At 63.9% G+C, this 115,343-nt stretch carries 89 protein-coding genes and 1 pseudogene (1 of these 90 running past the window's edge); 44 read left to right on the top strand and 46 right to left on the bottom strand.

Annotated elements, in window-relative coordinates; translation table 11 throughout:
• On the bottom strand, window positions 1–690 hold the 5' portion of the coding sequence (locus tag G9C85_RS14865) for an ABC transporter permease (RefSeq protein WP_166041392.1). Its footprint begins 111 nt before the window's first position; only the first 690 of its 801 coding nucleotides appear in the window; its start codon is at window positions 688–690; its stop codon lies off the left edge, out of view.
• Window positions 687–1,508 carry an ABC transporter permease gene (locus G9C85_RS14870; RefSeq protein ID WP_166041394.1) on the bottom strand — a complete coding sequence of 274 codons (822 nt, stop codon included), beginning with the start codon at window positions 1,506–1,508 and terminating at the stop codon, window positions 687–689. Before G9C85_RS14870 ends, G9C85_RS14865 begins: the two co-directional genes overlap by 4 nt.
• Before the next feature lie 133 nt (window positions 1,509–1,641).
• Between G9C85_RS14870 and G9C85_RS14875 the strand changes: the two genes are divergently transcribed.
• The 3 genes from G9C85_RS14875 to G9C85_RS14885 all read left to right on the top strand — a co-directional run bounded on the left by G9C85_RS14875 (window position 1,642) and on the right by G9C85_RS14885 (window position 5,279).
• On the top strand, window positions 1,642–2,415 hold the full coding sequence (locus G9C85_RS14875; protein ID WP_166041396.1) for an ABC transporter ATP-binding protein: 774 nt from the start codon (window positions 1,642–1,644) through the stop codon (window positions 2,413–2,415).
• A gap of 136 nt (window positions 2,416–2,551) precedes the next feature.
• Window positions 2,552–3,700: an ABC transporter substrate-binding protein gene (locus G9C85_RS14880; RefSeq protein WP_166041398.1), complete on the top strand. Its 1,149-nt coding sequence runs from the start codon at window positions 2,552–2,554 to the stop codon at window positions 3,698–3,700.
• A 181-nt stretch (window positions 3,701–3,881) separates the two neighbouring features.
• Window positions 3,882–5,279, top strand: coding sequence for an SLC13 family permease (locus tag G9C85_RS14885; protein ID WP_166041400.1), 1,398 nt, complete (start codon window positions 3,882–3,884; stop codon window positions 5,277–5,279).
• Between the two features lie 33 nt (window positions 5,280–5,312).
• Here the strand turns inward: G9C85_RS14885 and trpB are convergent, their stop codons facing one another.
• Window positions 5,313–6,467: a tryptophan synthase subunit beta gene (gene trpB / locus G9C85_RS14890; RefSeq protein ID WP_166041402.1), complete on the bottom strand. Its 1,155-nt coding sequence runs from the start codon at window positions 6,465–6,467 to the stop codon at window positions 5,313–5,315.
• Between the two features lie 405 nt (window positions 6,468–6,872).
• On the opposite strand from trpB, the gene G9C85_RS14895 reads away from it, so the two are divergent.
• The 4 genes from G9C85_RS14895 to G9C85_RS14910 all read left to right on the top strand — a co-directional run bounded on the left by G9C85_RS14895 (window position 6,873) and on the right by G9C85_RS14910 (window position 13,017).
• On the top strand, window positions 6,873–8,513 hold the full coding sequence (locus G9C85_RS14895; protein ID WP_166041404.1) for an amidohydrolase: 1,641 nt from the start codon (window positions 6,873–6,875) through the stop codon (window positions 8,511–8,513).
• 163 nt (window positions 8,514–8,676) lie between these two features.
• Window positions 8,677–10,779, top strand: a complete 2,103-nt coding sequence (locus G9C85_RS14900) for a hydantoinase/oxoprolinase family protein (RefSeq protein ID WP_166041406.1) — start codon at window positions 8,677–8,679, stop codon at window positions 10,777–10,779.
• Between the two features lie 4 nt (window positions 10,780–10,783).
• Window positions 10,784–12,736: a hydantoinase B/oxoprolinase family protein gene (locus G9C85_RS14905; protein ID WP_166041409.1), complete on the top strand. Its 1,953-nt coding sequence runs from the start codon at window positions 10,784–10,786 to the stop codon at window positions 12,734–12,736.
• Window positions 12,733–13,017 (top strand): acetone carboxylase subunit gamma, encoded by a 285-nt coding sequence (locus tag G9C85_RS14910; RefSeq protein ID WP_166041411.1) that lies wholly within the window; start codon window positions 12,733–12,735, stop codon window positions 13,015–13,017. The genes G9C85_RS14905 and G9C85_RS14910 overlap by 4 nt, the downstream gene beginning before the upstream one ends.
• Window positions 13,018–13,097: 80 nt before the next feature.
• On the opposite strand, the gene G9C85_RS14915 is transcribed toward G9C85_RS14910, so the two are convergent.
• The 5 genes from G9C85_RS14915 to G9C85_RS14935 all read right to left on the bottom strand — a co-directional run bounded on the left by G9C85_RS14915 (window position 13,098) and on the right by G9C85_RS14935 (window position 19,388).
• A complete protein-coding gene (locus G9C85_RS14915; protein ID WP_166041413.1) occupies window positions 13,098–13,907 on the bottom strand; it encodes a sugar phosphate isomerase/epimerase in 810 nt (269 codons plus the stop codon).
• Window positions 13,904–15,547 (bottom strand): NAD(P)/FAD-dependent oxidoreductase, encoded by a 1,644-nt coding sequence (locus G9C85_RS14920; protein WP_166041415.1) that lies wholly within the window; start codon window positions 15,545–15,547, stop codon window positions 13,904–13,906. Before G9C85_RS14920 ends, G9C85_RS14915 begins: the two co-directional genes overlap by 4 nt.
• Window positions 15,548–15,684: 137 nt before the next feature.
• Window positions 15,685–17,349: an acyl-CoA synthetase gene (locus G9C85_RS14925; protein WP_166041417.1), complete on the bottom strand. Its 1,665-nt coding sequence runs from the start codon at window positions 17,347–17,349 to the stop codon at window positions 15,685–15,687.
• Window positions 17,350–17,487: 138 nt separating this feature from the next.
• A complete protein-coding gene (locus G9C85_RS14930) occupies window positions 17,488–18,534 on the bottom strand; it encodes a branched-chain amino acid ABC transporter permease (RefSeq protein WP_166041420.1) in 1,047 nt (348 codons plus the stop codon).
• Window positions 18,531–19,388: a branched-chain amino acid ABC transporter permease gene (locus G9C85_RS14935; protein ID WP_193570771.1), complete on the bottom strand. Its 858-nt coding sequence runs from the start codon at window positions 19,386–19,388 to the stop codon at window positions 18,531–18,533. Before G9C85_RS14935 ends, G9C85_RS14930 begins: the two co-directional genes overlap by 4 nt.
• 254 nt (window positions 19,389–19,642) lie before the next feature.
• Between G9C85_RS14935 and G9C85_RS14940 the strand changes: the two genes are divergently transcribed.
• A complete protein-coding gene (locus G9C85_RS14940; RefSeq protein ID WP_166041422.1) occupies window positions 19,643–20,365 on the top strand; it encodes an ABC transporter ATP-binding protein in 723 nt (240 codons plus the stop codon).
• Window positions 20,362–21,060, top strand: a complete 699-nt coding sequence (locus tag G9C85_RS14945) for an ABC transporter ATP-binding protein (RefSeq protein ID WP_369680830.1) — start codon at window positions 20,362–20,364, stop codon at window positions 21,058–21,060. Before G9C85_RS14940 ends, G9C85_RS14945 begins: the two co-directional genes overlap by 4 nt.
• Window positions 21,061–21,091: 31 nt before the next feature.
• Here G9C85_RS14945 and G9C85_RS14950 read toward each other — a convergent pair whose 3' ends face one another.
• Window positions 21,092–22,360, bottom strand: a complete 1,269-nt coding sequence (locus tag G9C85_RS14950; RefSeq protein ID WP_166041424.1) for an ABC transporter substrate-binding protein — start codon at window positions 22,358–22,360, stop codon at window positions 21,092–21,094.
• Between the two features lie 1,043 nt (window positions 22,361–23,403).
• Here G9C85_RS14950 and G9C85_RS14955 point away from each other — a divergent pair.
• Window positions 23,404–24,516 (top strand): MFS transporter, encoded by a 1,113-nt coding sequence (locus G9C85_RS14955; RefSeq protein WP_193570772.1) that lies wholly within the window; start codon window positions 23,404–23,406, stop codon window positions 24,514–24,516.
• A 92-nt stretch (window positions 24,517–24,608) separates the two neighbouring features.
• Complete coding sequence (locus G9C85_RS14960; protein ID WP_166041428.1) at window positions 24,609–25,289, top strand: thioredoxin family protein; 681 nt, start codon at window positions 24,609–24,611, stop codon at window positions 25,287–25,289.
• 65 nt (window positions 25,290–25,354) lie between these two features.
• Here G9C85_RS14960 and G9C85_RS14965 read toward each other — a convergent pair whose 3' ends face one another.
• From G9C85_RS14965 to G9C85_RS19285, 5 genes are read right to left on the bottom strand one after another with little or no spacing between them, the layout of a single operon-like run.
• The gene (locus G9C85_RS14965) at window positions 25,355–26,338 is read right to left on the bottom strand and encodes an ABC transporter permease (RefSeq protein WP_166041430.1); all 984 of its coding nucleotides are present in this window, start codon (window positions 26,336–26,338) and stop codon (window positions 25,355–25,357) included.
• On the bottom strand, window positions 26,339–27,379 hold the full coding sequence (locus tag G9C85_RS14970) for an ABC transporter ATP-binding protein (RefSeq protein WP_166041433.1): 1,041 nt from the start codon (window positions 27,377–27,379) through the stop codon (window positions 26,339–26,341). It lies immediately after the preceding gene.
• Window positions 27,376–28,416, bottom strand: coding sequence for an ABC transporter ATP-binding protein (locus G9C85_RS14975; RefSeq protein ID WP_166041435.1), 1,041 nt, complete (start codon window positions 28,414–28,416; stop codon window positions 27,376–27,378). The genes G9C85_RS14970 and G9C85_RS14975 overlap by 4 nt, the downstream gene beginning before the upstream one ends.
• Entirely contained in the window at window positions 28,416–29,357 is a 942-nt protein-coding gene (locus G9C85_RS14980) for an ABC transporter permease (RefSeq protein WP_166041437.1), read from the bottom strand. The genes G9C85_RS14975 and G9C85_RS14980 overlap by 1 nt, the downstream gene beginning before the upstream one ends.
• Window positions 29,358–29,417: 60 nt before the next feature.
• Complete coding sequence (locus tag G9C85_RS19285; protein WP_205254379.1) at window positions 29,418–31,136, bottom strand: ABC transporter substrate-binding protein; 1,719 nt, start codon at window positions 31,134–31,136, stop codon at window positions 29,418–29,420.
• Between the two features lie 329 nt (window positions 31,137–31,465).
• On the opposite strand from G9C85_RS19285, the gene G9C85_RS14990 reads away from it, so the two are divergent.
• Complete coding sequence (locus tag G9C85_RS14990) at window positions 31,466–32,287, top strand: prephenate dehydratase domain-containing protein (RefSeq protein ID WP_166041440.1); 822 nt, start codon at window positions 31,466–31,468, stop codon at window positions 32,285–32,287.
• Here the strand turns inward: G9C85_RS14990 and pdhA are convergent, their stop codons facing one another.
• Window positions 32,288–33,388: a pyruvate dehydrogenase (acetyl-transferring) E1 component subunit alpha gene (gene pdhA / locus G9C85_RS14995; protein ID WP_240148909.1), complete on the bottom strand. Its 1,101-nt coding sequence runs from the start codon at window positions 33,386–33,388 to the stop codon at window positions 32,288–32,290.
• Between the two features lie 309 nt (window positions 33,389–33,697).
• On the opposite strand from pdhA, the gene G9C85_RS15000 reads away from it, so the two are divergent.
• The gene (locus tag G9C85_RS15000; protein WP_166041441.1) at window positions 33,698–34,468 is read left to right on the top strand and encodes an IclR family transcriptional regulator; all 771 of its coding nucleotides are present in this window, start codon (window positions 33,698–33,700) and stop codon (window positions 34,466–34,468) included.
• Window positions 34,469–35,807: 1,339 nt separating this feature from the next.
• On the opposite strand, the gene G9C85_RS15005 is transcribed toward G9C85_RS15000, so the two are convergent.
• Window positions 35,808–36,839, bottom strand: coding sequence for a hypothetical protein (locus G9C85_RS15005; protein WP_166041443.1), 1,032 nt, complete (start codon window positions 36,837–36,839; stop codon window positions 35,808–35,810).
• 748 nt (window positions 36,840–37,587) lie between these two features.
• Between G9C85_RS15005 and G9C85_RS15015 the strand changes: the two genes are divergently transcribed.
• Window positions 37,588–38,478 (top strand): VOC family protein, encoded by an 891-nt coding sequence (locus G9C85_RS15015; protein ID WP_166041447.1) that lies wholly within the window; start codon window positions 37,588–37,590, stop codon window positions 38,476–38,478.
• Window positions 38,479–38,646: 168 nt separating this feature from the next.
• Window positions 38,647–39,300, top strand: a complete 654-nt coding sequence (locus G9C85_RS15020; RefSeq protein ID WP_166041449.1) for a ribonuclease HI family protein — start codon at window positions 38,647–38,649, stop codon at window positions 39,298–39,300.
• A 27-nt stretch (window positions 39,301–39,327) separates the two neighbouring features.
• On the opposite strand, the gene G9C85_RS15025 is transcribed toward G9C85_RS15020, so the two are convergent.
• A complete protein-coding gene (locus tag G9C85_RS15025) occupies window positions 39,328–40,812 on the bottom strand; it encodes an MATE family efflux transporter (RefSeq protein WP_166041450.1) in 1,485 nt (494 codons plus the stop codon).
• Window positions 40,813–41,191: 379 nt separating this feature from the next.
• Between G9C85_RS15025 and G9C85_RS15030 the strand changes: the two genes are divergently transcribed.
• The 3 genes from G9C85_RS15030 (at window position 41,192) to G9C85_RS15040 (ending at window position 45,838) form a co-directional block, all read left to right on the top strand.
• On the top strand, window positions 41,192–41,803 hold the full coding sequence (locus tag G9C85_RS15030; RefSeq protein WP_166041452.1) for a TetR/AcrR family transcriptional regulator: 612 nt from the start codon (window positions 41,192–41,194) through the stop codon (window positions 41,801–41,803).
• A 1,360-nt stretch (window positions 41,804–43,163) separates the two neighbouring features.
• Window positions 43,164–43,784, top strand: a complete 621-nt coding sequence (gene rdfA, locus G9C85_RS15035; RefSeq protein ID WP_166041454.1) for a rod-determining factor RdfA — start codon at window positions 43,164–43,166, stop codon at window positions 43,782–43,784.
• Window positions 43,785–43,879: 95 nt separating this feature from the next.
• Window positions 43,880–45,838 (top strand): archaea-specific SMC-related protein, encoded by a 1,959-nt coding sequence (locus G9C85_RS15040; protein WP_166041456.1) that lies wholly within the window; start codon window positions 43,880–43,882, stop codon window positions 45,836–45,838.
• A 185-nt stretch (window positions 45,839–46,023) separates the two neighbouring features.
• Here G9C85_RS15040 and G9C85_RS15045 read toward each other — a convergent pair whose 3' ends face one another.
• Window positions 46,024–46,701 (bottom strand): IS6 family transposase, encoded by a 678-nt coding sequence (locus G9C85_RS15045; protein WP_166041458.1) that lies wholly within the window; start codon window positions 46,699–46,701, stop codon window positions 46,024–46,026.
• Between the two features lie 544 nt (window positions 46,702–47,245).
• Window positions 47,246–48,022, bottom strand: a complete 777-nt coding sequence (locus G9C85_RS15050; RefSeq protein WP_166041460.1) for an IclR family transcriptional regulator — start codon at window positions 48,020–48,022, stop codon at window positions 47,246–47,248.
• Between the two features lie 548 nt (window positions 48,023–48,570).
• On the opposite strand from G9C85_RS15050, the gene G9C85_RS15055 reads away from it, so the two are divergent.
• The 3 genes from G9C85_RS15055 (at window position 48,571) to G9C85_RS15065 (ending at window position 52,874) form a co-directional block, all read left to right on the top strand.
• A complete protein-coding gene (locus G9C85_RS15055) occupies window positions 48,571–49,878 on the top strand; it encodes an SAF domain-containing protein (protein ID WP_166041462.1) in 1,308 nt (435 codons plus the stop codon).
• 254 nt (window positions 49,879–50,132) lie between these two features.
• On the top strand, window positions 50,133–51,575 hold the full coding sequence (gene aldA, locus G9C85_RS15060) for an aldehyde dehydrogenase (protein ID WP_166041464.1): 1,443 nt from the start codon (window positions 50,133–50,135) through the stop codon (window positions 51,573–51,575).
• 153 nt (window positions 51,576–51,728) lie between these two features.
• Window positions 51,729–52,874 (top strand): mandelate racemase/muconate lactonizing enzyme family protein, encoded by a 1,146-nt coding sequence (locus G9C85_RS15065; RefSeq protein ID WP_166041466.1) that lies wholly within the window; start codon window positions 51,729–51,731, stop codon window positions 52,872–52,874.
• Between the two features lie 3 nt (window positions 52,875–52,877).
• Here the strand turns inward: G9C85_RS15065 and G9C85_RS15070 are convergent, their stop codons facing one another.
• The gene (locus tag G9C85_RS15070; protein WP_166041468.1) at window positions 52,878–53,930 is read right to left on the bottom strand and encodes an alcohol dehydrogenase catalytic domain-containing protein; all 1,053 of its coding nucleotides are present in this window, start codon (window positions 53,928–53,930) and stop codon (window positions 52,878–52,880) included.
• Window positions 53,931–54,289: 359 nt separating this feature from the next.
• On the opposite strand from G9C85_RS15070, the gene G9C85_RS15075 reads away from it, so the two are divergent.
• The 5 genes from G9C85_RS15075 to G9C85_RS15095 all read left to right on the top strand — a co-directional run bounded on the left by G9C85_RS15075 (window position 54,290) and on the right by G9C85_RS15095 (window position 61,569).
• Window positions 54,290–55,981, top strand: a complete 1,692-nt coding sequence (locus G9C85_RS15075; RefSeq protein WP_166041470.1) for an ABC transporter substrate-binding protein — start codon at window positions 54,290–54,292, stop codon at window positions 55,979–55,981.
• A 21-nt stretch (window positions 55,982–56,002) separates the two neighbouring features.
• Window positions 56,003–56,959: an ABC transporter permease gene (locus G9C85_RS15080; protein ID WP_166041472.1), complete on the top strand. Its 957-nt coding sequence runs from the start codon at window positions 56,003–56,005 to the stop codon at window positions 56,957–56,959.
• Window positions 56,960–57,844: an ABC transporter permease gene (locus G9C85_RS15085; protein ID WP_166041476.1), complete on the top strand. Its 885-nt coding sequence runs from the start codon at window positions 56,960–56,962 to the stop codon at window positions 57,842–57,844.
• Window positions 57,841–59,913 (top strand): ABC transporter ATP-binding protein, encoded by a 2,073-nt coding sequence (locus tag G9C85_RS15090; protein WP_166041478.1) that lies wholly within the window; start codon window positions 57,841–57,843, stop codon window positions 59,911–59,913. Before G9C85_RS15085 ends, G9C85_RS15090 begins: the two co-directional genes overlap by 4 nt.
• A gap of 177 nt (window positions 59,914–60,090) precedes the next feature.
• A complete protein-coding gene (locus G9C85_RS15095) occupies window positions 60,091–61,569 on the top strand; it encodes a CoA-acylating methylmalonate-semialdehyde dehydrogenase (RefSeq protein ID WP_166041480.1) in 1,479 nt (492 codons plus the stop codon).
• A gap of 2 nt (window positions 61,570–61,571) precedes the next feature.
• Here G9C85_RS15095 and G9C85_RS15100 read toward each other — a convergent pair whose 3' ends face one another.
• On the bottom strand, window positions 61,572–62,690 hold the full coding sequence (locus tag G9C85_RS15100; RefSeq protein ID WP_166041482.1) for a mandelate racemase/muconate lactonizing enzyme family protein: 1,119 nt from the start codon (window positions 62,688–62,690) through the stop codon (window positions 61,572–61,574).
• A gap of 139 nt (window positions 62,691–62,829) precedes the next feature.
• Here G9C85_RS15100 and G9C85_RS15105 point away from each other — a divergent pair, with 139 nt between their 5' ends.
• The 4 genes from G9C85_RS15105 to G9C85_RS15120 all read left to right on the top strand — a co-directional run bounded on the left by G9C85_RS15105 (window position 62,830) and on the right by G9C85_RS15120 (window position 66,801).
• On the top strand, window positions 62,830–64,278 hold the full coding sequence (locus G9C85_RS15105) for an aldehyde dehydrogenase (RefSeq protein ID WP_166041484.1): 1,449 nt from the start codon (window positions 62,830–62,832) through the stop codon (window positions 64,276–64,278).
• A 226-nt stretch (window positions 64,279–64,504) separates the two neighbouring features.
• Window positions 64,505–64,915, top strand: coding sequence for a nuclear transport factor 2 family protein (locus tag G9C85_RS15110; RefSeq protein WP_275690784.1), 411 nt, complete (start codon window positions 64,505–64,507; stop codon window positions 64,913–64,915).
• Window positions 64,912–66,039, top strand: a complete 1,128-nt coding sequence (locus G9C85_RS15115; protein ID WP_166041488.1) for a zinc-binding dehydrogenase — start codon at window positions 64,912–64,914, stop codon at window positions 66,037–66,039. Before G9C85_RS15110 ends, G9C85_RS15115 begins: the two co-directional genes overlap by 4 nt.
• 51 nt (window positions 66,040–66,090) lie before the next feature.
• Window positions 66,091–66,801, top strand: coding sequence for a helix-turn-helix domain-containing protein (locus tag G9C85_RS15120; RefSeq protein WP_166041490.1), 711 nt, complete (start codon window positions 66,091–66,093; stop codon window positions 66,799–66,801).
• A gap of 261 nt (window positions 66,802–67,062) precedes the next feature.
• Here the strand turns inward: G9C85_RS15120 and G9C85_RS15125 are convergent, their stop codons facing one another.
• The 6 genes from G9C85_RS15125 to G9C85_RS15150 form a co-directional block, all read right to left on the bottom strand.
• Window positions 67,063–68,343 carry a tyrosine-type recombinase/integrase gene (locus G9C85_RS15125; RefSeq protein WP_369680831.1) on the bottom strand — a complete coding sequence of 427 codons (1,281 nt, stop codon included), beginning with the start codon at window positions 68,341–68,343 and terminating at the stop codon, window positions 67,063–67,065.
• Window positions 68,344–68,489: 146 nt separating this feature from the next.
• On the bottom strand, window positions 68,490–69,533 hold the full coding sequence (locus tag G9C85_RS15130) for a hypothetical protein (RefSeq protein WP_166041492.1): 1,044 nt from the start codon (window positions 69,531–69,533) through the stop codon (window positions 68,490–68,492).
• Entirely contained in the window at window positions 69,530–69,994 is a 465-nt protein-coding gene (locus G9C85_RS15135) for a hypothetical protein (protein ID WP_205254380.1), read from the bottom strand. Before G9C85_RS15135 ends, G9C85_RS15130 begins: the two co-directional genes overlap by 4 nt.
• A 73-nt stretch (window positions 69,995–70,067) precedes the next feature.
• The gene (locus G9C85_RS15140; protein ID WP_166041493.1) at window positions 70,068–71,039 is read right to left on the bottom strand and encodes an ADP-ribosylglycohydrolase family protein; all 972 of its coding nucleotides are present in this window, start codon (window positions 71,037–71,039) and stop codon (window positions 70,068–70,070) included.
• Window positions 71,036–72,853, bottom strand: coding sequence for a HEAT repeat domain-containing protein (locus G9C85_RS15145; protein ID WP_166041495.1), 1,818 nt, complete (start codon window positions 72,851–72,853; stop codon window positions 71,036–71,038). The genes G9C85_RS15140 and G9C85_RS15145 overlap by 4 nt, the downstream gene beginning before the upstream one ends.
• Complete coding sequence (locus G9C85_RS15150; protein WP_166041497.1) at window positions 72,850–75,063, bottom strand: VWA domain-containing protein; 2,214 nt, start codon at window positions 75,061–75,063, stop codon at window positions 72,850–72,852. Before G9C85_RS15150 ends, G9C85_RS15145 begins: the two co-directional genes overlap by 4 nt.
• Before the next feature lie 329 nt (window positions 75,064–75,392).
• Between G9C85_RS15150 and G9C85_RS15155 the strand changes: the two genes are divergently transcribed.
• Complete coding sequence (locus G9C85_RS15155; protein WP_166041499.1) at window positions 75,393–76,958, top strand: AAA family ATPase; 1,566 nt, start codon at window positions 75,393–75,395, stop codon at window positions 76,956–76,958.
• Between the two features lie 20 nt (window positions 76,959–76,978).
• On the opposite strand, the gene G9C85_RS15160 is transcribed toward G9C85_RS15155, so the two are convergent.
• The 3 genes from G9C85_RS15160 to G9C85_RS15170 all read right to left on the bottom strand — a co-directional run bounded on the left by G9C85_RS15160 (window position 76,979) and on the right by G9C85_RS15170 (window position 84,882).
• A complete protein-coding gene (locus G9C85_RS15160; RefSeq protein ID WP_166041501.1) occupies window positions 76,979–80,827 on the bottom strand; it encodes an exodeoxyribonuclease V subunit beta in 3,849 nt (1,282 codons plus the stop codon).
• Entirely contained in the window at window positions 80,827–84,060 is a 3,234-nt protein-coding gene (locus G9C85_RS15165) for a PD-(D/E)XK nuclease family protein (RefSeq protein ID WP_166041503.1), read from the bottom strand. The genes G9C85_RS15160 and G9C85_RS15165 overlap by 1 nt, the downstream gene beginning before the upstream one ends.
• A 327-nt stretch (window positions 84,061–84,387) precedes the next feature.
• Complete coding sequence (locus G9C85_RS15170; RefSeq protein WP_166041505.1) at window positions 84,388–84,882, bottom strand: DUF411 domain-containing protein; 495 nt, start codon at window positions 84,880–84,882, stop codon at window positions 84,388–84,390.
• Between the two features lie 676 nt (window positions 84,883–85,558).
• On the opposite strand from G9C85_RS15170, the gene G9C85_RS15175 reads away from it, so the two are divergent.
• Window positions 85,559–87,049, top strand: coding sequence for an aldehyde dehydrogenase family protein (locus tag G9C85_RS15175; RefSeq protein ID WP_166041507.1), 1,491 nt, complete (start codon window positions 85,559–85,561; stop codon window positions 87,047–87,049).
• Between the two features lie 57 nt (window positions 87,050–87,106).
• Here G9C85_RS15175 and G9C85_RS15180 read toward each other — a convergent pair whose 3' ends face one another.
• On the bottom strand, window positions 87,107–87,964 hold the full coding sequence (locus tag G9C85_RS15180) for an MBL fold metallo-hydrolase (protein WP_193570773.1): 858 nt from the start codon (window positions 87,962–87,964) through the stop codon (window positions 87,107–87,109).
• A gap of 170 nt (window positions 87,965–88,134) precedes the next feature.
• On the opposite strand from G9C85_RS15180, the gene heR reads away from it, so the two are divergent.
• The 3 genes from heR to G9C85_RS15195 all read left to right on the top strand — a co-directional run bounded on the left by heR (window position 88,135) and on the right by G9C85_RS15195 (window position 92,939).
• Complete coding sequence (gene heR, locus G9C85_RS15185; RefSeq protein WP_166041509.1) at window positions 88,135–88,908, top strand: heliorhodopsin HeR; 774 nt, start codon at window positions 88,135–88,137, stop codon at window positions 88,906–88,908.
• A gap of 215 nt (window positions 88,909–89,123) precedes the next feature.
• Complete coding sequence (locus G9C85_RS15190; protein ID WP_166041511.1) at window positions 89,124–91,301, top strand: heavy metal translocating P-type ATPase; 2,178 nt, start codon at window positions 89,124–89,126, stop codon at window positions 91,299–91,301.
• A 201-nt stretch (window positions 91,302–91,502) separates the two neighbouring features.
• Window positions 91,503–92,939 (top strand): amidase, encoded by a 1,437-nt coding sequence (locus G9C85_RS15195; protein ID WP_166041513.1) that lies wholly within the window; start codon window positions 91,503–91,505, stop codon window positions 92,937–92,939.
• Between the two features lie 91 nt (window positions 92,940–93,030).
• Here the strand turns inward: G9C85_RS15195 and G9C85_RS15200 are convergent, their stop codons facing one another.
• Window positions 93,031–93,558: a hypothetical protein gene (locus G9C85_RS15200; protein WP_240148910.1), complete on the bottom strand. Its 528-nt coding sequence runs from the start codon at window positions 93,556–93,558 to the stop codon at window positions 93,031–93,033.
• A gap of 113 nt (window positions 93,559–93,671) precedes the next feature.
• Entirely contained in the window at window positions 93,672–94,058 is a 387-nt protein-coding gene (locus G9C85_RS15205; protein ID WP_166041518.1) for an SHOCT domain-containing protein, read from the bottom strand.
• A gap of 480 nt (window positions 94,059–94,538) precedes the next feature.
• On the opposite strand from G9C85_RS15205, the gene G9C85_RS15210 reads away from it, so the two are divergent.
• Together G9C85_RS15210 and G9C85_RS15215 are read left to right on the top strand one after the other, a co-directional pair.
• On the top strand, window positions 94,539–94,955 hold the full coding sequence (locus G9C85_RS15210) for a DUF302 domain-containing protein (RefSeq protein ID WP_166041660.1): 417 nt from the start codon (window positions 94,539–94,541) through the stop codon (window positions 94,953–94,955).
• A 283-nt stretch (window positions 94,956–95,238) separates the two neighbouring features.
• A complete protein-coding gene (locus tag G9C85_RS15215; RefSeq protein ID WP_240148911.1) occupies window positions 95,239–95,979 on the top strand; it encodes a plastocyanin/azurin family copper-binding protein in 741 nt (246 codons plus the stop codon).
• Window positions 95,980–96,128: 149 nt separating this feature from the next.
• On the opposite strand, the gene G9C85_RS18985 is transcribed toward G9C85_RS15215, so the two are convergent.
• Window positions 96,129–96,722, bottom strand: a complete 594-nt coding sequence (locus G9C85_RS18985; protein WP_166041522.1) for an ArsR family transcriptional regulator — start codon at window positions 96,720–96,722, stop codon at window positions 96,129–96,131.
• A gap of 6 nt (window positions 96,723–96,728) precedes the next feature.
• Window positions 96,729–97,031, bottom strand: a complete 303-nt coding sequence (locus tag G9C85_RS15225; RefSeq protein WP_166041523.1) for a hypothetical protein — start codon at window positions 97,029–97,031, stop codon at window positions 96,729–96,731.
• A gap of 255 nt (window positions 97,032–97,286) precedes the next feature.
• On the opposite strand from G9C85_RS15225, the gene G9C85_RS15230 reads away from it, so the two are divergent.
• A complete protein-coding gene (locus G9C85_RS15230; RefSeq protein ID WP_166041525.1) occupies window positions 97,287–98,702 on the top strand; it encodes an ATP-binding protein in 1,416 nt (471 codons plus the stop codon).
• A gap of 180 nt (window positions 98,703–98,882) precedes the next feature.
• Here G9C85_RS15230 and G9C85_RS15235 read toward each other — a convergent pair whose 3' ends face one another.
• The 8 genes from G9C85_RS15235 to G9C85_RS15270 all read right to left on the bottom strand — a co-directional run bounded on the left by G9C85_RS15235 (window position 98,883) and on the right by G9C85_RS15270 (window position 107,683).
• Window positions 98,883–99,539, bottom strand: a complete 657-nt coding sequence (locus G9C85_RS15235; RefSeq protein ID WP_166041527.1) for a hypothetical protein — start codon at window positions 99,537–99,539, stop codon at window positions 98,883–98,885.
• Window positions 99,540–99,655: 116 nt separating this feature from the next.
• The gene (locus G9C85_RS15240) at window positions 99,656–100,528 is read right to left on the bottom strand and encodes a polymer-forming cytoskeletal protein (RefSeq protein WP_166041529.1); all 873 of its coding nucleotides are present in this window, start codon (window positions 100,526–100,528) and stop codon (window positions 99,656–99,658) included.
• Window positions 100,525–101,832, bottom strand: coding sequence for a multidrug effflux MFS transporter (locus tag G9C85_RS15245; RefSeq protein WP_166041531.1), 1,308 nt, complete (start codon window positions 101,830–101,832; stop codon window positions 100,525–100,527). The genes G9C85_RS15240 and G9C85_RS15245 overlap by 4 nt, the downstream gene beginning before the upstream one ends.
• Before the next feature lie 93 nt (window positions 101,833–101,925).
• Window positions 101,926–102,738 carry a CPBP family intramembrane glutamic endopeptidase gene (locus G9C85_RS15250; RefSeq protein WP_166041533.1) on the bottom strand — a complete coding sequence of 271 codons (813 nt, stop codon included), beginning with the start codon at window positions 102,736–102,738 and terminating at the stop codon, window positions 101,926–101,928.
• Between the two features lie 71 nt (window positions 102,739–102,809).
• Window positions 102,810–103,640: a hypothetical protein gene (locus G9C85_RS15255; protein WP_166041534.1), complete on the bottom strand. Its 831-nt coding sequence runs from the start codon at window positions 103,638–103,640 to the stop codon at window positions 102,810–102,812.
• 238 nt (window positions 103,641–103,878) lie between these two features.
• Window positions 103,879–105,483, bottom strand: a complete 1,605-nt coding sequence (locus tag G9C85_RS15260) for a transposase (RefSeq protein ID WP_240148912.1) — start codon at window positions 105,481–105,483, stop codon at window positions 103,879–103,881.
• A 186-nt stretch (window positions 105,484–105,669) separates the two neighbouring features.
• Window positions 105,670–106,293, bottom strand: coding sequence for an IS6 family transposase (locus G9C85_RS15265; RefSeq protein ID WP_166041536.1), 624 nt, complete (start codon window positions 106,291–106,293; stop codon window positions 105,670–105,672).
• Window positions 106,294–106,480: 187 nt separating this feature from the next.
• A complete protein-coding gene (locus tag G9C85_RS15270) occupies window positions 106,481–107,683 on the bottom strand; it encodes a hypothetical protein (RefSeq protein WP_166041538.1) in 1,203 nt (400 codons plus the stop codon).
• Window positions 107,684–107,819: 136 nt separating this feature from the next.
• On the opposite strand from G9C85_RS15270, the gene G9C85_RS15275 reads away from it, so the two are divergent.
• Complete coding sequence (locus tag G9C85_RS15275; RefSeq protein WP_166041540.1) at window positions 107,820–108,230, top strand: hypothetical protein; 411 nt, start codon at window positions 107,820–107,822, stop codon at window positions 108,228–108,230.
• A gap of 343 nt (window positions 108,231–108,573) precedes the next feature.
• Here G9C85_RS15275 and G9C85_RS15280 read toward each other — a convergent pair whose 3' ends face one another.
• The 3 genes from G9C85_RS15280 to G9C85_RS15290 form a co-directional block, all read right to left on the bottom strand.
• The gene (locus G9C85_RS15280; RefSeq protein WP_166041542.1) at window positions 108,574–109,440 is read right to left on the bottom strand and encodes a hypothetical protein; all 867 of its coding nucleotides are present in this window, start codon (window positions 109,438–109,440) and stop codon (window positions 108,574–108,576) included.
• Window positions 109,437–110,018 carry a flavodoxin domain-containing protein gene (locus tag G9C85_RS15285; protein ID WP_166041664.1) on the bottom strand — a complete coding sequence of 194 codons (582 nt, stop codon included), beginning with the start codon at window positions 110,016–110,018 and terminating at the stop codon, window positions 109,437–109,439. The genes G9C85_RS15280 and G9C85_RS15285 overlap by 4 nt, the downstream gene beginning before the upstream one ends.
• Before the next feature lie 253 nt (window positions 110,019–110,271).
• Window positions 110,272–110,574, bottom strand: a complete 303-nt coding sequence (locus G9C85_RS15290) for a hypothetical protein (protein ID WP_166041544.1) — start codon at window positions 110,572–110,574, stop codon at window positions 110,272–110,274.
• 292 nt (window positions 110,575–110,866) lie between these two features.
• Here G9C85_RS15290 and G9C85_RS19290 point away from each other — a divergent pair.
• From G9C85_RS19290 to G9C85_RS15315, 5 genes and pseudogenes are all read left to right on the top strand, one after another.
• Window positions 110,867–111,215, top strand: a pseudogene (locus G9C85_RS19290) (four-helix bundle copper-binding protein).
• A gap of 42 nt (window positions 111,216–111,257) precedes the next feature.
• Window positions 111,258–111,626: a hypothetical protein gene (locus G9C85_RS15300; RefSeq protein ID WP_166041546.1), complete on the top strand. Its 369-nt coding sequence runs from the start codon at window positions 111,258–111,260 to the stop codon at window positions 111,624–111,626.
• A 98-nt stretch (window positions 111,627–111,724) separates the two neighbouring features.
• On the top strand, window positions 111,725–113,512 hold the full coding sequence (locus tag G9C85_RS15305; RefSeq protein WP_166041548.1) for a DUF4396 domain-containing protein: 1,788 nt from the start codon (window positions 111,725–111,727) through the stop codon (window positions 113,510–113,512).
• Window positions 113,513–113,673: 161 nt separating this feature from the next.
• On the top strand, window positions 113,674–114,744 hold the full coding sequence (locus G9C85_RS15310) for a cell wall-binding repeat-containing protein (protein WP_166041550.1): 1,071 nt from the start codon (window positions 113,674–113,676) through the stop codon (window positions 114,742–114,744).
• A complete protein-coding gene (locus G9C85_RS15315; RefSeq protein WP_166041552.1) occupies window positions 114,741–115,250 on the top strand; it encodes a hypothetical protein in 510 nt (169 codons plus the stop codon). Before G9C85_RS15310 ends, G9C85_RS15315 begins: the two co-directional genes overlap by 4 nt.
• Window positions 115,251–115,343: the final 93 nt, after the last annotated feature.

Raw genomic sequence — 115,343 nt, forward strand, 5'->3', positions numbered from 1 at the left:
CTGGAAGAACCGGACGGACTCGGTGAGCATCTGTCCGAGGCCGCCGCCGGCCGTGACCATCTCCGCGACGACGACGACGACGAACGAGAGGAACAGCGCGATCTGGACGCCGTTGAAGATAGAGGGGAGTGCGGCGGGGAGGACGACCTCTCTGGCCACGCCGACCCGGGAGACGCCCATAGAGCGCGCCGACCAGACGAGCTCTCGCTTGATGCCGCGCGCACCGTCGTACGTCGCGATGACGATCGGGAACACCGCCGAGGTCACCGCGAGCGCGACAGCCGGGACGTTCCCGAACCCGAACCAGAGGACGTAGACGGGGACGAGCGTCACCTTCGGGATGGGAAAGCCCAGCGAGATGATCGGGTCGAAGAACCACCCGACGACCGTCGACTGTGCCATCGCGAGCCCGAGCGCGACGCCGATCACGATCGCGATCAGGAACGCGAGGAACGCGCGGCCCGCCGTGAGCGCGGCGAGTTCCAGCAGCGACCCGGTGCTGACGAGGTCGACGAGCGTCTCGGCGACGACGTACGTGTGCGGGAGCGACTGCGAGGGGACGAGTTCGAACGTCGCGATGACTTCCCAGACGACGACGAGACCCACGATCGGTTTCAGGTAGTCGATCGTCGACCCGACGGAATCGCCGATGGACTCGCCGACGGTGGCCGTGCCCTGCGAGCCGCTCATATTCCGGTCACCCCGCGTTCGCTCCAGGACAGGAGGCGACTGGCGACCAGCAAGTAGAGGCGGTCGATGCCGGCGACCAGGAACGCGATCCAGGAGACGACCGCGAACACCTTCGAGTACTGGCCGAACTGTCCGTAGTCGGTGACGAGGACGCCCAATCCGGTCTGGGCGAGGATCATCTCCGAGGAGACGATGATGACGAACGAGAAGATCAGGCCGATCCGGACGCCCGTCATGATCGTCGGCACCGCCGCCGGGAACACCACCTCGTACACCTCTTCGAGTCGACTGACGCCCATGGAGCGCGCCGACCAGATGAGCTCGCGTTCGACGGTGTCCGCGCCGTTGAACGACGAGAGGAGGATGGGGAGGAACGAGCCGATGACGGCGAGCGTGATCCGGGAGGCGTTCCCGATGCCGAGCCAGAAGATCACGAGGGGGATGAGTGGCGACTTCGGGACGGGGTACGTGAGGGAGACGATGGGTTCGAGCGTCCGCCTGATGCGGTCGTTGCGCGCCATCGCGAGCCCCATCGGCACTGCCAGTATCGTCGCGATGACGATGCCGGCGAACCCGCGGAACAGGGTGTCCGTCGCGTGGCCGTGGAACTCCGGGCTCGACCCGAGGACGACGATCTGTTCCGCCGTCGCGGAGAACGGCGGCAGTATCGCGGCGGGCACGAGCCGTCCGGACGCGAGCTCCCAGAGCCCGAGCATCACGCCGATCGGGACGAGTTTGCTGAGCCAGCGCAGTAGCAACCAGCGGTCGTAGACGTCCCCGACGCGCTGTCGGAACGTCGATCGATGCGTTCCCGCCATTATTCGTCGATTCGCTCGTGAGTCTTGGTCCCGTACGTCATTCCCGTTGAGGGAGACAAACCGACACTGCGGTATAAATCTTTTCTGCCGAGAGTAACGCTTTTACGCGAGACTGCCATCGGTGAGCGCATAGATGTCCATAATCGCGCTTGACGACGTCACGCACATCTACGGGTCCGGCGAAGAGAGCGTGACGGCGATCGAGGGCCTGTCGCTGACGATCGACGACGACGAGTTCGTCTCGGTGATCGGACCGAGCGGCTGCGGGAAGAGCACGCTCCTCTACATCGTCGGTGGGTTCATCGAGTCGACGCATGGGACGGTATCGGTCGACGGCGTTCCCGTCGAGGGACCGGGGACTGACCGCGGCGTCATCTTCCAGGAGTACGCCTTGTACCCGTGGAAGACGGTCATGGAGAACGTGACGTTCGGCCTCCGGCACGCGAGCCCGGAGACCGAGGACGTCGAGGCGCGTGCGAGGACGTTCATCGAGCGCGTCGGGCTCGGCGGCTTCGAGGACAAGTACCCGAAGGAGCTCTCGGGCGGGATGAAGCAACGCGTCGCCATCGCACGGACGCTCGCGTACGACCCCGAGGTGCTGTTGCTCGACGAGCCGTTCGGGGCGCTCGACGCGCAGACGAAGGAGGTGCTCCAGGAGGACCTCCTGGAACTCTGCCGGGAGACGAACAAGACCGTCCTGTTCATCACGCACGACATCGAGGAGGCCGTCTACCTCTCCGATCGCGTCGTGACGATGACCGCCCATCCCGGGGAGAAGAAGACGGAGTTCGCGGTCGACCTCGACCGCAGCGGGTCCCGCGACGAGGTGTTCGCGACGGACGAGTTCGTCGACGTCGCGAAGCGGGCGCGCACCGCGGTGCGGGAGGAGATGGTCCTCAACCGGTAGCGCCGACGTGAGCCCGAGAGTTCTCATGGGAGGCTCACCGCGGAGGCCGTCGTGACGCCCGCGGCTGGGCAGCGGCCGATCCCAGAGATGCGGCGACACAAAGTCTTATGTACCTCTCTCGCAGTTTGTAGTGGTAATGCCTGACAGGGCTTCATCACGGCCGAGTAGGCGCACGTTCCTTCGAGTAGCTGGTACCGCTGGCGTCGTCGGGGCTGCCGGTTGCCTCAATGGTGGCAACGGCGGCGACGGCGGCGACGGTGGCGACGGCGACGGCGGTGGCGGGGACGGCGGGGACGGTGGAGATGGCGGTGGCGGGGACGGCGGAGACGGCGGCGAGACGCCGACGATCCGCTACGCGAGCATCTCCGGCGCGGAACTGAACGACCTGATGGCGATGTTCCACAAGTCCTCGCACATCCCGGAGAACGTCTTCGAGCAGAACGGCGAGGCCTACGAATTCGAGCTGGTGGACGTCCAGAGCACGCCCGTCGTCGTCAGCACGCTCGGCGCGAAGGAGGCCGACGCGGGCCTGCTCGCGTACTCGTCGGTGGCGAACGCCATCCAGCAGGGAACGATCTCGTCCGGCCCGAGCATCGTCGCTCCGCTCACGTACGACGGACCGCGATACGCGGACACGTACAATTCGGTCAGCGGGTCGGACGTCACGGAGATCGCAGACATCGAAGGTGGCTCCCTCGGCGTGAACGGCATCGGGTCCGCGATCGACATCGCCGCACGCGTCGTCTTCACTCGCAACGACATCAGTCTCAGTAACGTCAACTTCCGCGAGGTGTCCTTCGGTGCGATGCCGTCGACGCTCAGCGAGGGGCGCGTCGACGTCGGGACGTTCATCCAGCCGTTCTACGAGATGAACCGGGACGACGTCCAGACCGTCTTCGACACGACCGACGCGTTCGGGTCGTTCCTGAAGATCTTCCTCACCGTCCGGAACGAGTTCCTGGACGCGAACGAGGACGCGGTCCGCGCGTGGCTCGACGACTTCTGGAAGGGCATCCAGTGGTGGATCGACGACGCGAACAGCGAGCAGCGACTCGACATCGCGGAGGAAGTCGTCGGCCTCCCGAGGCCCGTCCTCGAGGAACTCGTCCAGACCGAGAAGGGGTACTATCACGGCGAGGACGGACTCCGCATCAACCCCGAGTGGCTCCAGAAGCCCGTCGACGGGATGGCGGAGGTCGGGTTCCTCGACTCGGAGATCGATATGGGCGAGTACGTCGACAACTCCTACCTCCCCGAGGACGCGAACCAGGAGCCGGACATCTGACGTCGGGCGCGACGGAGACCGACTGGGCGTGATCGTCTCACGAACCAGGAACGGGAACCCGAGCTGGGAAGGAAACGAGAACGGGCACTGGACTGGGAACAGGAACTGGACTGGGAACGTGATTGGGAACGGGACTGCCGGCTCCTTCGAGTTCCACGTCGAGCCGACGTGACGCACGACAATGCATCTACGCGCTCGCTGGCTTCGCCGCGAATCGTTGCCGTGGCTGTCGGTACCGGTCGGTGTCCTCGCGGCGATCGCGATACTGACGGCCGCACCGGTCGACGACGCGACCGCAACGATGCTCGCCATCACGGTGTTCTGCATCGTCCTCTGGGTAGCGACGCCGGTGCCGCCGTCGTTCACCGGCATCGTCTGCATCGGTCTCGTCGGGGTGACGTTCTCCACCGACCTCGCGTTGACGGGGTTCCAGTCGGCGACGATGTGGCTCGTCGTCTTCGGACTCCTGCTGGGTGAAGCGGCCAGGGAGAGCGGTCTCGCTGCGTGGGGCGGTGCCCAGATCAGGACGCTCGCCTGGCCTGCCGAGACGGACGCGCTCGCCGCTCGCGTGGCGTACGGTCGACTCCTCGTCGTCTCGTGTGCGGCGGCGCTCGCCTTCGCGCTCCTCGTCCCGTCCGCGCTCGTCCGCATCCTCACGCTCGCGCCGATCGTGGCGAAGCTCGGGGAGGCGTTCGACGACGACCGCGCGCGGATCGGGATCTTCCTCGGCCCGCTGCTCGTGACGTTCTACGCCGCTCCCGGCATCTTCACCGCCGGGTTGCCGAACATCATCACGACCGGGATCGCGGAGTCGCTCGGCTCGACGACCGCGTCATGGACGACCTGGACGCTCCAGATGTTCCCGGTGATGGGCTTCGGGCGCGCTGTCGTCGTAACGGCGGTCGTCTACCTCAAGTTCCGCCCCGGCGACGCCGCCGACGTCAGCGTCCCGTCCGGGCGGAGCGCGCTCCGGGGGTCGGAACGACGGATGCTCGCGTTCTTGCTCGTCGGCGTCCTCCTCTGGACGACGGACGCCGTCCACGGCCTGCATCCGTTCTTCGGCGCGCTCGTCGTCGTCCTCCTCGCGCTCCTCCCCGGCGTCGGCGTCGTCACGTTCGACGACCTCGCGGACACGGACTTCTCGATCATCTTCTTCCTCGGCGCCGTCTTCGCCATCGGCGCCGGCCTCTCCGAGACGGGATTCGCCGCGAGCGCGGCGGAGTCGCTCCTGACGCTGATCCCGACGGGCGCACCCCTCTGGCTGGTCCTCGTCCTCGTGTTCGCCGCCACCATCGCGCTCACGTTCCTCATGGAGGGACTGGCCGTCGCGTCCGTCCTGACGCCCGTGCTCGTCTCGTTCGCCCAGCGCAGCGGCCTCCCGGTCGACCCACTCCTGATGATCGAGTCCGTCGCCCTCAGCACGTTCTTCTTCCCGTACCAGACCGTCATCTTCGTCGCCATCCTGGGCGAGGGCGTCGTCGACGCCGTCACGCTCGTCAAGACCGCCACCTGGGTCTCGATACTCGCGACGCTCCTCCTCCTCCCGCTCCAGATCGGCCTGTTCGTCCTCCTCTACTGAGCTCGAAGCGAGAAAGAGTCGGCCAGCTGGGCGTCAGTCGAAGTCGAACAGTTCGGCCGCGGTCTGCATGTCCTTGTCCCCGCGACCGGAGAGGTTGACGAGGATGGTGTCGTGCTCGCCGTCCTCGGCGAGCTGGAGTGCGCGCGCGACGCCGTGACTGGACTCGAGCGCCGGGATGATGCCCTCGGTCTCGCTGAGCTCTCGGAACGCGGCCAGCGCTTCCTCGTCGGTGACGCCGGTGTACTCGCAGCGGCCGACGGCGCGGAACATCGCGTGCTCTGGGCCGACGCCGGGGTAGTCGAGGCCGGCGGAGACCGAGTGCACGTCGACGTCGTCGTCGATGACGCGCGTCTTCATGCCGTGGATGACGTCGTCCTTGCCCTCGGCGAGCGGGGCGGCGTGGCGCTTCGACCCCCCGCCCTCGCCGCCGCCCTCGGCGCCGTAGAAGTCGACGTCGTCGTCCCGGAACGCGTGGAACAGCCCGATGGCGTTCGAGCCGCCGCCGACGCACGCGACCGCTGCGTCCGGGAGCCCGCCGGTTCGTTCGCGGAACTGCTCGCGGGCTTCGGTGCCGATGACGCTCTGGAAGTCCCGCACCATCCGCGGGAACGGGTCGGGGCCGACGACGCTCCCGACGAGGTAGTGGGTGTCCTCGACGTTCCCCGCGAAGTCCTCCAGGGCGGCGTCGACGGCGTCCCCGAGGCCCTGGCCGCCGCGCGTGACCTCGTTGACTTCGGCGCCCATGAGGCGCATGCGGAAGACGTTCATCTTCTGGCGCTCGACGTCCTTCTTCCCCATGTAGATCTCGGTGTCGAGGTCGAACAGCGCGCCGACCATTGCGGTGGCAGTCCCGTGCTGGCCGGCGCCGGTCTCGGCGATCAGGCGCTTCTTCCCGGCTTTCTTCGCGAGTAGCGCCTGTCCGAGGCAGTTGTTGATCTTGTGTGCGCCCCCGTGGAGGAGGTCCTCTCGCTTGAGGTATATCTCGGCGTCGTACGGGTCGCTCAGGTTCGCGGCGTGATACACCGGTGTCGGTCGTCCGGCGTACTCCTCGAGGTGGCGTCGGAAGTCCGCCTGGAACGCCTCCGACTGGCCGATGTCGTCGTACGCGGCGGCGAGCTGTTCGAGCGGTTCCTCGAGCGGTTCCGGGACGTGCCGACCGCCGTATCCCTCGAAATCACCTTGTGACATGTGCACATTGGACAACTACGGTCGGCCAAATAAAACTACGTCCCGGAATCGGCGTCGAAGACGCCGCTACCGGCCGTTCTGGAACAGTCCCGCCCATCATAGTTCGGATCGAGTAACTATCGTTCGGATTTGGGCTTCGTTGCGGAATCACGAACGACGGTGTGGGTTTCGCACGACAGCTGTTGCGTTTCGCGCGACAGATTTGCGTTCCACGCGAGGGCTTGCGTTCCGTGCGACAGCATTGCGTTCCGTGCGACGCCTTTGCGTTTCGCGCGCCAGCGCGGTTTCGGCGGGACGACGCCCCCGCTCGCTCACCCGTTCGACCGGTGGTTTCTTGCTGGTCGTTCGCATACCGAACACCATGCCATTCGGTCGCAGACTCCGGTGCGCCGGGAGGGGGGCGCGATGACCGTCGCGGACGACCTCCTCCAGCATCACCCGGAGACGATCCTCTACGGCGGGACGATCAGGACGGTCGACGAGGCCGACAGCGTCGCGGAGGCGGTCGCGATCCGCGACGGTCGATTCCTCGCGGTCGGCGACACCGACGAGGTACGCGACCTCGCCGGCCCAGAGACCGACGAACGCGACCTCGACGGCCGCACGGTGATCCCTGGCCTGATCGACTCGCACCTCCACCTCCGGCAGGTCGGGATGGACCTCGACCGGGTGACGCTCTTCGACGCGCGACGCATCGCGGACGTCCTCGACGCCGTCGAGGCCGAAGCGTCGTCGCTCCCCGACGGCGAGTGGGTGCTCGGCGGCTGGGGCTGGCACGAGAGCCAGCTCGACGAGGAACGGCTCCCGACCCGGTCCGAACTCGACGAGGTCGCGCCGGACAACCCCGTGTTCGTTCCGCGGGGCGCGCACGTCGCCGTGGTGAACACCGCCGCGATGGAACTGGCGGGCATCGACGACGACCGCGCCGACCCCGACGGCGGGACCATCGTCCGGAACCCCGACACGGGCAAACCCAACGGCGTCTTCCTCGAGAACGCACGGACGGAACTCCTGGAGCCGGTGCTGCCCGAGCGCGGCGTCGACGAGTACGTCGCCGACGTCGAGCGCGCGATGGACGAACTGAACTCGCGGGGCGTCACGGCCGCGATGGAACCCGGCCTGGAGCGCGAGGAACTCCGGGCGTTCCAGCGCGTCGCCGTCGACGGCGACCCGACGGTCCGGACCAACATGTACGTCCGCGTGTACGAACCGGACGACGTCCGCGACGCGGGGAGTTACTTCCACACCGGCTTCGGGAACGAGATGCTGAAGGTCGGCGGCGTGAAGTACATGCTCGACGGCGGCGTCGAGGGAGCGCGACTCTCCGACCCGTACCGCGTCGTCGACGAGGTCCAGGAGCAGGAGGACTACCACGGGCACTTCCTCCTCCCTGAAGGCGGCGAGGACGCGCTCTTCGAGGTGTTCGAGCTCGCCGCCGAGCGCGACCACCAGGTCCAGACGCACGTCGTCGGCGACGCAGCGATCGAACTCCTGGTCGACGCGTACGAGGCCGCCGACGAGGTCCGCGACATCGAACCGCTCCGGTGGACGGCGATGCACGTCTTCCTCCCCACGGACGACCAGATCGCGCGCATGAAGGACCTCGGCGTCCTCCCGACCGTCCAGAACCACTCGACGTACCTCGGGCGGAACATGGAGCTCCTCTGGGGCGAGGAGCGCGCCGCAGAGGCCATCCCCATCCGCACGCTCCTCGACGCGGGGCTGACCGTCGGCGGCGGCACCGACGCGCCCGTCGTCCCCTGGTTCCCCTTCGAGTCGATCTGGTGGATGGTGACGCGGAACACCGTCACCGCGGGCACGCTCGGCCCGGAGGAGGCCATCGAGCCCGAGGAGGCGCTGCGCCTCTGGACGCGCGACGCCGCGTACACGATGCACTGGGAGGACGAGATCGGCTCCATCGAGCCCGGTAAACGCGCTGACTTGGCCGTCCTGGACCGCGACGTGGTGACCTGCGACCCAGAGGCGATCCGCGATACCGAGGTCGAACTCACGATGGTCGGCGGCGACGTCGTGCACGACGCCTGACCGTCGTCGGCGAGTAGTCGCTGCCCTTCGTTCGTCGTCGCACAGCTGTTCGTTGCGGTCATTCCCATTGGAGACGGAACCGGCCGCTGGACCGGTCTCGTCCGCGTTTCCCGGGATGCCGAGGGGCAAACTTAGAAGTAGGACGTTTGCGATGTGTCACTACATGACGTATGTGATTGGTGTCGACACAGGCGGGACGTTCACCGATACGGTGGTCGTCGACGAGAGCGGATCGCGGGTGACGGGGAAGGCCGAGACGACGCCCGACGACCCGACGACCGGGATCGTGGACTCGCTCACCGACGCGACCAGGGAACTCGACCGGGACCTGGCGGGGATGCTCGGCGACGCGGACGTCCTCTTCCACGGGACGACGCTCACGACGAACACCGTCCTCGAACGGACGGGGAGCGACGTCGGCCTCCTCACGACGCAGGGACATCGGGACGCGCTCCACGTCGGCCGGACGACCACGCGAACGACCGGCCTCAGCGAGTACGAGATGCAGCACTACGCCTCCCAGAGCAAGCCCGACCCGATCGTCCCGAAGCAACGGATCAGGGAACTCGACGAGCGCATCGACTACAAGGGCGCCGAGATCGTCGAATTCGACGACGAACAGGCCCGCGAAGCCGTCCGCGACCTGGCAGCGGACGTCGACAGCCTCGCGGTGAACCTCCTGTGGAGCTTCGAGAACCCGAGCCACGAGCAGCGCGTCGCCGAGATCGTCGAGGAAGAGGCCCCCGATACCCCAACCTACCTCTCTCACGAGGTGACCGCGCGCCTCGGCGAGTACGAGCGCGGTGCGACCACCGCGGTCAACGCGTACACCGCGCCCGTCCTCGAGGCGTACGTCGACGACCTCGTCGACGAACTCGGCGCGGCGGGCCTGGACGCCCCGATCTACCTCATGAAGAGCACGGGCGGCGCGATGCCGCTCGGGGACGCGTCGACGGAGGCCGTGGCGACCATCATGTCCGGCCCGACCGGAGGCGTCATCGGCTCGCAGTTCCTCGGCGACGAGATCGGGACGGAGAACCTCATCTGTACGGACGTCGGCGGGACGAGCTTCGACGTCGGGCTCGTCATCGACGGCGAGATCCAGACGCGCCCGACGACCTCGGTCCACCAGTACACGCTCTACCAGCTGTCCGTCGACGTCGACTCGATCGGGAGCGGCGGCGGTTCCGTCGCGTGGATCGACGACGGCGGTGCGCTCCGCGTCGGCCCGGACTCAGCGGGCGCGGACCCGGGTCCGGCGTGCTACGGACTCGGCGGGGAGCGGCCGACCGTGACCGACGCCGACCTCCTCCTGGGCTACATCAGCCCCGAGTACTTCCTCGGTGGTCGCCGCGACCTCGACGTCGACGCCGCGGAGGCAGCGATGCGAGAGCACGTCGCCGACCCGCTCGACATGAGCGTCGAGGAGGCCGCGGCGGGCGTCTTCGAGATCGTCAACGGCGCCATGGCGGACCTGCTCCGCCAGATGACCATCGAACGCGGCCACGACCCGCGGGAGTTCTCCGTGCTCGCCTACGGCGGCGCTGGCCCGCTGCACGCGTCGTTCTACGCGGACGAGCTCGACGCCGAGTCCGTCGTCGTCCCGCTCGGCGACACCGCCTCCGTGTTCTCCGCGTTCGGCATCGCGTCCTCGGACCTCAACTGGGTCGAGGAGGTGTCGAACCCCGGCGTCGCACCGTTCGACCCCGACGATCTCGTCGGCACGTTCGACGACCTCGAGGCGACCATCCGGGAGAGCCTCGACGAGCAGGGCGTCGACGACGCGGACGTCTCCGTGTCGCGCGAGGTCGACCTCCGGTACCAGGGCCAGGTCCACCAGGTCTCCGTCGACGTCCCGACCGGCGACCTCGCAGAGAGCGACCTCGAGGCCCTCCTCGAGCGGTGGGAATCGAAGTACGAGTCGCTGTACGGCAGCGGGTCGACGTACGCCGACGCGGACGTCGAACTCGTCAACCAGCGCGTGCTCGCGAGCGCGTCGACGACCGACCCCAGCCTCGCCCCCGGCGACGTCGACGAACGAGCGGACGCCGACCGACAGGACGCCCAGGTCGGGACGCGCGACGTCTACTGGCCGGAGCCCTCGACGTTCGTCGAGACGGACATCTACGACGGCGAGCGCATCGCTCCTGACATGGAGATCGCCGGCCCGGCCATCGTCCAGCTCCCCGACACCACCGTCACGATCCGACCGCACCAGCGAGCGGACGTCGACGACTACCGGAACATCGTCATCACGGAGGCCTAAAGAGATGTCACAGATCCCAGGCGCGGACAAGTACACGGCGGAGGTATCGCTCGACGACGACGAGGTCGCAGACGACGTCTCGTTCCACGAGGTCCCCGAGGACTTCGAGCTCGACAAGGTGACGTTCGAGATCCTCCGGCATCGACTCGGACAGATCAACGACGAGCAGGGAACGACGCTGAAGAAGGTCAGCGGGTCGCCGATCGTCACCGACGCGTACGACTTCAACGTCACCATCGGCGACGAGCGCGGCGAGACGGTGAGCTTCGGGCCGTACGTGATGTACCACGCGAGCGTCACCGACCTCATCGTCCGGTGGATCCTCAAGCACCGCTCGGAGAACCCCGGCATCGAGGAGGGCGACATGTTCATCTGTAACGACCCCTGGATCGGCGCGGTTCACCAGAACGACACGGTCGTCCTCGCGCCCGTCTTCCACGAGGGCGAGATCTTCTCGTGGGTGAGCTCGACGCTTCACCAGGTCGACGTGGGCGGGAACGAGATCGGGAGCTTCGCCATCGAGGACGACGACGCGTGGGCCGAAGCCGAGCCCGTGCCGCCGACGAAGCTCGTCGAGGGCGGCGACATGCGGGCGGACGTCGAGGACCTGTTCCTCCGGAAGTCCCGCGCGGCGCCGAACGTCGGGATGGACCTCCGCTCGCAGATCGCGGGGAACAACGTCGCCATCGACCGCATCCACTCGCTCGTCGAGGACTACGGCGCGGACACGGTGAAGGCCGTGATGCGGGAGACGATGGACTACGCCGAGGAGAGCCTCCGGAGTCGCCTCCGGGACCTCCCCGACGGCGTCTGGCGGCACGTCGGCTACCAGGACGTCGCGAAGGCCGGCGACCGGAGCGTCTACGAGACGAGCCTCGCCGTCGAGAAGCGCGACGACGAACTCGTCTTCAAGGTCGACGGCGACGCGCCGGCGGGCGTCATCAACACGACGTACGCCGGCCTCCGCGGCGGGCTGGTCGCGCCGATGCTCCCGATGCTCTGTCACGACATGCCGTGGGCGCTCGGCGGCATCTATCGCGCGATGGAGATCGAGACCGCCGACAACATCATGGTGAACGCCGCCTATCCGGCCGGAACGGGGATGGCAGCGGTCGCCGGGACGTGGCATACCGTCAACGTCGCCACGCAGTGCATCTCGAAGATGCTGTCCGCGAGCGAGGAGCAGGAGGAGCACCTCGTCGCGGGCTCGTCGGGGTCGTGGGTGACGATGAACGTCATGGGGATGAATCAGTACGACGAGTTCTTCGTCACTCAGTTCATGGACCCGATGGCCGGCGGCTGGGGCGCTCGCAGCCACTCCGACGGCATCAACACCGCGGGCATCTTCGCGGCCCCCGGCGGCGCGGCGACGAACGTCGAGTCGAACGAGCTCGCGTTCCCGATGCTCTACCTCTACCGGAAGGAGGAGACGGACTCGGCGGGCGCCGGGACGTTCCGCGGCGGCGCGACCGCGAGCATGTGCTACGTCCCCCACGACACCGAGGGCATGGAGCACCTCGGGTCGACGTTCGGCATGGCGATCCCGACCAGTCAGGGCATCAACGGCGGTCATCCCGCGAACACGGCCCGGTACGAGATGCTGCGCGACTCGAACGTTCGGGACATCTTCGCGGACGGGTCGATTCCGAGCGACCGAACGGATGTCGACGGGGACCTCGAGGTGCTGCCGCCGAAGTACAAGACGATGCAGGGCCCCGACGACGTCTACTTCAGCATCTGGCAGGGTGGTGGCGGCTACGGCGACCCGATCGAGCGCGAGCCCGAGCGAGTGGCGGCAGACGTCCGCCAAGAGTACGTCTCCCGCGAGGAAGCCCGGCGCACGTACGGCGTCGTCGTCGACGACGACGGCACCGTCGACGAGGCTGCCACGGACGAGCGCCGCGAGGATATACGGAACGAGCGACTGACCGCGGAGAAGTGGGGTGAGGGCGAATGAGGCAGATGGACCTCCACCTGGCAGTCGACGACGGCCGCGTCGTCTGCCGCTCGTGCGGCGAAGACGTCTGTGCAGCGGACGAGAACTACAAGCTGCACGCGCTCTGCGACCGGAAGCCGCTCACGGAAGCCGGCCCCCTCATCAACGACCCGTCTGAGTACGTCGACGACGAGATGGAGTTCCGCCAGTTCTACTGCCCCGGCTGCGGGACCTTGCTGGAGAACGAAGTGATCGAGGCCGACCACGAACCCGTCCACGACAAACAGCTCTACGAGAGCTGAGCGCCCTGGAACGCTTCCTCCTTCGTCTCGGACGCGACCGTCGGGGACCGTCACTCGAAAAACACGTAACTCGGTGAACGTCACTCGGGGAACACGTCACGCACGCCGGCGACGCACCGCTCGAGCAACTCCGGGTACTCGTCGGGCTCGTACTGCTCGGTGAACAGTTCGACCTCGTACCACCCGTCGTAGCCAGCGGCCTCGACGGCGGCCAGGAGGTCGGTCAACGGCGCCTCGCCCTCGCCCGGAACGGCCCGGTCGCGAGGCTGGTCGCTCGGATGCCGCCAGTCGGCGACGTGAACCGCGGCGATGTCGTCGCCAGCGCGCTCGATGCCGTCGAACACCTCGGGGTCCCACCACGTGTTCCACGTGTCGTACATGACGCCGGCGCCGTCGACGCCGTCGACGAGCGAGAGCGCCTGGGAGAGCGTCACGACCGACGAGAACCGCGTCGCGTCGACCGGGTGGAGCGGCTCGAGTGCCAGTTCCACGCCCGCCTCCCGAGCTATAGGTGCGAGACGCTCGAGCGCCTCGCGGACGAGTTCGTCGCCCGCCGCCGCGCTGACCCCGAGTCGGGGGCCCGCGAGCACCATCAGGACGGGTGCGCCGAGCGTCGCGGCGTCCTCGATCGCCGCCTCGGCGTCGGCCACGGCCTCGTCGAACTCGTCGGCGTCCGTGAACCCACCGGCGAAGACGAGCGAACAGACGTCGAGGCCCGCGTCGTCGATCAGCGAGGCCGCCTCGGTCGGGTCGCCGTCGTACGCGGCCAGCTTGTCGCGCCAGACGCCGATCCCCTCCACGCCGTCGGTCTCGCCGTACGCTTCGACGTCCGCCTCGAACCCCCACTCCGCGGTCGTGATCTCGCTGATTGCGATCCGCCGGTCGGTCATCGTCGATCCCCGAACTGCGAGCTCGCGAGTGACGCCACCCGGTCTTTGACCTGGTCGACCCGCGTCTCCTCGGTAGTGAGCGACTGCGCGGCGTGATATCCCGAGATCGCGTTGACGCCCGCGCCCGGCCAGGTCGCCGCGCCGACCATGTAGAGGTCCTCGATCGGCGTCTCGTAGTTCCCCCAGTCGGCGAAGGGCCGCCACAGGAAGTTCTGTCGGACGTGGTGGCTCCCGGCGACGCTGTCGCCACCGACGAGGTTCGGGTTCGACGCTTCCAGGTCCGCTGGCGTGAACACGGTTCGGTCGAGGATCGCGTCCTCGATGCCGGGTGCGTACTCCGCGAGCTTCGCTATCACGCGGTCCGCGTACGGCTCGCTCGCGGCTTCCCAGGACGTCGCGTCGATCTCGCCCGCCGCGTCGCCCTCGATCTCGCTCGGGAGCGCTCGCACCTGCACCCAGAGGACGTGTTCGTCGTTCGGGGTCCGCGACGGGTCGACCGCGGTCGTCTGTCCGACGACGAGCAGCGGGGACTCGGGGAGCTGGCCGTTGACCGCGTCGGTGTACGTCTCCGCCATGTCCTCGACGTACGGGCCGACGTGGACGTACGCGAACTCCTCGACGCCGTCGGCGTCCCAGTCCGGACGCTCGGAGAGCGCGAGGTGGACCATCATCGTCCCCGGGCCGTAGCTGTACTCCTCGATCTGGTCGGCGACGGCGGGCGGGACGTCGCGGTCGGGGACGAGGTCCTCGAACAGCACCGTCGGCGTGAGGTTCGCGACGACGGCGTCACGTGCCCTGTAGCGATCCCCGGAGGCGAGTTCGACGCCGACCGCACGCCCGCGGTCGACGAGGACTCGAGACACTTCGGCGTTCGTCCGTACCTCGCCTCCCGAGTTCTCACAGACGCCAGCGAGTGCCTCAACGAGGTTCGACGCGCCGCCCTCGACGACGTTGATGCCGACCTCCATGTCGGTGAACGTCTCCAGGAACGGGAACATCGCGCCACCGGAGACGTCCGGCCCGAAGTCGAGGTGCATCCCCCACGGCGCGAGCAGCGCCTTCGCCTCCGCCGACGAGAAGTACGCGTCGCCCAGTTCGCGCGTGGAACTACTCACGATCTGGAGGAGGTCCAGCACGCCCTGGAACCCGATCTCGCGCGAGGCCGACAGCAGCTGGCGGGCCGCGCCGAGCGGCGTCAGCGGCGTCGCGTACAGGGGGAGCAGCGTCCGCTCGAACCGCCCGAACTCCCCGTATAGCTCCTGCCAGCCGGCCGCGTCGTCGGGGTCGTGGGACTCGAGTTCGGCGAGCGTCTCCTGCTCGTCCTGGTAGACGCGGAGCGCGGACGCGTCCGGGAACACGCTACAGTACGGCTTCGCGGAGTGCGCGAACGACAGCCCCTCGGCCTCGAGTTCCGACTGGAGGTCCTCCCAGACCGGCGATCCGAGGAACAGGTTCATGTTCGTCGCGTAGGCGTCGTGCACGAACCCGTCCCGCGTGAGTTCCGCACTCCGGACCGCCCCGCCGACCTCGTCGTTCCGTTCGAGGACGAGCGGTTCCAGGCCCGCACGTGCCAGATACGTCGCACAGACGAGGCCGTTGTGGCCGGCACCGACGACGATGGCGTCGTATCGCTCAGTCATGCGCGATCGCTACGGCGACGAAACCAGCGTTGTCGTACGAGAACATTACACAGGAAAGTGCCGGTCGAACCCTGATAAAATCTCGCCCGGACTGGCCCCCTGGACGGCTCAGCGCGCGCGATGCGAGTAGTCTCTCCTCACTCCGTTCGCTTTCGCTCCGTCCGTTCTCGCTCGCGCTCGCGGAGCGTCGAGCGCTTGATCTTCCCCGTCTCCGTGCTCGGGAGTTCGTCCACGTACTCGACCGCTCGCGGGTACTTGTACGGCGCGACGCGCTCCTTGACGTGCTCCTGGAGCGACTCGGTGAGGTCGTCGCTCGGGTCGTGGCCGTCGGCGAGGACGACGAACGCCTTCACGATCTTCCCCCGGACGTCGTCCGGGCTGCCGACGACCGCGCTCTGGTAGACCTCCTCGCGCTCCTGCAGGACGTCCTCGACCTCCGGGCCGGGGACGTTGTAGCCGCTCGTGATGATGAGGTCGCCGCGTCGCGACTTGTACTCGAACCGGCCGTCCTCGCGGTGGACGAAGATGTCACCTGGGCTACTCCAGCCGTCGGTGACCGTCTCGCGTTGCTTGTCGGGCCGATCCCAGTACGTGATGCCGGTCGGGCCGCGAACCTGGAGCAGGCCCGCCTCGCCCCGCGGGAGTTCCTCGCCCGTGTCGGGGTCGACCACGCGACACTCGTAGCCCGGTACTGGGTAGCCGGTCGCGGTCGGGTCCATCTCGTCGGAGAGCCGGTGACTGATGAAGATGTGGAGCATCTCCGTCGTCCCGATCCCGTCGCTCAACTCGATCCCCAGCTGCTCTCTGGCCTTCTCGTACGTGCTCGGCGGCAGCGGCTCGCCGGCGCTGACGCCCATTCGGAGCGAGGAGAGGTCGTACACGTCGGAGAGCTGTTCCTCGCCCGCCATCATCTGGTTGTACGCCGTCGGCGGCGACGCCATCAGCGTGACGTCGTACTCGTCGATCCCCTCCAGGAGCGAGTCGGGATCCGGGTCCTGGATGATGAGCGTGCTCGCACCGAACCGGAACGGGAACGCGACGAGGAACCCGTACCCGAACGTGAACGCGAGCGGCGCGTTGCTCGTGAAGACGTCCTCGGGCCGGGGCTCGAGGCAGTAGTTCGCGTAGCCGTCGGCGATCGCGAGCATCTGTCGGTGCGTGTGGAGCGTCCCCTTCTGCTTCCCGGTGGTCCCGCTCGTGTACGCCAGGAGGACGGCGTCGTCCCGTTTGGTGTCGTGCGCGGAGAGCGAATCGTCGGCCGCCTCGGTCAGGTCGTCGTAGTCGTGCTGGTCGTGATCGACGTCGTTCCGGCCCAGGACGACGATGTCCTCCAGGTGGTCGATGTCGCGCTCGTCCCGCGCCTCGAGGACCTCCTCGAGCAGGTCGTCGTAGACGACCGCCGTCGTCGCCCCAGAGTCCTCGACGACGTACCCGATCTCCGACGCCCGGAGGAGCTTCATCGACGGCACCGGGACCGCGCCGATCTTCTGGGCGGCCAGCACCGAGACGACGTACTCCGGTCGGTTCGGGAACCGGACGAACACCCGTTCGCCGGGCTCGACGCCCAGGTCGAGTAGGACGTTCCCCACGCGGTTCACGCGCCGCTGGAGGTCGGCGTACGTGATCGACTCGCCCTCGAAGTAGATCGCGACGTCGTCCCCTCGTCCCGATTCCACGTGTTTGCCGACCATCTCCACCGCGGCGTTGAGCTCCTCCGGATAGTGCAGTTCCGGTAGCGAGTGAAAGAGATCCGGTCGGTTTGCTTCGTCTGGCAGAACCCCCTCGTCTATCTGCTCCTGCATGATGTTCCCATGCCCTGCCAGCGTTAATAGTATTTTGTTCACACGTACCACGACCGTCATCGATGCACCCGGGCGTGATCCAGATCCACCGCTCGACAGGACTCCATAGAGGAGCGAACGCGAGAAAGCCGTCGGCGACTACGTCTCCGGGTCGCTATCGGTGTCGCTATCGCGCGACCGCAGGGACTGGACGCGGTCGCTGTCCCACGCGGCGCGAGTCTTCGGGACGATGCCCTCCCGGAAGTACACGAACAGCACGATGAGGAGACCGCCGAGGACGGCCGTCCGCCACTGGCCGGTGTCCTGGAGGAGTTCGTTGATGACGATGATCACGCCGGCGCCGAGGAACGGCCCGACGATCGTCCGCATGCCGCCGAGGACGAGCATGATCAGGACGATGACGTCGACCGACTGGAACGAGAACATGGTCGGGAGCAGGTAGCCCTCGGACTGCGCGTACAGCGGCCCGACCAGCCCGATGATCGTCGCGGCGACGACGCCGGCGACGACCTTGTACCTGATGACGTTGATTCCGGCGGCTTCGGACGCGATCTCGTCCTGGCGGATCGCCGTGAACGCCAGGCCGTACTTCGAGTTCCGCATCCACCAGTACCCCACGAGGACGACCGAGAGGAACACGAACAGGAGGTAGTACGTCACGAGGCGGCCGCTCACGCCGAGCGCCTCCACGACCATCGGGAGTTCGAGACCGCTGAACGACGTCCCCGTGCTGCCGCCCGTGAGGTCTCGCGCGCCGACGAAGATCTCGGACAGCGCCATCTGGATGCTCAACGTGAGGATGGCGATGACGATGACCGTCATCCGTCGGCGAGCCGCGACGTAGCTCACGAGCAACCCGATGAATCCGGCGACGATCCCTGCGGCCGGGTAGAACAGCCACGGCGAGACGCCGACCGTGTCGGACAGGAGCGCGGTCGAGTACGCGCCCATGCCGGCCAGCGCGCCGACGAACAGGAACAGCTGGTTCGTGTGTCCGAACACGATGTTCAACGCGAGCGCGAGCGACGCGAACACGAGCAACCGGACGAGGAGGTTCGCGAGGTACGTCACGGTCATGTCGAAGGCGAACGGCAGCACGGCGAGGAACGTCAGGATGACCGCGACCGTCTTCAATTCGCTAGCGCCGCCACGGGCGTACTCGTCGTGGGCAGTCGTGTCACTCATGATATCTCCTCCGGGCGAGCGATCAGCACTGCGACCGCGACCGAGAACAGGATCACGCTCGAGAAGTACGTCCCGATGTAGTAGTTCGCGTACGTGACGACGAACCCGAGCAGGATGCCGGCGACGACCGTCCCCCGGATGTCGCGGACGCCACCGACGATGGAGACGATGATGCCGAAGATCGTGATTTCGAACGCGGACGAGACGGAGAGCGTCGACTGGATGCTCCAGAGGATCCCGGCGACGGCCGCCAGGACGGCGCTCAGGACGAATATCAGCGTCCGGATCTTCCGGGGGTTGATGCCGCAGAGCAATGCACCGGTCTCGTCCTGGAAGACGGTACGAGTGGCCTTCCCGAGGTACGTCCGCCGCAGGAACAGGAACAGACCGAGCAAGAGCACTCCCGCGACGGCGATGATGAACAGCGACGAACTCCGAATTCTGATCCCAGCGACGTTAATCAGGTTGCCGTCGAAGGGGATCGCGTACGTCTGTGGATAGTAGACGTAGAGGATGCCGCTCAGCAGGATCTCGAGGCCGAGCGTCGTGAAGATACCGAGCGTGACGCGTTCCTCGCCCGTGGACCGGTAGACGCTCGTGAGGAGCGTCCGGTCGACGACCACGCTCAGGACCCCGACGCCTGCGACGCCGACGAGCGCTGCCAGTAGCGGGTGCGCGACTGTGGGCAGGACGACGACGCCGGCGATGACCGCGATGACCGCGAACACGCCGAGCGCGAGATTGAGGACGCTCCCCAGCCCGAACACGAGCGTGATCCCGGCGCCGAGCAACGCGTACAGCATCCCTCGTGCGAACCCGTCTATCGTGATCTCCAGTAGTGTCGAAATTGCCATCGATTGCCTCGCTACCCTGATGGGCCGTGCTTCCCTAATCATGAGAGGTCTCGGTCTTAAAATTTCCCCCCAGGGGAGGCGTCGTGGCGGACACCAGCGCGACGGATCGTCTCTAGCGTGATGGGCTGGCGCCGGCGCGACGGGTCGTCACCGGCACCAGCCGGTCGCGCTCGCCTCCCGGTCGCCACCGCCGTCGAGTGGACGAGACCGATTCCGGGGAAAGCTATAAATCGAAAAAGGACGATTCGCAACCAATGCTCGAGGTCTCCGGCCTGCGGAAGTCCTTCGGTGGGCTCACTGCGGTCGACGACGTGTCATTCGACATCGAGACTGGAGAGATCGTGGGCCTCATCGGCCCCAACGGCGCCGGGAAGACGACGCTGTTCAACACGATCACCGGCGTCCTCAAACCGGACCACGGGGAGGTGATGCTCGGGTCGACCACGCTCACCGGGCGACGACCGAACGAGATCTGTCACGAGGGCGTCGTGCGGACGTTCCAGGTCGTGCGGACGTTCGACGAGTCCACGGTGTTCGAGAACGTGCTGACGGGCGCGGTGTTCGGCTCCGGCGAGAAGCGCTCTCGGGACGAAGCGGCGGATCTCGCGCACCGCTACATCTCGTTCGTCGGGATGGAGGACAAGGCGTACACCGAGGCGAGCGAACTGACGATCGCCGACAGGAAGCACGTCGAACTCGCGCGCGGCCTCGCGTGCGAACCTCGACTGATGATGCTCGACGAGATCGGGTCGGGGCTGACGCCGGCGGAACTCGACGACCTGACCGAGACCATCGAACGGATCCGCGACGAACTCGGCGTCTCCGTGTTCTGGATCGAGCACGTGATGGACGCGATCTTCGGGAGCACCGACCGCGTCCTCGTCCTCAACAGCGGACAGCTCATCGCGGAGGGAACGCCCGCGGAGGTACAGAACGACGACGTCGTCGCAGAGGCCTACCTGGGTGGTGTCACGTGATCCACGTCGACGGCATCGACGTCTCCTACGACGAACTCCAGGTGCTCTGGGACGTCTCGATGGACATCACCGACGACGACCGCATCGTCGCCATCGTCGGCCCGAATGGCGCCGGGAAGACGACGCTCCTGAAGACGATGTCCGGACTACTCGCGGTCGACGACGGCCGCGTCGAGCTGTTCGGGCGCGACACGGCGGGACTCTCACCGAACGAGATCGTCGACCTGGGATTCGTTCACGTCCCCGAATCGAGGAACCTGTTCAACGAACTGACCGTGGCGGAGAACCTGGAGATGGGCGCGTACCTCCACCGCGACGAGTACGAGGAGACGATCGAGGAAGTGTACGACCTGTTCCCCGTCCTCGAGGAGCGACGGTCGCAGGACGCGGGCACGCTGAGCGGTGGCGAGCAACAGATGCTCGCGATCGGCCGCGGGTTGATGGCGCAGCCGAAGGTACTCGCGCTCGACGAACTCTCCGTCGGCCTCGCACCGAAACTCGCACGGCGCGTGTTCGAGAAGGTCGAAGCCATCAGCGAGGACGTGACGGTGGTTTTGACCGAACAGCACGTGCACGAGGCGCTCGAGCTAGCGGACCGGGCGTACCTCCTGGAGAACGGTCGCGTCGCCGCGCAGGACTCCGCGGCGGCGCTCCTGGAGAGCGAGCGGATCAAGGAGTCGTACCTTCACGGCTGACTGAGAATCGGACCGGAACGATACCGGGAGCCTACCAGTCGTCTTCGAGGTAGGGTTCGACGATGTCGCCGCTCAGGGGTTCGCTCCGGTGGTACTCGACGAGACTGTAGTCGCCGTCCGGATAGTGGTCCGGGCCGCCGGTCTCGAACGTACTGAACATCGTCACGACGTCGTCGATCTCCCCGTACTCGGTGTACTTGAGCGGTGCCGCGAGGATGGTGTCGAGTTCGATGTTCCGAATCTCAGTCGCGATCGCTTCGGGGTCGGCTTCGCCCGCGTTCTCGATCGCGGTCGTGATCAACTCGCCCGCCACGTACCCGAGTCCGACGTGGGTGTCCATGCGTTCGCCCGTGTCTTCGGCGTAGCTCGAGGCGAGATCGTTGAAATCGTCGCTGTACGGGTCCACGATGTGGATGTGCCCGAACGTCTCGGCGTTCTCCGCGCCCAGGCCGCCGAAGAGGACCGACGGCGGGAAGCCAGCGCCCGTCGTGATCTCGGGGTCCAGGTCGAGTTCGCGCAGCTGGTTGTGGATGGGGATCTGGCCGGGGGGATTCCCGGACGCGATCATCATCTCGAGGTCGTCGGGCATGTCCCGGAGCTGCGAGCTGAAGTCGCTCTCGCCGAGCGGGACGACGGACTTCGTGAGGTCGATGTCGTCGGGCATGCGCTCGTCGATCTGATCGTTCACGGACTGCCCCCACGCGTAGTCGGCCATGATGGCGCCGACCTTCTCGAACCCCTTCTCCGCGATGAGGTCCACTTGGTTCTGGATGTCCATCATCGCCGTGAGGCTCCCGACGCGGAACGTGTACCGCGAGCTCTTCCGGAGTGCCTCGTGGCTGCCGGCCATGTGGAAGACGATGGGGACTTCCATCTCTTCGGCCGTCTGTGCCGTTCGGATGCCGAGGTCGCTCGACACCGGCCCTGTCAGCGCAACGGCGCCGTCCTGTTCCACGAAGTTTCGGAAGAGCGAATCACCCTCCGAGGGGTTGCTCTCCGTGTCCGCTTCGACGATCTCGAGCTCTCTATCCAGGACGCCGCCGTCGGCGTTGACCTCGTCGATCGCGTACTGGAGTCCCGCGGAGTGGGCCGCCCCCCATGGGGCGAAGTTCCCCGAGAGCGGCTGTAGCGACCCGATCGTGATCGGGCCGTCGTCGCCACCGCCGCCGCCGAGCGAGCTGCCGATGCAGCCCGCGAGCAGTCCGAGACTCGATCCGCCGGCCGCCTGGAGCAGCCGTCGCCGTCTGGGTGAGCTGGTACCGGAATCCGAATACCCGTCACTCTGATTGTCGCGTGCCATCAAATAACACAATCTACGATTATGGATAAAAACGTTCCGGCGAGATGCGAGGTCGGTTTCGCCGAAAGATCGACCCAGAGCGCGCAAAGTGGACCGGAATATCAACCCGAACGAGCCCCACATCTTGGTTCGTTCGCGTCTTCTCCCCACGAGACCGACGCCCGACGAGCGACGAGACCATCGCATCCGACGTCTCCTCCAACGTCGTCGACTCATAACTCCCGCCCCGATTGACCACCTCGAAATATTAACTATGTATCTATAACCCGCAGCTTACATATTCGCCGTTACGCAGGGGAACCAGGTGAACGACCGAGGTGGTTTCCGAGACGAATCGACCGCGGGTCGATCCGGGCATCGAGATGGTCACGAACTCGAGGACGCGATAGGTGGAGTCCAGCCGAACCGCCCGTCGTACCGTCGCTATCTCTCGTGGCCGGTCCCGTGAACGGGATGGATTACCGCTCTCTCCTCCGGCAGGAGCGCGAGGCCGCCGCACTGGACGATGTCGTCGGTCTCGACCACCTCGGAGACGGAGAAGCGGTCACGGGCGACGCTGCTACCGTCGACGGGTTCGATGCGTTCGTCGACGAGCGACGCGTCGAACGCGCGCGAACGACCCGACGCTCGTCTCGTCCTGCCAGTCGACGACGAGCGTCACGTCGTCCGAGTCGTGGTCGTAACCTCGAACACTCACGATCCGCAGCGAATCGCCGACCTCTTCGAACTGGAATCCTCTTTTCGAGCCCATGTTCGTCACCGCGCCCCATAACTATAACTATAAATATACTGTTATTATAGGGGTTGTATGCGAACTCTGTCTACTTCGAGCAGATGCTTCGCTGCCGGTCGTCCCGGTTGGAGGCCGGACCTAAACAGCCCGCGAGAAGGAACGTTACGCTGGCGTGTCGACTCGTCTCTCTCGATCCGTGAAGGACAATGCTTTCAGTTGGCGAACCCGATACGAGGACGTGACCGCGGAGTCGTCGGAGCAACCGGACAGTCGTCGTAGCTGGCTCGTCGCAGGTGTTGGCGCGTTCGCGATGGTGTTCACCTTCGGTACGACCATCTCGTACGGCATCCTCCGCGAGCCGTTCAGCGCCGCGTTCGACGTCGCGCCGATCGAACTCTCCAGCGCGTTCGCGCTCATGCTGTTCGCGTTCTTCATCGGCTCCGGGCTCGTCGGCGTCTTCGGCGTCCGGTTCCCGGCTAGAGGAGTGCTGTTGGTGTGTACGGTCGTCACTGGTGTATTGGCTCCCTCCCTGTACTTCGTGGACTCGATCGTCGGACTGGCGGTCGTCTTCGTCGCCCTCGGCGTCGCACTCGGGACCGTCGTCGTGATGGTAGCCTCGGTCGTGCCACGGTGGTTCGAGACCCGTCGGGGGGCTGCGACGGGGCTCATCTTCACCGGGAACGGCGTCGGACTGTTCGTCCTCCCGCCCGTCTGGCAGCACGCCATCGCGGAATACGGTGTTCGACGGGGATTCCTGATTGTCGTCGCGGTCACCGCTACCGCGTTCCTCCTCGTCGCGCTCGTCTGTCGACGACCACCGTGGGCCGAACAGTCGTCAGCGTCGACCGGAGACATCGTCGGATGGCTCGCTCGGTTGGGTCGAACCCGGACGTTCCAGTTACTGTTCGTCGGCATCGCGCTCTCGTTCGCGTGGTACCAGCTGCTCGCCGGATACGCCGTCGACCTGTTCGTCGCTCGTGGATTCACCGACTCCGGCGCCTCCACCGCGTTCGGATTGATCGGCGGGTTCAGCATCATCTCGCGAGTTGGCGGCGGCTACCTGAGCGACCGAATGGGCTCCAGGCGAGCGTTCCTCGCCTCGCTCGTCTGCGTCGTCCTCGGCACCTGCCTCCTGTTCCTCTCCGCCGTCCCCGGGCTCCTGGTCGCGATTTTCCTGCTCGGCCTCGGCCTCGGTGGCACCGCAACAATCTATCTCCCGCTCATCATGAGCACGTTCAGCCCGGAGAAAGACACCGCCATCGTCGGCGTGTTCAACGTCGGCGGTGGAATCGCGGCACTCGCAATGCCACCCCTCGGAACCGCGAGCATCACCTACACAGGTGGGTTCACGCTCGCGATCCTCCTCACCCTCGTCGTGACTCTCGGTGGCCTCTGGACGGTCGCGGCGGGAACGACCCCGTGAGACAGAGCGCTCGAAGTACGGCATCAGCAAATCCAACCACGACCTCGACGGCGAGCACAACGCATACGTAACTGGGGGGTATGTGGTGAGGTATGCGTACGCCGCTGACCGTAGAGTCGCTGGTAGACGCCGACGTTCTGGTTCCGGCCGAGGCCGGCGAGTTCTCGCTCGCCCCTGCGTTCCGGCAGACGGTCGAATCGTATCGAGACCAGTGCACTCGTAGGGTGCTCGACGCACTCGAGACGCGATTCGACCGATCTATCGACGATTCGTCGATAGATTCTGTGGACGATAGCGCGGCCCGATTCGCGGCCCAGCTGTGCGCGCTCGGCGATCACCTCGAGGACGTCTCGTTCGAACAAGCGGTCTCTGCAGGTTTCGTCGTCAATCAGGTCGTCGAGGGCCCGTTTCGCGAAGATGGCGTTCCCGACGGGTTCGTTCCGATAGCTGGCCGTCAACTCGGGGTCGTCGAAGCGGTCTGTGATCGAGCGATCGTCTACGTGTGGCGGCACGACTGCGATCCGTGCGACACGATGCGCGAGACCCTGGAATCGCTACTGAGCGGGTTCACGGACGACGTCGCGCGATTCGCAATCTACGGGCCGGACGCCGCCAGGTACCTGCACGACACGTACGACGTCCAGGGGGGACCGGCGACGTTGTTCGTCGCCGATGGCGGGATCGAGTCCCGGCTCTATGGAGCGCACTACGAGGACGTGGTCGAGTCGGAATTGATCGCGCTCGCCGAGAAGCCGAACGCGAAGCCGAACTGAGGAACGGTCGCCGTCGGTCACAGCCTGTGGTACTGTACTCGCAGTGACGAGAGGGAGAGACGTCCCTACTCGTCCACTGAAACGCGGGGATCGATCATCCCATAGACGATGTCGACGGCGAAGTTCGAGAGGATGACGAACGCGGCGACCAGGAAGAAGACGAACTGGACGACCGGGAAGTCCCGTGCGAGCACCGCCTGGATGAGCGTAAAGCCGATCCCCGGCCAGTTGAACACGGTCTCGATGAGGACGAGTCCACCGATCGCTCGCGTCATCGACACGGGATAGAGCGTGATGACGGGGAGGCTCGCGTGACGAGCGAGGTGGAGGTTCCGCTTCACCTTCGGAATACCAGTCATGCGGTAGTAGTAGGAGAAGTCCTGACCGAGCACCTCGACGATGCTCGTCCGCATGATGAGCGTCGGGAGATAGAGATATCGGAGTACGACCGCGACGAACGGTAGGACGTAGTGATAGCCGAAGTCGGCGGAGAGGTACTGCTCGTACCAGACGTCGGCAGCGTCGGTCGTCCCGGTGGTCGTCATCCCGCCGGTCGGGAAGAAATCGAACCAGCCGGCGAACACGATGACGAGGACGATGGCGATGAAGAACGCGGGGAAGGACCCGACGAAGATGACGGGGATGATCCCGAACTTCTCGGTGAGGGAGCCTCGATTGGTACCCGCGAGCGTGCCGATCGTACTACCAAGGAGGTAGGCGACCGTGATGGCGGGCGCGATGAGGATGATCGAGTTGAACAGTTTCATCCGGACGTACTCAACGACCGGAACCCGGAACTGGAGGGACGTCCCGGCGTCGAGCGTGACGAAGTTCACCAGGTACCGCCAGTACTGGACGTGTAGTGGGTCGTCGAGTCCCCAATTGGCCCTGAAATTCTCGACAGCGCTCGTGCTGGCGCCCTGTGCGAGCATGATGTCAGTGTAGTCCCCCGGCATCAACCGGAAGAACACGAACAGGAGCGTCAGCATCGCCCAGAGCAGGAAGACGGTCTGGACGCTTCTGAACGCGATGTATCTGACTCTGCTCATTTAAAGCACCTCCGGCGTGGAGTCGGCAGCGTCCGGTGAGGCGTTCGAATCGTCGTCGTCCCCGTGCTCGTAGTACAGGTGGCACGCTGTCTCCAGACCGTCCCCCGCGTCGACCATCCGCGGCGTCTTCTCGCAGACTTCCATCCGTTTCGGGCACCGGTCGCGGAACCGACAGCCGTCGCCGAGGTCGACCGGGTTCGGTGGCGTCCCGTCGATCGTCGTCCGTTCTCGATGATGGTTCGGATCCGGGATCGGGATCGCGCGGATGAGACTCCTCGCGTACGGATGCTTCGGATCGTCCAGCAACTGCTTCGTCGGGCCTTGCTCGACGACTCGACCGAGGTACATCACCTTGATCTCGTCGCAAACGTAGGAGACCGTCGAGAGGTCGTGCGAGATGTACAGCATCGCGACGCCGAGTTCCTCCCGGAGGTCGCCGAGGAGGTTGAGTACCGACGCTTGCGTCGACACGTCGAGCATCGAGACCGGCTCGTCCGCGAGGAGGACGTCGGGTTCGACGATCAGCGCACGAGCGATCGAGACGCGTTGCTTCTCCCCGCCGCTCAACTGCTTCGGGAGCCGGTCGAGGTACTGGTCCGGCGGGTTCAGTTCCACTCGCTCGCAGACGTCCCAGATGCGTTCGTCCTGCCGGTCCATGTCGTGGACGAGCAGCGGCTCCCTGAGCGTCTCCTCGACTGTGAGTTTGGGGTCGAGCGAGTTGAACGGGTCCTGGAAGATGATCTGGACGTCGTTCCGGAAATCCTTCCAGTCCTGCTTGTCGAACTCCGAGACGTCACGCCCACGGAAGCGAAGCTCGCCGGCGGTCGGCTCGTAGAGGCCGACGAGCGTCCGGAGTAACGTCGTCTTCCCGCAGCCGCTCTCGCCGATGACGGCCTTCGATTCGTTCTCCGAGAGCGAGAACGTGACGCCGTCGACGGCCTGAACGGTCTGGTTCTCGCGGCCGAGGAGGCGGTCGACGAGCCCGGTATCCTCCTCGAAGTACTTCTCGAGACCGCGGACCTCGAGCAGCGGGTCGCTCATTGTCGCTGCCCTCCGTGGGCCTGCCCGGCCTCTGCATCGTACTCTTCGTACGCTTCGTCGCTACGGACGCAAGCCGCGAGGTGTGATTTCCCGTCGGCGCGTTCGGGGTCGTCAATCCGTTCTAGGGGCGGTGCGCCGTTTCGGCACTCGTCGACCGCGTACGGGCACCGGTCGGCGAACGTGCACTCAGTGACCGCTCCGTAACTCTGCGGTGGTTCGCCCGGGATCTCCTGGAGCGTGCGATCCGTGTCTCTGATGTCGGGGAAGGCGTCCTGGAGCATGAACGCGTAGGGATGTCGTGGATTGTTGTAGACTGCGTCCACGGACCCGGACTCCGCGACTTGTCCGCCGTGCATCACGGCCATGCTATCGCACGACTCGAAGACGAGACTGATGTCGTGCGTGATCATGAGCATACTCGCGTCGATTTCGTCGCGGATCCGGTCAAGATACTTGAATATCTGGTCCTGCATGATGACGTCGAGCGCGGTCGTCGGCTCGTCGGCGACGATGAGCGACGGTTCGAGGAAGAGCGCGAGCGCGATGAGTGCTCGTTGTTGCATGCCGCCGGAGAACTGGTGCGCGTAGTCGTCGATCCGCTCGGTCGGCAGGCCAACGACTTCGAACATCTCGCTGAACTTCTCCGTGATGGCCGCTTCCGTCATGTCCGTGTGCGTTTGCCCGATCTCGACCGCCTGCGAGCGGATGGTCCGCATCGGATCGAGGCTACTCATCGATCCCTGGGGGATCCACGAGATGCCCTGCCAGCGGACGTCCTCGCTGAGCTCTCGGTCGGACAGGTCCTGGATCTCCCGGCCCTGGAACCGGATGGTGCCGTCCGCGATCCGGCCGTTGCTATCGAGCCCGCCGAGGATGGCCTTGGCGATGGTGCTCTTCCCGCACCCGGATTCGCCGACGAGCCCGAAGTATTCGCCAGGCTCGATACTGAAGGACACGTTTGACGCCGCAGTGAGGTAGCCGTCGGGGGTCTCGTACTGTACCGTCAGGTCGTCGACTTCGAGTAGTGCGTCAGCCATTATCCCATCTCCGCGAGAGCTTCGTCCTGGGCCTGTCCAGAGAGCGTTTCGTACCCGCGACCGAACATGAACGTCGAGAGGACGGTCAGGGAGATCAGGACGCCGGGGACGACGGACCACCACCAAGCTGTCGCCATGTACCCCGAGTCGTACGCGTTCCGAACCATGATCCCCCACGACGGGACGTACGGGTTCGAGACGCCGATGAACGCGAGCCCTGCCTGGATGATGATCGAGTACCCGACGCCGAGCGCGAAGAACAGCACCGCCATCGATGCGACGTTCGGGAAGATGTGCTTGAAGATGATCCGGGACCTGCTCGCGCCGGTCGTCCGCGCTGCGAGGACGAACGGTCGTTCCTTGATTTGTAGGACCTGCGAGCGAAGCACGCGCGCGTTCCCGCGCCAGAGGACGAGGCCGATCACGACGATGGATTCGATGAAGCCGACCCCGAAGAACGCAACGAGGACGATCGCGAAGGGGATGAGCGGAACCCCGTACATTACGTCGGTAAAGCGCATCAAGACGTTCTCGACGCGCCCGCCGACGTAGCCCGCCGTGATGCCGATAGTCATGCCGATCCCGATTATCAGTCCGCCACCGAGTAGTCCAGTAATGACGGTCGGCTGTGCGCCGTTGAGGACGCGGGAGAGGACGTCCTGGCCGACGTCGTTCGTCCCGAGCGGATGCTCGAGAGAGGGCTCGGCGAGGCGATTGACCTCTCCGTCGTCGGTGTAGAGCGTTTCGTCGTACTCGTAGGGTGCGATGTGTGGTCCAACGAGTCCGAGGACCAATACGGTGACGAGGAACAGGAAGTAGACCGTCGTCATCCTGTCCTCAAGCATCTTGCTGATGCCGTTCGTGACGTTCCTGAGCAGGTAGTGGTCCCTGACGTTCGCCAGGAGGTTCGGGAGTGGTATGGGGGAGTCTTGACGTGTCATTCGGAGTGAAGCAAATGCGTTTGCGGTATGATTCGAGTCGAAATGTCGTCGCCCGGCCGACTACCCCTCCAGACAGGGGAAGTCCTCGGGATCCGGCGTCTCCTCCGCGGGCCATCGCGGCGACAGGTCCTTGTCCGGCGGATAGTGCAGTTGCTCGTCGCCGTCCGTGGTGTATCCGGCGTCCTCGAGGAGCTGCTTCGCACCTTCGACGTCACCAGTCGGGTCGTCAGTGTACTTCGTCAGGCTATCCTCGGACGGACGGTTCGGGTGGTTCTTCGTGAACAGCGTACCGGCGAGTTCCGGCTCGGACTCGCCGAGGAACCCGACGGCGTTCATCTTCTTCCGGTCCAGCGCCTTCCCGAGCGCGTGCCGGAGTTCCTCAAACTTCATCGGCGGCTTCGGGAACTGGGGGAACAGACTGAACGGCGTATGGTAGTTCGCGCCCACCTGTTCGCCATTGTCCATGTCAGAGACTTGGTCGTAGACGCCGGGGGAGAGCTGCGAGACCATGTCGACCTCGTTCGCTTTGAACGCCTGGAACATCGACTGTACGTCCCGGTAGACCGTGAAGACTATACGATGGTCGACGTCGTACACCGGATTGCCGTCGTGAGGCTCGAGTTCCAGCTCGGAGTCCGTTTCGAAGTTAGCGACCTTGAACGGGCCGGAGCCGACGATCGGATCTAGTTCGACGTTCTCCGGATCGTCCTCCGCGCCGGCCTCCACCCATGAGTCTTTGTGGAAGATACCCCATCGGGGCCAGACGCGACTGACGATCGGGAGGAACGACTCGGTGAAGTTGAACTCCGCCGTCTTCTCGTTGAGCACCTCGATGGAGTCGTACGGTGGTTCGCTGGCCTGCGTGTAGACGCCGGTATTCGCCGCGAGCTGCTCGAACGTGAACTTGACGTCCTCGGCCGTGATCGGGTCGCCGTTGTGGAACGTGGCGTCCTTCAGTTCGACCGTGACCGTCTTCCCGTCGTTGGTGACCTCGTAGTTCTTCGCCAGTCGATTCTCGAGGTTGAACTCCGAGTCGTAGCCGACCAACGGCGAATGGACGAGCTGATTCCACACGCCCTGGGACGCGGAACTCGATATTACGGCGAAGTTGGACGTCTGCACCATCTCCGGGGAGGTGTACGCGATGATCTCGTCCCCATTCGTCGGGGTGGACTTCGCGTAGACGTCGGGGTTCGTGCGTGCGATGCCGAGACTGCCGGCTCCGTCGAGGTCGACCTCGTCGGTCCGATACGCGGAGTATCCGACCTTCGCGGCGACCGGCATCGCGGCGAAGTTCTCCGTGAGTCGCTCCTGGGAGGTCGATACGAGCTCCTGTCGTTCTTCCTGACTGCTCGCGGAGGCCTGCGCGAGCGACGGCTCCGTTACGTCGCAGTTCACGAAGTTCGAGGGGTTGTGCTTGCCGTTCCCACCAGCCCATCCCGCAGTGAATCGGCGACAGAACTCGTCCGGATCGAGCCGGTCCGGGACCGGAGAGAACTGCCAGTACGAGATGTCGTGCGTCCGCATGTCGCCGGACGTGTGCCCGATCTGGGTCGTGAACTCGACCGGCTTGATCTCGAGTTCCATCCCGAGTTCCTCGGCAGCGTCCTGCACCATCGGCGCGGTGTCCTCGAAGATCTTCGACGTCCCGCCGCGCCCGGCCCAGTACTCGAGGACCAGCTTCGGTACTCGTTCGCCAGACTCACCATCCTCGCCCCCACCGAGCATCCCTTGACAGCCAGCCAGTCCAGCGGCGGCCGAAGCGGAGAGCGATTGCACGATCCGGCGACGGCTTATCGAAGGACTCCCGTCGCCAGAGTCCCCCATCTCTACCTTTCGGTTGTCGGTGTCACTCATGCCAACGCAATGCAAACATAGGGAATTATTAAGTATACCGGAATTCACAATCATCACCGTAATAGCAGAACTATTATCTGACTACTCGTACGTAAGGTGAAGTAGCGACTCGCCGCAGGCAGACCATCGCCAACCAGTATCAACCTACGCATGGCACCACTCAGAGACTCACTATCGCGCGTCGTCGTTCGAACCACCACTCAGCTCGGATGGCGATACCCGTCTCGGTGCTGCAGACGGGAACTCGAAGAATGAACGGACAGTCACCGATCGTAACTCTTGGTCCCGAAGGCACGTACTCGTCTCGCGTGGCTCGCGCGATCGACGACCGTGTTCGGTTTCAAGATACCGTCACGGAGATCATCGCCTCGCTCGATGATGGTGCGTTCGAACGGGCTGTGATCCCGATCGAGACCGGCATCGAGGGGAGTGTCACAGAAAGCCTCGACGCCCTCTCGGAGGCTTCGGTAGCGGTGACCAGGGAACTCGTCGCGCCGATCGACTACGCTATACTCGGCCAGCACGACCAATTGGAAACGATCGCCAGCCACCCCAAGGCAATCGCACACTTTGAATCGACCATCCAGGACGGATACCCCGACGTCAACACAACTGCAGTCTCCAGTACCGTACGGGGTGTCGAACGGGCGATAGAAGACTCCGACGTCGGTGCGGTTGCTCACCCGAGCACCGCGAGCAAAGACCCATCAATCAGGATCCTCGACGAGGTCCAAGCACGCGAGACCGACGTCACCAGGTTCTTCGTTCTCGGACCCGTGAAAGAACGATCGGACGTCGGAACGAAGTCCTCACTGATCGTGTATCCCTCCAGAGACGGACCCGGAATTCTCGTCGACCTCCTTCGCTGCTTCGCCACCCATGACATCAACATCGCGCGCGTCGACGCACGACCCAGCGGCAAACGCCTCGGCGACTACGTCATCCACGTCGATTTCGAGGCCGGCTACTACGAGCAACGGACGAAAGACGCGATCGCGGAGTTGAACGAGCAGATCCGAACCGAGTGGGTGCAGTCGCTCGGTTCGTACGACGTCGATGAGATCGCGATCTGATCAGTGGTCCGTGTCCGGGAAGTCCAACTGCTCCAGTAAGTCAGACAATTCCGTGGACTGCGCCTCCAGTCTCGACGTCAGTTCCTCGTATACCTCCTCGAATATCTCGTCGGGAGTCGATTCGAACGCTTCGGCGACGTCGATCGCGTCGTCGATCCGGCGTCGGTTCTTCGCCTCGATGGCATCGATGGCCTCATCGTCGATCCGGCCAGTTCGCCGCAGGAACGACTCGAGTCGCGACAGAGGGTCCTTCTCCTTCCACGCTTCGGTCTGAGATTCGTCGCGATAGACGCCGGGGTCGTCGGACGTCGAGTGCGCACCCAGACGATACAGCTCGGCCTCGATCAACGTGGGTCGGGGCTCCGTGCCGTCCGATCGCTTGGCCTTCGCGAGTGCGTCGTGCGTGACGACGTAGACCGCGAGCGGATCCATTCCATCGACGCGCACGCCGTCGAAGCCGTACGCTGCCGCCTTCTGGGCGATCGTTGCCGACGCCGTCTGTCGTTCGCGCGGGACGGAGATGGCCCACTGGTTGTTGTTGCAGAAGAAGACTGCAGGCACGTCGAAGACGCCAGCGAAGTTCATCGCCTCGTGGAAGTCGCCCTCGCTCGTCGCCCCATCGCCGAAGTGGCACAGGGCCGCCAGTTCGTCACCGGCCAGCTTCGACGCCCAGGCGACGCCGGTGGCGTGCGGGAGTTGCGTCGCGATCGGGTTCGCGAGCGGGAAGACGTTCTCCACCTCGGAGTACGATTTTCCGGCGGGATGGCCCATCCAGTTCATGAGGTTTCGGCTGATGTCGACGCCTCTCGTGATGACCGCCCCGTTCTCTCGGTAGCTCGGGAAGAGCCAGTCGGAGTCGTCGAGAGCGTGCGTGCTCGCCACCTGCGCTCCCTCGTGTCCGTACATCGGTGGGTACGTTCCCATCCGACCCTGTCGCTGGAGGGACACCGCCCGGCGGTCGTACTGTCGCGCGAGTTTGACGTCCTCGTATAGTTCTCGGAGAAGATCGTCCGAGAAGTACGACATCGCGGCTTCGTCTTCGAGGCGGCCGTCGGCGTCGAGAACGCTATACGGGTCGCTTTCGCCGTTACGTTTTGCCAAGCCACATCACCTGGTCTGCTATCACGGACCGAGTACGGGCTTATATGTGTTCGGGTTACGGAGGGGGGATTCTGGGCCTCCCGACCGAACTACCGCAACGCTATCTTGCGGTTCGGATACGTTCGTCGTGTAGCGTCGCTAGCAAGAATCCGGCGATACCGGACGGGTATTTACCAGGGGTTCGGGGCGGGCCGAACCCGCACGAGGCAGAAACCATGAGGCGAGAGGGCCATCCCGCTGTCGAGATATGTGACAGATGCATCCGGTCAGGCCGGAAACCCTAAGTAAAAATGTGCAAATGGTTATCGTATGGAACGGGCTGTCGACGGGGACGTACCCGTCAAGTCACTGCAGACGACGTTCGAGATCATCACCGTCCTCCGAGAACAGGATGGAGCCGGGATCTCGACACTCAGCGACCTGACGGGACTACCCGTGAGCACAGTCCACGACCACGTTCGCACGCTGGAACGGCTGGGGTACGTCGTCAGTCGCGAAGACGAGTACTGCCTCGGCATTCGATTCCTCGAGCTAGGGGGCTACGCGAGGAGTACGAGGAGGGTATACGACGTCTCGGTCACCGAAGTCGAGAAGCTCGCCTACGATACTGGAGAGCACGCCAATCTTCTCGTCGAGGAGAACGGCTTCGGGCACTTCCTCTATCAGGCGAAGGGCGACGACGCAGTCCGGCTCGAAACCGTCACCGGCGAACGCGTTCACCTCCACGCGACTGCACTGGGCAAAGCGATCCTCGCGCATCTACCGCAGGACCGCGTCGCGGAGATCATCGACCGGCGCGGACTACCTGCGCGGACGAATACGACGATCACCGAGCGGGAAGCCCTCTTCGAGGAACTGGACGTCGTTCGAGAGCAGGGATACGCGACGGAGGACGAGGAGTACGTCAGGGGAATGCGGTGCGTTGCAGCACCGATACGCGACGAGGACGGCGAGGTGCTCGGGGCGATCAGCAGTTCCGGGCCGGTGAGTCGGATGCAGGGACAGCGATTCACGGAGGAGATCCCGGACACTGTACGGAGGACCACGAACATCGTCGAAGTCAACATCAACCACTCCTGAGTCCATCTGACTTCCGGCATCGCCGGACGAATATCCGGTCTTGAGGCATCACGGTCCCACTGACGCTGTAATGGTATCAAGACGACGAGCGACAACTGCGCCGATCGCCGCCTCAATTTTACACCTATAGTGCTGTAATGATTCTGCGACCTGTTGCTGATTAACCTCGTCGAGTGTTCTGCGACTGAACGTGCGTGGTGTTCGAAGACTCGTCGAGTAACGAAACGGTGCGTAATCTCGGCCTCGATATAGAGGACCGGCCACCTCGATGAAGGCGGTGGCCGCTTTGCTCCCGATTCCCTGAAACGAGCGGAGACACCGAAACGCTCGATGGAACTTGATTTCCACAAAAGAGGAGACCGCGACCGAATCCATCCTTGAGGTAGCAGCAGTCTTCGCAGAGGCGACTCTGAGTGGCCTTCCAGAGCGAGACTGACCGACTGGCCATTACTGAACGGCTCGGGAGTCAACTATGAACGATCTCTATAAAAGCTACCCGTGTTGTCGCCCGCCAGGGCGAGCGACAGGTCCTCCCTCCGAAGCGTGGTTCTCTCGCTCGTTGAACTTCGACAAAACAGTTCGAAGAAACGGGCGGAGCCAGCTGACGATCCACGAGTCGCCCGGAGAACGTCATCGAGTCGGCGATGGTATCCGCCGACCCCGCTATGGGTACTCGACCGTGAAACTCGTGAGTGCAGGGACTCGGCAATCAAGTTCGTACGGGGCCCACATTCATCGGTTTTCTAAAGCCACCAGTCCAAGCGCTATATGACAGATCCTAATATATGATAGAGCCATACTATATCATTAATATATTGAAGACATATATATCCCAGCTTACACTCGGGGAGGACCCTGTGTCCTTCTATGATGCATCCTCCACACACGATAGATCGGGTCCACAGGAAAAATGCTAACTCCGAATCCAATGGAGAGACGCAGATTGAAGACGACGGATAACGCCACCAGACGCCCTCTATCGCTAGTACCACAGAACCGTTTGATAGTGCGCTCAGAAGCGGACGAGAACTATGCGCAACGGGATGCCTGTTACCGTGTAATCCACAGACGAGGTGCTTAGATTAGAATTGACACTTCCCAAGACCAATAACTAAACACACAATTCTTTCGGTGGTCGTGGCATGTCGATGTCGAAGGGGGTGTGTGCGTGTACCACACAGGGCGTCGTCCTCACAGACCACGTCCAACTGCGTCCTGTACTCGACGGACCGGCATTGCGAAGCGTCACGTGGAAAGCAAGATACGCGAACCGACGAGGCCTCCCCATCGAAGCGATCCGTGTGACATCGAGAATTTGCGATACGCCAGTCGATTCAATTCACCACCGGATCTTGGTGGCTCGATGACGGCTATCGAACGCCCCGATCTCGTCCGAGAACGGGAGTGAGAGCACCCCTTCGTCGAAGAGGACTGCGTTTCGATAATCAAGGAAGGTCATTGGGACGTGCAGTCCGTCCTCGTCTCGAACGACGCTCGCGATTGCGGTATAGACGTGGCCGTGGCGGGTATCGTCGACTCGCGCTGCGACGATCGGTATCGTCTGCTGGAAGGGGGAAACGGCGTGGAGGGCTTCGATCGAACGTTCTGTGAAGTCCCAGCACAGCAGCGGTGACGTCCCGTCTTCTAACATGGCTTCGAACGTCGTCGGCTGGCGGAACGGTTCGTCCAACGAAACCGTATCGAGAAGCAGATTGAACTGGATCGTTCGCGCAAGATACCGTTCGGTGTTGTATCGCGCGTGCTGCTGGAATCCAGCAGCTAATCCCGATATCAGTTCGGGAGTTCGAGACGGTTCGGAGCCGGTGAATTCGCGAATCGTCTCGACGGCGGGTTCGTCCTCGGTTCGTCCCCGAACGGCGAGTGTGGAGTATGGACGCGGTGTCGCATTCGATGTTGCCGAAAGGAACTCCGGGAGGGAGTGAAACGAGAACGAGACGTCGCCAGTTTTCAGGAGGGGCACGTCTGCGTGAAGTTCCGTGACTGGTCGCCCCGGCAACTGGTGGGCAGCGTCGATCCGGCTCGCCGGCGGTGCATCTGCCGTCAGGCGAAAACGCTGTGATTGCTCGGGCCCCGTCACCGTGATCGCCTCGTCCTCGTAGCGGAGCGTCGTTTCGCGATGGGTGAGTCGGAAGGGCGACGGTCCGAACTCGTCCGACGCCAGCGGTTCGAGGTCCTGAGCCAGCAGGTTCGTGCCACTGAGCCGTCCGTATCCGACGAGAATATTGTCTACCGCCTTCGCCCCGCCGACTGCAGCGGCACCGCCGGCCACCCGTCCAAGCAACCCCCGGCGACTGTACTCGGGCAAACTGGCTCCCCCGTCGTCATCAGATACCCGGTCCGCTGGTTTCATGTCCTCTCACCTTCGCGCGCATTCTCGGTTCACTCCCCTCTCGGATATCCACATTACTCATTGGGACAGAGACTCGGTTCCGGTAAACGCTTTCTGTCGACTGCTTCGAGCAGTGTCCCGCTCACCGGAAGATCTCGCTATTGAGGCCAGGGTCGTCGATCCAGTACGAGCGGAGGTAGAGGTACCCGAGTCCGATCAGGACGCCGAGCGTCACGGAGAGTACGATCCAGTCCATGGTGTGTCGTCCAGCCCAGCTTACAAGTCGTTTCTGGTCAGTTCCCACGATATCGTCGCCCGACACCGGAGTCGTCCACCAGTTCGGGAAGGTGGTGCGTCCCGGTCAGTCCAGCCAGTCCACACTCCAGTCGTCCAGCGCGTTGAAGGCGGGACAGCGGTCGGCTCCCGTCTCGGTCAACGCGTCTTAGCTGGCGACTGGCGACGCGAGCTCCCTGCGGTTGTCGACGATCCCGTCGTCCTCCAGGGAGTCGAGGACGACGAGACTCCACTTCGTCCCCACCACTTCGACCCCACCACTTCGACCGCGCAAACGACGGTGCAGACGTCGGCGTTGCACCGCTGGACGTCGGACTCGTCCGCCGCATCTCCCGCCGGAGGTTGGGCCGACATAACCTGGTTACGCCCGTGTTGCCGGAGCTATAAGTGGGTTTGGCGCCAAACGAGGTACTGTAATGGAACGACAGAACGCAGCGACGGGCGCGACCGGTGGCCCGCCGGAGTCGAGAGCCTGATGGAGGAGACCGACTCCGGGTCGAACGCGGACACTCGATCGACCGTGCACGAAGACCGGGAGACGTTGCCGTCGGAGGTTCGCATCGGACGGACGGCACTCGTGGTGTCCGAGCTCGCGGAGATGACCGACTTCTATCGAGACGTTGTTGGACTCACCGTCCTCGAACGCTCCGATGCGACCGCCGTCCTCGGCGTCGACGAGACGCCGCTCCTCGTGCTGGAGCACGACCCGGACGCACTCGCTCGGCACCAGTCGGGAGCGGGCCTCTTCCACAACGCGTTCAGAGTCCCTTCGCGTGCGGCGCTGGGGGACGCACTGGCTCGCATTCGGTCGGACTGGCACCTCGGTGGCGCGTCCGACCACGGCGTGAGCGAGGCGCTGTACTGTACCGACCCGGAAGGGAACGGCATCGAGATCTATCGCGACTACCCGCGCGAGGAGTGGCCGCGCAGCGACGACGGGACCGTCCGCATGGGCACGTATCCGCTCGATCTCGAACCGCTGAAGGCTGCTGCCGCAGGCGAAGCGGGCCTGCCCGCCGGTACGGACGTCGGGCACGTCCACCTCGAGGTATCATCGCTCGAAGCGTTCGGCGACTTCTACGTAGACGTCATCGGGTTCGACGTACAGGTATCGATGCCAGCCGCGCGTTTCGTCTCCGCCGGGGGCTACCACCACCATCTCGGGGCGAACACGTGGAATCAGCGGTCCAAGCCGGTCGACGGCAGCGGGCTGTCCTGGTTCGAAGTGGTCCTTCCAGACGAGGCGGCACTCGACGCAGTTCGCGACCGAATCGCGGACAGCCAGTACGCCATCACCGAAGTGGACGACGGCATCGCCGTCACCGGACCTGACGAGATCGAGGTGCGATTCCGCATTCGCGTCTAACGCGAGTCTCTAGCGCATTCTACTCTCGATTCCGTCATCCAGGATCACCTGCAGAGATTATAGTGCTCGAGCATCGAGGTCCCGTATGCAGTGGTGCGACGACCCACATAGAGCAGTCGGGAGCGATGGAAGGACGAGTCGGAGGCGAAGTTCGGCGCAGAGGCTATCGTGACCGACGAACGCCTGCCGGCCGAACACCTCTCGCCAGTCGCCGCGCTCGTCGACGAGGTCCTCGCGGGCGTCGGCTACGAGGTGCCTGCTGCGATCGACGCCATCGACGACGCCGTCCCCGGTCACGGTGGTCTGTTCGACCCGACGACGACTCCGGCCGAGTTGCGTCGCGCGCTCGAGCGCCTGTTGACCTCCGAACTCGCCGGGCCGCCCGTCCCCGAGGCGACGAGCGACGCGTTCGTCCTCTACGTCGACGGGAGTTCGCGTGGCAACCCCGGGCCCGCAGGAGCGGGCGCCGTCATCGTGGACGCTTCGGAGGAGCAACTCGCCCGCCTGGGTCGCCCCGTCGGCGCTCGAACCGGGAACAACGTCGCCGAGTACGCCGCCCTCCAGCTCGGCCTCTCTGAACTGCTGGCTCGCTACGAGCCGCGCCGGCTGGAGGTCCGCATCGACTCGATGACGGTCATCCGGGACGTCTGGGGCGGCGACGACCCGACGGAACCAGGCGTCGAGACGTACAGCGAGTCGATCACGGCGGCGCTGTCGAGGATACCGGATCACGAGTACACGCATCTCGCCGACAGCGACCCGAATCCCGCCGACGCCCTCGCGACGGTCGGCGCCGACGTCGCGGCCATCGGACCAGGGTAGGGCTCGAAGGGACGTCACGCATCGGTCTCAGTCGTCGCCAGCCGTCGCCTCGACGCTCGGATCGTCGACGTCGACCCTGGATTCGGTCAGGTCACTATCGCGCCACGTGCCGCGACGGTACCACGCGTAGGCGATGATCGCTCCGGCGACGTTCGAGATCGCGAACGAGAGCCAGATGCCCGTCTCGCCGAGCGGGCCCGGAGTGAGCCACGCGATCGGGAAGCGGACGACGCCGAGCGTCACCACGGAGATGGCCGCTGCAGTGAGCGTCTTCCCGGCACCGCGGAAGCTCCCCGTGTACGCCCGCATGATGCCCATGAATCCGAACGTCAACGCGACGTACCGGATGAATTCGCCGCCGACGGCGACGACTTGGGCGCCGTTCGGCTGGTCGGCACCGACGAACACGGACACGATCGGTTCCGGGAACAGGAACGCGACGATTCCGACGACCGTGAGGACGCCGAAGAGGACTTTCGCCGCCAGTCCTGCGGCTCGTGCGGCGCGGTCGGGTTTGTCGGCCCCGACGTTCTGGCCGGTCATCGTCTCGACGCCGCGAGCGACGGCGAGAGCGGGGAGGAACGCGACGGAGAAGACGCGCGTCCCGATGCCGTACGCGGCAACGACCGCGTCCGGGAACATCGCAACGACGACCAGGAGGAGGTTCATCGATAGCGCACGGCCGGTTCCTTCGATGGACGCCGGCAGGCCGATGCGGACGAGTCGGCGGAGATACGAGAGATCGGGAACCATGTCACGGAGGTGGATCTGGACGCCGCGGTTCCCGCGGAACATGATCGCCAGCCCGACGACGAGCGCGAGCGCTCGCGAGAACACGGTGGCGATGGCCGCGCCCCGGATCCCGAGTTCGGGAAACGAGAGCGTGCCGACGAGGGGCGCGTTCTCGACGACCGTCCAGCCGAAGATGAGGAACGGGTCAAGAATGATGTTGAGAACGACCGATCCGAACATGACGAGCATCGGGGTGATGGTGTCGCCGTAGCCGCGCATGAGTGCGACGAAGACCGCGAACCCGAACATGAACAGGAGGCCGAGCGAGATGACCTCCATGTAGCTCGTCGCGAGTGGCAGCACGTCCTGTGACGCACCAAGCAGACCCAGGAACGTGTCGACGCCGACGTACCCGATGGCACCGAGGACGACCGAGGCGATGACGGCAAACGTCACCGTCTGGGAGGCGGCGTACTCGGCTTCGCGTTCCTCGCTCGCGCCGGTGTACTGTGCGACGAGGACGCTCCCCGCGACGGAGATGCCCATGCCGAGGGAGATGAGCAAGAACACCATCGGGAACGCGAAGCTGATCGCGGCGAGCGCGTCGGTGTCGTACTGGCCGAGCCAGAACGTGTCCGCGAGGTTGTACGCGGTCTGGAAGAGGTTCGTGACGACGATCGGCATCGAGAGGAAGAACAGCGGCTTCCCGATGCTGCCAGACGTCAGGTCGAACGCTTCGGGGCCCTTGAAGAGCGAACGGAGACGGCTTGGCAGTTTCATTACGTCGCGGCCTCCGCGTGCTCGTCTCCGACACGCTGCTGCTCGTTGTCTCTGGCCGTGGTGTCGTAGCGTCGGTCAGACGGATGGTTGCTGGTCGCCGGATGTGCTGGATCCGCGTCGCGGTGCACGCTGCAGGCTGGACCCACAGTTCGGTGCACGCTGCAGGGAAGATACGCCGCATTCGGGGCCTGGGTGGATAGATCGTCCGCCATGTGATCGATACGCTACTTACTAACTAGTTAGTCAAAAGGGTTGGGAATTGACGTATATAGATGCCTCCGACGATCCAGCCGTGGGACGACGAAAGGGTGGCGCAGGTATCGCCGGCGCTGATTGGAAGGTCAAAACAATTATCTGACGGGAGACGAATGGGAGACCAATGAGCGACTCCCCGGAAGGGGCCGCTTCCGATCCCGACGCGGAGATCATGCGCGCCACCTACCGCGCACTCCAGGAGCACGGTTACGCCGACCTCACCATCAAGCGGATCGCCGACGAGTACGGAAAGTCGACGGCTGCCATCCATTACCACTACGACACGAAAGACGACCTGCTCGTCGCGTTCCTCGACTACATCCTCGACCGGTTCGTCGAGACGATACACGAGGTCGAGACGACCGATCCCGAACAACGGTTGAACCTACTGCTCGACAAATTACTCGTCGCTCCGGAAGACCACCACGACCTGTTGATCGCCGTCCTCGAGATGCGAAGCCAGGCACCGTACAAGGACGCCTTCGGCGAGCGCTTCCAGCAGAACGACGAGTACGTCCGCTACATGCTCGAGACCGTGATCGATCGCGGCATCCAGGAAGACGTCTTCGTCGACGCCGACACCGAACACGTGGCACGGGCATTGATGACGATCGTCGACGGCGCTCGGGCTCGCGCTGTCGTCCTCGACGAGTCAGATACGCTCGCGACGGCCAGACGAACCGCGGACGAATACGTGAGCGCCGTCCTCAAACACGAGACGAGCGAACGGGAATAGCTGTACGTGGCGATGATCGGGTCGTCGGCGAGCGCGGATTCGTAGGCCCCGAAGTCGTCGCCCGACGCCCAATAGAGGACTCGCCACTGTCCGTCCGGAGCGAACGGAACGTCTCCGCCTGGAGAACCATGTCTGGGACGGTCTGGAACGCGTCTTGGCCTATCGGATGGCCGACGTTTATGCGGCCGATGTATGACATTGAGCACCACACCCCGCGCTACGTAAGTAAGCGGGTTGCTGTGAACCGATCCGCCCACACCACCGGTCCGGAACCGAGGGAGGCACGGAGCCACCACACATTCCCTTTGTGAAGCTTATGAATACGGTGTTAAAACAGATAGTTGATGGTTATCGGTTCACCGAGACCGAACGTCGAAGGAAGACGATCCTGGCAGTTCTCGAAAGTCCACCCCGACCCCATCGCTTCACCAACGAGGCCACACGTTCATCTTTCGACCCCCTCGACTGCTCGAGAACCGTCAACCGAACCGTACCAGCGAAAGCGCACCGATTCTGAAGCAGTACTCGAGCGGGATCTCCAGCGTACAATCGCGTTGCCGCCCAATGAGGGCAATCGACGGGTCATCCACGATTCGACGTTCCACCCCTGCGAGTTGTCACGTGACCGCGTACGCTACTACGGAGAGAACAGTACTATCAGTTCTATAGCTATTCAGTTAGGCTATATGTTTTGTATGTAAGCGCGATGGGGCGGGTATCGAGGGTCCTCTTGGTTGCATCGTTCTCGACACCTCATCCCTTCCTGTAAACTCTCGATAACTCCTAGGCGTGCTCCAGCGCTGCATCGACTTTGTCATTCGAGTGCTCGTTGCTGGCGCAAGGAGGTCGTCGAAGACGTCCGGATCTGTACCTCGGGATGCTGATCAAGCGAGCGTCGTCGCCGCCGTCGGCAGCACATCGAAGACAGAACCTGTTACAATCTTATCGGTGTAACTGGATCGATCCCTCGGATCCGCTCATCTACGTGATGACTGGCCACCGTGTCGCTATCGAGAAGAGCACATCGAAATCGCCTCTCCCTCCAACCGTCGTCGCCGTCCTGGGACCGTCGACGCGGTACCCAGGGACGGCAGAACACTCCACTAGTGATAATTATTGGAAATAGACAAAACGGACCGTCGACCTCACGCACTCCAAGCAGACTACTCGCCTAATACTACGTTCTCGTCCCCGGTATTGACGCAATCTCGTAACATTCTGTCGGCGCTCGCTGGTTGCTCGCATCGCCACCCCGTTCAATGCGTCGACGAACGTCGGTAACGCGTTCGGCCAGAATCTTTCCAGGCTCGGACCACCGGCCAAGACTACCTTTATTACTTGCCAGTGATAATCCATGTGCATGACATCGAACTCCGCCGGTGGGGCACCCAGTACGCCGAAGATCGAGCGTGTCATGGACGAACACGGGCTGGTCGATATGGGCGAGCGATTGGAGGAACGATGGCTGGGAACTGGAGAGACAGACCAGTACAGTACGCGGCAGCTCGCCGATTACGTCAACAAGGAGATCCTTCGATCCGCCATCGATGCGAGTGATACGTTCACCCTGAGTGGGGACGTGGAGGAGGTCTACAGCGCACTCACCGACGACGAGGACACGGGCGCGACGCTCGTGAAGTCCCGGCTCGAACAGAGCGGCATCGACGTCGAGGCAGTCACGGACGACTTCATCTCCCACCAAACGGTGCACCGGTACCTGAAACGGAATCGCGGCGTGGAACGACCCCAGCAGAGTCCGGAAGAGAAACTCGAGAGCGCCGCCGAAACGATCCAGCAGCTTCGAGGCCGAACCACTGCCGTAACCGAACAGAAGATCCGAGACCTCGAGAACTCCGGCGCCATCTCCGTCGGCGATTTCAGTGTCCTCAACGACATCCAGATCATCTGCGAGCGCTGCGGCCGGAGTCACGACGCCCCCTCGTTCTTCGAACAGGGCGGCTGTGACTGCAGTGCCGAATGACGTCCCGTCACCGACTCGCTCGTGCCGCGGCCGTCTCGTCGACGGCCGTCTCTGAAAGGAGAAGGTTTTTCTGAGACAGTTCCGTGATTGATACTATGGCTCAGGCGACTCGAGAACGACAGTCGGTCCAGCTTACCGTCCGAAACATCGGTGGGATCTCGGACACGTCAGTGGAATTCGAACCGGGAGTGAACGTTCTATCCGGACGAAACGCGACGAACCGAACGTCGCTCTTGCGCTCGATCATGACCGTCCTGGGGAGCGACGACGCGTCCCTGAAGAGCGACGCCGAAGAGGGATTCGTCGAGTTGCAGTTCGACGACGAGACGTACACGCGTCGATTCACCCGAGAGAACGGGACGGTCACCAGCGACGGGGAGCCGTACCTCGACGACCCGGAACTGGGAGACCTCTACGCGTTCCTGCTCGCGACGAACGAATCCCGGCAGGCAGTGCTCACGGACCAGAACCTCCGTGACCTCATCATGCGACCGGTCGACACCGCGGCAATCAAATCCGAGATCGATACCCTCGAGCAAGAAAAGTCCCGCATCGACGACGAACTGGACGAACTCTCCCAACTCGAGCAACGGCTCCCCGCTCTCGAAGACGACCGGGCGGATCTCTCGACCAGGATCGAGGAGAAAGAGGCCGCCCTGGAGGCGAAGCGAGAAGAGATCGAGACGGCCGACGCATCGGTCGACGAATCACGAGAGGAGGAACGAGAGCTCGACGAACGGATGTCGGAGCTGGGTGACGTTCGATCCGAGATCGACAGCGTTCGACAGGAGTTACGCGCGCAACGAGAGAGCCTCGAGACGTTGCGGGCCGAACGCGAGGAGTTGGAACGCGACGCCGAAGAGCTCCCGGACGCGCCCGCGGGCGAGATCGAGGAGATCAACCGGAAGATCGACGACCTCCGCGATCGGAAGCAGTCGATCCAGTCGGAGATGAACACCCTCCAGCGAATCATCCAGTTCAACGAGGACAATCTGGAGGGCACCAGCTCGGACATCCTGGACGCACTGACCGAGGACGGCGGCCACGACCACGAACGGGACGTCACGGAACAGCTCGTCGACGACTCGGAGACCGTCGTTTGCTGGACGTGTGGCCACGGCGTCGAACAGGAAGCCATCGAGGAGACGCTCGAGGAACTGCGTGAGCTCCGAACGTCGAAACTGAGCGAGAGCCGCGACCTCGACGAGCAGATCGACGACCTGAAAGAGGAACGGATCACCTACGAGGAGAAGGAACGGCAGCGGAATCAAGTGCAGGACCGACTCGAGCGCACGGCGTCACAGATCGAGGAGCGCGAGGGTCGCATCGACGACCTCGAGGACCGACGTGACTCCCTCGAAGCAGAGATCGACGACATCGAGGCGGAGATCGACGAACTACAGACCCAGCAGGACGAGACGATCCTCTCGCTCCACAAGGAAGCGAACCAGCTGGAGGTCGACCTCAACCGACTGGAGACCGAGAGAGAGGAAGTCAGCCGAGAGATCGAGGACATCGAAACGACGCTCGAAGAGCGTGCGGAACTGGAACAGCGTCGAGAAGAGCTCACCGAAGAACTGGAGGATCTACGGACCCGAATCGACCAGATCGAGGCGGAAGCCGTCGAGTCGTTCAACGACCAGATGGAAGCAGTCCTCGATGCGCTGGCGTACGACAATATCGCCCGCATCTGGATCGAGCGGACGGTCCAGGAGGTCAAGAAGGGTCGAAGGAAGGTCTCGGAGAACCAGTTCACGCTCCACATCGTGCGCGAGTCCGAGAGCGGCGCCGCATACGAGGACGAGCTCCGGCATCTCTCGGAGAGCGAACGCGAGGTGACCGGGCTCGTCTTCGCACTGGCTGGCTACCTCGTCCACGACGTCCACGAGGAGGTCCCGTTCATGCTACTGGACTCCCTCGAGGCGATCGATTCCGACCGGATCGCACGGCTCGTCGAACACTTCGAACCGTATCCGCAGTACCTCGTTGCAGCGTTGCTCCCCGAGGACGCAGCCGCCACGTCCGACTCGTACAACTTGCTCACGGAGATCTGACGGACGAAGCGGCGTGTATCTTTCGCGGTGACGCACGAAGCCACTCGCATCGGCGTTCGTCGCCGAGACTGCGAGTCACGATTTGCTGACGGAGAGTCGGTTACGCTGCACGCGATACGGCTCGGTATCCGTCTCCACTTCCAGAGGACTCATCTGTCCAGAAACTTATAAAGATGAGGCACCGTCTAGTTTAGCACCTCGGCTGGCGTTCGTCCGTCGAGCGCCTGATTCGGCCGATGTTGGTTGTAATAGCGTTTGAACCGCTGGCACCATTCGGCGACGGCCGGCCGACTGCCCACCCAACTCGTGTGGAAGCGGTCAGTTCGCATTTTGAACGTGTGAAACCACTTCTCGACGTGGTTTCGGTCGCTATACTCGACCTGACCGCTCAGCCCTAATCGAGCGAGGACAGTCCGATAGCCGTAGGAGTCGACCAGGAATTCAGCCGCAGAGACGTCGTATTTCTCGGTGGGTTTGTGCAGGAACGTCGCCGCTGAATCGGTGCCATGACGACTGAAGACGCCGATATCCAGCAAATAGAGCGAGTCGAGATCGACCGCCGCATACAGCCAGTACCACTCCGGCCCGATCTGGACAGCGGTCTCGTCGACGGCGACTCGCGACGGCCAGGCCGTCGGCGGGTCAGGCTCGCTGTCGGCCAGCCGATGCTTCCACTGCCAGACCACGTCATGCGAGGGGTGGACTCCCAGCAGTTCTAAGATGGCGACCATCTCCCGGATCGACAGCCCCGCCGTGTGGAGGCGCACCCCGACCCGTCGGACGGGAGTCGGCGTGCGCTCGTTCTCCCAAACGTCATGGTGGCTCTCTTCCAACGTTTTCATGAGGAGGCCTGCGAGTTGCATGCACACTTCTCGCTACGACCTCCTCGCTTCTCAAACTCGCTCAACTAGACAGTGCCTTTACGAGCATCTAACCAATTACCAAATACAATTAGAGTCTGTCAAGAACGTCGAAGTGTCGAACTTAATATGAAATGAAGCGGGAAGGCGGGCTTAATCCTAGTAAACTCGCCTGCTTCGCTAATTCGCCGTGATATGACGAGATGACGATAGTGGTTACTTTGGGTGGGTGACTCCAAGGCGGTCGTGGAACCGGTCACGCATCGATGAGAGACGTGGGTGATACGCCTGATATGGAGGGGTGTGTCAGTAGTCGGTTGGCCGGAACGGCCAGCGCCTCCGGTCGGAACGGTAGAGCTGGGGTGGTTCTCTGCTGGCGACCAACGTTCGCGGAACGGGACCGTGGTCCGAATCGGAACACTCTCGCCCACGATACACCGGCGGCACTCTGTTACAACGTTATGTCTGTGACAATAGCTGCTTACGGGGGCCGGTGAGGACAAAGTGGACGACGCGACAAACGGAACCGAACGCCCTGGCAATCGAATTAGCGGTCGACCGCTGCCGCACCGTTGTACTTGATGCGGATGATGTCGGCCGTCTCCATGACGCGTCGCGGCATCTCCTCGTGGAAATATTCGCTCTTTATACGGCTAGCGGGGCCGGAGAGGGAGACGGTGCCGATAACGCCGTCCAGTCCACGCACTGGAGCGGCGACGCCGCGAATCCCGATCGCTGCCTCTTCTTGGTCGCTGGCATATCCCTGCTCGCGAATCGTTTCCAGCTCCGACGCGAGCTCCTCCCGGTCGGTAATCGTATTCGGCGTCATCGAAGGGAGGCCGTGCGCGTCGATGACCTCGTTCAGCGTTTCGTCGTCCATGTGGGCGAGCACCACCTTCCCGCTGGCGGTCGCGTTAAGATGCCATCGGCTGCCCGTAGTGTAGGCCCCGCTCTCGACGGCGTCGCTGCCGCCAGTCTTGTACAGATAGTATCCCCAGCCGTGTTCGGCGACCATCAGCCAGACGAACTCCCCGGTCTCGGCGGCGAGGTCGTCCGCAGGTTCAGTACCATGCTCGTAGAGTGGGTAGTTCTCCTTGATGCTATTTCCCACTTCGTAGTAACGAAGCCCGGGCCGATAGCGGTTGTCTTCTTTGACAGCGAATCCCCGGCGCTCAAGCGTTCGCAGGTGTGCCAGGACGTTGCTGGGCGACCGGTCCAGCGTCTCTGCCAGCTCCGTAATCGTCATCGGGTCCGCTCCCACGAGCGTCTCGATGATGTCCAGGGATGTGTCGACCGATTTGATCACCGCTTGGTCGTCGTCCATCGGTGGCGTGGTCATGTCCGTACAATATCTGCCCTGCGTCTTTAGCATACCGCCGCACGTGACCGTATCTGGCGACCTCGCGGATGTGCTTGGCGTCGGATGCAGTGGTCGCATAGACGGTTCTCTCATACCGAATCGAGGGGTTTCGGCGAACTCGCTGCAGCGTCGGGAGCCCAGAGAGGGCCGGGACGCCTCGGCAACGGTAATCGCGGAGGAGCGGCTGTCGTTCGGCCGGTTCGAGACGAGGTCGGTCAGCAACTCGAAGCGACCGAGCCAGTGTTTCGAATTCCTGCAAGGGCGGCCAGCTGGGCGTTGCGGATCGTCGGCTGCCCGATTTGTCACTGGTTCGAGCGTGAGCGTGGATGACTCACCATGAGAGAAACCCCTGGTTCACGCAGTCCTTCGTCCGTTCTTCCTTCCGAGGGTCGGTCATTGTGAGGGGTCGAGGTCTCAGGCCCTGATGCAGCCGATATCGTCTCACGGCCAGGAGAAACAATAATAGAGCCTACAAAACACTTAATTACCGGGTCGAACAGTACCAACCACGGATGAACGTACTGCACGACCTAGAGGCCCGAGTAGGGAACCCGCTCTCGGTGGCCCTCATCGGCCCCGGCGTATACGGCTCGCATGTCGCGATTCAACTCGAGGAAACACCCGGCGTCGAGCCGACGATCCTCGCAGACCTAGAACGACGAAAAGCGGAGGAGACGTATCGACGGGCAGGCGTTCCGGACGACGCAGTCGCCATCGAAGAGACCGCCTCCGGCATCGAAAACGCGCTCGCGGCAGACCAGCGGGTCGCGACGAGCGACGGAGCCCTAGCGGCTGGTGCGCCAGTCGACGTCGTCATCGAGACGACCGGGAACGCGGAAGCGGCCGCCGTCCACGCCTGGGAAGCAATCGACGCCGGCAACGACGTCGTGATGGTCAGCGTCGAAGTCGACGTGACTATCGGCCCGCTCCTCGCACGGTTCGCAGAGCGCCAGGGCGTCACCTACTCGATGGCGTACGGCGACGAACCTGCACAGGTCGTCGAACTCTACAACTGGGCGCGCACGCAGGGGCTTGACATCATCGCCGCCGGCCAGGGCACCGAACTGACGTTCAAGCCTCACGCGACCCACGAAGACTCGCTCGACCGCTACGACCTCCCGGAGTCGTTCATCGAGAACTGCGAGCCCGACGCCCGGATGTACAACACGTTCCTTGACGGGACCAAGGTGGCCGTCGAGCTGTGTGCCGCCGCGAACGCGCTCGGCCTGCCGACGGACACCGACGGCATCCACATGCCAGAGACCGACAAGGACGGACTGCTGGAGACGCTCAGGCCCACCGAAGCTGGCGGTGTCCTCGACCAGACGGGGGTGATCGACTCCGTCACCCCGACGGACGACAACCCCAGTGCATTCGTCGTGACGGAGGCAACGAACGAGGCGACGCAGGCGTACCTGAGCCAGCGGTACAACATCCGTACGACGTCGGAGGGACGCTACCAGCTGTTCCACCGACCGTACCACCTCCCCCAGGAGACCATCGTCAGCGTCGCACTGGCCGGCCTCCACGACCGGCCGACAGGCGTCGTGACCGAGCAGACGACCGAGGTCGTCGCCGCGGCGAAGCGAGACCTCGAACCCGGCGAGACCATCGCCGGTGGCGGTGGCGACACGATCTACGGACGAATTCAGAACGCCGACGTCGCGACGGATGCGGAACTCGTCCCCTTCGAACTCCTCCGCGGGGCGACCGTCGAACGACCGGTAAATACCGACCAGCCACTCTCCGCCGCCGACGTCAGCCTGAATACCGACTCACCGCTCTACCACCTCCGGCAACTGCAGGAATCGTTCTTCTGACGACGAGGGGACTACGTGCCCCCAAATATACTCCGGGTCATGTTCACGTCTCTCTTTGAGTCCAATACACGCACATGTCCAGTCGACGTAGTTCTACGCGTCGCCACGCGGCACAACCCGCATCGCTGGCAAGGGCATCGCGATTGAGCATATCGCCGACGATAGCGTCGGTGCTGGTGTCGCTCGCGATCGAAAGCCGACGGCGAGGGCACGTCGCCCCGAAGTATTATACCTGCTCTCCCGGAAACCGAGGTATGGTGGAGACAGTCCGCACCAGTCACTACATCGACGGCACGTGGCGAACAGGCACGCCAACGATCGACGTCTCGAACCCGGCGACCGAGGAGACAATCGCGACGATTCCAAGTGCGGACGAGGCACTCGTCGAGGAAGCGCTCTCGGCCGCACAGTCCGCACAGGACGAGTGGGGGGCGATGCCTGGCGTCGAGCGCGCGGAGGTCATCCGCGACATCGGCGCAGTCATCGAGGACCACGTCGAGGACGTCGGCGACGTCCTGATGGCCGAACAGGGCAAGCCGAGAAGCGCGGCCCACGGCGAGGTCACGGGAACGCTCACGCTCGCGGACTACACCGCGGGCTGGGGTCGCCGCATCGAGGGCGACATCGTCCCGAGCGACAACCGCGACGAGCAGATCCAACTCCAGCGCCACCCGATGGGCGTCGTCGCCGCCATCATCCCGTGGAACTACCCCATCGCAGTGCTGATGCGGAAGATACTCCCCGCGCTCATCGCCGGGAACGCCGTCGTCGTCAAGCCCAGTTCGACCACGCCGCTGGCGACGATACGCGTCTTCGAACTCCTCGACGAGGAACTCGACCTGCCGGACGGCCTAGTGAACCTCGTCCTCGGTGGGAGCACGGTCGGCGATGCGTTGGTCACCGCCCCCGACACGGACATGGTGACGATGACGGGGTCCACGAGCGTTGGCAAGAAAATCATGGAGGCCGCCGCGCAGAACCTCACGCCCGTCTCGCTGGAGCTCGGCGGAAAAGCGCCCGCTATCGTCGCCGCGGACGCCGACGTCGACGCCGCCGTCGAAGACATCCTCACGGCTCGCATCACGAACGCCGGTCAGGTCTGTACGTGCGCCGAACGCGTCTTCGTCCACGAGGACGTCGCCGAGGAGTTCACCGACAAGTACGTCGCGGCGACGGACGCGCTCGAACTCGGGCCGCCGGAGAGCGACCCCGAAATGGGGCCGCAGGTGACACAGGGCGAACTGGACTGGACGCACCAGTCAGTCGAGGCAGCCGTCGAGAGCGGGGCGGCACTCCTCGCCGGCGGCGAGCCGCTCTCGGGTGGCGACTTCGAGCGCGGATTCTGGTATCCGCCGACGGTGCTCGGCGACGTCGACCCGTCGATGGACGTCGTCGAGCAGGAGGTCTTCGGTCCGGTGACGCCGATAGTAACCGTCGAGTCCGTCGAGCAGGCCGTCGTGTACGCGAACCGGTCCCGGTACGGGCTCTCGTCGTACGTGTTCACCGAGGACTACCAGACGGCGATGCGGACGGTTGAGGACCTCGACTACGGCGAGACCTACGTGAATCGGACGCTCGGCGAGGCGTGGCAGGGCCACCACATCGGGTGGAACGACTCCGGGATGGGCGGCGACGACGGCAAGTACGGCGTCCTGAAGTACACGCAAATTAAGAGCGTCTACCACGACTACAGCTAACCCTCCAGCCTCTCGGGGCAGAATCCCGGGAGCGGCCGGCTGGGCGAAGTTCCACTGGAATGCACATGTTCACGTCGCGCGCGCTCGCTCCGGACTCGTTGGCCGGACTGGCCGGCAAAGACTGAAGTGGGGCTGTGCCGTGTGTCGAATCTGTTGGAGCAACCGACAGATAGCATGGAGATCACGGACATCAACTCCTACCACATCGACTACGAGATGGACGCGCCGTTCGAACCGTCGTGGTATCCCGGGTTCGAACAACACGTCCACAAAGTACAGCTCTACGAGGTCGAGACCGACGCTGGAATCAGCGGCATCACGTCCGTCACCGGCGACGCGGCGCGCGTCGATTCCCTCGACCTCGCTCGGGAGTATCTCGTCGGGGAGGACCCTCGACACATCGAGCAACGACTCGACGACCTCGACTCGCTGAACTCGTACGGCCCGCGCCCGTGGCACTTCGAGATCGCGTTCTGGGACATCAAGGGCAAGGAGGTCGGAAAGCCCATCCACGAACTGCTCGGTGGGGACAGCGAGCCGATTCCCGCGTACGCGTCCAGCGGCGAACTCCGCCCCGTCGACGAACGCCTCGAGTGGGTCGCCGACCGCGTCGACGAGGGGTTCGAGGCGATCAAGCTACGATTCCACTCAGACGACATGGGCGACGACCTCGCCGTCGCCCGCGCCGTCAGGGACGAGTATCCAGATCTGACGATTATGGTCGACCTCAACATGGGCTGGAGTTTCGCCCATCCCGGCGGTGGCACGTGGACGTTCGACGACGCGCTCTCGGTCGCGCGCGAACTCGAGGACGTCGGGAACATCGGGTGGCTCGAAGAGCCGTTCAATCAACTGAACTACGAGGCACTCGCTCGCCTCCGCGAGAAGACCGACATTCCGATCGCGGGCGGCGAGTTCAACAACGGCGTCCACCAGTTCCGGGAGTTCGTCGACCACGACGCACTCGACGTCCTGCAGCCTGACGTGATGCTCAGTGCAGGCATCTCGAAGACGAAGCTCATCGCGGGGGTCGCGGAGATGCACGGGCTCCAGTTTGCGCCGCACACGTGGAACGACGGCATCGGGTTCGCCGCGAACGTGCAGTTGCTCGCCTGCACGAACCCGAGCTGGTGCGAGTACCCGATCGAGCCGCCGGGCTGGTCGCTGGACACGCGTGACTTCCTGCTCGAAGAACCGCTCACCGCGGAGGATGGCGCCGTGGTCCCGCCGACCGACCCGGGACTCGGCATCGACCTCGACTGGGACCTCGTCGACGAACTGGCAGAATCGACGGCCTGACCGTCAGAACTCGGTGACGACTTCCATCCCGAGCGTGCCGTAGTCGTCCATCGACGCGAGCCGGTCCGAGACATCCGAGAGACCCACCTCGTTCGTGACGAGGTCCGCGGGCGCGAGCTTGTCGCCGGCGATCATCCGGAACAGTTCCGGGTAGCGATTCGGTGGCATGCCCTTGACGCCGACGAACTCCAGTTCCGCGCCGACCATCGCGTCCACTGGGAGCGCTATCTCGCCGGCTTCGTCGTCGGTCGTCATCCCCACCTGTACGTGCTGGCCCTGCTCTCCGAGGGAGTCGACGGAGTTCCGGCACGTCTCCGCGATGCCGAGTGCGTCGACGGAGACGTCCGCCCCGCCGTCCGTGACGTCCTGTACTGCCTTCGGTACGTCCGTCTCGTCGGCCGTCACCGTCGCCGTCGCACCGACCTGCTTGGCGAGGTCGAGAGCGTCTTCGTCCAGGTCCACGGCAACGACATTCGCGCCGAGTGCGGCGCCGATGTTGACCGCGGAGAGGCCGATACCGCCGCAGCCGTGTACGGCGAGCCAGTCGCCCGCGTGTACGTCCGCCTTGTGCGCGAGCCCGTGGAACGCCGTCGCGAAGCGACAGCCGAGACCGGCCATCTCGACGGCGGTCATGCCGTCCGGGAGGTGGACGGCGTTGAAGTCCGCGTTGGGGATGGCGAACTCGGAGGCGAACGCACCGGGGAGCTCGCCCGTGAAGCCGAGGCTCAGCCCGTCCGAGCAGAGGTGCGAGTCGCCCGACCAACAGTTACCGCAGTGCCCGCACGCGACGTTGAACGGGATGCCGACGTCGTCGCCGACCGAAAAGTTCTCGACGTCGTCGCCGACGGCGGTTACGGTTCCCGCGGGCTCGTGGCCGAGGATGTGATCGTCGGTCGGGACGGACGGCCAGTGTCCCTTCCAGGCGTGCCAGTCGCTGCGACAGATACCGCAGGCGTCGGTTTCGACGACGATGCCGTTCGCGCTCGGGGTCACGGATTCGACGTCCGTCACCGTCAGTGGTTCGTCGTACGCAGTGAGGACTGCTGCTGTTCGCATACCACACATCACCGGAGGGTGCCCTATAAACTTTCGCGAGGTAGCCGTGGACTCCGCTTCCGGAGGCCGGGGGTCCGATTCCGTGAGCCGCGGGTCCTGGTCCGTCGCTTCGCGCTTGTACACCTGTGGCTTTGCGCTCCTGCAAGGTGGCTTCTTGGTCGCGTGCCCGTGAGCGTGCCGGCGGTGTCGTGTAGCTTGCGGTCCCAGCGTGAACTATCGGTCGGGGGGTCGCCGTTTGCGGGCGTGTGGACCGCCGATGCCGGGAGGTTCGGGCTCGGGACAAGACCCAACCACTTCACCACATGGTTAAATGATATATACATAGTTTTATTGCATAGGATTCCATGGGTGGTAATCGTATGCCACAGGGAGACACGGATACGACTATCGGGACGGACAGGCGGTCGGTACTCAAGCTCGGCGCCACCCTCGGGACACTCGGCGTCACCGGACTCGCCGGCTGCATGGGTAACAACGACGGGGGCGGCGACGGCGGCGATGGTGGCGACGGCGACGCCACCATTCAGGACGCCGACGAGGACGGTACCGATACGGAGGAGCCATCGTCGCTGCCGCGCGGCGGCACGTTCGTCGTCGGCGCCGCACAGGGCGTCCAGACGATGTCGCCCTTCCGCGGCTTCCTCGCGGACTACCTCATCGCCGAGACGATGTACGACCGCCTCACTCGCGTCGACCAATCGTTGGAGGTGCACCCGAACCTCGCGACGGACTGGGAGGTCAACGACGACTACACCGTCTGGACGTTCAACCTGCGGGAGGACGCGACGTTCAGCAACACGGACGGCACGACGATGACCGCCGAAGACGTGAAAGCCTCGTACGACTACCTCACGTCCGAGGACTACTCCGGGTCGGCGTCGAGCCTGAGCGGCGTGAAATCCCTCTCCGTCGTCGACGAAACGACGGTCGAAATCACGCTCAACAACCCCGACCTGGACTTCACGAAGCGCATCTCCGAGACCGGCGGGGCGTTCTTCATTGTACCGAAAGAGGTGCTCGAAGACGACCCGTCCAGGCTCGAGGACACCGACCACGGGACGGGACCGCTCGAACTGGACACCTGGAACCAGAAGAACGACATCACGTTCACCGCGAACGACGACTACCACCTCGAGGGCGTCGACGGCGACCCACTCCCGTACTTCGACAAACTGGAGTGGAACATCCTCTCGGACAACATCCAGCGCGCGAACTCGCTGTCCGACGGGAGCATCGACGCGATGAGTCGTACCTCCCCGAACGTCGCCGGGCGAGTGTCGGGGAACGCAACCCTCGTCAAGAAGACGTCGGGGCTCCAGTACCCGATCATCCTGAACACGACGGTCGAACCGCTCGACAACCCGAAGGTCCGCAAGGCCATCAAGTACGCGCTGGACCGGGAAGAGATCCTGGAGGCGGTCTCCCCGGAGGGCGTCCTCGGCCACCACTCGGGGGTCACGCCAGTCCACACGGAGTACAACGACGACCTGGACGTCGGCGACACCTTCGGCAAGACCGCGAACGTCGAGAAAGCGAATGAACTCCTGTCCGAGGCCGGATACGGAGACGGCCTCGAGATGAAGACCTTCCACTACGACGACGGCGTGCCCGCGAAGGAGGTCATCGCACAGCTCTTCCAGCAGCAGATGCAGCAGATCGGCATCGAGTTCGAAATCAACCGGCTCACCGAGGAGAAGTGGCTGTCCGACTACTGGAACCAGGATGACGTCTGGTACATCTCGAACTACTCGACGCGCGTCCTCGGTATCACGGTTCCGCAGCTCGCCCTCCGGTCCGAAGGCCCGTGGAACGAAGCGAACTGGAGCAACGACGCCTACGACGAAGCGTACGAACGGGCGGCGAACGCGACCAGCGAAGAAGCGAAGTTGGAAGCGATGAACGAGATGCAGCGCATCAACCACCAGGAGGGCGCGTGGGTTGGCACGTTCCACCCCAAGCTCTACGGTGGATACAAGGACTACGTGAAGAACTACGACATGTACCCGACGTACATCAAGGACTTCATCAGCCAGTGCGCGGTGGATAAATAACGAGACCCAGCAAGACCCGTTATGAACTACCTCTACCTGGTGAAGCGAACGGCAATCGCGCTCCTCTCGGTGTTCATCGTCGTGTCCGTCGTCTTCGGCATCACGACCCTCCTTCCCGGGAGCGCCGCGAACATCGTGCTCGGGACGGAAGCAACCGAGCAATCGATACAACAAGTCAACGAGGAACTCGGACTGGACCGGCCGCTCCCAGTCCAGTACGTCGACTTCGTCGGTGGCGTCATGACCGGGGACTTCGGAGAGAGCCTCATCTCCGGGCAACCCGTCATGGAGATGGTGTGGCCGCGGCTCCTGCGGACGCTCCAGCTCGCCGCCGTCGCGATGCTCATCTCGGTCGTCGTCGCAATCCCGCTCGGCATCCTCGCCGCGTCGGAGCGTGACACCATCGTCGACCACGTGGTAACCAGCGGGTCGTACGTCGGACTGAGCATCCCGTCGTTCGTCAGCGCGACGTTGCTGTTGTTGTTCCTGACGACGCCACCATTGGAGCTGTTCCCCAAGGGCGGGTTCGTCCCGATCAGCGAAGGGATGATACCGTGGCTCCATCACCTCCTCTTGCCAGCGATCGCGATGAACACCATCATCCTCGCGTACATCCTGCGGCAGACGCGGTCGTCGATGGTGGAGACGCTCGAATCGGACTACATCCGGACGGCGCGACTCAAGGGCGTCGCCGAACGGAACGTCCTCTTCAAGCACGGCCTCCGGAACGGACTGTTGCCGACCGTCACCGTACTCGCGTTGAACTTCGGATGGATGATGGGGAGCGTCGTGATCATCGAACAGATCTTCGCGTTCCCGGGCATGGGCGAACTCATCGTGCAAGCGATCGACAACCGGGACCTGCCGGTCATCCAGGCCGGAATCCTCGTGCCGACGATCGCGTTCATCTTCGCGAACTTCGCCGCGGACGTGATATACACAATGCTCGACCCACGCATCAGTCTGGGGGACGAATAGATGGCGACGGATACCTCTAGCACAACCGACTCGAGCGGGTTCGAACTCCCGCCGATAGTCGAGGCACTCCTGGAGAACCGCCGTATCCTCGTCGGACTGTCGATCCTGCTCCCGATCGTCGCCGTCGCCATCCTCGGGGATATCATCACCCCGTACGACCCGACGCAGACGCACGTGGCCGACCGGTACGCGGGTCCCGGCGGGAAGTTCCTCCTCGGAACCGACCATCTCGGCCGCGACCTGCTGTCGCGAGTTATCCTCGGCGGTCGAACCAGCCTCCTGCTCGGATTCGGCGCGACGGCGCTCGCGCTCGTCTTGGGCGTCCCGATCGGGCTGACTGCTGGATACGCGAAGGGTCGGGTCGACGAGGTCCTGATGCGGAGCATGGACATCATCATGAGCGTGCCGACGCTCTTGCTCGGCCTGCTCATCCTCGTCGTCCTCCCCTCGAACATCCTGAACGTCGTGATGGCCATCGGCGTCGTATACGCGCCACGCATCGCTCGCGTGACGCGCTCGGCGACGCTCTCGGTCAGCGAAGAGGAGTACGTCATGGCCGCGAAGGCGCGCGGCGAATCGAGTCCGTACATCCTCTTCCGGGAGATCCTCCCGAACGTCACCAGCCCCATCGTCGTCGAGGGGTCGGTGCGCGTCGGGTACGCGATCATGATCGGGACGTCGCTGTCCTTCCTCGGTCTCGGTGCTGGACCGCCGAACCCGGACTGGGGGTTCATGATCTCGACGGCACGAGACCACATCTATCAGACGCCGTGGTTCCTCATCTGGCCCAGCGTTGCGCTGTTACTGACTGTGATGTCGACGAACCTCATCGGCGACGGCTTGCGTGACGTCCTCGACCCGCGCGAAACGGGTGATCACTCATGAGTATGGAGACTCCGACCCGACGCAACGAGCAGGAAACGCTCCTCAGTGTCGACTCCCTCGACGTGAAGTTCGAGGTCACTGACGGTATCATTCACGCGCTCCGCGACGTGTCACTCGCCGTCGAGAAAGGCGAGACAGTCGGGCTGGCCGGTGAGAGCGGGAGCGGGAAGAGTACGCTCGCGCTCGCTATCGTCCGATACCTCGATGGGAACGGGTGGGTCGACGACGGCTCGATCACGTTCGAGGACACTGACCTGCTCTCGGCGTCGAAGCGCGAACTGCGCTCGATTCGAGGGAAGCGGATCGCGCACGTCGCGCAGAACCCTGCGCGGTCGCTGAACCCGAGCATGACCATTGGCGCGCAGATCCGCGAGACCATTGAGCTCCACCAGGATGTCGAGAGCGACGAGGAGGGTACGCGTCGCGTCCACGAGGTACTGGAGCAGGTGAATCTGCCGAACCCCGAGGGCATCGCCGATCGGTACCCACACGAGCTCTCGGGCGGCCAACAACAGCGGGCGCTACTGGCGATCGGCCTCTCGTGTAACCCGGACCTGCTCATCCTCGACGAGCCGACGACCGGTCTGGACGTGACGACACAAGCGAAGTTTCTCGACCTCGTCGAGGACCTCAAGGCCGAATACGACGCTGGCATCCTCCTGATCACGCACAACCTGGGCGTCATCTCGGAGATCGCAGACCGCGTGAACATCCTCTACGCGGGCGAGATGGTCGAGAAGGGCCCGGTCGAGGAGGTGTTTCGGTCGCCCGCGAACCCATACACGCAGGCGTTGCTGGCGACGACGCCAGAGATAGGCAAGGACAAGGAAGTGAAGCCGATTCCGGGTCGAATTCCCGAACTGGACGCGGTCCCGGACGGGTGTATCTTCGCCGACCGATGCGAGTTCGCGACCGATTCCTGTCGGTCGGGCAAGATCGGGATGGAAACCGTGGACGCCGAACGCGAGCACGAATCTCGGTGTCTCCACTGGCAGGATGTCCTGGACAATCCGATCGACGTGCCTGAGAAGACGGCGTCGAAGCGTTCTCGCGGCGAGCCGATACTCCAGATCGACGACCTCAGCAAGTACTACGACGAAGGGGGCTTCGTCAAGAACCTCTTCGGCGACCACGATCCGGTCAAAGCCGTCAACGGCGTGTCGCTCGACGTCCACGAGAGCGAAGCCGTTGGACTGGTCGGCGAGAGTGGCTGCGGGAAGAGCACGCTCGGCCGCACGATATTGAAGCTCCACGAGGTGACGAACGGCCGCATCGAGTACGAGGGGAAGGACATCGATTCGCTCTCGAAGCAGGAACTCAACGAGTTCCGGTCGGCGTGCCAGATCATCTTCCAGGATCCCGAAGCGAGTCTGAACCCCAACCGGACGGTCCTGCAGATACTGGAACGACCACTCAAGCTGTTCACCGACAAGTCGGCCGAGGAGCGCCGGGCTCGCTCGGAGGAACTGCTTACGCAGGTGAACCTCGGGAGCGACATCGTCGACAAGAAGCCCCACGAGCTCTCCGGCGGGCAACAGCAGCGCGTGGCGATCGCGCGTGCGTTCGCTGCCGACCCGGAGCTGATCGTGCTGGACGAACCGGTGTCGTCGCTGGACGTCAGCGTGCAGGCGAGCATCCTCAATCTGCTCGAGGACCTCTGTGAGGAGTACGGGACGTCGTATCTGCTCATCAGTCACGACCTGAGCGTCATCGAGGCGATCTGCGACCGCGTGGCGGTGATGTACCTCGGTGAAATCATCGAATCGGGGTCGACCGAGCAGATATTCAAGCCGCCGTACCATCCGTACACGCGTGCGTTGCTCTCGAGCATTCCGACGCTCGACCCGTACGAGGAGAAGTCTCGCGTTCGACTCGAGGGCGACGTGCCGAACGCGCGGAACCCGCCGAGTGGGTGCTCGTTCAACACGCGCTGTCCGCAGAAGATCGGCGAGGTGTGCGAGACCGACGACCCCGAGCTCGAAGACATGGACGGCGGTCACTGCGTGAGTTGTCACCTCAGCGAGGAGGAGATGAGCGACCCGCTCGACGCCGACCTCGACGAGGCGTAGGGCGCCGCCCCACTTTCGCCGCCGAACGACGTGCGATTCGCACCTGCGACGACCTGCCGGTCTATCGGACGAGCGTCCAATAATACTCGCGTGCTGCTCCAAACACGATAGAAAAAACCAGCCATTATACAGCATTCCAAATCTTTATACGATTACGCGCGCCTGTTCTTCCTACGAGTGATACCTAAGACACTAGGCGAGAACAGCGAGGTACAGAACTACGTAGACGGTGCGTGGCAGACGCCGTCGAGCGCGGAGGGACAACCGGTCGTCAACCCGGCTACAAGGGAGGAACTGGCGTATCTCCGGTATAGTAGAAGGGACGACCTCGACGCTGCGGTGGCGGCGAGCAACGAGGCCTTCGAGAGTTGGCGGTCGACCGCCGTCGAGGAGCGTGTCCAGCCGCTGTTCCGCCTGAAGCAATTGCTCGACGAGAACATCGAGGAGCTCACGGAGCTGCTCGTGATGGAACACGGCAAGACGCGCGCCGAGGCGCGCGGCGAGATCCGCCGGGGCATCCAGAACGTCGAGACGGCCTGTGGCATCCCGACGATGATGCAAGCCGGGAACCTCCCGCACGCCGCCCCGAACATCGACGAGACGGCCGTCCGCGAGCCGCTCGGGACGTTCGTCGGCATCACGCCGTTCAACTTCCCCGTGATGATCTCGTTGTGGTTCCTGCCCCACGCCGTCGCCACCGGGAACAGCTTCATCCTGAAGCCCAGCGAGCAGGACCCGCTCGTCACCCAGCGCATCTACGAACTCGTCGACGAAGCCGGGTTCCCGGACGGCGTCGTCCAGCTCGTCCACGGCGGCCCCGACACCGTCAACGCGATGCTCGAACACGACGGCATCGAGGGCGTCTCGTTCGTCGGGAGCACGCCGATTGCGCGCCACATCTACGAGACGGCCGCCGAACACGGCAAGCGCGTGCAGGCCCAGGGTGGCGCGAAGAACCACATCATCGTCACCGAGAGCGCCGACATCGACTACGCTGCGGAGAAGACCGTGACGTCGGCGTGTGCGTGCGCCGGCGAGCGCTGTCTCTCGAACGACGTGATGGTCATCGAGGAAAGCGTCTACGACGAGTTCGCCGACGCGCTAGAGGCGAAGACCCGCGAGCAGACCGTCGGCTACGGGCTGGACGACGGGGTCGACATCGGCGCTATCATCAGCGACGATCACCTGGAGACCGTCCGCGGGTACATCGAGTCCGGCGTCGAAGAAGGCGCGGAACTGCTCGTCGACGGCCGCGAGGTCACCGTCGACGACTACGACGGGACGTTCATCGGGCCGACCCTGTTCGGCGAGGTCACGCCCGACATGACGATCGCTCGCGAGGAACACTTCGGCCCCATCATGGGTCTCGTTCGCGTCGCGGACTTCGACGAGGCCGTGGACGTCGTGAACCGGAGCGAGTTCGGGAACGCCGCGAGCCTGTTCACGGACAGCGGCCACAAGGCCAACCGCTTCAAGCACGAGGTCGAGGCCGGGAACCTCGGCGTCAACCTCGGGACCGCCGCCCCGATGGCGTACTTCTCGTTCGGCGGCCGGAAGGACTCGTTCTTCGGCGACCTGCACGCGCAGGGCCAGGACATGGTCAACTTCTACACCGACAAGATGAGCTACATCGAGCGGTGGCCCGACCAGTCCTAGCGTCAGGACTCGTCGAGTTCCTCGATCAGATCCCAGTCGAGGTCGACGCCGAGCCCGGGGCCGTCCGGCGGGGCGACAGCGCCGTCCTCGGCAACGACCGGTTCCTCCAGCAGGAAGTCCCGCGATTCGGGCGTCCAGCCGGGCTGGTCGATGGGGTACTCGCACCAAGACGCGTCAGTCGCGGCGAGCATGTGGAGGTTCGCGACGAACCCGAGGCCGTCGTTCCACGTATGCGGTGCGAAATCCAAGCCGTGCGTGTCGGCCATCGCGGCGACCTTCGTTCCGCCACTGATACCCGTCGCCAGCACTGCGTCCGGTTGCAGGACGTCGAGCGACCCCTGCTTGATGAACTCTCTGAAGTGGTGGACGCCGTTGTTGAACTCGCCGCCCGCGATCGGAATGTCGGTCTTCTCGCGGAGGCGAGCGAGTCCCTCGTAGTTACGGCGGTCGAGGGGTTCTTCGAGCCACCCGATATTCCCGATGTCCTCGAGTTCGCGTGCGACCGAAAGCGCGTCCTTGAACGACCACGGTTCGACGTCCACCATCGGGACGCTCCAGCCCATGTTGGCGTCCATCATCAGCGTCAGGGCCGGATACGCCTCGCGGATACGTCGCGCGACCTCGAGGTCCGGGGCCGGGTCGTCGCCGTGACAGCGGAGCTTCACCGCCTCGAATCCCTCGTCGACGCGGTCGTGGACGTACTCGAGGCGTTCCTCGGGGCCCTGGCGTTCGCCGGTCGACGCGTACGCGGGGATAGGGTCGGCGCTCCCGCCGAGCAGTTCGTAGATCGGTTTCCCGGCGTCTTTGCCGACGATGTCCCAGAGTGCGACCTCGAAGTGCCACGGGCGCGGCCCCCAGAGGTTGAGCGGGTCCAGCTTCTCGACGAGCGATTCGATTTCACGTGGGTCTTCGCCCACCAGGAACATCTCGGCGAGCTCGAGGTAGTCCATCCGGCCCGCGAACCCGGAGGCCGTCGTGACGCCCGAGATGCCGGCGTCGGTCTCGAGTTCGAACAGGAGGACCTCGTGTTCAGACTGCTCGAATCCCGGCTTCCACGCCGGATGGAAACTGTCCGGCATGTCGTAGCGAAGGTGATACTGGTTGACGTCAGTTATCTCCATGCGTACGAGAACGTGCAGGGCGCGATGTGTTAAGCATTCACCTGCACATGTCCTATCGCGTGCAGTCCCGGGAGCCGGGTTTGTACGAGTGGACATGTTCAGCAGAACAGGATTACCTGTGGCGTCACTCTCCCTGTCCATGGAACACCAGTCAGAACTGAGTACGTACGACCTCGTCATCGACGGAGAGTCCGTCACCGCAGCGGCCGACGAGCGGTTCGAGACGCTGAACCCCGCCACCGGGAAGCCATTCGCGTCCGTCGCCCGCGCACGTGAAGCCGATGTCAACCAGGCTGTCGCCGCCGCGAAGGACGCCTTCGACGACTGGTCGTCCACCCCACCCCAGGAGCGTGGGCGTCTCCTCAACGAACTCGCCGACGAGATTCGCGCCCAACAGGAGAGCCTCGCTCTGCTCGAGACGCGGGACAACGGCAAGCCGCTGTCGCACGCCCGCGCCGACGTCGAGACTTGCGCACGCTACTTCGAGTACTACGCGGGCGCCGCGGACAAGGTACACGGCGACTCGATTCCGCTGACGGACGAGTACGTCGACTACACCGTCCGCGAGCCGCTCGGCGTGACCGCACAGATAATCCCGTGGAACCTCCCGACGAACATCTTCGGTCGGAGCGTCGCGCCCGCGCTGGCGACGGGGAACACCGCCGTCGTCAAACCCGCCGAGCAGACGCCGCTGACGGCCGTCGAGATCGGTCGGCTCGCGACCGAGGTCGGCATCCCCGACGGCGTCCTCAACGTCGTCCCCGGGTTCGGCGCGGAAGCGGGCGCGCCGCTCTCTGCACATCCCGACATCGACGGCGTGAGCTTCACGGGGTCCGTCCCGACGGGCATTGAAGTCGGGAAGACCGCGATCGAGAACGTCACAAACGTCCACCTGGAACTCGGCGGGAAGAGCCCGAACGTCGTCTGGCCGGACGCCGACATCGACAGCGCGGTCGACAGCACGATGACGGGCATCTTCGCGAACGCCGGCCAGGTCTGCTCGGCCGGGTCCCGACTCATCATCCACGAGGATGTCAAGGAAGAGTTCCTCGACGTCCTCACCGACCGCATCGAGGAGATGGACGTCGATAGCGGCGAGGTTGACCCCGACATGGGGCCGCTCGTCTCTGAAGAACACTTCGAGAAGGTCACCGACTATCTCGAAATTGGCCGCGAGGAGGCGGGCGAGCCGCTCGTCGGTGGCGAAGCACTCGACCGCGACGGCTACTTCGTCGAGCCGACGGTGTTCACGGGCGTCGACAACGACATGCGCATCGCCCAGGAGGAAATCTTCGGCCCGGTCCTCTCCGTCATCGAGTTCAGCACCGAAGAAGAGGCGATGGACCTCGCGAACGGCGTCGACTACGGGCTCGTCGCTGGCATCCACACTCAGAACATGGGGCGCGCGCATCGCTTCGCTCGCGACGTACTCGCTGGCCAGGTGTACATCAACGAGTGGTTCGCCGGCGGCGAGGAGACGCCGTTCGGGGGATTCAAGGAGAGCGGGTTCGGGCGCGAGAAGGGTCTCGCGGCCATCGACTCGTACACGCAGGTCAAGAACGTCTGCGCCGACATCACGCCGAAGTAGCTCCACTGCGTCGACAGGTCTCCGAACATCCCGTCTCCGCTGATAGTACTCCGACGTACCCTTTTTCGCCATCAGCACGCCATAGCGGCCCTGTTCCATCCGGTCGGGCGCCGCCGCCTCCGACTTTTCTCTCCCGTCGACCGGGTCATTCCAAACGGTGTCCGTAAAAAGGAGGAACCATGTTCACCTCAAAGCGTATGCGAAACCTCCGCATAGCCCTTGGCAGATGAGCGTTCAAGTCGCTAGACGATACTTCGAACTGATGGATAGCGCGGACGCAGGGACCGACGACGTGATGGAACTGTACGGCGACGACCCCGTCGTACACTCCTCGCGAGCGGGTGTCGTCCGCGGACGGGCGGACATCCGGCAGTTCTACGAGGACAACTCGGAGTTCTTCACCGGCGGCGAACACCACATGACGAACTTCCACCAGGATGGCAACACCGTCATCTGCGAGGGCTACCTCGACGGCGAGACCACCGTCGGCCGCGAAGCCAACGGGGTCCCGCTCTGTGACGTCATGGAGTTCAACGAAGACGACAAGATCGTCGCGTTCCGCGCGTACCTCGACTACCGTGGCTACGTCGACGAGGTCCCCGAGGACGTCCCGAACGTCCGCGCAGAGGCAGAATGAACGGCGACCCTGACGCGGCCGGCTCCGATCGCGAGACAGGGCAGCTCGTCTACCTCAACGGCCCGAGGGATATCGAATTCCGGGAGTATCCCGTTCCCGACCCCGACCCACACGCCGTCGTGACGGAGGTCGTTCGGTCGAACGTCTGCGGGTCCGAACTCCACGTCTGGAAGGGCGACCACCCCCTCAAGGACTGCGTGCTCGGCCACGAGGCGCTCTGCCGGATCAGCGACCTCGGCGACGCCGTCGAGACCGACAGCGCCGGCAACCCAGTGAGTGAAGGCGACCTCGTCGCACCGGTGTACTTCCAGACGTGCCAGGCTTGCGACTTCTGTCGGCGCGGCGAGTTCTACGCGTGCGACAACGACTACGAACATACTGGGAAATCCCCAGACATCTGGCCGCACTTCCACGCGCCCTGGGGCACCCACTACTACATCTACCCGGACAACCACTTCTACAAGGTCCCCGAGGCGCTCGAAGACCACCTCAACGTCACCGCGGCCGCGAACTGCGCGCTCTCGCAGGTCCTCTTCGGCATCCAGGAGGTAGGCGTCAACTACAACGATACCGTCGTCGTCCAGGGCGCCGGCGGCCTCGGCCTCAACGCGACGGTCGTCGCCAACGAGTTCGGCGCGGAGACCATCGTCATCGACGGCGTCGACGAACGCCTCGACCAGGCCGAGGCGTTCGGTGCCGATCACGTCATCGACTTCCGCGAGCTCGACACCGTCGACGCCCGCAAAGAACGCGTCGAAGAAATCACGGACGGCGCCGGCGCCGACGTCGGCATCGAAGTCGCAGGCGTCCCCGAGGCGTTCGTCGAAGGCATCGAGCTACTCCGCAAAGGCGGGCGCTACCTGGAGATGGGGAACGTCAGACCAGGTCACGAGGTCGACTTCGACCCGGGCCGACTCACACGGAAGTCCATCGACATCACGACCGCCGTCGAATACGACCCGTGGGTACTCCACGACGCACTCGAATTCCTCGCCGCCACCGTCGACGACTACCCCTACGACCAACTCATCGACGCGTCGTTCCCGCTCGAAGACATCGAGGACGCTCTCGAAGCCTCGGAACGCCGCGACGTGACCAGAGCGACACTTGTTCCCCCGACGTGACCAGTACTCCCGCATGATTGATTTGGTCGGGGCATCTCGGTAGGGGTATTCATGTTAACTGCCAAACTCAGCGTCCAGTACGAGAACGACTGGACGAGCAGTCTGGTCGAGTACGACGTCTCCGGGGAGTTCCTCGCCTCGACGTTCCGCGACCGCCGGTACTTCGGGCTGCTTGCGCTCGAAGTCGCGGAGGACGACTACGACGACGTCATCGAGACCATCCGCAGTCACGAGTCGACGACGTCCATCGACGTCCTCGAAAAGTACTCCATTGGCGGCGTCGAACGACTCTCTGCGACCCTGTTCATCCGCAGTCAACACTTCGAGTACACGCCACTACAGGTGCTGCTCCACGAGGGATTCATCCCACTCGGCGGGTTCGGAGAGTTACGTAATGGAGCCGAGAGCTTCGACCTCCTATTGACAAGCCGAGAAGACCTGTCGGTGGCCGTCGACCTCCTCGAACGGTTCGGGCAGGTAAAGATCGAGTACGTCTCCTCGGAGTTCCAGCGACAGACGACGCCGAGCGTCACCGAGTGGAGCGAGCTGTTCGAAACCATCACGCCCCGACGTCGTAAGGTCCTCAATAAGGCACTGGAAGCCGGGTACTTCGACATCCCCCGCGGGAGTACGCTCCAAGAGATCGCGGACGACCTCGGGATTGCCAAGACGACGGCGTCACAGCACCTCCGGAAGGCCGAGAAGAGCATCATGGAGTTCTTCATCCAGTACGTGAACATCTCCGCGCAGAACACCGAGTGACCGACACGCACTCCCCGCCTGGAACTGGCGAATCCATCTCTCATTCCCATTCTGGCCGGACTCAGTTCCAGGGTATCCTTGGAGTACGTCCGAGCGAACAGCCGCATTCTACGTCTCCAATTCAGGATAACCCCCTAATTGACAGTTAGGATTAATAATTTGAAGAGTGATGGTATCGAACAGCGGGTGCTGTCCAGGTGAGACAATTCGAGCGACGGGCAAGTCGTTGAGTCACCGAAAATCGAGGAGAAAGCCCGGGCATTAGGGCGGCGATGAGTCCTCTGAAGACCCTGAATTATCGAAGAGTGCCCCTTCGGCGGCCTCTTTTCGCTCGGCCGCTCGTACCTCGCGGTAGCTTTCGTGGGTGGTGCCGATGTTCTGGTGGCAGAGCATCTCCTGGGCGAGTTCCGCCTGTTCGGCGTAGAGTTCGTGGCCGAGGCCGCGACGGCCGCCGTGGGGCTTCAGGTACTCGCCGTCGATGTCGATGCCGGCGGTCTTGCAGTGCTTCTGCATCAGATTCCGCGTCGCCTGCACGGAGATCGCGCGTGGACCAATACCCTGGTCGCGCATGACCGTCAACGGTCCCTCCGTCTCGAGTGCAGTGTCCAGATCCCCATCAGCCGCCTCGCGCACGTGTGAGTAGAGGTTCGGCGGGTGGAAGGTCATGAAGACCGGCCACGATTCCGGCGGGTCCAGCAGTCGCTTGTAGCGCTCCAGGCGCGTCCGTGCGGGCTCGAGTATCGACACCTCCTGTCGTTCGCGCGTCTTTCCGAGGACGCCCACGACGCCAGCATCGACGTCGACGTCACTCCAACAGATTCCGTTGCGGTCGTCATCGTCAGGGTCACGCACGATCTCTGCACCACGGGCTCCGCTGTACGCGAGCATGTAGACGAGCGCCCGATTTCGGTGCGCCTCCAGCTGGGCACGGCGGTCATTGGCTTCGTTCGCCTCGTCGACGACCTTGTCCATATGCGCGAGCAATCGGTCGCGGACGTCCGCACTCCAATACTGGCGGTCGCTATCGCCCTGGTCCTCGGGGAGTTCCTCGGTGGCGCGTAGCTTCTCGGCTGGGTTCTCGGGGATGCGTGCGTCGCGGACACACCACGCAAGCCATGCCCGGACAATGTTGTAGTACGTGTTGGCACTGCTGGCCGCGAGTTCGTCTGCGTCGACGCGGTCAGCGAGGTCCTGGGCGTAACGACGGCAGTCCGTTTCGGTGACGTTCTCGAGTTCGCGGATGCCTCGATCGCGGACGAACTCGGCGAAGTCTGTGAGCACGAATTTTGAGTTGCGTGCGTAGTTGCCGGAGTCGACGCGCTTGAGGCGTGCGCGAATGGCGTCTTCGAGCGTGCCACCGCCGGGGTTAGGCCCATTAGGTTGCCGTTCCATCTTTCGTGCTTCCCTTACAGCGTAGGGGTACCAGTGTCTGGTTGATCTTTGTATTCTAAGCGAAACCAAGCATTCATCTCGCAATTCATGCGACTCTGTGCCTCTACCACCTGTGTGTGGCGAATGGATCCTCGCGCTCCATCTAGACACGTTTGGTGTGGTTCGTGTCTGTTTTGAAGGCGTGATCGAGTCCCTGTGGTTGGTGAGGTGCCGTTTTAGTCATTGAGAACTGATGGCAGTGCGGTGGGTCAGGACTGACGTCAACAGCTTTCGGGATACTCCTGTGCAGGTAACACTCAGGTGGACTGCTCGTATGCGTTGACGATTGCGGTGCGGCGTTCGAGTCCTTCGCGATAGGTCGGGCTTCGGGAGTCGATGTACAGTTGTTCTCGTTGCCAGTCCTGGCCGTCTTTCTCGGGCCAGACGCCGTACAGGGTGACTTTCGGAAGTTCGAGCACGCCGAACACGACGGTCAGTAGGTATAGCGCTCGCTCGATCTCGCTCCAGCCGACAGTCGTTTTCCGGGGGGTGTCGATGGGGAAGCTGACGTGCGAGGAGCGGAGGCCGCGGTCTCGTGCACGGTCGACGAAGCCGTGGTCGTTGCTGAAGAGGAGGAGTTCCTGTCGGTTCCGCTCGCGGAATTCGTCGTAGGCGTCGACGATGGCTTCGTCGCCGGTGTCGCTCCGGACTTCTTCGACGCGGCGTTCGGCCATCAGGCGACGGTACTCGTAGAGGCCGAGGATGCCCTGTCGGTTGTCGCTGACGGGTTGGCCCTCGACGCGCTCGTACTCGGCGCCGAACGCCGCTGGAAGCCGGGAGGTGGCCGGGTTCCGGTAGTGGAAGTCGAGTTCGGACTTCACGCCCGACGCGAGCGCGAACCCATCGACCGGCGGGCGGTCGGCGTCGTCGCGACGCCAGGGCTCGATTGCGAGGAGTGATTCCGGATACCACGGCAGCAGGTTCGTGTCGAACCCGACGAACAGGGGGTGGTGTCCGGCGGCGAGGTCGCGGTAGCCGTGGCGGTCCACGAGCTCGGCGACGTCGCTGGCGTTCTCGAACGGGAGGAGGCCAGCGCCGGCGAGCGCTCGCACGTAGTGTCCCTCGTCCGGGAGGTCGGCAGCGACGTCAGGCCCGTGGGCGCGCTCGACGTCTTCGAGCGCCGTCTCGTAGGAGAGCGGGCCCGTCGTGAACCGGACCGTCGTGTCGTCATGGTCGCCGAGGTCGATCCGGAGGAGTTCGCCGATCTCGTCGCTCGGGTGAGAGACCGTGATCGAGCGGACGTCGTCGTCCGCATAGTACGCGTTGAGGAGGACCGTGAGGTGGTCGCGAGTGAGATTCACGGCAGGGCCTCCGTGAAGTCGATGAGGTCGACGGCCGTGGCAGGGATGTCGTCGTAAATGCGGCCGTAGTACGCGTCGGAGTCGAGGAACAGATAGAAGACGTGGTCGGCGTCGTACTGGAACCCCGCCTGGAACGCAATCGCGGACATGAACTTCCGCCCGGGCGTGACGTCCACCGCAACCTCGACGTCACCGGTCGTCCCGACGTGCTCGCGGAAGTACGAGACGATCGCCTCGAAGTCTCGCTCCGCGTCGAGCGACTCGACCGTCGTCTCCAGAGAGCCACCGTACTCGTCGACGATGGCCTCGGCGAGTGTCACGGCTCGCCCGACGGTTCCCTCGATCTCGTCGTTCGAGAGGACGACGTACTCGTCGGGGACGAATCCCGCCGAGCACGCGGCTGCGAGGGGATTGACCATGGCCTCGAACGTCGTGCTCCCGCACGTGACCCACCGGCGCATAGCCATCACGACACCGACAAGTCTGATAAGCCTGTGGGCAGCCAACCGGTCCATCGCGTCGGATTCGAGTCCGTCACTCTCGACGACCGTCCCCGTCAGCTGACTCGAATCCGACGTCGAGAAGCGCTTCGGCGAGTGAATCGAGGCGGTCGCGTTCGTCGATCTCGTCGAGCCAGCGCTCCGGGAGCGAGTCCGTGTCCGGGCGGGCGCCGGCGATGGCGCCGGTGACGGCGCCGACGGTGTCGGTATCGCCGCCCCGGTTCACGGCGTCGACGATGGCGTCTTCGGCGCAATCCGCAGTGAGGCCACAGTAGAGGCCGGTCTGGAGGGTGTCGACGACGTAGCCGGTCGTGGCGAGGTCGCGCTCGAGTGCGTCGGCGTGCGCAGGGGAGTCGAGTGCGTCGTGGACGCGCTCTATCGCCGAGAGGAGCGCTGTCGGCGCGTCGGTCGAAGCGTCGAGCGCGGCTCCGAGCGGGTCGGGGTCGTTCCGAAGGAGGCCGCCGATGGTGTGGTTGAGGACGACGCAGCCCCACGTGCAGCGCGGGTCGGCGTGCGTGATCGCCGAGGACGCCCGACTTACGCGCTCGAGTTCGGCGGCGTCGTTCCGGAACGCGATCGCGTACGGCGCACACCGCATCACGCTCCCGTTCCCCGCGTTCGAGCCCTCTGGTCGCGACTCCCAGACGATCTGGCCGGCGTCCGCAGGGGAGGTTCCGTCGCGGAGTTTCGCGATGGCGTCGCGGGTCATGAGCCCGATGTCGAACGGGCCAGCGTCGAGCCAGTCGACGAACCGCGCGGCGACGTCGTCGGGGTCGAAGCCGTCAGACGCGACGAGGCTTTCCGCGACGCAGAGCGCGAGGTCCGTGTCGTCCGTGATCGTGCCAGCGGGCCGTCCGTGCGTGCCGTACGCGAGCATTTCCGTCACGGTGCCGTGCGAGCGCTCGATCTGCTCGCTGGTCTTGAACTCGACCGGGCGGCCGAGCGCGTCGCCGCAGGCGAGTCCGCGCAGACAGCCCCGGGCGCGGTCGCGTTCTGGGCTGGTCATGTGGACGACTCCGGTTCGAGTTCCGCGTCGTTGGCGTCGAGCTGGTCGAGCGCTCGGGCAGCGCGGGACCGGACCTCCGGGTTCTCGTCCTCTCTGGCACGCGTCTCGAGTAGCGGCGTGACGAACGAGGCTCCCGCGTGCCCCAGGACCTCGCAGGCGTTCTGGCGGACGAGCGGGTTCTCGTCGGTGAGGCGGTCGATGAACACCGGAACCTTCCCGACGGCCGCATCCGGGTCGTCCTCGGCAACTCGCGCGATGGCGCCGCTGGCGTTGACGCGCGTCACGTCGTCGTCGGCGCTGGCCAGTCGAGCGAGCTCGTCGACGTACGGTTCGACGACGTCGCCGTGGTGCTTGGCGACGTCGCCGAGGAACCCCAGGGCGTTGTTGCGGAGCATGTCGTGGTCGGCGTCGAGCAACCCGGCGACGTCGTCGACGAGGTCGACGCCGCGGCTCGGGTCGTCGCCGACGAGTCGGCCGAGCGCCGACAGCGCGTTCGCCCGCACGCCTGGTTCGAGTGCGTCGTCGGCAAGGGCGCCCGCGAGCGTCTCGCGATGTGGAGCGAGGGCGTCTAGGTCGACCTTGCTCACCGCCGTGAGCGCGTAGACGGCGTGCGCCAGCCCGCGCCCGCGGGCTCCGACGAGCCCCACGAGCGCCGGTACCGCGTCGACGATGTCGCGGCCGTCGGCTTCGGCGACGTGACTGACGACGCTCGCAGCTCGACCCCGGGCGGCGTCGTCTTCGCCGTCGAGGTACTCGACCACGGTCTCGAGACAGGGCGCGACGCTCTCCGGGGCGACCTCGGCGACGCGGTCGAGTATCAACAATTCGTCCCGCGCCGACACGGGATCGTCGAGCGCGAGTTCGCTCCGGACGGCCGGCACCGCGACCTCGCAGGCCACCGGCTGGACGCCGGCGGCCTCGCGGAGCGCCACGAGCGCGTCCCGGCGAGCCGCGCGCGTGTTCGCAGTGTCGAGGTGGACGGTCACCTCCTCGACCGGGACGGCCTCCGGGCTAGCGGTCGCGAGCCGTCGGAGGCCACGGAGCTTCTCTCGCTTCGTCCGGGCGCTCGCGGTGTACAGCTCGCGGGGCGGGTCGGCGACGGTCAGCGACCGCACGTCGTCGACGCGGAGCGTGAACGCCTCCATCGTCGGTGCGACCGGCACGCACTCGATGGCTGGGGCCGCCGCGGGCCGGTTCATCGATCGGTCGCGGATCGAGACGTCGTGGAGGAGCTGGGTCGTGCCGCTCTCGCACTCGGGTGACGCCAGTTCGAACTGGGCGTCGTCCTCGCGTGCGTCCAGCCACTGGGCGAGCACCTCCGCGTCCGGGGACGCGATGCGAGCGGGAGCGTCGGTGCCGCCGTCGGTCCGGACGTCCCGCGGTGCGTCGACCCAGGGGAGGTCGCGGTCGAACTCGCCGCGTTCGAGCGCGGGGACGAACTCCCACGCGTGGTAGTGCTGCCAGCCGTCGACGTCGCCGAGGTCGAGGTCGTCCACGACGACGTACCCCTCGGCGTCCGGGTGGATGTCCTCGATGAGTGCGAGGCGCTCGCGGCGCTTCGGGAAGCGCTCGTAGCGGCCGTCGGGTTGCTTGTCACCGAGCCAGTCGTCCCAGTCGTCGTCGTACCGGCCGACGACGTCGACGCCGCCGGGGATGGCGGCCTCGTCGGCGAGGTCCTGGTTCCCGATGGCGTACACCGCGTGCTCGGTGTCGTGCGCGAGGTAACGCACCCACTCGAGCGGAACCGCCTCGTGACGCGGGTGCGGGTTCACGTCGACCGTCCAGTCGCGGTCGAACGCGAACACGTACGTCATTCGGACACCCCACGGTCGGAGCGAGCGCCGGGGACCGCCTCCTGGAGGGTCGCGAGGAGGTCGCGTTCCTGCTGGAGCGTCTCGTCACCGATCCCAGCCTGCTCGCGTTCGAGGTACGAGTCCAGTTCCGCGAAGCGGGCGGCGTGCGCCGAGGAGACGTGGAGCGAGACGGACTCGCGTTCGTGCTCGCCTCCTTGGTCGGCGACGAGCCAGTCGTCGACGCCGCGGTCGTCGGCGTGGTGGACGTCTCGCGCCCACGTCCGGAGCTCGCGCGCGTACCGGGAGAGCCCGACCGCCTTCCGGACCCCGTCGTGACCGTACCACGGCGTCTCCTCGGGGAGCGTGATCGTCACGCGTTCGGCGTGCTCGGTGCCGTCGCGCTCGGTCCACGACGCTTCGAGCGCGAGGGGCTCGCGCTCGCGCTCGTTCGGGGTCGTTGCGTTCTGGGGCGTTGCGTTCGGGGTCGTTGCATCCTCGGGGTCGAGGCGGACGAGGACGACGCCGCCGCGGGCCTCGCCCTCTGTCTTCGCGGACGGGAACAGCGTCCCGACGGAGAGGAGTCGGCCGCTTTCTGGGTCGGCGTCGGGGGCGCCGTGGACGGCGGCGACGTCGTGGGCGCCGGCGTCGAGGTCGAGCGCGAGGTCGTAGACGAGCGGCGTCACCATGTAGTCGAACTCGTCCCCGAGGCGACGCTCGAACTCCGCGGTCGAGTGGACGAAGTAGTGGTTCGCGCCACGGACGCCCGAGAGGGCGTCGGCGAGTTCGGCGTTCTCGTCGAGCCCCATCCCGACGAACGTCGTGTGAATGCCGTGCTCGGCGGCGCGCTCGAAGCGCTCGGTGAGCGCGCCCTCGCCAGTCCGGCCGGTGTTCGGCATCATGTCCGTCATGAACACGACGCGTCGCTCCACGCTCGCTTCCGCGGGCGCGTCCTGGAGGAGGTCGACGGCGGCCTCGAAGCCGTCCTCGAGGTTCGTCCCGCCGCCGGCCTGGACGTCGCGGATGTGCCGTCGGATCGCGTCCATGTTCGTGCTCCCGACGTCACGGAGCGGCTTCGCGAGGTGCGCGCGACTGTTGTAGAGGACGACGCCGAGCCGGTCGTCGGCGTCGAGCTGTTCGGTGAGCGCACAGAGCGCGTCCGCCGCGGCCTCCATCTTCGTCCCCGCGTCGTCGACCTCGTGACGGCGGTCGTGTTCGTCGTAGTAGTACGCGTCGAACGGACTATCCATCGACCCGGAGACGTCGAGCACCGCGACCAGGTCCAGGCGCGGGCGCTCGAACTCGGCCATCGAGAGCGTCGAGTCCAATCCGACCGAGACGAAATACTCGCGCTCGCCGGAGACGGGGTGCTCGCTCGCGCCCGTCGCGTACCGCGGCGAGAACGCGGCCGCAGAGTCGGTTGCGTCCCGCTCGCCGGTCTCGAAGTGGTAGTCGTAGAACAGGCCCTCGTCGCTGATCGCCTCCGGCTGGGGCGTGTACCCCTCGGCGACGTTCTCGCGGAAGTTCCCCACGTCCTTCGCACCGCCGGCCGCCATCCCGAGCGTTTCCTCCGACGGCGCGGCCGCCGCGGAATCAACGGCGGAGTTCAGGATCTCCGTGGGGGCGGCGTCCGCAACGGCTTCGGTCTCGGTTCTGCTGCGGGTCCGTTCGCGCTCGTCCGCCGGCCGCTGGACCTCGTACGAGGACAGCTCGCGGCCGCAGTCGGTGCAGACGTACGCTGGCGGACTCGGCGGTCGCGCGTCTCGCATCGGCTGCCAGTCGTCCACCGCGTCAGCGTCTGTTCCATCGGCCTCCTCCTGGATGAGCGAGAACGTGGTTCGGTCGTCGACGACGCCAAACGCACCCGTGACTTCGCCCGCATCGGTGGCGCCGCCGTCGCGTGCAGCGGTCGAGATCGCGGTGTCCGCGACGTCAGCGTGACAACCGGGCCTGATGGTGCCCGAACAGTCCGGACACCACGCCTCGTCGTCCGCGAGCGGGTCCCGGGACGTGCTCGCGAGCACGTCCGCGACCGCGTACGAGCGTCCGGTCTCGACCGCGAGGTCGGACTCGGGGTTACGACGGCCGAACAGGTGCAGTACCTCCCCTTCGGTCGTCTCCACCGTCAGGCGATGGACGGTCCGGTCCCGGATCGCGTGCGTCTGGTGGTCGCGTACAGTGACCGTAATCGCGCATCGGTCCCCGCCGTCGAGTTCGGTGAGTGCAGTATCCATGAATCGTAGTAGTGAGCCGCAAGCGCGCGGTCTGAGCCGCCGCCGGGCGCGCTGTCCCAGTCCCAGTTCCCCCCTTTCGGGCCGACGACCCCCTGTCGTCGCTGGGACAGCGCACTCAATACTACGCTCCCCAATGGTATAGTTCTAACGACTACGAACATTTTAGGGACGTTTTTGTGACCAGAAAGCTCATCGTGATGTCTTTATCGGGCGCAGAGGGGTTGCTATCGTCGCGCCGACAGGGATAACGTCGCGGGAACCGTCGCCGAGACGGGGCGAATACTGACCAAAGACCCATTGTGGTGAGGGTCATAGAGCACGACAGTACGATGGTCGACGACGTCGACGACGCACTCCTGCGGGCCCTCCACGACCACAATCCGTGGTGGGAGGACGGCACCGCGGCGTTCTCGCTGCCGGCCCGCCAGAAGAGCGACTTCTATCATCTCGTTCGCCCCGACGACCCCGACACCCAGTTCGAGGACCAGAGCGTCCTCGGCCTCGTCGGCCGCCGCGGCGCCGGCAAGACCACGCTCCTCCACCAGTTCGTCCACCACCAGATCGAGGCCGGCTACGCACCCGAGCAGTTCTGCTACCTCCCCTTCGCCGCCGACCCGCTCTATCAGCTCAACTCCGACGACCAGCTCACGCGAGCAGTCCGTCACTACGAAACCCGGATTCTCGGTCGCGTAGACGAACCCGACTCGCACTTCCTCCTGCTCGACGACGTCCACCGCATCGAACACCAGAACAAACCCACCATCAACGGCTGGGGAACCCCACTCAAGCAGCTCCTCGCCGACGACGACGCGCGTCACGTCGCCGTCACCGCAAGCGCGAGCCTACAGGTCGAACGCGAACTCGACCGCGTCGGCCTCCCCAAAGAGGACTACGACACCCAGCCCATCCTCCCCGAGAAGTTCCGGGACTACCTCTACTCCATCCAACCGGAACTCGAAGAACCAGACCGACGCGTCAGTCCCACCTCGATCCGAGACGGCCCGAACAGCCTCCCCGCAGCCATCGACTCCAAGTCGGTCGACGCGCTCGTTGACGAACTCCGCGCCAAACACGAGCAAGTCGAGGACCAGGCGCGACTCGTCCGTTCGAAACTCGTCCGCTACCTCGCGACCGGCGGCATCGTCGCGTACGACCGCGACGACGACCTGGCCGACGAGACCGACGTCACCGACGCCGACTTCGAACGCCTCCGCCAAGAGACGCGCCACGCCCTCTACCAGGAAGTCCCCGGGTTCGAGACCATCAAGACCATCGACGACCTCGAACGTCTCTGCGCGCTCGCCGCACGCAACCGCGCCCGCGACGCCATCCGGTTCCAGGGCCTCGTGGAGCTGTTCGACGTCGACCGCCGCACCATCACCGACAGCTACCTCCCCGCGCTCGACGAACTCTACCTCCTCTCCGGCATCACCGAGTACGACAACCGCCGCCCGCGCTCGGTGCGCCTCTACCTCCGCGACACCGGCCTCGTGAACGCACTCACCGGCGACGACTGGGCGACGATGCGCGACGACTTCGACCGCGAAGCCGACCTCGCCAGGATCGCCGCCTTCGACCACACCATGCGCTTCGCCTACGGCATCAACGCAGCCCAGGGACAGGACGTCACCCCGAGCGTCGAGTACTGGCAGACCCGCCACGGCGAAGTCGACTACGTCTTCGAGATCGACGACACCCCCGTCCCGATTGGCCTCGCCTACAAACCTCGCGACCGCGAAGACGCCCTGACCGCGCTCGAAGCCTTCAGAGCCGAGTACGACGCCCCCGTCGCCTTCCTCCTCCGCGGCGACGCCTCCCGTCGCCCCGAACCCATCGAAGACGTACAGGACGGCATCGTCGAACTCCCCTACTGGCTCTACCTCCTCCTCTGCTGAAGCTCGCGGACCAATCTACATTATCTCGCATCTCGACGCCCGGCCTCGACGTCCGCCGCCGCGAGCAGGTCGTCGATGCGACGCTCCATCTCAGCCGCGCCGATACCATTACTGTACGTCTTGCTGTGGGACTGGTCGAGCGCGGTGTAGTAGAGCGTCGTCGTGACGGTGTCCACGTCGGCCGTCGCCGAGAGCATCGCCGCGTACGCGTCCAACTGTGGCTGGTAGTACGCGGTCTTCTCCGGGAGGTCCTCGAGGGCGTGGTCGCCGGTCTTGTAGTCGACGACGTGGTAGTCGCCGTCGTCGACGAGCAGGCAGTCGATGAACCCGTAGAGTTCACCGCCGGGGAAGTCGGCGGTCAACTCCAGTTCGTCGTAGCGACGCGTCTCAGCGTTCATCTGGGTCTCGACGAACTCGATGGCGCGCTCGGCGTGCTCGTACACGGCCTGTTCGTCCACGGCCGTGACCTCGTGGTCGGCGTCCATCTCGAGGAGCGTATCGTCGACGACCGCTCGCCACTCCGACCGCGGCGGGCGAAGCTCGCAGATGCGATGCACCGCCTCGCCGAACACCCGCCCGTAGAACGTCCGCTCGTCACCGCGAAATTCGTCCTCTGATGCGTTTTCCGATGCGATGTCGTCGGGGTCGTCGTCGTCGGGGTCATCGTCGTCAGACTCGTTCTCGTACCGGATCGCGTTCGCGGACTCGTCGTACGTCAACCAGCCTTCTGCGCGGTCGCTCTCGAGGTCGGCGAGCTGCGACGGCGAGAGCCGATAGCTCGGCACACCCTGCGTGGGCTGGTCGAGTTCCGCCCGAATCGTGTCACCCGTCGTCGAAGTCTCGTCGTCGACCGACACGGCTCTCGGCGGAAGTCTGACCGTGTATCGTGGCTCCAGCGTCGCACCGGGTCGGTGGTACTCCGCTGGGAGAACGCGGTCGAGTACCGTCGTTTCGTCGTCGACGAGCGCCGAGAGGTCGCCGTCGAGGAGGAGCGGCTGGAGGAGATCACCCCAGGAGCTCGGCTCCTCGGGGTCGGCGTCGTCCAGTCTGAGGTCGCCTGCATCGGTGACTTCGCCTCCGTGAGTACCCGCGAGAATCAGATGGTCACGAGCACGCGTACACGCGACGTACAGCACGCGCTTCTCTTCTGCGCGCTGTCGCCGGGTTCGCGCGTCCCTGATCCCCTCGCGTGCGACCGTCGTGACCGAGTCGAAGGGGTTCTCCGGGTCCGGGACCGTCATGCCCAGTTCCGGGCGACCGTCGACGACCTCGAACTCGATGCTGTTGTTGATCGGACTCTGCGCGTTGTAGGGGTCCGTGATGCCCGGGACGACGACGACGGGGAACTCGTCGCCCTTCGCGGCGTGGACGGTCATGACCTGCACGCCCGAACTACCCTCTGGGATGGCCGCTTCCGGGCTGTAGCTGGCGTGCTCTCGCTCGGCCTCGATGCGTTCGAGAACGCCGGCCAGCGACGGCAGGTCGTCGTGGCTCGCGACGAGATCCAGGAATCGGTCGACGTTCGCGACCGCCTGCCGCGGGCGTGCATCCGCGCTCACGCTCGCCCGGAACCCTGTCCGATCCAGCACCCACTCCAGGAGCGCACTCCACGAGTCGGCGCTCGGCGGCGTGCCGTCGCAGCCAGCTCGGTCGCGGGCTTCCTCGATGGTCGCGACCGCACGCTCGATGACTGGTTCGTCGGCGTTCACGATGCACTCCCAGACGCTCGCGTCAGCGTCCCGCCCGACGCAGCTCGCGAGGGAGTCGTCGTCGACGCCGAACAGCGGCGATCGGAGTACGCCGTACAGCGGAACGTCCTCCGTCGGGTCGACGACCGCCTGGAGGAGGTTGCTGAGCGTCCGGACCTCTGGCGTCTCGAAGAACCCGTCGCCCTTGACGACCGTATACGGCACGTCCGCTTCCTCGAAGGCGTGCTTGAACGCGTGGAGGTGCGTTCGCTTCCGGAGGATCACCGCAACGTCGTCGAAGGACACGGGCTCGATTTCTCCGGGGTCGTCCTCGCGGTAGATCGGCGTCTCGTCGTCGACGAGGGTCGTGATGCGGGCGGCGACGGCGCGGGCCTCGTCGGACCGCGAGTGATAGCTCGGCCGCTCCCGGATCGGATGCCCGTCCCCGAGGAGTCGAGGTGCGAGGTCCTCGCCGGGAACGAGGAGGTACTCCGCGGTCGCGTCGATACCGCGGGGATTCTCCCTGGCGGCTTCGAGCGCCTGTGGCGGAGCCTCGAACGCCTCCCGTTCCGCGTTGTCGTCCTGGAAGACGCCGTCGAACACGCCGTTGACGAACTCGAGGACGCCCGGGAGGGTCCGGAAGTTCTCCGCGAGCTCGAATCCCGGCCGGCTCCCCGTTCGGACCGTCACCGCGAGGTCGTCGTCGACGAGCGACCGCAGCGAGCGCGCGTTCGCACCGACCAAGTCGCCTCTGGTCGCCTCGAAGACGGCAACGTCGGCGCCCCGGAAGCGATAGATCGACTGCTTCTCGTCGCCGACGACGAACACGTTCTCGCCGCTGTAGTAGCCAGCGTCACGCCCCAGGCGAGTGAGTTCGCCGACGATGTCCCACTGCGAGGGGTCGGTGTCCTGGACCTCGTCGATCATGACGTACTCGAACTGCTCCTGGAGGGCCGCTCGCACCGCACCACTGCCCTCCTCGTCCGCGAGGAGGTGGCGGGTGGTCTGGACGAGGTCCGTGTAGTCGACGAGGTTGCGTGCTCGCTTCTGGGCCTGATAGCGGTCGGCGGCCGTCTCGAACGCGTCCGCGAGTGCGAACACGAGGTGGGCGCTCTGGCGGTCGATCGCGATGTCGATATCGCCGAGTGCGTCCTGCCAGCGTTCGGCGTCGATGGCGTCCACGACCAGTTCGACGGTCTCGCCGATCCGTTCCCGTGCCTCGCCAGAGCCGTTCCACCCGGTCTTCTTCGGGCTGTAGCTCGCGTACCGGTCGCCGTCGCCCTTCGTCAGGACGTCGCTGAGATCGGCGATCAGTCGCCGCCGCCCCGCGGGCGTCCCGGCGCCATCGAACCCGCCACTCGCATCGGATCCGCCGGCCGCGTCGAGTCCGCCGGCCGCGTCGACTCGCTCGACCAAGGCCTCGATCCGCTCGATACTGGTACCGGGGTCGCTCGTCGGCGGATCGGCGACGAACGCCCGGAGCCGATCGATGGCGTCGCGCAGTTCGTCGTCGTCGAGGATGGCCCGAGCCTCGTCGTCCGGAAGCGGGTGGAACGCGGCTTCGACGTGGTCGACGTACTCGTCGACCGACCGGTCGGGGTCGGCCCAGCGAGCGGCCCACTCGCGGCTGTCGGGGCGCTTCGAGAACAGGTCCGCGAGGACGTTCCGGAGGCCGTGCTCGCTCGTGACGTTCGCGTCGAGGAGCGTCTCGACGGGCGCGGGCCGATTCGCGACGAGTGTCTCGACGATCTCGGTCTGGAGTTCGCTCCCCTCGACGTCGTCGACGAGGTCGAACCCCGGCTGGATGCCAGGCGCGTCGAGCGCGTGCTCCTGGAGGACGCGCTGACAGAACGCGTGGAGCGTGTGCACGTAGGCGTCGTCGAGTTCCTCGAGGACGCGCCGCCACCGCGCGATGTCGGTCTCGTCGTCGGGGTCGGCCGTGGCGATGCGATCGAGGACGCGTTCGCGGATCGACCCGACGAGGTCGCGCGCCGCGCGCTTCGTGAACGTCGTCACGAGAATCTCGCGCGGCCGCAGGTCGGGATTCGCGTCGAGAAGTTCGACGTACCGGAAGGCGAGCTTCGTCGTCTTCCCGGTGCCGGCACCCGCAATGAGCGGGTAGTTCGCGCGAGTCGTCCCGACCGCGTGGCGCTGTTCGTCCGTCAGATCGCGGCGCTCCATCAGGCGTCACCTCCGTCCGGCCCATCGGCGCCCGCGCCCGGGGCTTCGCCCGGAGCGTCGGTGGCCGGATCGTACTCCTCGCCGCGCGCGGCGAGTGGTACGTAGACGTCCGCGTCCGATCGCTCGTCGATGGCTTCGACGAACGTCCGACGGCGATCCGAGCGCACGTCACAGATCTCGCTGTACTCGCAGTACGAACAGCCGGCGTCGTCGGGGTCGTTGACCGCGGGATGGAAGTACCCCTGTTCGACGCCGTCGACGATCCGCGAGATGCGGTCCGGAACGACCTCGTCGAGGAACGTCTCGAACTGGGTCCTGGTATCGAACCGGGGATGGCTGAAGCGGCGGAGTGCGCTCCCGCCGTGGGCGTGCCAGCCCGCGTCCTCGCCGCTGGCGAGCACCGTCGCGAAGCTCGAGACGTCGTTCGGGCCCGCGATCTGGTAGTACGTGCCACCGATCGGGTCGTGGTCCGTCTCCACCGCCGCGAGATGGAGGTACACCGGGAGCTGGAACGCCAGACCGTCGAGGACGTCGCCTTCGCGTGGCGTCCACCCGGTCTTGTAGTCCCGGACGACGAACTCGCCGTCCGCGTCGACGTCGACGCGGTCGACCTTCCCGTGGAGGTCGACGCCGTCGACGGTCGCCCGGAGGTACCGTTCGAAGTACGCCGGGCGCGTGGTGAGCGGATCGCCGGACTCCTCGGTCGTTCCCTGGAGCGTGCACTCTTCCTCGACGAACGCCGCGAGCGTCCCGGTAACGGGCTCCTGGAGGTCCCAGGGATTGTACTGCGGGTTCACGTCCGGACCGGCGAGTCCCGCGAGGAGGTCGCGCTCCCAGGAGTCCGTGACGACGTCGTCCGCGTCGTCGTCCACCTCGGACAGGACGGATTCGGCGACCTCGAACAGGTGCGACTCGAGTACGTCGCGATCCCGCAGACTGACATCGACCGGATCGCCCGCTGCCGTCTGGAGGGTCGAGTAGAAGCGATCGAGGATGTCGTGGACGACGGTCCCACGGTCGGCGCTGGTGGTGTCGTCGTCGTCGCTCTCGAGGTCGAGCAGATAGCTGGCCTTGTGTTTGAACCCGCACTGGGCGTACGTCTCGAGTTCGCTCGGCGAGATCGAGCCATCGAGGGCCGCGTCGATGCCTGCGACGGTGTCGGGGTCGAGCCAGCCGTTCCGCGGACCCGGCTCGCTCGTCGCTCGCGCACTCGCAGTCGCCACGCCGTTCGCGACGGTCTCGCTCCGCGAGTCCGCATCTGCAGCGTTCAGATACGCCGCCAGGACGTCCTCGGTCGCATCCAGCGCGTCCTCGAGCGCGTCGCGGCCCGCGCCCCCGATGACGCCGAGCGCTCGCCACGCGTCCCCGGAGGAGCCGATTCGCTCGACCCGGTCGTCGTCGCTCGAGAGATGACCGTACTCGTCGATCGGCGTGGCGTCGACGGCGGTGTGGTTGCGGAGTTCCTGCAGGAACCCGGCGTCGACGTACTCGCTGCCGTCCTCTCGCGTCCGTGGCCGACTGAGGGTCGCCGTGTGGGCGTTCGCGACGAGCGTGGCGAGGCGGTGGTCCGCGCGCTGATCGGGGTTCGACCGATCGAAGTCCGCGTGTGCCTCGTTCAAGCGTCGTGTGAACGCGAGACGACGACCGCCAGAGGGATAGTGCGACTGCGTGAGACCGACGACGAAGACGTGATCGTACGTTCGCTCGCTGTCACCCAGGACGCCAGTGATCTGGACGCTCTCATCGACCGAACCGCGCGTCGTCGAGACGGTCGCGTTCCCGAACGCGCGACGGAGAGCTGGCACCCAGTCCGGTCGCGACTCGACCGTCGGCCGCTGCGTGACGACCTCGATCGTTCGCTCGATCGTCTCCCACGCCGCCGCCTCCAGTGGCGTCACGGACTCCGCATCGGGAGCCTCGAGCCCGAACGCGCTCGCGAACTCGCGGAGGTCGTCGATCGACCCACTCGAGACCGCGCGCGCTCTCGCACGGACGTCCTCGACGATCGCCGCAGCCTCGTCCTCGAGCGCCGCCGATTCGACGGAGTCGTCCGCCGCCTCGAGGGCCTCGCCGAGGTCGCTCGCTCGAATCGCCGTCTCGAATCCAGCGAGCTCCGTGCAGGGACTACTGAGGAATGCAGCAAGTGCGGAGTCGTCCGCCGGCTCAGCCAGGAGATCGAGCAGGTCGAAGAACGCCGCACCCGGTCGCGTCCCGTCGAGGTCCCGCTCTCGACTGACGCGAACCGGTACCCCTCGATCGCTCGCTGCCGCGGCGAGGTGCTCGACGTACGCGCTCTCGTCCGTAACGACCACTCCCACGTCCGCCGGTTCGACGTCGTCCTCGGTCAGTACCGACTGCACTCGCCGCATGACGTGTCGAGCCTCGTGGGCGACGTCCATCGGAGCGACCAGGTCGAGTTCCCCACCGACCGAAACCCGCTCCTCGGGAACCGGCTGATAGAACCGCCGGAACGCAGCCTCGTCGATCGCCGTCGCGGTCTCGGCGTCGTCGTGGACTGCGTGCGGTGTCAGGTCCAGCCCCGTGGTGTACGTCTCCCAGAGATGTCGGAGCGTGCGATCGATGCCCGCTGGCGCGCCCTCCGTGAACCGCGGAACGATCGCGTACGTCGGAACCGCTTCGGTGAGCCACTCGAGAACGCCGATCTCCACGGGCGACAGGCGAGAGAACTGACCGACGACGACGACGTCGACGTACGAGAGATAGTCGCTGGAATCCTCGGCCACGACGCGAGCGTATCGTTCGGATCGCAGCGACCGTTCGACGCCATCGGCGAACGACGCCCGAGCGACGTCGAACTCGGCCTTCAGCGACGCGAGATTCGTCGCCAGATCCGGAAGTGCCTCGTCCGCGAGACGATCCGCGATCTCCTCCGCAGTGTGGAGACCGGCGAATTCCGTCAGCGTGAGCAGGTCGTCGATCTCCCGGAGGTGACCGTTACTCATCGTCACATCTCCCGGCGCGAAGCGATGGTCGGACGCCAGCGCGTGCAGCGCCGTATCGACGACCTGGCGGTGATGCTCGCGAGTGAAGTACGTCGACCCGCTGGCGGTAACGCTACGGTCGTAGACCTGGTCCACGACGTCGTCCAGACTGCGGACCGCGAACTGGAGTCCCGTCCCGTGCTCGCACCACTGGTCTCGCAGCCATCCCGCATCCATCCCGTCCGGCGCGAGATAGAGAACGGACTCGGGCTGCGACCCAGCACGATCCATCGCACGTTCGAACGCCACTTCCCGAAGCAAGTCTGCGTTACTGCCGTAGAGAACAGCGTCAGTCGGTATGCGTGTAGTCATCGTAATCGAATGCGGCTGGTCGAGTCGAAGATGCTGTACGCATCTGGCCGAGACCACTTGAGCCTACCCGCCACGAAGCGATTCGTCGAGGTCGATCGAGATCGGTCATGTCCGACTCGATTGCTTCGCGTGAACGAACTGACCCCACCGGCATCGATCTCTCCTCGCGACGATCATGTCCTGGAAGTCTCCTTCCCCCTCGTCTCGATCGTTCCCAGAATCCTCAGTCGTCGCTCGAACTGGCGTTCAGATTTCGGCGTACACGCCACCGGACTTCCCGTCGTCGAGTTCGTACACGGTGAACGAGTCGGCCTTCGTTCCGCCCATTCCCGGCGACCCGGACGGCATCCCGGGCAGCGCGATGCCGTCGATCGACGGCCGTTCGTCGAGTAGCTGTGCGATGACCTCGAAGGGGACGTGTCCCTCGACGACGTACTCGTCGAGTACCAGCGTGTGACAGCTCTGGGCTTCCGCTGGAACGCCGTGACGGCGCTTGAGACCCGCCACGTCATCGGTCTCGGTTTCCTCGAGTGTCGTGTCGAGGTGCTCGCGCAGATACGACGCGTACCGGTGACAACAGCCACAGTCCGGTGAACTGAACTGCTGTGCGTTCGACACCGCCAGCGTCCCATCGACGTCCCACTCGTCCTCGCTCGACGAGCCCAGACAGCCAGCGATCCCGAGGGCGACCGTCGACGCACCGACACCCAGCAGTCCACGACGAGACACGTCTCGGTTCATACGTGAGACGTTCGCCCGCAGGGTATCTATCGACCCCGACCGTTCCTGCGCGCTGAGAACGGATTCGACCCCGGAGACGGGACCGGCTTTCAGCGGCGAAGTGGTGCCGGTCTTCCCGGCAGCGAGAGTGACATAGCTCGTGAGAGCGCTCGCGATGACGACGGTCACGGTCAACAGACCGAGGCGGACGTCCCCAGTGGATACGACGCTTCGCACGGGAGCTTCAATCTGGATGCCAGCGGTCCATCTGGGTATTAGTAACGTTCACTTACTTGATCTCTCCTTCCAGGGCGACAGGCCCGGACGTCCCGTCTGCCAGCGAGTACGAGTCCGGTTTCTCCGTCACCGTGCCGGCGATACATATCGGGCGGCGACGCTTGCCCGTGATCTGTTTCCGAAGGGGGACTTACCGAGCAGCACCGTTCCGGTATGTGATTTATTACAATACCCCGGTCGTCCTCACTACTGGTTCATGTCGACACATGCCGGACGCCGCTTCGAATATCGAACCGATATCGACCGCAACACCCGCCTCCAGGTGAGCGGAGTGCTGAACCAGCCGCTCGACGACCAATCGACGGCTCTCGGCGGGCCCGCCGCCGAGACTGTACGGCTGGCGGCGAACGAATCACAGGATCACGAATCAGGCGCGACCCACGAGGGGGACGACTGACCCATGACATCCGAATCCGAATTCTCCATCGCCGACGACTGGAACGCGTTGTACATCGACGGCGAGTGGGTCGGCACCGAGGAGTCGATCGCAGTCGAAGATCCGTCGACCCGTGAAACCGTCACGGAGGTACCGGCTGCGACCGAGAGCGACGTCGATGCGGCCTACGACGCCGCTGCGAGATCACAGTCCGCATGGGCCGAAACGCCACCAATGCGGCGCGAGACGGTGATTCAAGAGTTCGCCCGAGCGCTCGAAACGCACCACGACGAGATCGTCGAACTGCTCAAGTCCGAGGTTGGGGGCGGCCAGATCATGGGCGAGACGTCGATGCAGATCGCGCTGGATCACGCTGGAGAAGCGGCGACGTATCCACGCCGCCTGCAGGGCCAACACAAGGGCTCGAATATCCCGGGGAAGGAGAACGTCGTCGAGCGGGGGCCGGCCGGTGTCGTCACTGCGATCTCCCCGTGGAACTTTCCGTTGAACCTCTCGTTACGGGCGGTCGCACCGGCCATCGCGACGGGGAACGCGGTCGTCCTGAAGCCCGCGACGAACTCCGCGATTACCGGCGGCCTCCTGTTCGCGGAACTGTTCGAGGAGGTGGGGCTCCCAGACGGCGTCCTGAACGTCGTCACTGGACACGGGTCGGAGATCGGTGATCGCGTCGCGGGGCACCCCGAGAGCGACGTCGTCACGTTCACGGGGTCGACGCCAGTCGGACGCGGCGTGGCCGCGACCGCGGCCGAAAATCTCGCCACGCCCGTGATGGAACTCGGGGGGAACAACGCGCACATCGTTACGGCGAACGCCGATCTCGACGGCGCGATCGACGCCGCGGTCTTCGGGTCGTTCGTCCACCAGGGCCAGGTCTGTATCTCGATCAACCGTCACGTCGTCCACGAAGACGTCTACGACGACTACGTCGATCGACTCGTCGAGCGTGCGGAGTCGCTCCCGACCGGGAGCGCGCACGACCCCGATACCGTGGTCGGGCCCGTCATCGACGACTCGCAGCGCGACGAGATGCTCGACTACGTCGAAGAGTCGGTCGACGCCGGCGCGACGCTCGAAACCGGTGGCGGGACGGTCAGCCTCGACGATGTCGACGATTCGCTTGTGGTGGAACCGACTGTGCTCTCCGACGTGACCAACGACATGCCCGTCGCCTGCTTCGAACACTTCGGACCGATCGCACCGGTCGTTCCGTTCTCCGACGTCGACGAAGCAATCGAGATCGCCAACGATACCGAGTACGGGCTCTCCGGTTCCGTCCACGCCGGCGACGAAGGGACGGGCAAAGCGATCGCCGAACGCATGGACACCGGCCACATCCACGTCAACGACCAACCGATCAACGACGAGGCGCACGTCCCCTTCAGCGGCATCAACGCCTCCGGCATGGGTGGCTTCAACAGCAACCTGATCCTCGAGGAAATCACCGAGACGAAGTGGATCTCGATACAGCACGAGCCACGCGACTATCCCTTCTGACCGGCGTCCCAATTCCACTATTCTGCCCGAAGCGTTCTGCGGTCAGAGAGACGCCCGCTAGGGAGAGATGGTAAGCCCGTCTTCGGCGACGAGTACGTCTCCGTCGAACGCTGACTCGGCGTCTCGTCGCATCGACTCGAGATCGCGGTACGGCATCACGTGCGTGAGGACGAGCGTCTCGACGCCAGCGTCCCGGGCGATCTCCCCCGCATCCGTAGCGTCGCAGTGGTTGGCCGTCAGCGTCGACTGGTTCAGATCTCCTTCTCCCTCCGCGTGCTGTTGCCAGACGAACTGCTCGTCCGCGTCCGGCACGCGATCTTCGTCGACCGGGGCGGTGTTGCAGTCCTGCACGAGGACGTCTGCGCCTTCCGCGAACTCGACAAGTGACGGTATCTTCCGCGTATCGCCGGAGAAGACGAACGACGAACCCGTTCCGTGTTCGGTGAACCGATACGCGTACGTCTCGATGGAGTGTTCGACCGGGACTGCGTCGACGTCCCAGCCGTCCATCTGGCGGCTGAGCTCGTCCGTCACGAGTTCGGTCTCGATGTTCGAGATGCCATCGGTCGGGTAGATGTCCTGGCGGTACTCGATGTCTTCCGCGTAGACGTCGTACAGCGCGTCGACGAGCCGGTCGGTGCCGTCTGGGCCGTAGACGGTCAGCGATTCTCGGCCGCCATCGGTCCAGCTCGTGAACGCGAAGTGGAAGAACGACGCGTTGTGATCCAGGTGGTGGTGCGTGAAGAACATCGTCTCGATCTCCCCGAAGGGAATCCCGGCGTCCATGAGGCCGTAGACGGTCTTGGGCCCACAGTCGATCAGCACGCGTTCGTCGGCGACGTCGACGACGATGCTCGTGCCACCACGCTCGGGAATCGGGATTGGACTTCCGGTACCGACGAGGGTGATCTCCATGGTCGTTCTACGGGACAAACCCGTTTGTACGTCTCGATGGCGTCCCTCCTATTTGCGTAGCACCTTCGACCCGTCCTGCCATCCCTCGTCGTTGCGTGCGAAACGCCAGCCTGTCAAATAATGAGTAATGCTACCAAAGGACGATAACGGTCGTCCGCGAAGAGGGTGCCATGGAAAAGACTACTCCTGGCGACTGGAACCTCCGGCGGTTCAACGCGATCATGGGCGTCCTCCACTTCCTTCAGGGTGCGGTAATGCTCTACCTGAGTTCCTCGCGGGAGTGGACAATTACCGCAACGCGTCTCGAATTCGACACCGGAAGTCAGCGACTCGTCCCCGTCATGGAGTCGATCGGGACGATCGAGTTGGCCTATCTGGCGGTTGCGTTCCTCTTCATCTCCGCGATCGCTCACGCGCTGATCGCGACGGTACTATACGACCGCTACGTCGCCTATCTCGAGCACGGGATGAACCCCTACCGGTGGTACGAGTACGCCGTCAGCGCGTCGGTGATGATCGTCCTGATCGCCATGCTCGCGGGCGTCTGGGACCTGGGCACGCTGATCGCACTGTTCGGCCTCGTCGCGGTGATGAACCTCTGCGGACTGGTGATGGAGCGCCACAATCGGCTGACGGAGGACACCGACTGGAGTTCGTTCGTCGTCGGTTCGATCGCCGGCGTCGTCCCCTGGATCGTCATCGCCGTCTCGATCATCGGTACGTTCGACGCCGGCGGCAGCCCACCGGACTTCGTGATCGTCATCTACGTCTCGCTGTTCGTCCTCTTCAATCTCTTCGCGATCAACATGCTATTGCAGTATCGCGGCGTCTGGAAGTGGCAGGACTACCTGTACGGCGAACGGGCGTACGTCGTGTTGAGTCTCGTGGCGAAGTCGCTGTTGGCCTGGCAAGTCTTCTTTGGCGCACTGAATTCGCCAGTGTAGCACCCGCTCTCTCCCGCGGGGGCGAGGTCAGTCTCTGAGACGCAAGCCGATGCCGACAGGAGGGTGCTGCCATCAGTCCACGCTCGAGTGGTGTTCCAGCGCAGTCATCTAGATAGGCTCCGAGAACTCGAAGCACCGAACTCGCGCAGCCGCGGATGGAGGGTCGTTCGCGTACCTCAAACGTCAAATCCCGGCATCCCCTTTGTGTAGAGAACGTGGCCGTTACTGAGCCTCCCTCGCTGTCGACGTGCACGGTCCACATCGAGCGACGAGGTGGGCGTGGCGAAGCGGGAGCGCGAGCACTCGAACGACACCTCCGGGACGTCCCGGGCGTCCACGACGTCGACGTCTCCTTCCGAACCGAGAGTGCTCGAATCACTTACGAGGAGGGAGTCACGTCCGAGGAGACGATTCGGGACGCAGTCCGCGACCGGGACGTCTCGATCCAGGACGACCCCGATGCGGCACCAGACGACGTGACCTCCCGCTCGGAGCTCCGACGGGAGGCGGCGTTCGTCGGGTTGACGCTGCTCGGGATGGTGACGGGGCTGGTGACGGGCTGGCTCGACGGCCCGGGACTCCTCGCGTGGAGCGGGTACGGCGTCGCGTACGCCTTCGGTGGCTGGTACGGACTCAAAGGCGCGGTCGAGACGCTCCGGCACGGCGCCGTCGACATCGACCTCCTGATGATCGTCGCCGCACTCGGTGCGCTCTCGATCGGCGCGCCGTTCGAGGGCGCGATGCTGCTGTTCCTGTTCTCGCTGTCGAACACGCTCCAGCACTACGCGATCGGGCGCTCGCGCCGCGCGATCAAGTCCCTCGTCGAGATGCGGCCGGACGAAGCTCAGGTGCTCCGCGACGGCGAAGAAGTTACCGTCCCAATCGACGACGTCGCCGTCGGCGACGTCTTCGTCGTTCGGCCCGGCGACAAGATCCCGCTGGACGGCGTCGTCGCGTCCGGCGAGGGGACGGTCGACCAGGCGTCGCTCACCGGCGAGTCCGTGCCCGTGCCGAAGGAATCCGGGGACGAGGTGTTCGGCGGAACGATCAACGAGAGCGGGAGCCTCGAGATCGAGGTCACGCGGCAGGCCCACGAGTCGGCGATCAGCCGCCTCATCGATATGGTCGAGCGTGCGCAGAGCGAGAAGGCGCCGACGCAGCGGCTCATCGACCGCCTCGAACAGCCGTACGTCATCGCCGTGTTCGCACTCACGGTCGCGGCGATCGCGATCCCGCTCGCGCTCGGGAGCGCGTTCACCAGTACGTTCTATCGAGCGATGACGCTCATGGTCGCGGCGTCGCCGTGCGCGGTCATCATCTCGACGCCCGCGGCGGTCCTGTCGGCGATCGCCTCCGGCGGCAGGCAGGGCGTCCTGTTCAAGGGCGGCGAGCACGTCGAGACGGCGGCGACCATCGACGCGGTCGCGTTCGACAAGACCGGGACGCTCACGCAGGGCGATACGCGGTTGACTGACGTCTTCGTCCGCGAGACGGGAGTCGAATCGCTGACCGACGACGGGTTGCTATCGCTCGCGGCCGCAGTGCAGGGTCGCTCGGAGCACCACCTCGCTCGTGCGACGGTCGGAGCAGCGGAAGAGCGGTCACTCGACGTCCCCGACGCGCAACGGTTTCAGTCGGCCGCGGGGAAGGGCGTCCGCGCCGACGTCGAAGCCAGCACCATCCACATCGGGAATCGAAGTTACTTCGGAACAGTCCTCGAAGACGCGACGATCGACGGGGTCGAACCCGGGCTCGACCGCCTCCAGACGCTAGAGTCTGAGGGGAAGACGAGCGTCGTCGTCGCTCGAGAGGACGGCGACGGAGTCACCGTGCTGGGGTGGCTCGCGTTTACCGACACGGTCCGTCCCGGCGCTGCCGAGATGATCGAGGAGCTCCGCGAACTCGGCATCGAGCACATCGTCATGCTGACGGGGGACAACGAGCGCGTCGCACAGCGAATCGCCGAGGAGGTCGGCATCGACGAGGTGCAGGCGGAACTGCTGCCGGAAGCGAAGGTGGCGACCATCGAAGCCCTGGTCGACGAGCACGAGAACGTGGCGATGGTCGGCGACGGCGTCAACGACGCGCCGGCACTTGCAACCGCGACGCTCGGGGTGGCGATGGGCGGCGCCGGGACCGACGTCGCGCTCGAAACCGCCGACGTGGTACTGATGGGCGACGACCTCAGCAAGATCCCGTACGTCTTCGGGCTCGGACGCAAGACCCGCCGAACGCTCGCCGTCAACCTCGCCATCGCGTTCGGTGCCATCGCGCTCATGGTCGGCACGATCCTGCTCTGGGGGATCCCGCTCCCGATCGCCGTGATTGGGCACGAGGGCTCGACGGTCCTCGTCTCGCTGAACGGCCTCCGATTGCTCGGATTCCGTGGTTAAGCGACGCCGGGATCGATCTTCCGATCTCCTCAGACGGGATATCGAACAGGCACTAGGGCCGCATCGTCGACGCCGGACGTCTCGGGCGGCGGCGTCGAGAGTCACTGACTGGCCCGCCTGCAGCGGAGTCTCGGACGTGCATCCATGTCCAGGAGTTCCGCAACCCGCACCTATTTGCTACGTAGTACCATGTCGTTATCCATGTCTGGGATCGATCGATCAGCTATCGAGGCAGTCGCTCGACGGCATGGAATAGACATCGACGACGAGACGGTATCGGCTTTCCTCGAGGCGTCGCGGGACCAAGCCGCGCAGTACGGCGCGCTCGACTCGAAGTCGGTCGAGAGCGACTACCGGGTCGACCCGACTCCTGGCGACGACGAGTACAACGCCTTCCGCTACCAGTTCGAGCACGGCGGCGGCGACGGGTCACTGGCGGACCTCGACGTCGCCGTCAAGGAGAACATCGTGGTCGCGGGCGCTCCGACCACCTGTGGCTCCCCGGGATTCGAGTTCGAACCGCGGCACAGCGCGACCGTGGTCGACCGGCTGGTCGACGACGGCGCGACGCTGGTCGGGACGACGAACATGGACGAGTTCGCGTTCTACATCACCGGCGAGACGTGCACGCACGGCCGCATCGAGAACCCGGTCGTCGACGGCTGCGTGCCCGGCGGGTCCTCGAGCGGGAGCGGCGCGGCCGTAGCCGCCGGTCTCGTGGACGCAGCGCTGGGGACCGACACCGGTGGGTCGGTCAGGATTCCCGCGTCGTTCTGTGGCGTCGTCGGTATCAAACCCACCCATCAGCGCGTCTCGCGGTTCGGCGTCGTCGACCTCTCGCAGTCCCTCGACCACGTCGGGCCGCTCGCCCCTGACGTCGAAACTGCCGCGCGCGTGCTCGAAACCATTACCGGACCGGACGTCGACGATCCGTCGACGCGAGGCACCGCCGAACCCGAGGACTACGTGAACGCCGTGGACGGGGGAGTCGAGGACCTCCGGATCGGCGTCGTCGGTGAAGCGATGGCGACGAGCGAGGACGCCGTCGGCAACTGCGTCTCTGAGGCGGTAGCAGGCCTCGCGGATGCCGGGGCGACCGTCGAGGAGACGTCGCTCGCGGGCTACGAGACGATGGGGCCGGTGGTCGGCGCCATCGCCGGCCTGGAGTTCGCGGCGTTCGTCGGCGCGAACGGCGCCTCGCCCGCGACCGGTACTGGAACGACCGATGCGCTTCGTGAAGCGCTTTCGGCCGCCAACGACCGCGGTGACTTCGGCGAAAACGTGACCAACCTCCTCGTCACGAACGGCGTCGTCGCCGATGGCGACGGCTCGCCGTTCGTCGCAGCGAAGGGCCTGCAACGCGACTTCACCCGGACCGTCCGGGAGGCACTCGACGACTACGACGCGCTCGTCACGCCGACGACGCCGATGCCTGCCCCCGAATTCGGCACGATCCAGGGGCTCGACGGACTCCTGCGAGTCGTCGAGAACACCGCCCCCTTCAACTGCAGTGGGACGCCAGCCGTCTCCGTGCCCTGTGGAACGGTCTCCGAGAAACCAGTCGGCCTCCAAGTCGTCACCGACTGGAACGACGAGCCCACCGCACTCGGCGTCGCCGGGGCCGTCGAACGGCTCTGAACCGGAGGACTCCTTTCGACCGAGACCGCGACTAGCATCCGAGAAATTGCGCGAGTGCTGGCGGTGCTGTCACAGTTTCTCAGGCCGCCGTTCAGGACGTCCGTCGATACCCCTCGTAGACTGCTGGCAGCCCGAGTGGGAGTGCGAGCAGTCCGAAACCGAGGAGGGCATAGCCGTCTGCGTGCCAGCGTCGCACTGCGAGGAGCGTCGCGACGATGCCGAACAGCGCGATCGCGTAAGCGATGTTGCTCCAGAGGACTTCGTACGTGGAGCAGTACAGCCAGCAGGCGAACGTGTACGATGGCGCGTTCCACGTCGGTGGGTGGAGTTTCGGCCAGAAGAACCGACAGTACGTCGTCCAGGCGAGCATCGCCAGCACGGGGAGGCCACCGAGCCACGTCGTCGACCCGAACGGCGTCCGCGCTCCGAATCGCCTGTAGCCAGCGAGGAAAAGTGCCGGGAATCCAACGATCCACAGCCAGATCCCGACCGTATACGTCACTGGCCAGTGCTCGATCCGTGGCTGCTCGAATGGGAGTCGAAGCGACGCCGGGAGCGTCGCCCACGGGAACGAGGGATCAGGGACGGGGTTCGTGAACAGCGCAAACAGACAGAGCATTGTCCCAGCGACGAGTCCGCATAGTGCGGCGTCGGTGTATCGGTCGAGCCAGACCGGGAGCGACGGGTGCGCCGCCGCGTGTTCGTAGTCGGTTGTCCTCGGCATTCCCGAGATCAGTCCTTCGAGGGCTCCGTGTCGCGTTCGAGTGCCGCTCGTCGCTGTTCGTACTCCTCGTCGGTTACCTCGCCACGCGCGTAGGCCAGTCGGAGCTCCTCGAGCGCTCGATCCGAGTCGCGCTCATCGACTGCTACTGCCCTGTAGATGAGGTAGCCGCCACCGACGAGGGCGGCCAGGAACAGGACCTGCATCGCGATGCCGACGACGAACATCCACCCCGACGTCGTCCCATCTGCCCACATTCCACTGCCCCACATTCCGCCCATCATCGGCCCGAACCCCATCATCCCGAAGCCCATGAAGAGCATCGGGAAGACGACGAACACACCGATGACGACGAGGAGTATCGTGACCAACCGCGTTCCACTCGTGTTTTGTGGCATGTATTGTTGCCTCCGTGAGTCCAACTCTAGTTACACCTACGTGGCCCCGGTTCAATGCAATTGTGCCTTAGAATCATTTGGTTCCCCCAACCGACGGCTTTCGAATCCATAGCGTAGCCAGCATTGGGATGTTGTGTTCTAAGGACAACTGCAATAGAGTATCCGTACGTTGGTACGTATATGCAGCTGACGACGATCGAGGGGGTCTTCGAAGCCCTCCGCATCGGTGTCGGATTCCTCTGGACGGCGGCGTGGGCGATCATCATGGGGCTCACGATCACGAGCCTCGTCCGGATACGGAAGAACAGGCTGTGTCGTAGACCAGGAAATACCCCACCTGCGGGACGGGAAGCCTCGCCGTTCACGGCGAGGAGGATGTCAATTGAACGGGCTAGAAGGAATCCGTTCGAGACCACTTCCGCTCGACGGTTGCCGGGGCGGGACCAAACAATTAACCCGTCCCACAGCGTACAGTATTCCATGGAGTATACAATACAGGCTGCAGTCGCTGGTGAGTTCGACGACGTCGTCGACGAGACGAATGCCGCCCTCCAAGACGAGGGATTCGGCGTCCTCTGTGACATCGACATCCAGGCGACGCTCGAAGAGAAACTCGGCGAGGAGTTCCGTCAGTATCGCATCCTCGGCGCGTGCAATCCCCCGCTGGCGTACGAGGGACTGACCGAGGAGATCGAGCTCGGCGCGCTCTTGCCCTGCAACGTCATCGTCTACGAGACCGACGATGGCGACGTCGTCGTGAGCGCGGTCGACCCGGAGCGGTTGGTCGGGATCGCGGACAACGACGCGCTCGACTCCATCGCGACCGAGGTCACCGACCGATTCGAGCGCGTACTGGCAGCCGTTACGGACCAATTCGAACCAGCATCGGCGGCCTGAGTCGGGCCATCCGCACCGACTCACCCGGACGCTGCGACGATACTGGCTCCGATTCGCTGCGAGATCGACCCAGGCGTGTCGAAGCGAGACACTCGGCGCGAAGAGACGTCCGAATCGAAGAGACAGGTCTGTCTCGCCCTACGATTGTGAACGGTACTGTGTTTAAGGAACAATCGCGTGGCGTTCACTACGTCGAGAGTCGACCCCTCGCGTCGACCTCGCGTGCGACTACCACATCGAGAACGACTCAATCATCATGACGCACTACAGTCGACGTCGATTCTTGAGCCTCGTCGGTGCCGGCGCAGTCGCCGGCGCAGGCGTCTCTCAGTCGGCGAACGCACAGGAGACACCCGTCGTGGAGATGGGTAACAATTACTTCGACCCGATCGGGGTGCGAGTCGAACCAGGGACGACCGTCCGGTTCGAACTCGCGGACGGGGCACATTCCGCCACGGCGTACTCGGATCGCATTCCAGACGGCGCTTCCGCCTTCGATAGCGGCACGATATCGCAGGGAAGCTTCGAACACACGTTCGAAACGCCGGGCACGTACGACTACTACTGCATCCCCCACGAGTCGATCGGCATGGTCGGACGGATAGTCGTCGGGAGTCCCGGCGGGCCAGCCGAAGAGAGTTCGATCCCGCACGGTGAGGTCCCGTCGAGCGATGCAATCGTCGAACGGGGAACAGTAGCCTACGGCTCGAGCACTGACGGGAGCGGAACTGCTGGTGGTGGACCGATGGGACCGGGCGGCCACGGAATGATGAACGACCGCAACGGAGGCGGAATCGGAGGACTACCCTTCGTTGGCGGAACGCTCGGTATGCTGGGCATCCTCGGCGCCGGACTCTACTGGCTCCACAACCGAAGCACATCGCACTCGAACGATCACGAGTCGGCGAGGGCAATCCTCGAGAGTCGCTACGCGAGAGGCGAGATCGACGAGGAAGAGTACAGACGCCGTCGCGAGCGGCTAGCTGCTACTGACGAGGACTCCTCCGATGGACCGCCTCCCTGAGACTGAAATCTGCTCGATTCTGCCGTATTCTCGGTCGTCGAGAGTTCCGAAGGGCCATACATTCGTATGGGTCGTACAGCGACTCCATCTGAATATCCTCGAGCGAAGCACCGAGATGGTTCATAGGTGGATCGTCGATTCGGACTGGCCTAGGGTTGTTTGCGGTGGTCGCGTCGCGGCCGAAAGCGAGCGAGAGGGCCACGAGAAATCGAGCCCTCGATGTACTGTCTACCGAGCTCCGTGATCCGGTACTTTCCGCGTTCGGCTTTCGCGACGAACCCGCGGGTTTCGAGTTCGCTCAGCCGGCGGTTTACCTCCGCACGGCTGTACTCGATGTTGTACGCGATGATAGCAGGAGTGAGAACCAGCTCCTTCGAGTGGAAGAGCCCGAGGATGGCGTCGTCGATCGGCAGCATCCAGTCGGCCTGCTGTCTGACCTGCACTGGTTCCTGGAGGAGGACGTCTGCCCACGCATCGCGGCGGAGGTCGTTTTCGAGTGGGTCGTAGAGACCCAAGATGACCAAGAAGGCTGCCAGGCCGTGCACCCAGTGGACGAGCGACGGGAGTACGAGCTCGGTGATCGGTCCACCGATCAAGAACAACAGGAGTCCGGCGACGGTGAGCAGGAGGAACCGATGGTACTCGACGACCGTCGGCTTGAAGAAGAGGAAGTAGAAGACGCCGAAACCGGTGAGGAGGCCTATTGCGAGGTTATAGTAGGTGAACGGGGAGTTCTCGAGCACTTCCGATCACCCCTCTACCGCGGTGTTCTTGATCTGGTGATGCGTCGCGATGACTAACCAGAGGAAGATCGCCACGATCGTATAGAGGGCACTTCGGAGCGTATCGAAGAGGATCGTATCCGGCTCGACGACGAACAGGACGACGTGATAGGAGATCGTCGCCGTCATCGTGATCGAGAGGAGCGCGATAACCGTCCCGAACGGGGATTCACGGAGAACGCGCCAGAAGAAGAGAGCCAGGAGTCCGGCTCCCGTCCCGCTCATGATCGCGAAAATCGCACTGAGTGTATGCACCGTGGAGTCGACCATGGTCGAACTACGATGCTGGCGTCCTATAGTCCCGCTGCAGGAACCTTCAGATCTTCCGCCGGCTCGGACAGCGGGCCAGTGAACCCGGCTCTCAGGATGACTGACGGGAATTTCGGGAATGTCTGTCGGAGCCTTCGTGCTTGAAAGATCGACTAATTGGCCGCCTAATTAGAGTTCCAGATATTATAGTTCAGACTATTATAGTTCTGCCTCTAACTCCGGAACACGTATGTATCTTCCACCACGACGCGGAGTATGGACCAGTTCGTCAATCGGATCGATGAACTCGACCAGTTGCAAGCCCTCTATGAGAGTGACGCTGCAGAACTCGCGATCATCTATGGCCGCCGCCAGATCGGCAAGAGCGAACTCGTCCGCCAGTCGATTACCGACCGCGACGCTGCCGTGTACTATCAGGCAGTCCAAGGGACAGCGACGACACAGCTCAGGCGATTCGTCGAGGCAGCAGCGTCGACCTATCCAGACATCACGGCCGTCAAAGAGGAGTGGGAACCGCTCTTAACGTACCTCACCGACAGAGACGCCGTCATCGTCATCGACGAATTTCCGTATCTCATCGAATCGAACGAGGGACTTCCGTCGGTCATTCAACATCTGTGGGATACAGCTGTCGACGAGAGTCAGGCGACGCTCGTACTCACAGGCTCTGCAATCGGCATGATCCATACCCACGTCCTGGATGGCGGTGCGCCACTCTACGGACGGGTGTCCCAGACACCGAATGGCCGCCTCGAACTCACCCAGCTGCCGTTTCGCTCCATCCAAGAGTTCGTGCCGACGTACGATCCCGAAGAACGGGTGTTCGTCTATGGCGTCTTCGGCGGTACACCCCGATATCTCAGCCCGCTCGATCCATCACAGAGCCTCGGAGAGAACATCTCACGGCTACTGTGCGACCCGAATGGCCCACTCCACGACGAGCCCGAAACCGTCCTCCAGATGGAGCTCACCGAGGTGAACACGTATTTCTCCGTGCTGGAATCGATGGCCAGCGGGAACCGCAGTCGAAACGAGATCGCCCAGGGAGCCGGCATCGAGAGCACCAACACGTCGTACTACTTCGACCGACTGGAAACACTCCAGATCATCGAGAAACATCATCCAGCACTCGCCGACCCGGCACGCAGCAAGCGGACGCGATACCAGATTCGAGATCCCGTATTCCGGTTTTACTTCCGGTATCTCTACGGCCGCGGGGGACAGTACGAACTCTACGGCGAGAACGCCTACGCGGATCTCATCGAACCGGAATTGCCCGACTTCGTCAGTGAAACGTTCGAATCGCTCTGTCACCAGGCGGTGCCGGCGCTCTATACAGACTACCAGCTCACACAGGTGCCACGCCAGTGGTGGTACAAGGGCCAGGAGGTAGATGTCGTCGCACCAACTGACGAGTCAACGCTGATCGCTGGCGAAGCGAAATTCACCAACACCCCCCTTGGCTATGATGTGCTCGCGGACCTCGAAGATGACGTGGAGCAAATCGATTGGACACCCACCGAAGGTGGTGAGCCGACGTATGAGTTCGCCTTGTTCAGCCGCTCTGGGTTCAAACGCTCCGTCGAGGAAGCTGCAGACGAGCGTGATGATCTTCGTCTCTTCGATCTGTCCGATATCGTTGCCGTTCTTGAGAGTGGAACCACCCATTAACGCCAGAGGGTAACAGCTGGAGACACTTGTCGGACGGCGAGAACCCACACTCGCGTCTGGGCATTCAGATCCGCTGAACTCGCCGCTCTATCCGGCACTCTCGTTTGGTCTCGTCGTAGGAATACCGATACAGACGACTTCCCGAAGCCGGGTCCTCCGGAGCAACGTGACCGTCCTTTGCTACCCGGCGACCTGCGCGATCGCGACGGCTTCCCGGTAGCACGCGACAGCCAGCAGCAGGTATCCGCCGACCAGAAGCGCCCACTCGCGGCGCGTCAGCGACCAGTCGCTGGGCGACCGGACGCGAACGAACTCCTCTTTCCATCGGGGCCCGGTGTTCTGCTGCCAGAGCATGACGCCACGGGTCGCGACGACGATCGCGACGAACGCCGTGATCTCCATCGGGCCGCTCCGTTCGACGAGTACGGCCAGCGACGGTGCGATGCGATCCCCCGTCCCGATGGCAAGCGATCCGGTTCCCCAGACTGCCCCATACCAGGGTGCCTGGACGACCTGCATGACGTAACCCATCGGCGTGTTCACCGACCGGAGCGTGTTCGCGGCGACGGCGATCAATGAGACGCCGACGTTCCACCCGAACAGCCACAGGAATTCCCGCGTGATACTCCCCGCGTACCCCGTAGATGCGCCCGGGTTCCCGCCGCGTAACAGTCCCTGGGGGAGCACGAGATAGCTGAGAACCCACGCCGCCGTGAACGCGCTGGCGACGACGATCCACAGGGAGACGAACCGGACGATGACGTCGTCGTGGTTGACGTACCGACCGATTTGCTTCGACACCCGACCGATCGGCCCGGTCGCGTTCGACGCTGCCATACGAATAGTCGTGGTGCGCCGCTCCCAAATACATTCGCGAGCCGGACGATCGGTTTGGTGCGACGCGTCCGCGGTGGCGATGGCGTGCGAACGCGACGGCATACGATCGTACACGGCTACGTTCCTCCCGGAATGGTGATGGGCTCGAATCGCTGGAGGCCGAAGTACGTGTTCAGGACGGCGCCGAACCCGACGACTGCGACGGCGAGTTGTGCGATTCCGCCGAGGTACGGCACGAGTTCGAGGAGTTCGAGAACGAGCAGGAACGCAGCGATTCCCGCGATCGTCGCGACGCCGTCGCGCTCGATCGGGAGGCGCCTTCCGATGAGGTATCCGAACACGGTTTGACCGTAGAGGATGATCAGGAACTCGGCGAACAGCCCGACGATGGCGACCGGGAGCAGGACGAGCGTGAACGCCATGTAGACGAAGAGGACGAGGAGCGTCGTTGCGCCGAGGCCGCCGACGACGGCGCTGACGAGCGCGTGCTCGGTGATGGCCGCGCCGACGTTCTCGATGACGAGCGGGTGTCGCTCGACGAGCCACCAGCCGAACGCGCCGAGGACGAAGAACTGCAGGAGGAACGACCCGATTCGCTGTGCGGGCGAGCTCGACGGCGTCGGCGCCTCGAATTGCGAGACGTGCCCTATCGACGCGTCCGAACTGACCGCAGCACTACCCGAATACGTCTGGAGCGTCCCGGTCACGGTCGCGCCGTCGCCGACCGAGAGATTCCCGTCGAGGAGCGTCACGTCGCCGTCGACCGTCCCGTCGATGGCTGCGGTACCACCGATCACGTAGACGTCGCCGTCGACGGTCGCGTCGCCGGGGACGGTGGTGGTTCCGCCGGCGACGACGTGGACGTCCGCGAGTGAGTCGACGTCGTTGGCGCCCTGGAACGTCACGGACATCTCCTGGACGTCGCCGCCCCCGATGGAGATCATGAGGAGGACGACGATGAGCAGCGGGATGGCTTCCGTCGGACTCACGTACTCGCACCTCCGTTCTCGCTGGCGAGCTCGACCATCCGTTTAGCGTACAGGCCGACCACAAGCCCGAACAGGAGGAGGAGGGAGAGTGCCTGCACGACGTTGAGGTGCGAGAGGAGCGTGAGCTCGACCGCCTGGAAGTACAGCGCCAGCGCGGTGCTCGAGAACGTGGCGAGCCAACCGGCGACGCCGATCCCGATCGCGGAGTGGGTGCCGATCGTCTCCGGGGTCGAGAGGTCGGGCCAGAGCGCGAAGTTCAGCGTCGTGTAGAAGCTCACGGCGATCGCGTACAGAGCGGGATTCAGGGGCGAGGTTCCGTCGCCCGCTATCGCGGGAAACACCGCAGCGAATCGGAGATCGGACGTGTACATGACGTGCGTCAGGGCGAACAGTGCGAACGTCCAGAGGAAGATACGCGAGAGCGAGTAGTTCGCGTAGATGACGCCGGCCATCACTGCACCGACGACGTGTGCGACGGCGATGAACAGGCGCGTCGAGAGGTCGGGTGACTGCCAGGAACTCAGCAAGAGCGACGGCGTGTCGATGATCCGAAGGAACCCGAGGCTGTCGATGAAGAAGACGCCGAACATCAGGACGACCGGGACGGTGAACGCGAGACTTCGCGCGCGAACCGGCTCACCGTGACAGAACCGCCCAGTCCCGTAGGTCTCGTGTTGTGTCCCGAGGGCGTCGAGGATCGACTCGAGACGACCGACGCGAACGAAAGACAGGACGCCCAGTACGACGATGCCCGGCGCCATCGCGGCGACCATCAGTTGACTGAAGACGTCGACGGACCAGGAGAGCGGGATCGCGTTCGCCAGGAAGTACGCGATGGCCGTGATCGCCGCGGCGACGTACCCCCGGTCCGGCACCGGGACGAGATCGATCGCGAGCGAGAACGAGACCGGAAATCCGACACCGAGCCCGATCGACGCGAGGACGATCCATCCGCCGAATCCGGGAACGGTCCGGATCATCGGGGCGACGAGCGTGAGCGCGAACTGCACGCAGACGACGCCGAACAGGAGTCGGAGCTTCGTGCGGAGGCCTGTGCTCCACCCGCGGCGGTCCATCGTCACACCGGTCGTGACAGCGACGACCAGTGTGCAGAGCGCGAGTGCCGCCATCCACATCGAGACGGCTGTCTCGGTCAGACCGACGAGGCGCGTCCCGAGGTCGATGAGTCCCAATTGGACGAAGGTGATATTGTAGTAGTAGCCCGCGACCATCAGCGCGACGAACAGGCCGTACCCTGATACCGTCGTCCACCGTCGGTTTCGGACGTGTGCTCCAAGCTCCATCCCCATTCCGACGTTCTTGCTACGTCATGCGAATGCGTCCCACATAAATTGGCGCCACGGTGATTCGTCGAGGGGCTACGAGAGCCGTCGCGGTCAGAGCATCGCGACCTGGACGAGCGAGAGCACTACCAGGGGGACGTGGAACGCGGCGTGGGCTACCATCGCCGCTTCGAGACTTCGCTGCCAGTACAACCACCCGAAGAGGACGCCTGCGATCGCGTTCAGGAGAATCGTCCGGGCGACGAGTGCCGGAGTGAGGTCGACGGCCTGAGCGAGCGCCGGGAGATGGCCGATCCCGAACAGCACTGCAGCGATCACGATCGCGACCCACATGACTCCCGTTCCGGGGCCGTCCGACTGCCGACCGGTGAGCACCCAGCCGACGAACGCGAGCCCCGACAGGAGCCCGTATCGGAGCAGTAGCTCCTCCGTGATGCCTCCGTAGAGGAATCGAACCGGGACGTACGCGAGGACGGTCGCCATCGTCGCGTCGGTCGCCCCAATTGCGGACTGGGGCAAGTCCTGCGCGACGAACGGCGCCAGCGCGACATCGAGAAGCAGAATCAGGAGGCCGCCGACGACGCCGAGGCCGACGGCAAATCCAACTTCGGGCCGGAGGCGTTCCCAGACGTCGTCGCCCGTCCTCGCCCAGTCCAGCAGGTACGATGGCAGCGCTACTCGCGGCGCGGTATACGTACCGATCACACACGCGACGGCGAGCAAGAGCAGTGAGTTGACCCCGGCAGACACGGCGAGGAGCGGAAGCGAGAGTCCAGCCGGGACGGCCGTCGGCGGCGTCGTGAGATAGATGTACCCACTCAGTGCGACGATTCCGGGTGTCCCGGCTAGCAGCGTCACGCCGAACCGCTTTGCGAACGACGAGGAGGCATACTCGGTTAGAGACATACGATGCCGAATCTCAGTGCAACGATAAAAGTGGTGTCACTGTCGTCGCTCCAGTCGTCGGCGTCGAATTCTCACCGGGAAGGACCGTCGTATCGTCCCATTCCGGCGTGGAGATGGCCATCGAGCTGTGTCCATCCCTGACGGCCGGCTGCGTAGATCGCAGGGGTGGTGCCCGCCTCGAACGTGTTGAAGCTGTTCGAGAGCCAGAACCCCCACTCGTTCCAGGCTTCGAACCGAATCGCGTCGATGGTAACGATCGCTTCGGTCGGCGTGCCGTACGTGGCTGCGGCGACGGTCGTGAACTCCCAGCACGCGTCCGAATCGTCCCACGCATACTCGCAATCGGTCGCAGACGCGTTGGCGAGCGGGGCGAGGAACGACGCGTTCCCGATCGGAGATCGCGTTTCGATGTCGTGGTCGACCGACTGTTGCCACGCGATCGAGTATCTGGTCGGGTCGGGGGAGAGCTCTTTGTTCGTCATGTTTGCGGGAATCTCGTCCGGCCCAATCTGTTCCCGGTCGATTACCGACCCATTCGGTGCGTACGTCCAGAGGACGTATCGGTCCTCGCCGACGAGCCGATCGACGTCGAGACGGAGCATCGACCCGTGAGCGGTCTGGACGATGGCCGCATCCCAATTCGTTAGCTCCGTGCCCTCGTCGTCGTAGATCCACAGGTTCGATGCGGCGTCAGCCTCCACGTCCCCGCCGGCCGGAAACGGGAGATGAAACGTGGCGTTCTCGATCGTCGTATTCGTACTGATAGACGTCGTGTAGGAGTACGTCGACGTGTGAGAGTACGCGAAGTCCGGCGGGAAGAAGAGAAAGCCGACGGCGGCGACCGGCACGAGTACGACGAGGAGAGCGAGTCCGAGAACGAGAAGTTGCTTCTTCGAAACCATGCAGAGAAGACGTCCACGTCAACGATAGAACTATCGTGGTGCTAGATGGCCAGAGCCTCGGAGGATAGCATAGTTTCTGCTAAAATCCTTGCCCGGCTGTGATTCTATTCGGTGTTTCACCATCGGGTTGAGTTCTTGTGGCTGCAGATATCGAGGGAGTGTGAGATAGTAGCTGATTTTTAGCGGTGCTCATCAGTATTGCCACTCCGGGAGAGCGGCCCCAGCAGTATTCACTCGGTTAGTCAGGCGGAATCAGTGCTGAGACGACGATTTCGACACATTCGCCTGCAGTCAACACGGGCGCATAGTCCATTTGGCCATCAACATCTGCTTTCAGCAGGAAGTCGGTCAGCCGCCAGATATTGTACAGCAACACGGCGAAGATGAAGTAGAACAGCCGGACCCGGTAGTCCTTCGAGGAGGTCTTCGCGAGGAAGTCGTGCTTGATCGATTTGTACTCGTTCTCGATCTGCCAGCGGCGACTGTATCGGCGACAGACCGTCTCTGCCTCGTCTGGTCCGACCCTGAGGTTCGTCGCGAAGACAGCTGTGCCATCGCCTTTCGTTGAGGGCACGTACAGGAACCGCATTTGGTGGCTGCCAGCTTCGACGTGGACGGACGCTGTTTCCACGGCAACCTCCTGTTCGTCGTCGTTCATCTGCTCAATTACTTCTTGCTCGGGGTTGTTGATTCGCTTCGGAATCAGGTAGTTCACGCCGAGGTTCGAGAGTGTCTGAAACACGCGCTGTGAGTCAAATTCACTGTCGCACAGCACGGTTTCGATGGGGACGTGTTCCTGGGCTCGCGTCACCAGGCGTCGGACGACACGATGAATCTTGTTCGGCGGGTTTCTGTCCCAGCTCGAGCTTTCACGAATCGGTTCAACACCGAGTACAAGCGGGATGTTCTGTCCGATGATCGATAGCGTCGCAAATTTGAATGCCCGACTCTTGTGGTCTTTCGTGCCGCTGACCATCGGCATTCCCTCAACGTCACCGTAGTACGGAATCGTCGTTATGTCGATTGCAGCGGTGACCGGTCGACGGAACGATGCTTCAGACTCAATGACCGAGAGGAGTCGTTCCGTCGCCGCATCGAAGCCATCCATCAGCGCTTCCGGCTCGAACTGCTTGACTGCTCTGAGATGCGTGTCCCCATGTGGTCCACTGTCCGGGCCGTGTCGGTACTGGAAGCGGTTGGCACCTTGGGGTGTCCCACAGCTAACCATGCCCATGAACGTCTGCAATTCGAAGAATTGGGTGTCCTCGTAGGTTGCGTTCTCGGCACGACCGGAATCGAACCCCTCGAAGCCGTGGTCACGAGCCAGTCGGGTCGTCCGCTGAATCTGCTCATCAGTGAATTCGAGTGCTTTGTCCTCGTCGGAATCGTCCGGGAACGTACTCGGGTCTCGGTCTTGGGTTACAACCTCCGCTTTCGGCCGGGTTTCGGGGACGTCGATGTCGCGGTCGTGAATCTCTTTGACGACGTAGTGTGCGGCTGTGGTGACGAACGTCCTGGTGGCGTCATCGAAGCGGTTTCGCCAGGTCCGCGAGAGCACCGATTCATCAGGAATCTTATCGAGACCGAACACACTTGCAAGTTCAGGATACTTGGTTAAGCTGCGATAGCTTTCGCCCGTGAGTTCCCGGTAGAGAAACAAGCGCACCATCCCCTCGAAGGAGTGGGGTGCCGGATGCCATTTGGGATAGCTGTCATCGAGCAAATCGAACGGCCCCGCCAGCTGTCGAAGTGCGGTGCAAAGGGATTGGTCGCTTTCGAATGCAGCTCTGAACTTTACCCCAACGAGATACGCGTCGGTCAACAGCCGTTCCTGACAAGCCATAATCGCCAACCAACAAGCCAGTCAGACAAGCCACGTGTTTCGCGTTCCAACAGCGACCGCAATCACTGCCGGATTGGTCAATACAGCCTGCGTATCAGTCGAACTGACGGAGTCTTATCTGGATACTGACTAGTTCAGCACCTCATCGGCAGGCGTCCGGCCATCTAATGCTTGATTCGGTCGATATCAGTTGTAGTAGTGTCTGAACCGTCGCAGCCACCGTCTTGCGCTCGATTGACTGCCCCGCCAGAACGAGTGAAAGCGGTCGATCCGCATCGCCACGGTCTGGAACCACTTTTCGATGTGGTTCCGCTCACTGTAGTTGAGCTGACCGCTCAACTCACGCCGAGCAAGGACAGTCAGATAGCAGCCAGCATCCACCAGAAACTCAGTGTCGGCGACGTCGTGTTTCTCGGTGAGGCGATGGAGGAACGCCGCCGCGGGATCAGTCCCGCGGCGGCTGAATACATCGACCTCCAGCAGCAGCTTCGACTCCGTGTCGATGGCGGCGTACAGCCACTTCTCGTTGCCGTCAACCTCGATCTGTTTCTCGTCGACGGCGACCCGCGACGGCGCCGCCGTCGGCGGGTCGCTTTGTGCGTCGGCGAGCGTCTCTTTCCAATTCCAAACGGCCTGATGACAGCGCTCGACACCCAACCAGCCCAAGACAGCCTCGACTTCACGGTACGACAGCCCCATCGGGTGAAGTCGAACCCCGAAACAGCGCACGGGTGTCGGCGTGCGCTCGTTCTCCCAAACGTCTTGATTCTCGATATCGAAGCGTTCTCTGAGGAGGTCTCCGAGTGTCATGGAAACCACTCACTACGACCCCCTCGCTTCTCAAACTCGCTCAACTAGACAGTGCCCTTATCTGCTAAGGCGCAATCCAGTGATATCTTACGGTGCAGAGTCTCGCTCTTAGCGCAACTGAGAAGAAATTATCAGCCTCCGCAGGGAGATGGAATAATTAGAAATACTTTTTCTCTTTTGACTACAGTTAAATCCAGTAACTGGTGTTGTTCGCTACCCGCCAGAATGGATACGTATACATCGGACTGCCTCCTTCCCCACCACCACACGAGCTAAAGGTGAAGTCTTTAGTCTCTGTCCCGGTGATGTTTCCAACAACCAAATTGTCTGAACCATCTTCCCACCAGATGGGCCCCCCTGAGTCACCATCCCGCTCACTGTCTGGAACACCCATTTTCGTTGCACTTCCGAACATCTTTACACAGGAACCTGGCCATGCATATGACGCTCCTCCGCCCTTAACGTAACAATCCTGATATCCGGAGGTTATCCCTTGCATCTTACAAGTTCCTCGAGTGCCTTGTATTGAATCCATCCCATTTTGAGATGCATAGCCATCTATTGATTGTTCACCCTCATCATATTTGATATAATTCGAATAATCTGCATAACGGTCCCCGATTACAATCCAATCGTGGGTCTTATGTCCGTTATCTACAAATCCTAAGGCATCACTATCCGCATCAGTAACTAAGTCTCCAGTGGGGACCTCACAGTCGTCTCGGATGACATGATTTGCTGTATACATATAGTGGTTGAAATCGCCATCGTATACAGGGAAACCTGCTGTTCCAACGGAAGTAGAGTCGTTATCTTTTATTTGCAAACCACCTTTAAATGGACTAGATGTGACACCTCTATAACAATCAACATCTGTATTTCTGAATTGACCGTTCATCTTCCGTATCTGAATTTCCTCATGAAGGAGTCGTGAATCAGAACGTCCAATGGCCTCTTCAACGGTTTTTGGCATTAAAGCCATGGCGTCGGGACTTGCCGATGGAACCAAAGAGATCGTAGGAGCTGCTGTATAACACCCATTAATCATATTGGTCGTGGCATCATAGGATACTGAACCAACCGGCGGGTTTGATTCCAGTTTTTGTCGGAGAGAATCCGTAACCTCCCTTACTGCTCTCTGGTGCTGAAGCCACTTCTTGGCTACCTTGCGAGTAGCCACGGGGTCGCCTTTTGGACCAGTCCGTCCCGTTACAATTCGAGTACGCCGGTTGAATAGACTATTTATTTTATCAGTGATGGTTTTCTCTGAGCCTGCAACCATGACCGGACTAACTGCACTAAGTTGCTTGAGAGATTCACGACGTGTTCTTTTTGATTCAAACGCTGTTTTACGCTTCGTTTGTTCAGAGTCGGAGTTACTACTTACCATACTGCATTCCGATAGTAATAGGTAAGATACATAAATGTAGCCGTTGGAAATTGCTTCTGGAGTAATAGACACATAATTTTCATAACTGGGCTACACCACCCTTAGATATTTATAACACCGGACTGTAGGCTGAGATATGGGTAGTAATTCAGGAAACCTATCCGCTTCTATCGGATCAATAATCGAACTAAAGCCATTATTGACTTCGGCGCTTCTAGGACTATTTATTTTCTTGGCTCAGTCTCCGCGTATATCAAAATTCTTTGATTCCTTAGGAGGTGGTATTGGCGTTGGCTCCTACATTATCGTATTACCATTACTTATGATAATTCCCGCAGCTATTGCAGCTTACAAACAATATTCGCTAATCTCCTGCTGTATTATTTCAAGTGGGCCAATCCTCGGAGCTTCTACAGCGTTGATTGTTTATGGTATGCCGATCGAGGGAACCAGCAGTATACTCTCATTAGGGGTGTCGATTCTGATTGGTATATTGGTTGGTGCCGCTACCTACAGTGGCGTGATAGTTGTTAAACGACTATCATAAGCAATCGACTCATGCTAGTTATTTCTACGATTCATCGAAACAGGAGAATGCTAAATCGGTCATATCTGCTACCCAAAACGAATTCGTTGGAACAAATGCTAGATTTGCAGACGTACTGGTCAGCCAGTTCAGACCCAATTCAACCGAAACGAAGGCACGCATCAAAATTATCCTCCGAGGTTGTGAGATGGCGTCCGACAGCGCTCTGAAGGCCACGAAATCTCGACAGGTTTGACCGTCAGTCTCGTGGCGAGGCGGTACCGACAGTCTTCAACCGAGGTTCAAACGCGAGAGGGTCGTCCTCGCATCCGTTTGGGATGTGGACGGTCACGGTACGCCTCGTTCAGTCCGCTCGTGGTTCGGTTTCGGCTGGCGATTGCGTCGCAGCGGCGCTGGAGGGGATGGCTCGGACGAACCGAGTCACGAGAGCGAGGCCAGTGAGACTCAGGAGAGCGAACAGCACGATCTGGGGGAGGGGGACGGGCTGGCCGTTCTGGAGCATGAACACGATCATGGCGAGGACCGCGAGACCGAGGGTGGTGCCTTTCACGAGGAGGACGCCGGTGAAGACGTACCCCCACGCTCGCTGCTTCCAGAGGAACGCCGCCGAGAGGACGAACGATGGAACGACGACGCCGAGGTCCAGCGACTGGATGACGGGGACCGGAAGCGTCGTCTCGGCGATGCTCGGGGGTCTGGTTCCGGCGAGGCTCGCCGGGCCGACCTCGGCGAGCCACAGCAGCGCCAGGAGCCCGGCGACGAGAACCTGGAACGCGACGTAGCCGCGAACCGGGTGATCGTCCAGTGCCGCTTTCAAGTCCGTTGGCTCGATGCGGGCGACCCCGCCGACGAGCGTGAACAGCGTCAGTCCGAACAGTGCGACGTAGACGAGATAGAGTTCGTTGAATGCCGTCAGGAACGCATACGACGCGTACGTGTACAGGAGGTAACCGGTGATGCCAAGCCAGACGACGTACCCACGGAGTGACCCACGGCGCGCGGAATAAACGGCGCCCGCGAGTGCGGGGACGGCGACGACGAGCGTCAACAGGTCCTGCCCGTACAACTGGGGCAGGAGGACCTCGGCGTCCCGGTAGAACCCCGGGACGAACAGCCCGACGCCGGTCGCCAGAACCGCGAGCAGGAGGGTGAGCGTCGACGCAACGAGATAGGGTCGAGTGAGGCCTCGGGAGGACTGCGAGGCCGTCATGCCCCCGAATATTCGGTGGTGTCCGGGGCGACGCCGAGTCGGCCTTCGACGAATGCGGCGACATCCGCTGCGAAGGCGTCGACAGCGTCCCAGTCGGTGAACTCGACGTCACCGTTCGGTTCCCCTCCCTCAGTGAGGAGGTCCTTCGCGATCCGCTTCATCATGAGTCGTTTGAGGAACCCGTACTCGGAGAACCGAAGAGCGCCGCCGAACTGGCCGATTCGATCCGGATGCCATCCCGTTTCCGTGACGAACGACTCGACGTATCCCGCAGCCTCTTCGCGTTTCTCCTCGTCCGCTGAGGAGAGCGAAACCTGGAAGAAGGCGTTCGGCATCTCAGCCAGCGCGTCTCGATTGGCGGCAACGAAGTTTCGAACCTCGTCCTGGTGTTTGCCGACGTGGATCGACGCACCCACGATGACGGCATCGTATTCGTCCAGGGTGGATGCATCCGGTCGGTCCGCCACGTTGAGTGCGTTCGTCTCGTGACCTCGCTCGCCGATCGTGGCCGCGATCCGCTCTGCGATCTTCTGTGTTTGGCCTTCACCCGTCCCGTACAGGACCAAGACTGAACTCATTTCTTTCACACCTCTATCGACCCGTTCGCTCCGCCAGCAGATAAATTCAGACGAGAGATGGCTCCGCGCTATCAGTACGAAGTCTCTGTCGCAAATTTGAGAACAGCATCAGTCCAGCAACCGTGAGCAAGAGGAACCGATGGTACTCGACGACCGTTGGCTTGAAGAAGAGGAAATAGAAGATTCCGAAGCCGGTTAGAAGCCCTGCTGCGAGGTTATAATAGGTGAACGCGGAGTTCTCGAGCACAGCGACTCACCCTTCTACCGCGCTATTCTTGATTTGCTGATGCGTCGCGATGACTAACCAGAGGAAGATCGCGACGATAGTGTAGAGGGCGCTTCGAAGCGTGTTAAAGAGGATTGTATCGGGCTCGACGACGAACAGGAAGACGTGATAGAGTATCGTTGCCGTCATCGTGACCGAGAGGAGCGCGATAACCGTACCGAACGGAGATTCACGGAGAACGCGCCAGAAAAAGAGGGCCAGGAGTCCGGCTCCCGTTCCACTCATGATCGCGAAAATCGCGCTGAGTGTGTGAACCGTGGAATCGACCATATTCGGACTACGGTCCCAGGCTCCTTTAGTCCCGTCACAGAGATCATATGGTCCCGGTTCTGTATCCCCGAGACGGCCCAACGCGTGGACTCACACGGTATCACCGGGTGCATCGGAGCTGTGACTCGTTCTTCCAGACGCCGGTGGTAGCAGGGCATGAGAAACGCGATATTATCTTCGTCTCACCTATTGTGCGGACCCGAGTAACGGATCGATAGGTGATCTCACTAGTCCTGGGGGGGAGATCGGGGTGTTGATAACAAAGTGTGGTCGCGTTGGACGGGTTGGTACGATGGCGCTGAGCCAGATCGACCACGTCGGCGAGAACGAACAAACAGCAGAGTGTATCGACAACTGTCTCGCAGCGGCACAAGCATGCGAGTGGTGTGCCGACGAATGTCTCGGCGACGGGGAGGATGGAAGCGTGTGCCTGCCTCTGCCGAGACGTCGCCGACCTCACGACCTTACACGCACGCTTCATGGCGCGTGACTCGAACTACAGTCCGCAGCTTGCGCAGGCCTGTGCCGGGGCCTGTGAGGAGTGCGCGGAGGAATGTGAACGTCACGACGCAGATCACTGTCAGGTCTGTGCAGACGTCCTGCGTGACTGCGCGGAATCCTGCCGCGAGATGGCCTCGTAAACGTAGCGTCCCGACCAGACGCCATTCGTCGGACCCGTTCCCATGGATACACCAACGGAATCGATTACGCTCCTAACGGGGGCCCTCGGAATATGGATCATGGCGTTCCCATTTCTCGTGGGTTCGCCATCACTCGATAGGTGGAACGACGTCGTCGTCGGCGGAACGGTCACCACCTTGGCGGGGTACAATTACTCGCGTGAGCGAGCACGAGGCGGACCCAGCAAGGTCATTTCCGGGATGCTCGTGTTGCTCGGCGGGTGGCTTCTATTTGCCCCGTTTCTCACTGGCGTCACCGGAGGTCGCCTTTGGAACGACGTGGCCGTCGGCGTGCTCGTTGCAGCGTTTGGAGGTTATAACGCGTACGTCGCTTCGACTGAAGAACAACCGGGCGCTCGTATCCAGCAATGAAACTGAACCCACATCGACGACCGACAGCGAAGAGACCGTTCAGACAATGGTCGCCCCCGCTGGCGACGATAGCAACCAGGACACGGTGAGTTCGGACGATGGACATCTGGAAAACAGTAGCGATTGGCGTCGCTGCCATCGTGGCGATTCTCGTCGCTACACAGCCGATCTTCGTCGTCGGACTGACAGTGTTCGACTACGGACAGACGCCGAGCGAATCGTACACCACGATGCAGACCAAGGACGTGAGCAGAGTCCCCGTTGACGACCCACAGCGCCAGAGTGAACTCACTGCACGGGCCGCACGGCCACCTGACTCCGGACTCAACTACTCGACTGTGGTCCGTCTTCCCGAGAACGACTGGCAGGCAGCGATAGCGGCATCGCGCCTGCGGGCGAGCGAAGAGGCTCTCCTCCTCTTCGGGAACGCCACGCCACCCGATAGCGACAATGAGACGAACCCGCCCGACGTCACGACGGTGACCGTCTCGAGTGGGAGTCCAGCCGAAACGGCCGCAGCGATCGCCACCCGTGAAAACGGATCCGACGATGTCAGTCCGAACAACGTCATCATCGTCAATGCCACGGAGTCACAGTGGGCACTCCCCGCTGCCGCCTGGAGCGCTTACTCCGGTGATCCGATTCTGTACGCGAACGAAGACGAGATTCCAGATGCGACTCGAGCGGCAATCGAGGAGCTGAACGCCTCACACGCCTACGTCCTCGCACCGCCTGACCTCGTGAGTGACGATGCACTCTCCGAACTGGACGTCGAGTGGACCCGCGTTTCGGGAGACACACCACAGGATCACGCCGTCGAGGTCGCAGCGTTCCGTGACGAGTCCCGAGACTTCGGCTGGGGCATCCACGAACGCGACAAAGTCGGCTACTACAACTTCATGCTCGTCAATCCCAGCGAGCCCCAGCACGCAGTTTCATCGACGAACCTACAGTGGGGGAAAGCCGGCCCGATCCTCCTCGTCAACGACGACGGGAGCCTGCCAGCAGTGACCGAAAACTACGCGTGGCAGTCTCAACCAGCATGGTTCTCGACGCCCGCAGAGGGACCGTTCAACCACCTATTCGCAATAGGGTCGACGGATCAGGTGTCCTGGGTAACTCAGGGCCGACTCGACTACGCAGTCGAGATTACGCAATACCGCCATCAGGGCGCTGGCCTCAGCCCACTCGAGTCGCTCGCAGCCGTCTGGGCAGCGTTTAGCCTCCTCGGAGCATCGTTCGTGTTCGCGCACGCCCGTCACCGGCTGCCAGAAATGAATGACTGGACGACGATGGTATGGCCGCTTCTCACCCTCATCCTTGGCCCGTTCGGGCTGGCCCTCTACTGGGTCTCCTATAGAGGGCGACAGATCGTGACGACCGATCGGGGGCCACGCGTCCTCCGCCCGTACTGGCTTCGAGCAGCCACGGCAACTGCAATGGGCGTTGGCTTTGCCGGGAGCACGATGATCGCGACGGGGTTCCTCCTCAATTACCTCGGGATACCGATGCTCGTCTTCGACGGGCCGCTGTTCTGGCTCGGGAACGCGATGACGATCCTCATCGTCCTCGTGTACGTCATCGCGTTCCTCGTCTCGTGGCTCGTCTTCCATATACCGATGTTACGGGACTCCCAAGGCCTCGACACCGGCTCGGCAGCGAAGAAAGGCGCAAAGATAGTCGCGGTGAGCATGACGAGCGTCTCGGTCGGGATGATGGGTGGAATGTGGGGGATCATGATGCTCAACCTGCCAATGATGCCTGGAGACGACAACATCCTCTGGTTCGGCGTGATGGTGTTCGCCACCCTGGTCGGGTTCCTCGTCGCCTGGCCGGTCAACGGAATACTCGTTCGGAAGAACCTCAAACCGGGTGGTGCGCTGTGAGCGACCGCAGTCGCCGGAAGCTCCTGCGCGATCTCGCCGCGCTACCGGTCGGAGCGACCCTTGGAGGGGCCGCACTCACGTATCGAGAAGTCCGGTCCGCCAGTCGGCCTACCCAGGGCGGACCAGCGTCGGCCGACTTCGACGAGGCGACCGTCACGAGCATGACGACCCGTCTCGCCGGAAGCACCGACTACGAGACGGCGACGGCGTTCACGCAGAACGTCTATCCCGCCATCAACGACCACACCCGGCCGGGTGCCGTGATACTCCTCAACGATAGCGAGCTCGCTGCAGCACTCCCCGGCGTGACGTTCATCCATCATCCGATCGACGGAGCGGTCCTACTGACGGCGCAGGACTCCTTGCCGGACGCGACGCGTGAGGAAATCGAACGCCTCCATCCGGAAGGCGTTCACGTCGACGGGGACGTCCAGGCGTACATCGTCGGCGGAGAGCGTTACGTTAGCAGCGACGTCCAGCAGACGGTCGAAGCGATGGGCCTGAAGACCAGTCGCATTCGGGGAGAGACACCGGTCGAAGTTGCGGCCAACGCCGATCAGTACCTCAGTACGATTCACGCGAACCACCGGGACACCACGTTCATCGCCGACGTCGACGACCCCCAGATAGCTATCCCGGCACAGTCCTGGAACGCTCACGGTGGCGATGGCTTCCTCTACATCGACGGGGATCGCATCCCCGAGACGACCCAGGAACAGCTCGAAGCGCGCTTCGACGAAGCGTACATGTATCTGCTGGGTGACGAAAGCAAGATTAGCGAACGAGCGGCCCGCAACCTCGGACGGTTCGGCCACGTGCAGCGAATCCCGAGGGGGTCCGATCCGTACGAGCTGAGCGTCGGGTTCGCGGGATACAAGGACGTCGGCCGGAATCAAGGCTGGATCTTCGGCGAGTGGCCCCGGAACATCGGCTGGGGAATCGCCGAGAGCGGCCACAACTTCATTTTCGTGAATCCGGAGAACTGGCAGATTGCACTCCCGGCCTGCGTCGAAAGCCATCGCGGGAAACACGGACCGATGCTCCACGTCGAACGAGAGACGGTCCCGGACGCCGTCGAGAACTACCTCACGAACCTCATCCGCCCATACGACGCTGCACCCTACGACCGGAAGTACAATCACGGGTGGATCGTTGGAGAGACGGACCAGATCAGTCAACGAGTTCAGGCGCAGCTCCACGCGATGCTCCAGGAGCCACAGGGAGACCAATGAGACGGATCGTCGCCACATTCGACGACACCGAGGACGCGACAGCGGCCAAGCAAGCCCTTCGTGAAGCGGGCCTAGAGCCCGAGGAACCAGAGATCGACAATCCATTCTTCGATCCAGCGACGACGATGCCAGAAGGCCGGGGACTCCTCTGGGGGGGCCTCCTCGGTGGGCTCGTCGGCGCCGTGCTGCTATTCATGCTGGACCAGAACGTATTCTGGATTCCTCGTATCAGCCCAATCATGACCGCTGGCCAGTACATGCTCGTCTTCCTCGGGTTCGGGCTCGGTGCTGCAATCGGTGGATTTCTTGGCGGGGTGGTTGGCGCATCCCGCCCGGTTTCAGCGCTCGATCGACCGAGAGTCGCTGTCATGGTCCCGGACGATCGCATCGGTGAAACGGAGGACTTCCTCCGCGAGCGAGGTGCGACAGCAGTCGATGGAACCGTAACCTACCACGAGCATCCTCACCGAAAAGCCGCGACCGAATCCAGTTCACCGCCTGACTGAACCCGCCACTATAATGAGAATGTCGATAGGCGGTATTTTGTTGCCGTTCCCGCTCGAGTGGGTCAGAGCCATCGAGACAACGTCTCGTTCGCG

The organism is Halorubellus sp. JP-L1 (assembly GCF_011440375.1).
GTDB lineage: Archaea > Halobacteriota > Halobacteria > Halobacteriales > Natrialbaceae > Halorubellus.

Coding starts and splice junctions, on each gene's coding strand:
- G9C85_RS14870 (WP_166041394.1), bottom strand. CDS start 1,508: ATGGCGGGAACGCATCGATCGACGTTCCGACAGCGCGTCGGGGACGTC.
- G9C85_RS14875 (WP_166041396.1), top strand. CDS start 1,642: ATGTCCATAATCGCGCTTGACGACGTCACGCACATCTACGGGTCCGGC.
- G9C85_RS14880 (WP_166041398.1), top strand. CDS start 2,552: ATGCCTGACAGGGCTTCATCACGGCCGAGTAGGCGCACGTTCCTTCGA.
- G9C85_RS14885 (WP_166041400.1), top strand. CDS start 3,882: ATGCATCTACGCGCTCGCTGGCTTCGCCGCGAATCGTTGCCGTGGCTG.
- trpB (WP_166041402.1), bottom strand. CDS start 6,467: ATGTCACAAGGTGATTTCGAGGGATACGGCGGTCGGCACGTCCCGGAA.
- G9C85_RS14895 (WP_166041404.1), top strand. CDS start 6,873: ATGACCGTCGCGGACGACCTCCTCCAGCATCACCCGGAGACGATCCTC.
- G9C85_RS14900 (WP_166041406.1), top strand. CDS start 8,677: ATGACGTATGTGATTGGTGTCGACACAGGCGGGACGTTCACCGATACG.
- G9C85_RS14905 (WP_166041409.1), top strand. CDS start 10,784: ATGTCACAGATCCCAGGCGCGGACAAGTACACGGCGGAGGTATCGCTC.
- G9C85_RS14910 (WP_166041411.1), top strand. CDS start 12,733: ATGAGGCAGATGGACCTCCACCTGGCAGTCGACGACGGCCGCGTCGTC.
- G9C85_RS14915 (WP_166041413.1), bottom strand. CDS start 13,907: ATGACCGACCGGCGGATCGCAATCAGCGAGATCACGACCGCGGAGTGG.
- G9C85_RS14920 (WP_166041415.1), bottom strand. CDS start 15,547: ATGACTGAGCGATACGACGCCATCGTCGTCGGTGCCGGCCACAACGGC.
- G9C85_RS14925 (WP_166041417.1), bottom strand. CDS start 17,349: ATGCAGGAGCAGATAGACGAGGGGGTTCTGCCAGACGAAGCAAACCGA.
- G9C85_RS14930 (WP_166041420.1), bottom strand. CDS start 18,534: ATGAGTGACACGACTGCCCACGACGAGTACGCCCGTGGCGGCGCTAGC.
- G9C85_RS14935 (WP_193570771.1), bottom strand. CDS start 19,388: ATGGCAATTTCGACACTACTGGAGATCACGATAGACGGGTTCGCACGA.
- G9C85_RS14940 (WP_166041422.1), top strand. CDS start 19,643: ATGCTCGAGGTCTCCGGCCTGCGGAAGTCCTTCGGTGGGCTCACTGCG.
- G9C85_RS14950 (WP_166041424.1), bottom strand. CDS start 22,360: ATGGCACGCGACAATCAGAGTGACGGGTATTCGGATTCCGGTACCAGC.
- G9C85_RS14955 (WP_193570772.1), top strand. CDS start 23,404: ATGGTGTTCACCTTCGGTACGACCATCTCGTACGGCATCCTCCGCGAG.
- G9C85_RS14960 (WP_166041428.1), top strand. CDS start 24,609: ATGCGTACGCCGCTGACCGTAGAGTCGCTGGTAGACGCCGACGTTCTG.
- G9C85_RS14965 (WP_166041430.1), bottom strand. CDS start 26,338: ATGAGCAGAGTCAGATACATCGCGTTCAGAAGCGTCCAGACCGTCTTC.
- G9C85_RS14970 (WP_166041433.1), bottom strand. CDS start 27,379: ATGAGCGACCCGCTGCTCGAGGTCCGCGGTCTCGAGAAGTACTTCGAG.
- G9C85_RS14975 (WP_166041435.1), bottom strand. CDS start 28,416: ATGGCTGACGCACTACTCGAAGTCGACGACCTGACGGTACAGTACGAG.
- G9C85_RS14980 (WP_166041437.1), bottom strand. CDS start 29,357: ATGACACGTCAAGACTCCCCCATACCACTCCCGAACCTCCTGGCGAAC.
- G9C85_RS14990 (WP_166041440.1), top strand. CDS start 31,466: ATGAACGGACAGTCACCGATCGTAACTCTTGGTCCCGAAGGCACGTAC.
- G9C85_RS15000 (WP_166041441.1), top strand. CDS start 33,698: ATGGAACGGGCTGTCGACGGGGACGTACCCGTCAAGTCACTGCAGACG.
- G9C85_RS15005 (WP_166041443.1), bottom strand. CDS start 36,839: ATGAAACCAGCGGACCGGGTATCTGATGACGACGGGGGAGCCAGTTTG.
- G9C85_RS15015 (WP_166041447.1), top strand. CDS start 37,588: ATGGAGGAGACCGACTCCGGGTCGAACGCGGACACTCGATCGACCGTG.
- G9C85_RS15025 (WP_166041450.1), bottom strand. CDS start 40,812: ATGAAACTGCCAAGCCGTCTCCGTTCGCTCTTCAAGGGCCCCGAAGCG.
- G9C85_RS15030 (WP_166041452.1), top strand. CDS start 41,192: ATGAGCGACTCCCCGGAAGGGGCCGCTTCCGATCCCGACGCGGAGATC.
- rdfA (WP_166041454.1), top strand. CDS start 43,164: ATGACATCGAACTCCGCCGGTGGGGCACCCAGTACGCCGAAGATCGAG.
- G9C85_RS15040 (WP_166041456.1), top strand. CDS start 43,880: ATGGCTCAGGCGACTCGAGAACGACAGTCGGTCCAGCTTACCGTCCGA.
- G9C85_RS15045 (WP_166041458.1), bottom strand. CDS start 46,701: ATGCAACTCGCAGGCCTCCTCATGAAAACGTTGGAAGAGAGCCACCAT.
- G9C85_RS15050 (WP_166041460.1), bottom strand. CDS start 48,022: ATGGACGACGACCAAGCGGTGATCAAATCGGTCGACACATCCCTGGAC.
- G9C85_RS15055 (WP_166041462.1), top strand. CDS start 48,571: ATGAACGTACTGCACGACCTAGAGGCCCGAGTAGGGAACCCGCTCTCG.
- aldA (WP_166041464.1), top strand. CDS start 50,133: ATGGTGGAGACAGTCCGCACCAGTCACTACATCGACGGCACGTGGCGA.
- G9C85_RS15070 (WP_166041468.1), bottom strand. CDS start 53,930: ATGCGAACAGCAGCAGTCCTCACTGCGTACGACGAACCACTGACGGTG.
- G9C85_RS15075 (WP_166041470.1), top strand. CDS start 54,290: ATGCCACAGGGAGACACGGATACGACTATCGGGACGGACAGGCGGTCG.
- G9C85_RS15080 (WP_166041472.1), top strand. CDS start 56,003: ATGAACTACCTCTACCTGGTGAAGCGAACGGCAATCGCGCTCCTCTCG.
- G9C85_RS15085 (WP_166041476.1), top strand. CDS start 56,960: ATGGCGACGGATACCTCTAGCACAACCGACTCGAGCGGGTTCGAACTC.
- G9C85_RS15090 (WP_166041478.1), top strand. CDS start 57,841: ATGAGTATGGAGACTCCGACCCGACGCAACGAGCAGGAAACGCTCCTC.
- G9C85_RS15100 (WP_166041482.1), bottom strand. CDS start 62,690: ATGGAGATAACTGACGTCAACCAGTATCACCTTCGCTACGACATGCCG.
- G9C85_RS15105 (WP_166041484.1), top strand. CDS start 62,830: ATGGAACACCAGTCAGAACTGAGTACGTACGACCTCGTCATCGACGGA.
- G9C85_RS15110 (WP_275690784.1), top strand. CDS start 64,505: ATGAGCGTTCAAGTCGCTAGACGATACTTCGAACTGATGGATAGCGCG.
- G9C85_RS15115 (WP_166041488.1), top strand. CDS start 64,912: ATGAACGGCGACCCTGACGCGGCCGGCTCCGATCGCGAGACAGGGCAG.
- G9C85_RS15120 (WP_166041490.1), top strand. CDS start 66,091: ATGTTAACTGCCAAACTCAGCGTCCAGTACGAGAACGACTGGACGAGC.
- G9C85_RS15135 (WP_205254380.1), bottom strand. CDS start 69,994: ATGCGCCGGTGGGTCACGTGCGGGAGCACGACGTTCGAGGCCATGGTC.
- G9C85_RS15140 (WP_166041493.1), bottom strand. CDS start 71,039: ATGACCAGCCCAGAACGCGACCGCGCCCGGGGCTGTCTGCGCGGACTC.
- G9C85_RS15145 (WP_166041495.1), bottom strand. CDS start 72,853: ATGACGTACGTGTTCGCGTTCGACCGCGACTGGACGGTCGACGTGAAC.
- G9C85_RS15150 (WP_166041497.1), bottom strand. CDS start 75,063: ATGGATACTGCACTCACCGAACTCGACGGCGGGGACCGATGCGCGATT.
- G9C85_RS15155 (WP_166041499.1), top strand. CDS start 75,393: ATGGTCGACGACGTCGACGACGCACTCCTGCGGGCCCTCCACGACCAC.
- G9C85_RS15160 (WP_166041501.1), bottom strand. CDS start 80,827: ATGGAGCGCCGCGATCTGACGGACGAACAGCGCCACGCGGTCGGGACG.
- G9C85_RS15165 (WP_166041503.1), bottom strand. CDS start 84,060: ATGGATCGTGCTGGGTCGCAGCCCGAGTCCGTTCTCTATCTCGCGCCG.
- G9C85_RS15170 (WP_166041505.1), bottom strand. CDS start 84,882: ATGAACCGAGACGTGTCTCGTCGTGGACTGCTGGGTGTCGGTGCGTCG.
- G9C85_RS15175 (WP_166041507.1), top strand. CDS start 85,559: ATGACATCCGAATCCGAATTCTCCATCGCCGACGACTGGAACGCGTTG.
- G9C85_RS15180 (WP_193570773.1), bottom strand. CDS start 87,964: ATGGAGATCACCCTCGTCGGTACCGGAAGTCCAATCCCGATTCCCGAG.
- heR (WP_166041509.1), top strand. CDS start 88,135: ATGGAAAAGACTACTCCTGGCGACTGGAACCTCCGGCGGTTCAACGCG.
- G9C85_RS15195 (WP_166041513.1), top strand. CDS start 91,503: ATGTCTGGGATCGATCGATCAGCTATCGAGGCAGTCGCTCGACGGCAT.
- G9C85_RS15200 (WP_240148910.1), bottom strand. CDS start 93,558: ATGCTCTGTCTGTTTGCGCTGTTCACGAACCCCGTCCCTGATCCCTCG.
- G9C85_RS15205 (WP_166041518.1), bottom strand. CDS start 94,058: ATGCCACAAAACACGAGTGGAACGCGGTTGGTCACGATACTCCTCGTC.
- G9C85_RS15210 (WP_166041660.1), top strand. CDS start 94,539: ATGGAGTATACAATACAGGCTGCAGTCGCTGGTGAGTTCGACGACGTC.
- G9C85_RS15225 (WP_166041523.1), bottom strand. CDS start 97,031: ATGGTCGACTCCACGGTGCATACACTCAGTGCGATTTTCGCGATCATG.
- G9C85_RS15230 (WP_166041525.1), top strand. CDS start 97,287: ATGGACCAGTTCGTCAATCGGATCGATGAACTCGACCAGTTGCAAGCC.
- G9C85_RS15235 (WP_166041527.1), bottom strand. CDS start 99,539: ATGGCAGCGTCGAACGCGACCGGGCCGATCGGTCGGGTGTCGAAGCAA.
- G9C85_RS15245 (WP_166041531.1), bottom strand. CDS start 101,832: ATGGAGCTTGGAGCACACGTCCGAAACCGACGGTGGACGACGGTATCA.
- G9C85_RS15250 (WP_166041533.1), bottom strand. CDS start 102,738: ATGTCTCTAACCGAGTATGCCTCCTCGTCGTTCGCAAAGCGGTTCGGC.
- G9C85_RS15255 (WP_166041534.1), bottom strand. CDS start 103,640: ATGGTTTCGAAGAAGCAACTTCTCGTTCTCGGACTCGCTCTCCTCGTC.
- G9C85_RS15260 (WP_240148912.1), bottom strand. CDS start 105,483: ATGGCTTGTCAGGAACGGCTGTTGACCGACGCGTATCTCGTTGGGGTA.
- G9C85_RS15265 (WP_166041536.1), bottom strand. CDS start 106,293: ATGACACTCGGAGACCTCCTCAGAGAACGCTTCGATATCGAGAATCAA.
- G9C85_RS15270 (WP_166041538.1), bottom strand. CDS start 107,683: ATGGTAAGTAGTAACTCCGACTCTGAACAAACGAAGCGTAAAACAGCG.
- G9C85_RS15275 (WP_166041540.1), top strand. CDS start 107,820: ATGGGTAGTAATTCAGGAAACCTATCCGCTTCTATCGGATCAATAATC.
- G9C85_RS15280 (WP_166041542.1), bottom strand. CDS start 109,440: ATGACGGCCTCGCAGTCCTCCCGAGGCCTCACTCGACCCTATCTCGTT.
- G9C85_RS15285 (WP_166041664.1), bottom strand. CDS start 110,018: ATGAGTTCAGTCTTGGTCCTGTACGGGACGGGTGAAGGCCAAACACAG.
- G9C85_RS15290 (WP_166041544.1), bottom strand. CDS start 110,574: ATGGTCGATTCCACGGTTCACACACTCAGCGCGATTTTCGCGATCATG.
- G9C85_RS15300 (WP_166041546.1), top strand. CDS start 111,258: ATGGATACACCAACGGAATCGATTACGCTCCTAACGGGGGCCCTCGGA.
- G9C85_RS15305 (WP_166041548.1), top strand. CDS start 111,725: ATGGACATCTGGAAAACAGTAGCGATTGGCGTCGCTGCCATCGTGGCG.
- G9C85_RS15310 (WP_166041550.1), top strand. CDS start 113,674: ATGACGACCCGTCTCGCCGGAAGCACCGACTACGAGACGGCGACGGCG.
- G9C85_RS15315 (WP_166041552.1), top strand. CDS start 114,741: ATGAGACGGATCGTCGCCACATTCGACGACACCGAGGACGCGACAGCG.